The following is a 115343-nucleotide window of genomic DNA, read 5'->3' as shown; positions in this document are numbered from 1 at the left end:
GCCGCAGCTCGTCCATCGGGAACGACATGACATCCGTCGGACCCGGCAGGTCCATCCACTGGATGTGCAGCTGCTCCATGGCGTCGGCGTCCACGACGATCACCGAGAGCTCGGAGAGCGGGTGGATGCGCATCCGTGCGAGCGCGTAGCGGGCGATGTCGAGGATCGCCTGCTCGTCGACCTCGGTTCCGGACTCGTTGTTGACGTCGATCGACATGGCGCTGTGCTTGTCTACTTCCCCTTGTGCGCGGACTTCGGACGGCCGCCCTTGTGCGTGCCGTTCTCGGTGCCGTGCGAGCTGTCGTACTTCTCGTACGCGTCGACGATACGGCCCACCAGCTTGTGCCGTACGACATCGTGGGACGTCAGCCGGGAGAAGTGCACGTCGTCCACGCCGTCGAGGATGTCCTGCACCTGGCGCAGACCGGACTTGGTGCCGTTGGGCAGGTCGACCTGCGTCACGTCACCGGTGATCACGATCTTCGACTCGAAGCCGAGCCGGGTGAGGAACATCTTCATCTGCTCGGGGGAGGTGTTCTGGGCCTCGTCGAGGATGATGAAGGCGTCGTTGAGCGTGCGGCCGCGCATGTACGCCAGCGGCGCGACCTCGATGGTCCCGGCCGCCATCAGGCGCGGGATCGAGTCGGGGTCGAGCATGTCGTGCAGCGCGTCGTACAGCGGGCGCAGGTACGGGTCGATCTTCTCGTAGAGCGTGCCCGGCAGGAAGCCGAGCCGCTCGCCCGCCTCGACCGCAGGCCGGGTCAGGATGATGCGGTTGACCTGCTTGGACTGCAGGGCCTGCACCGCCTTGGCCATGGCCAGGTAGGTCTTGCCGGTGCCCGCGGGCCCGATGCCGAAGACGATCGTGTGCTTGTCGATCGCGTCGACGTACCGCTTCTGGTTGAGGGTCTTGGGGCGGATGGTGCGGCCGCGCGAGGACAGGATGTTCTGCGTCAGAACCTGGGCCGGGGTCTCCTCCGGTCCCTCCCCGTTCTCGCTCGCCCGCAGCATGGCGATCGAGCGTTCCACTGCGTCCTCCGTCATCGGCTGCCCGGTGCGGAGCACCAGCATCATCTCGTCGAACATGCGCTGTATGAGGGCGACTTCACGGGCATCGCCGACCGCGCTGATCTCATTGCCCCGGACGTGGATGTCGGCCGCCGGGAAGGCCTTCTCGATCACGCGCAGCAGGGAGTCGCCGGATCCCAGCACGGTGACCATGGGGTGCTGGGCGGGAACCTCGAACTGAGCTCGGGCCTGCTGCTGCGCGGGAGTGTGAGCTGTGGGTGTCTGAGTCATGGGCCGGCGCTTAAGGCCTGCGGTTCCTCCTCGTCACGGCCGCGTAGCTGAGGGCGGCCTCGCGTTATCAAGCGTACGACGCGGGGCCGACAACGCCGTAGGGCTTTTCACAGCCGGAGGCGCCCCCGGTGCGGCCGTGAGCCCTGCATGCGCTCCCGCACGCCGGGGCAGGATCGGGCCGTCACTGCCATCGCGTGGCCGGGGGGCCGCGTCCGCTCCACGCCACCTGTCCGTACAGAAAGCAGGTAGCCGTGCTGCTGCGACTGCCCACGTCGGTGTCCGAGGCCCGTGACTGTCTGGTCGAGGGGGCGATACCCGTCGGCGGAGCGACCCTGGTGTGGGCCGCGTGGCAGCGGGACGGCTTCCCGGAACAGGCGGTGTCCCTGCGGAAGGTACCGGAGGCGACGGCGATGGGGAACGGGGTGCTCGGGGGCGCGGTGCTCCTGCACCAGGTGGACGACCGGGTTCCGGAGGTGCTGCGGCAGGCCGCGAAGGGCGTCGGAACGGGGGCGGTGCGCCGGGCGGCGACGGTCGGCGGGAACGTCGCCGGGTCCACCCTGCGGGACCTGCTGCCGGCGGCGCTGGTGCTGGACGCGTGGGCCGAGGTGCTCACGGCGGACGGGGTGTACGAGGTGGACCTCGCCGAGGTGCAGGCCAAGTCGCCGGTGCTGCTCGCGCTGCGCTGGCGGGAGCCGGTGCAGGGGGCGTACGCGAAGGTGGCCGACCCGGCGGGCGGCGAGGTGCCGACCGTCGTGGCGGCGGCGGTGGACACGGAGGGTGTGCTGCGGGTCGCGGTGCGGGAGGGGTACGCGGTGAGCAGCGGGGGTGTGGGGGCCGACGGGGGCGGGGTGGAGGAGCTGTTCGCCGGGGCGCTGTCCGGGGTCTCGGAGGCGGGGCGGTCGCTGGTGCGGCAGCAGGTCGCCAAGGCGCGGGGAGAGTAGGCCGGGGCTGCGCCGCCGGCTTCGTCGCCGGGTGCGGGAGGAGCAGGCCGGGCTGTGCCGGCTTCGTCGTCGGGTGCGGGGAGAGTAGGCCGGGGCTGTGCCGGCTTCGTCGCCGGGTGCGGCCCGGTGGGGGCTTGTCGCGCAGTTCCCCGCGCCCCTGAAGGGGCGCTGCACAGCCGCGACCGGCCGAGCCAGCTCATCCAGCCGCGGGCAGTCGTGCCGCTGGGGCGGCACGGGTGGGCGCTGGGGGTCCCCCCGGCCGAAGGCTGGGGGAGGCACCCCGCCAACGCGGGCGAGTGAAACCCCCCGGCCCCAGCTCCCACGCACCCGCACCCGCACCCGCACCCGCACCCGCACCCGCACCCGCGATCGTCACCCCGCCCGTCCGAACCCGATCGTCGGTACCGCCCTCCGCAGAGGCCACGGCCGTACCTGGTCCTCCTCCGGTACCAGGCCCTCCAGGAACGCGTACCGGCGCAGGGCGGCCGGGTCCTGTCCCGGCACGGACTGCACCTTGCGCCACCACGCCCCGATCTCCGACCACCCGGGAGCGGACAGCGAACCGCCGAACTCCTGGACGGAGAGGGCCGCCGTGAGGCCCGCGAAGGCGAGGCGGTCGGCGAGCGGCCAGTCGGCGAGGGTGCCGGTGACGAAACCGGCGACGAAGACGTCCCCCGCGCCGGTCGGGTCGAGGGCCTCCACGGCGATCGCCGGGACCTCCGCGGACTCGCCGGTACGCCCGTCGACGGCGTAGGCGCCCTCCGACCCGAGGGTGACGACGGCGAGCGGCACGTACTCGGTGAGGGCGTGCGCGGCCGCCCGCGGGGAGTCCGCGCCGGTGTACCGCCGGGCCTCCTCCGCGTTGGGCAGGAACGCCTCGCAGTGTTCGAGGTCGGCGAGCCCGGCCAGGTCCCACGCACCGGTGTCGTCCCAGCCGACGTCGGCGAAGATCCGGGTCCCCTCGGCGGCCGCCCTGGCGATCCAGGGGTTGCGTTTGCCGGGCGTGAGGGAGGCTACGGCGGCGCGTGCACGGGCGGGGTGGCCCGGTGCGTTCTGCTGGCGGAACAGCAGGTCCGCGGGCGGCTCGTGGCCGTGCGAGACCATGGTCCGCTCCCCCTCGTACGCCATGGAGACGGTGACCGGCGAGTGCCAGCCGGGCACGGTCCGGGACGGGGAGAGGTCGATGCCCTCGCCCTGGGCGAGTGCGTCCCAGCAGTACTCGCCGTAGTGGTCGTCGCCGAAGGCGGCCGCGAGGGAGGTCTTCAGGCCGAGGCGGGCGAGGGCGGTGGCCATGTTGGCGACGCCGCCGGGGCTGGAGCCCATGCCGCGGGCCCAGGACTCGGTGCCGCGCACCGGCGCGCTGTCGAGGCCGGTGAAGACGATGTCGAGGAAGACGGTGCCGGTGAGATAGACGTCCCAGGGCGGATCGCCGGGCGTGCGCAGGGCGGCCAGCGGGTCGACCTGCGCGGCGCAGTGCGGTGTGGTTTCTCCCCTGTCGTCGTCGAGGTACTCCGGTTCCTCTCCGGCGAACGCGTTGGACGCGGTCACGGTGCGCTCCCTGACGTGGTGCGGATCCGGCCAGTGTGCACCATGTCACGGGAGCGGCGGCCGCTCTCGCCGTACGACCGCCCGATCGGGCGGCGGCTGCCGGCGGGGCGCGGCCGGTCAGCCGGGAGCGTACGGCTGGTGCACGACCCGCGTGTTCAGCAGCGGCGGACCGGCGGCGAGGACCGGCGTGCGGCGGGGGTGAGGTTCACCGGGACGCTCCCACGAGGCCGAGGCCGGCGTCGAGCAGGGCCCCGAGGTCGGCCAGGTCCGCGGCGCACGGGTCGGTGAGCGGGGCGCGCACGGGACCCACCGGCAGACCGCGCAGCCGGGCCGCCGCCTTCACCAGCGACACCGCGTATCCGGGCGCCCGGTCGCGCAGTTCGACGAACGGCACGTAGAAGTCGCGCAGCAGCTTGTCGACGGTGCCCTGGTCACGGTCCTGGAGGGCGGCGAAGAAGGCGTCGGCGATCTCCGGGGCGAACGCGTGCACGGCGGAGGAGTACGCGGGGACGCCGACCGTCGCATATGCGCGGGCCTGGATCTCGGCGGTGGCGGCGCCGTTGAAGAAGAGGAAGCCGTCGGGTGCGGCGAGGGTCAGCCGCTGGAGCCGGTCGAGGTCGCTGTGCCCGTCCTTGAGGCCGATGACACCGGGGATGCGCGCGATCCGCGCCAACGACCCGGCGGTGTACGCGACCTGGCCGCGCTGGTAGACGACGAGCGGCAGTTCGGTCCGGCCCGCGATGGCCTCGACCTGTGCGACCAGCCCGTCCTGCGGGGCGGCGACGAGGTAGTGCGGCAGCACGAGCAGGGCGTCCGCCCCCGCTTCCTCCGCGACACGCGCGAACCGGACGGCCTGCGCCCAGCCGTACCCGACCCCGGCGACCACGGGCACCCGCCCGCCGGCCTCCTCGACCGCCGCCGTCACGACCTGCCGGTACTCCTCCTCGTCCAGCGAGAAGAACTCCCCGGTCCCGCAGGCCGGGAAGAGGGCGCCGGGCCCGGCGGCCAGCTGCCCGGCCACGTACGCCCGGAACCCGTCCACGTCGAGGGACCCGTCGGCACGGAACGAGGTGAGCGGGAACGACAGCACCCCGTGCGCCATTCCGTCCCGCAGCCTCCGTACCACCTGCTCCGGCCGTCCGGCCACCGCACCCATCTCGCCATCTCCCCATGTAGACGTCATCCATGTATGGAGACTGAGACTAGATATGCGAACGCCCCTCGTCAACGGCGCACCCCTCCCCCGCCCCCCATACGATCTGCACATGTCCGAGACAGCAGGGGTCCGCGAGGTGAAGTCCGCGGCGCGCACCGTGGAGCTGCTGGAGCTCCTCGCCGCCCGCGGCGACCGCCCGGCCCGCCTCCAGGAACTGGCGGACGGCCTCGGCGTCCCGCGCAGCTCGATGTACGCCCTCCTCCAGACGCTGATCGCCCGCGGCTGGGTGCGCACCGACACCACCGGCTCCCTCTACGGCATCGGCATCCGCACCCTGCTGACCGGCACCAGCTACCTCGACTCCGACCCGCGTGTCCGCCTCGTACGCCCCTACCTCGACGAGGCCTCCGAGGCGCTCGGCGAGACGATCCACCTGGGCCGCCTGGACGGCCCGGACGTGGCGTACCTGGCGACCCGGGAGTCCCACGAGTACCTGCGCACGATCAGCCGCGTGGGCCGCCGCCTCCCGGCCCACGCGGGCGCGCTCGGCAAGGCACTGCTGGCGGAACGCCCGGACGCCGGCCTCCCCGCGGGCCCCTACCGGTCCCTCACCCCCCACACCCACACCACCCCGGACACCCTCGCCGCCGACCTGGCCGGAATCCGCGCCCGCGGCTACTCGATCGACCGCGAGGAAAGCGTCCTCGGCATCACCGGCTACGGCTTCGCCCTGCGCTACGACGCCTTGGCCCAGGACGCGATCAGCTGTTCCGTACCGGTCACCCGCCTGACGCCGGAGCACGAGGACCGGATCGTGGCCGTGATGCAGGAAATCCGCATCCGCATCGAGTCGGCGACAACGGGCGGCACCGTCAACTGGCGCTGAGGGGCCGGGGAAGACCGGTCGCGCAGTTCAGCTCATCCAGTTGCGGGCAGTCGTGCCGCTGGGGCGGCACGGGTGGGCGCTGGGGGTCCCCCGGCCGAAGGCTGGGGGGAGGCCACGGCGCGCGGCGCTTTTACCCCCTCCACCGCACCCGAAACCCCACCGTGCCCCACATCACACCCCCCACCCTTCTGCTCACCCTCCCCACTTGATACAAATTGCCCGCGCGTTCCTGTCCCTTGACGGCCTGCGCCCAACCCCCTTCCTGCACCGCTCCTTTCGCATGCCCTGGGAACGCCCGTGTCCGCCCCCCGCACCACCCCCTGGCCCCTCGTCGCCCTTTTCACGGCCGGGTACCTGGCCCCCTACCTCCTGCCGACCACCGTCGGCCGGCTCGCGTCGGGGCTCCCCCTCTCCGCCACCCAGGCAGGCGCCGTCGGCAGTGCCCTGCTGCTGAGTTCGGCGACGGCCGGCTTCCTGCTCGCGTCCCGGGTCGACCGCATCGGCCCCCGCACGCTCGCCCGCCTGGGCCTCCTCCTCGCGCTCCTCGGCTACGGCGGCGCCGCCCTGACCGCCGCCGTCCCCGCGGTCGTCGCCGGCGCGGTCGTCGGCGGCTTCGGCTCCGGCACGCTCACCGCCGTCGCCGCCACCGGCATCGCCGCGCAACGGGACCCCCACCGCACCACCACCCTCGGCCTGCTCGGCGTCTCCGCCCTCGCCGGTGCCGTCTATCTGACGGTCCCGCACCTCGGCCCCGGCCACGCACAGCCCCTGGCCGCGCTCGCGCTCACGGCGCTCGCGGTCTGGCCGTTCACCGCCCGGCTGTCCCCCCGTACCGCGCCTGCCCTGCCCCGCGCCGCCGCCGGCCCCCGGCTTCCGCACCTGCGCTCGGGCCTGCTGCTGGCCGCCGCGATGCCGTGCTGGTCGGCCGCGCAGAACTCGCTGTGGGGGGTCAGCGGCCGGATCGGCCTGACGCAGGCGCACCTCGGCGAGGCCACCGTCGGCGCGGTGTTCGCGGTGGCGCTCGGCACCGGCCTGCTCGGTGTGGTCGGCGCGGGCGCCCTCGGCCCGCGGCTCGGCCAGGCGCTGCCGATCGGTCTGGGCACCGTGCTGATCGCGGGCTGCATCGCGCTCAGCGCGTCCGCGACCGACCTGTCGACGTTCGCGTCCGGCGAGATCGCCTGGAACCTGCTCTACCCGGTCGTCCTGTCGTACGTCCTCGGGCTGGCCGCCGCCCTCGATCCGCGGGGCCGCTGGGCGGTGCTGGTCGGGTCGGCGTCGTCGCTGGGGACGGCCGTCGGCCCGGTGACCGGCAGCCTGCTGGCGGCGCGGGCCGGTTTCCCGGCGATGGGGACGGTCCTCGCGGTGGGGCTGCTGGCGGTCGCGGTGCCGCTGACGGCGGTGGCGCTGCGGCGCAGGACCACCACCGTCGCGACCGGCCCGGCGCTCACCGAGGGGACGACACCGGTCCGGCTCGACGTCGCGGCCTAGGAGCCCCTAGCCGTGGGCGGGGCCGAACTCGAAGGCGTCCACCTCCGCGAGGTAGCGCGCCCGCAGCTCCTCGTCGTCGTCGAGGAAGGACGCGAGGAAGGAGTTGCGGGCCAGTCCCCGCATCTGCTCCCTGGACAGGCCCAGGGCGTCGCGCACGGCGTGGTAGTTGTCGGCGACGTAACCGCCGAAGTAGGCCGGGTCGTCGGAGTTGACCGTGCACAGCAGCCCGGCGTCGAGCATGGCCGGAAGGGGGTGGTCGGCGAGCACGTCGACCGCGCGCAGCCGGACGTTCGACAGCGGGCACAGCGTCAGCGGGATCCGCTCCCGCACCAGACGCTCCACCAGGTGCGGATCCTCCAGGCAGCGCAGCCCGTGGTCGACGCGTTCGACGCCGAGCACGTCCAGCGCCTCGGTGATGTACTCCGGCGGCCCCTCCTCACCCGCGTGGGCCACCCGCCGCAGCCCCAGCGCGGCCGCCGCCTCGTACACCTCGCGGAACTTGGCCGGCGGATGCCCGACCTCGGCGGAGTCCAGCCCGATGCCGGTGATCCGGTCCAGGTAAGGCTTCGCGGCTTCCAGCGTCGCCATCGCCGACTCGGCGGACTCGTCCCGCAGGAAGCACATGATGAGGCGGGTGGAGATCCCGTGGCTGTCGACGCTGCGGCCGAGCGCCCGCCACAGGCCCTCGACGACCGTCCCCATGGCCACGCCGCGCGCGAGGTGCGCCTGCGGGTCGAAGAAGATCTCGGCGTGCCGCACGCCCTGCGCGGCGGCCCGTGACAGGTAGGCGTCGGCGAGGTCGTCGAAGTCCTGCTCGGTGCGCAGGACGGTCATGAGCTCGTAGTAGAGGTTCAGGAAGGACTGCAGGTCCTCGAACCGGTAGGCCTTGCTGAGCGCTTCGGTGTCCGCGTAGGGCAGTTCGACGCCGTTGCGGGCGGCCAGCAGGAACGCCAGCTCGGGCTCCAGGGTGCCTTCGATGTGGAGGTGCAGTTCTGCTTTGGGGAGGGGCATCAAAGCATCGTACGGCCGTTTCACCTGCGCTTCGGGACCGGCACTCGGAGCAGGTCGTGGGCGACGGTCAGCTCGCCCGCGTAGCCGGCGGCGCGCGCCTGCCGTTCGAACCTCTCGGGGCCGTCGGGTTCGGAGTAGCGCTGGCTGAAGTGGGTCAGCACCAGGTGCCGTACGCCCGCGTCGCGGGCGACGGCCGCCGCCTGTCCGGCGGTCAGGTGGCCGTGGTCCGCGGCGAGCGGGGCGTCCTCGTCGAGGAAGGTCGACTCGATGACGAGCAGGTCGCAGCCCTCGGCGAGGGCGTGCACGCCCTCGCACAGCCGGGTGTCCATGACGAACGCGAACCGCTGGCCGGGCCGCACCTCGCTGACCTCGTCGAGCGTGACGTCCCCGAGGACGCCCTCGCGCTGGATCCGGCCGACGTCGGGGCCCTTGATGCCGTGCGCGGCGAGCCGTTCGGGCAGCATGCGGCGGCCGTCGGGCTCGGTGAGCCGGTAGCCGTACGACTCGACGGGGTGGGAGAGCTTGCGGGCTTCCAGCGTGTAGGCGGGGGTGACCGCGAGGTCGCCGTCCGCGTCGACCGGGGCCTCGGTGATGCCGACGGTCTCGCGGTAGGCGGTGGCGTACCGGAGCCGGTCGAAGAAGCGCTGGCCGGACCTCGGGTAGTGGGCGGTGACCGGGTGCGGGACCTGGTCGAGGTTGATGCGCTGGACGACGCCGGCGAGGCCGAGGCAGTGGTCCCCGTGGAAGTGGGTGACGCAGATCCGGTTCAGGTCGTGGGCGGCGGCCCCGGCCCGCAGCATCTGCCGCTGGGTGCCCTCGCCGGGGTCGAAGAGGATGCCCTCGCCGTCCCAGCGCAGCAGGTAGCCGTTGTGGTTGCGGTGCCGGGTGGGGACCTGGCTGGCGGTGCCGAGCACCACCAACTCACGTACGGACATGGTGGGTCACCCGGGCGGCCACTGCAGGCCGCGGCCGCCGATGACGTGGGCGTGCGCGTGCCAGACGGTCTGGCCGGCGCCGCTGCCGGTGTTGAAGACGACGCGGTAGCTCTCCAGCTTGTCCTCGTCGGCGACGGCCTGCGCCTCACGCAGTATGTCGGCGGCGACGGCGGGTTCGCCCGCGGCGAGCTCGGCCGCGTTCCGGTAGTGCACCTTGGGGATCACCAGGACGTGGGTGGGCGCCTGGGGGTTGATGTCCCGGAAGGCGACGGTGGTGTCCGTCTCCCGGACGATCGTCGCGGGGACGTGGCCTGCGACGATCTTGCAGAACAGGCAGTCGTCCTGGGGTTCCCCTGCCACGTTTTCTCCTCGACCGGTGATCAGTTCCGGGGGCATCGTATCGTCGTCGGGTGCAGGTCCGGTGGGGGCTTGTCGCGCCCCGCGGCGGAGCCGCATGTCGAATGCAGCCCCGCGCCCCTTCGGCCGGACCCGGCGCCGCTGCTCACATCGGCAACGTCGGTGGGATTTTCGCAGGAGCCGTCTCCAACGCCTCCAGGGCCATCCGTACCGCCTCGTCGAGCTGAGGGTCTCTCCCCGCCCCCCAGTCCTGCGGGGTCTGGACGACCTCCACGTCCGGGTCGACGCCGTGGTTCTCGACGCCCCAGCCGTAGCCCTCCAGCCAGAACGCGTACTTCGGCTGGGTGACCAGCGTGTCGTCGACCAGGCGGTAGCGGCTGTCGATGCCGATCACGCCGCCCCAGGTGCGGGTGCCGACCACCGGGCCGATGCCCAGCGCCTTGATCGCCGCGTTGACGATGTCGCCGTCGGAGCCGGAGAACTCGTTGGCGACGACCACGACCGGTCCCCGGGGCGCGTCCCTCGGGTAGCTCTGCGGCCGCATGCCGCGCGGCAGGTCCCAGCCGACGATCCGCCGGGCCAGCTTCTCCACGACCAGCTGGGAGGTGTGCCCGCCGCGGTTCTCGCGGACGTCCACGACGATGCCCTCGCGGGCCATCTCCACGTTCAGGTCGCGGTGGATCTGGGCCCAGCCCGGCGCCTGCATGTCGGGCACGTGGAGGTAGCCGAGGCGGCCGCCGGACAGTTCGTGGACGTGGGCCCGGCGGTCGGCGACCCAGGCGTGGTAGCGGAGCGGCTCCTCGTCGCCGACCGGGACGACCACCGGGTGCCGCAGGTCGCCGCCGCCCGCCGGTGACACGGTCAGTTCGATCGCCTTGCCGGCCGTGCCGACCAGGAGCGGGCCGGGGCCGGTGACCGGGTCGACGGGGCGGCCGGCGACGGCCACGATCGCGTCGCCGGGGCGGACCGCGGCGCCCGGCGCGGCGAGCGGGGAGCGGGCGCCGGGGTCGGAGGTCTCGGCGGGCAGGATCCGGTCGATGCGCCAGCTGCCGTCGGCGTGCCGGGAGATGTCGGCGCCGAGCAGGCCCTGCCGGGGTCCGCCGCCGTGGCCGCCGCGCGGGGTGACGTAGGCGTGCGAGGTGCCGAGTTCGCCCTGGACCTCCCAGAGCAGGTCGACGAGGTCGTCGTGGGTGGCGACCCGGTCGACGAGCGGGCGGTAGCGGTCCAGGACGCCGTTCCAGTCGACGCCGCCGAGGTCGGGCCGCCAGAACTGGTCGCGCATGATGCGGCCGGTCTCGTCGAACATCTGCCGCCACTCGGCGGCCGGGTCCACGGTCTGCCGGACCCGGGACAGGTCGACGGTGATGTTGGTGTCGCTGTCGTCGTCGTTCGAGGCGCGGCGGTCGCTGGGTACGACCTTGAGCTTGCCGTCGGCCCAGAGCAGGACGCGTTTGCCGTCGCCGCTGACCTCGAAGTGGTCGGCGTCGGAGGCGAGGTACTCGATGCGCTGCTGGGCGAGGTCGTAGCGCTCCAGCTCGGTCTTGGGCGCCGGGTCCTCGGGGTGGGCACGGGAGGCGCCGAGGACGCCGCGGACCGGGTGGCGCAGCCAGAGCACGCCGTCCTTGGCGGCGCGCAGCGTGGAGTAGCGGCCGGCCTCGACGGGGAAAGGCACGATCCGGTCGGCGAGGCCCTCCAGGTCGATCCGGGTGGCGGGGGTGCCCTCGGCGTCCGGGGTCTCCTCCTTGTCGGGGGTCTCGAAGGGGCGGCCGTGCCGCTGCGGGCCGAACGGCGAGGGGGTGGCGGCCGCGAGGGTGATCAGGTGCGGGCGGTCGCCGACCACGAAGGCCAGGTCGAAGACGTGCTCGTCGTAGACCGGGTCGAAGGAGCGGGTGGAGAGGAACGCGAGGTGCTTGCCGTCGCGGGTGAAGGCGGGGTCGTAGTCCCGGAACCGCAGCGGGGTGGCCTCGGTGACGGTGAGGTCGGTGGTGTGGGCGATGCGGAGCTGGCAGAGGCCGCCGGCGCCGGGGTGGGACCAGGCGAGCCAGCCGGAGTCGGGGGAGAAGGCGAGTCCGGAGACGTCGCCGTCCTCGCTGCGGTCGACCTCGCGGACCTCGCCGGTCTCGCGTTCGACGAGGAGCAGCCTGCCGTCGTGGGCGGCGACGGCGACCCGGCCGCCGTCGGGGGCGACGGCGAGGTCGAGGACCCGGCCGAGCTGTCCGGCGGCGATCCGGCGCGGGGTGGCGCCGGGCACGAGTCCGGTGGCGGGGGCGAACTCCAGGGCGTCGTCGCCCTCGGCGTCCGTCACCCACACCACCCATTCCTCGGCGTCCGCACGGAAGGTGACGGGCAGCCGGGCCCGCACCCCGGGCTGGGCGGCGAGGGCGCGCGCCGGACCGGAGCGGTGGGTCACCCAGTGCACGCCGCCGCGCACCAGGACGGCGCTGCCGCGCGCGGTGTGGTCGGGCGAGGCGGAGCTGAACCAGCGGGCCGCGTTGACCGGGTAGGGCTGCCGGTCGGTCCGGGACCCGCCGAGCCGGATGTCCAGGCGGCGCGGCTCGGCGCCCTCCAGGTCGTCGAGGAGCCAGAGTTCACCGGCCGAGGCGTACACGACCCGGGTGCCGTCGCTCGCCGCGTGCCGGGCGTAGAAGCCTCCCCCACTCTCGGCTTCGCTCGAGCGGGAGGTGCCCCCAAGGGGGGTGTGCCGGCGCAGGTCGGAGCCGTCGGCGAGGGAGGAGTACAGGGCCCCGGTGCCCTCGTGGTCGGAGAGGAACGCGATCCGGTCCCCGACCCACTCGGGGTACTCCAGGTTCCCGTCCAGCTCCGCGTGCAGCCGGACGAACTCGCCGGCGCCCTCCCCGCCCCGGGCGTCCCGGTCGATCCACAGCTTGCCCGCCGTACCGCCCCGGTACCGCTTCCACCACGCCGCCTCCCGCCCCATCGGCGCGGACAGCAGCACGGTGTGCGGGCCGAAAGCGACGTGGCCGACGGGGCCGTACGGCAGGACGGTGGACGGACCGCCGTCGAGCGGGACGGCGTGGGCCCAGCTGCGCCGGAGGCTGGCCTGGCCGTGGGTGGAGATGGCGAGGACCCGCCCGTCGGCGGTCCAGCCGCGCACCTGGGTGCGGGAACTCCCCCAGTGGGTCAGGCGGGTGGACGGGCCGCCGTCGACGGGGGCGAGGTGGATCTCGGGGGCGCCGTCGCGGGTGGAGGTCCAGGCGACCGTGGTGCCGTCGGGCGAGATGCGGGGCAGCGTCACGGGGACGTTGTCGGCGCTGGCCCGCCAGGCCCGGCCGCCGTCCAGGGGCGCGAGCCACACGTCGTCCTCGGCGGTGAAGGCGACCAGGTCGCCGTGGACATGGGGAAATCGGAGGTAGGACCGCGGTCCTGTCGCTGCACCCTGAGTCACTCGCTCAGCCTATGCACCGCGCTGTGTTCCCGGTGGCCGATTTCGATCACTTTCCCTGCACCGGCCAGCACTTGGGGTCGCCCTGGCACCAGATCGTCTTCGTGACGGTCACGGTGGGGCCGGGCTGCTGCCCGTAGGTGGGCGGCCGGTAGGTGCTGTACGCCGGCCCGGGTGTCGCGTCGCAGTTGCCCAGCCCGGTCACCCGGAACCACTCCTTGCCGCCGACCTTGGCCACGAGGTTCCCGCGCACGCAGGCCCCGCTGACGGCCTTGGTGACCCGGCCGGCGACGGTGATGTCCCGGCCGTCCTTGGTCCGGCCCCGGCAGTCGACGGAGACGACGGTGGTCGCGGTGGCCGACGGCGTCCTGGCGCTCTTCGAGGCCCCCGACGGTGACCCGTAATTGCCGGTGCAGGTGAGCCAGTCGACGTCGACGTGCTGGCGTTTGAGTTCCGCGGTGGCGGTCCGGTCGGTGGTGTAGGCGACCGTCGCGGTGTTCAGGCCGCTCGGCTGACAGCCCACCGCACCGCCCACGGCGATCACCGCGAGCCCCGCCGCGGCCGCCGCCCTGGTCCCGCGTGGCCGGCCCCAAATCCGCCTCAATGCCCCCATGGAGGGCAGCCTGCCACCGTCCCGCCGGTGGCGGTAGGGGGCTTACGGCCACTCACGTGTTCGGAGGGGTCACCCGTGCCGGTGCGCCGTCCCTCAGGTCCGCAGCAGCAGCCACTCCTGGAGTTCCACCAGGTTCCCCTCGGGGTCCTTGAGGTGGGCGACCCGCATGCGTTCGGTCATCGGCTCGGGTCCGTGCACGAGGACCGCGCCCCGTGCGGTGATCTGCTCGCAGTAGCCGTCCAGGTCGTCGACGCGCAGCACCACCACAGACCGGTGCCCGGTCGCCGCGTCCCCCAGTTCGCCGAGTATCGCGGCCATCATCGCCCGGTCCTGCAGGGCGATCCCCGCCGATCCGGCGTGCGGGCTGAACTTCTCGTACGGCCCCTCGCTCGCCCCCGACTGCGGCTTCAGCCCGAGCACCTCGGCGTAGAAGCGGTAGCAGGCGGCGAAGTCGGTGACCAGGAGCCGGACTTGGGCGAGTTCCACGGCTGTCCCCCAGGGTGTGGTGCGGTCGGTTCAGGACCACCGGCCGGTGCGGCCCAGCAGCAGGGCCGCGGCCGCCGTCCCGGCGGTCGACGTGCGCATCACGGTAGGCCCCAGGGTGTACGCCTTCGCACCCGCCTCCTCGAACAGCGCGATCTCGTCCCGGGCGACGCCCCCTTCGGGCCCGACGACCAGCACGATCTCGCCCCCGGCGGGCAGTTCGGCCGCCGCGAGCGGCTCGCTGCCGTGCTCGAAGTCGGAGTGCAGGACGGCGGCGAGGTCGGCCTCCGCCAGCAGTGCCGCGACCTGCTTGGTCGTCGTCGCGTCGGTGACCTCGGGGAACCGCACCCGGCGGGACTGCTTGCCGGCCTCGCGGGCGGTGCCCCGCCACTTCGCCAGCGACTTGAGGCCCCGCTCGCCCTTCCACTGGGTGATGCAGCGGGCGGCCTGCCAGGGCACGATCCTGTCTACGCCGACCTCGGTCATGGTCTCCACGGCGACCTCGCCGCGGTCGCCCTTGGGGAGGGCCTGGACGACGGTGATGCGGGGCGACGGCTCCGGCTCCTCGGAGACCGACGTCATGCGGACGACCAGCCGGTCCTTGCCCTCGGCGGCGAGCACCTCGCAGACCGCCCAGCGGCCGGCGCCGTCGGTGAGGACGACCTCCTCGCCGGGCTGCAGCCGCTTCACGGAGACCGCGTGCCGGCCCTCGGGCCCGTCGAGGACGTACTGTCCGGCGCCGCCCGCGGGGAAGTCCTCGACGACGAAGACGGGCGCGGTCATCGCCCGTCCCCCTCTCCCAAGCGCTCTCCCTTGGTGGACAACGCTGTCGACGCGGCGGCGAGTTCCTGCGCGAGGGTCTCCACCAGCTGTCCGGCGGGCAGCTCGCGGGCCATCCGGTGGCCCTGTCCGGCCCACAGGGCCATGCCCTGCGCGTCCCCGGACCGGGCGGCGGCCTTGCGCAGCGGGGAGGTGAGGTGGTGGACCTCCGGGTAGGCGGCGGGCGCGTACGGGCCGTGCTCGCGCATGAACCGGTTGACCAGGCCGCGGGCGGGCCGCCCGGAGAACGCCCGGGTCAGCGCGGTCCGCGTGAAGAGCGGGTCGGTGAGCGCCTGCTTGTGCAGGGCGGCGGCGCCGGACTCCGGGGTGGCGAGGAAGGCCGTCCCCAGCTGTGCCGCGCTCGCCCCCGCCGCCAGTACGGCCGCGATCTGGCCGCCGCGCATGATCCCGCCCGCGGCGACGACCGGGATCCGGACGGTCTCGCGCACCTGGGCGACCAGCGACAGCAGCCCGATCCCGGACCCGTCGTTCTCCGCGACGTCCCGGTGGGTGCCCTGATGTCCCCCCGCCTCCACGCCCTGGGCGATCACCGCGTCCGCCCCGGCCCGCTCGGCGGCGAGGGCCTCCTCGGCGGTGGTGGCGGTGACGAGGGTGACCGTCCCGGCCCGCCGCAGGGAGTCCAGCACCTCCGGCGCCGGCACGCCGAAGTGGAAGGAGACGGCGGCCACCGGGTTGTCGAGCAGCACGGCCAGCTTGGCCTCGTACCCGTCGTCCCGGCCGCTGTCCGGGTCGCCGAGCTCGGTCTCGTACCAGGCGGCCTCACCGGCCAGCTGATGCGCGTAGACCTCGACGGCCCCGGACTCGGCGTACTCGGGCTGGGGCATGAACACGTTCACACCGAAGGGACGGCCGGTCAGCCCCCGCAGCTGCTTGATCTCCTGGTACATCCCGTCGGCGGTCTTGTACCCGGCGGCGAGGAACCCCAGCCCGCCCGCCTCGGACACGGCGGCGGCGAGCTGCGGGACGGAGACCCCGCCTGCCATGGGGGCCTGCACGATCGGAAGAGGCAAGAGATCGGTCAGTGCGGAGGACATGACGGCATGTTGTCACGTCCTCCGAACAAGACCGAATCGGGCCGCCCCTTTGGCACATGCCAGAAACCACACCCCACAACGGACCGAGCCGACCGGGCGACCGCGCCTCCCGACGGACCGAGCCGGCGGGCGGGCGCACTTTTCGGCGGGCCGAGTCGGGTGGTGGGTGGGCATAGGTCTCCGGGGGTCCAGGGGGCGGAGCCCCCTGGCGGGGTCGAAGGGGCGGAGCCCCTTCACGGCACCCGTCAACGCCCGTTGAACGCGTCCTTCAGCCGACTGAACAGCCCTTGCTGACCGGGCTGGAACTGCCCCGTCGGCCGCTCCTCCCCGCGCAGCTTCGCCAGCTCCCTCAGCAACCGCTCCTGCTCAGGGTCCAGCTTCGTCGGCGTCGTCACCTCGACGTGCACGATCAGGTCACCCCGGCCGCCGCCCCGCAGATGCGTGACACCGCGCCCGTGCAGCGGAATCGACTGCCCGGACTGCGTGCCCGGCCGGATGTCGACCTCCTCGAGCCCGTCCAGCGTCTCCAGCGGCACCTTCGTACCGAGCGACGCCGCCGTCATCGGAATCGTCACCGTGCAGTGCAGGTCGTCCCCGCGCCGCTGGAACGTGGAGTGCGGCAGCTCGTGGATCTCGACGTACAGGTCACCGGCCGGACCGCCGCCCGGCCCCACCTCGCCCTCACCGGCGAGCTGGATCCGCGTGCCGTTGTCGACACCGGCCGGGATCTTCACGGTCAGCGTCCGCCGCGACCGCACCCGCCCGTCGCCCGCGCACTCGGGGCACGGCGTCGGCACGACGGTCCCGAACCCCTGGCACTGCGGACACGGCCGCGAGGTCATGACCTGGCCGAGGAAGGACCGCGTCACCTGCGAGACCTCACCGCGGCCCCGGCACATGTCACACGTCTGGGCGGAGGTGCCCGGCGCCGCGCCCTCACCGTTGCACGTGTTGCAGACGATCGCCGTGTCGACCTGGATGTCCTTGGTCGTGCCGAAGGCCGCCTCGTCGAGCTCGACCTCGATCCGGATCATCGCGTCCTGGCCGCGCCGGGTGCGCGAGCGCGGACCGCGCTGGGACGCCGTACCGAAGAACGCGTCCATGATGTCGGAGAAGTTCCCGAAGCCACCCGCCCCGAAGCCACCGGCCCCCGCGCCGCCGCTCTGCGAGAGCGGATCCCCGCCGAGGTCGTAGACCTGCTTCTTCTGCGGGTCGGAGAGCACCTCGTAGGCGGCGTTGATCTCCTTGAACCGCTCCTGGGTCTTCGGGTCCGGGTTGACGTCCGGGTGCAGCTCGCGCGCGAGCCGACGGAAGGCCTTCTTGATCTCTTCCTGCGACGCGTCGCGGCGCACGCCGAGAACGGCGTAGTAGTCCGTGGCCACTTACGACTCCGCCAGGATCTGTCCGACGTACCGTGCCACCGCTCGTACCGCTCCCATCGTTCCCGGGTAATCCATGCGGGTCGGTCCGACCACGCCGAGTTTGGCGACTGCCTCGCCGCCCGAACCGTAACCGACCGACACCACTGACGTGGAGTTGAGTCCCTCGTAGGCGTTCTCGTGACCGATGCGTACGGTCATGCCCGAATCCCCCGCCTCGCCCATGAGCTTGAGGAGGACGACATGCTCCTCCAGGGCCTCCAGGACGGGCCGGATCATGAGGGGAAAGTCATGTCCGAAGCGGGTGAGATTGGCGGTGCCGCCGATCATCAGCCGCTCCTCGTTCTCCTCGACGAGCGTCTCCAGCAGGGTGGAGAGCACCGCCGAGACCGTGCCGCGGTCCTCGGCCTCGAAGGCTTCCGGCAGGTCCTCCACCAGCCGGGGCACGTCCGAGAACCGGCGTCCCGCGACCCGGCTGTTCAGCCGCGCCCGCAGATCCGCCAGGGACGTTTCGCCGAAGGGCGCCGGGCAGTCGACCATCCGCTGCTCGACCCGTCCGGTGTCGGTGATCAGTACCAGCATCAGCCGGGCCGGTGCGAGGGAGAGCAGTTCCACGTGCCGCACGGTCGACCGCGTCAGCGACGGGTACTGCACGACCGCCACCTGCCGGGTCAGCTGGGCCAGCAGCCGCACGGTCCGCGCCACCACGTCGTCGAGGTCGACGGCGCCGTCGAGGAAGTTCTGGATGGCCCGCCGCTCGGGCGCGCTCATCGGCTTGACGCCGGCCAGCTTGTCGACGAACAGCCGGTACCCCTTGTCGGTGGGGATCCGCCCCGCGCTGGTGTGCGGCTGGGCGATGAACCCCTCGTCCTCCAGAGCGGCCATGTCGTTGCGCACGGTCGCCGGGGAGACCCCGAGGTTGTGCCGTTCGGTCAGCGCCTTCGAACCGACCGGCTCCTCGGTGCCGACGTAGTCCTGGACGATGGCGCGCAATACCTGAAGCCTGCGTTCACTCAGCATCCGGCGCCACACCTCCAGAAAGTCGTCCCCGCGGCCTTTCGGTCCCTTCGGGCCTTTCGTCTGGCACTCTGCGAACGCGAGTGCCAGCATCCCCGGCCCAGTGTACGGCCGTGGGGCACCGACTGGGCAAGGCCGGTCAGGACCCATGGCGTTCTACGGCTAGCGTCGCGGCATGACGGTGACTTGGGAAGAGCTGGGCTGGGAGCGGGTGGCCGAAGGCGTCGGCCGGTGCCGGCTGCCGGGCTGGGACTGCACGGCGGGTCTGGTCCTGGGCGCGGGCACGGCCCTGATGGTGGACGCCGGGTCGAGCCTGGCCGAGGGCGCACGGTTGCGTACCGAGGCGCAGGCACTGGCCGACCGCCGTGTGACCCATCTCGCGCTCACCCATCCCCACTTCGACCATGTCTTCGGCGCGGCCGCCTTCGCGGGCGCGGCCCTGTACGCGGCCGTGGGCGCCGAGGGCGTCCTCGGGTACGACCGCGAGGAACTCCGCCTGGACGCGATCCGCAACGGCCTGCCGGCCGGGGAGGCCGAGGAGGCGGCCGACGCCCTCCCCCTCCCCCGCCATCTGGTCTCCGGCGAGTGGACCCTCGACCTGGGCGACGGCCGCCAGGCCCTGCTGGCGAACGTGGGCCCCGGCCACACTCCCCACGACCTCGCCGTCCTGGTACCCGGCGACCCGGAGGTGGTGTTCTGCGGCGACCTGGTGGAGGAGTCCGGCGATCCGCAGGCCGGTCCCGACGCCGTACCGTCGCGGTGGCCCGCCGCCCTCGACCGCCTCCTCTCCCTGGGCGGCGACCGCGCCCTGTACGTGCCCGGTCACGGAGCGGTGGTGGACGCGGCGTTCGTACGGGCCCAGCGCGAGGCCCTGGCGGCGCGTTTCGGCGTGTCGTAGGCGTGCCGGTCCGGCTTCTCCTATCGTCATCCGAATGCGCCAGTACTCCGCCGACCTGACACCGCCGTGGAAGAAGCCGAAGCCGGTGCCCGAGGTGGCCGCCGAAGCCGGTCTGGTGGTCGAGGAGCCGGGGACGGGTTTCTGCGGCGCGGTGATCCGCTGCGAGGCGGGCACGGTCACCCTGGAGGACCGCTTCGGCAAGCACCGCGTCTTCCCGCTGGAGCCGCGCGGCTTCCTCCTGGAGGGCCGGGTCGTCACCCTCGTGCGCCCCACGTCCGGGGGACCCGTACGCCCCTCCCGTACCGCCTCCGGCTCGGTCGCCGTCCCCGGCGCACGCGCGCGTGTCGCCCGCGCCGGCCGCATCTACGTGGAGGGCCGCCACGACGCGGAACTGGTCGAGAAGGTCTGGGGTGACGACCTGCGCATCGAGGGCGTGGTCGTGGAGTACCTGGAGGGCGTCGACGACCTCCCCGCGATCGTCGCCGAGTTCGCCCCCGGCCCGGACGCCCGTCTCGGCGTCCTCGTCGACCACCTGCTCCCCGGCACCAAGGAGTGGCGCATCGCGCAGTCGGTCACCAGCGACCACGCCCTGGTCGTCGGCCACCCGTACATCGACATCTGGGAGGCGGTGAAACCGTCGTCCCTGGGCATCGACTCCTGGCCCCGCGTCCCGCACGGCCAGGACTGGAAGACGGGCGTCTGCCGCGCCCTCGGCTGGCCCACCGGCAACACGGGCGCCGTCTGGCAGGCGATCCTCGCGCGCGTGGGCTCCTACAGGGACCTGGAGCCGGAGCTGCTGGGGCGGGTGGAGGAACTGATCGACTTCGTCACGGGCAGCGGTGGGGCCTGACCTTCCCCACTCCGGTTCAGGCCCTCGGAGTGATCAGTCCACCAGATCCCTGACCACCGCGTCCGCCAGCAACCGCCCCCGCAACGTCAGCACGGCTCGCCCCTCGTCGTACGGACCGTCCTCCAGCAAGCCCTCCCCCAGCGCCCGCCGCGAGGCCTGCAGCCCCGCCTCCTTCAGCAGTGCCAGCGGCACCCCCTCCCGCAGCCGCAGCTCCAGCAGGATCCGCTCCACCCTCCGGTCCTCGTCCGACAGGACCTCCCGCCCGGCGCCCGGCGACCGCCCCGACGCCAGCGCCGCCGCGTACGCCCCCGGGTGCTTCACGTTCCACCACCGCACGCCGCCCACGTGCGAGTGCGCCCCGGGTCCGGCGCCCCACCAGTCGGCGCCCCGCCAGTACAGCTCGTTGTGCAGGCAGCGACCTGCGTCCGAGGTGGCCCAGTTGGACACCTCGTACCAGTCGAAGCCCGCGCCCGCCAGCACCGAGTCGGCGATCAGGTAGCGGTCGGCGTGGACGTCGTCGTCGGTCATCGGGACCTCGCCGCGGCGGATCCGGCGGGCCAGCTGGGTGCCCTCCTCGACGATCAGCGCGTACGCCGACACGTGGTCGGGCCCGGCGCCGATCGCCGCGTCCAGCGAAGCCCGCCAGTCGTCGTCGGACTCGCCCGGGGTGCCGTAGATCAGGTCGAGGTTGACGTGGTCGAAGCCGGCCGCGCGGGCCTCCGCGACGCACGCCTCGGGACGTCCGGGGGTGTGGGTGCGGTCGAGGACCCGCAGAACGTGCTGCCGTGCGCTCTGCATGCCGAACGAGATCCGGTTGAAGCCGCCCTCCCGCAGGGCCGCCAGGTAGGCCGGGTCGACGGACTCCGGGTTCGCCTCCGTCGTGACCTCCGCGTCAGCCGCGAGCCCGAACTCGTCACGGATCGCGCCCAGCATCCGTACGAGATCGGCGGCGGCCAGCAGCGTCGGCGTACCGCCGCCGACGAACACGGTCCGCACCTCGCGCGGATCGTCGCCGAGGACCTTCCGCGCCAGCCTGACCTCGTCGATCAGGGTGTCCGCGTAGTTGTCCCGGGAGGCCAGCACACCGCCGGTACCGCGCAGCTCGGTCGCCGTGTACGTGTTGAAGTCGCAGTAGCCGCAGCGGGTCGCGCAGTAGGGGACGTGCAGGTAGAACCCGAGGGGGCGGGCGGCGGCACCGGCGAGCGCGGACGCGGGGAGCGCGCCGTCGTCGGGGACGGGCTCGCCGTCGGGGAGTGCGGAAGGCATGTCCCCCATTGTCCCGTACCGGTTCCCGTACCGATTTCCTGTACGGCCTCGGTCACTTTTCTTGTACGGCCTCGGTCACCTTTCCTGTACGGCCTCGGTCACTCCGCCTGGAGGACGAGCAGCGCCAGGTCGTCCTCCGGCTGCCCGCAGCCGAACTCGTGGACGAGCCGCCTGATGCGCTCGGCGATCAGGTCGGCGTTCAGCCCCGCGCAGCCGGCCAGCGCCCGCGCGAGCCCGTCGCCGTCGTCGAACTGGCGGCTGCCGGAGCGCCGCTCGGTGACCCCGTCGGTCACGCACAGCAGGCTGTCGCCGGGTGCCAGCTCGATGGTCTCGCTGGTGTAGGTCTCGTCCTCGACGACCCCGAGCAGCGTCTGCGGGCGGGCGGCGGTGCTGACCTCGCCGTCGGGGCCGAGGCGCAGCGGCAGCGGGTGCCCGGCGGAGGCGAGGGTGCAGCGGACGCCGCCGCCGTCGAGGGGGGTGAGCTCGCCGTACAGGAGGGAGAGGAACCGGGTCTGCGGGCCGTCGCCGGGCGGCAGGGCGCGGCCGCCGGCCGCGACCAGGGCGCGGGCGGCGGCGTCGGCGGCCTCCGTGGCGTCGTCGAGGAGGAGCTGGTTGAGGCGGTCGAGGACGTCGGCGACCCGGTAGCCCTCGCGGGCCAGGAGCCGCAGCCAGGGCCGGGCGAGGCCGATGACGACGGCGGCCTCGGGCCCCTTGCCCTGGACGTCGCCCACGGCGAAGCACCAGCGGCCGTCGCCGGCCGGGAAGAGGTCGTAGAAGTCGCCGCTGGGGCCGCCCTTGTCGCAGGGTTCGTAGACCAGGGCGCTGCGCACGCCCGGGATCTCTGCGACCGCGCCGGGCAGCAGCCCGCGCTGCAGGACGGCGCTGATGGTGGCCTGGCGGGCGTACTGGCGGGCCGCGCCGATGGCGAGGGCCACCCGGCGGCCGAAGTCCTCCACGAGGCCGGTGATCTCGTCGGGGATGCCGTCCGGACCGGAGCGTCCGATGACGAGCGTGCCGAGCGGGCGGCCGCCCGCGATGAGCCGGTAGGCGAGCGCCGAGCCGTGCGTGCCCTGCGGGCCGAGCGCCGCGCCGGGCCAGGGATAAGGCTCGGGCCCGGACCGTAAGCCGCCCTGCGCGCACGGCGGGTCCTTCTCCAGAGCGCCACGCAGTTCCTCGATGCGGTTCTCGCTGCCGTGCCAGACCCGGGCCAGCCGCGGGCCGCCCGCCCCGCCCGCCCCGCCGGCCTCGCCCCAGCCGCCGCCGCGCACGGTCGCCTCGTCCTCCAGCCACACCGCGCACCAGTCGGCGAGCCGGGGCACGATCAGCTGGCCGGTGAGCGCCGCCACCAGGTTCTCGTCGAGCTGGCCTGCGAGCAGGTCGGAGGCCTCGGCGAGGAAGGACAGCGCGCCCCGGTTGAGCCAGTCCCGGTCCCGCTCGGGGCGGTGCGAGCAGTCACCGCGCTCTCCGCGCTCTCCGCGCTCTCCGTGCTCCGCAGCGGCCACGCGCGCGTGCGCGGGCGCGAGTGCGTGCGCGGATGCGTGCGCGGATGCGTGTGCGGGCTGGGGCTGGGGCGGCTCGGGGGCGAGGATCTCGGCGACCTTCAGCTGCCGCTCGTCGGGAAGCGTGCCGCCGCGGCCGGTCAGCCGCGCCCACACCGACTTGGCGCCGGTGCGGTACGTCACCCCCCAGGACTCGGCGAGCGAGGCGACCAGGCGCAGCCCGCGCCCGAACTCCGGTGTCTCGTACGGCGTCTCGCCCGGGTGGTCGCGGGGCGCGCGGGAGGGATGGTGGTCGGTGACCTCGACGACGAAAGCCGTCCCCTCCCGCTCCTCCAGCCACCAGTCGACCTCGACGTCCGTACCGGCGTGCACGACGGCGTTGGTGACGAGTTCGCTGACGACGACCATGGCGTCCTCGGCGACCCGCTGCTGCTCCGGGCTGAGCAGCCCGCACTCCGTCCACTCGTCGAGGGAGGCGCGCACCAGGGCACGGGCGGAACCGGGCGCGAGGGGGCTGCCGGGCAGGGACGCGCGCCCCTGCGCACGCGGGCCCGCGGTGTCGTGCGCGGGAGCGTTGTCGTGGGCGGGAGCGTTGTCGTGCGCGGGCGCCGCGTCGTGCGCAGGCGCCGCGTCGTGCGCAGGCGCCTCACGGACCCGGGAGACGGTCTCCCGTTGCGTGGGTATGGCCCCCATGTCCAGCTCCCCGAGCAGTTCGGACGAATACATCCCGATCGATGCGGACAGAGTGACAGACTGACTGCGCCCATAAGCACCGAGTTACCGAAGTGGGCCGCCATGAGTGAGAACAGTGCTACGCGTGTGCTCGAAGACGGACAGAAACCGGAACAACTCCGAGCATCCGCGCTGCGCCCTCTGCTCGCCGCGATGACCGCCGCCCGCGACGGCGACTTCGCGAAAGTCCCGGAGACCGGGACCGACGGGACCGCCGGGGAGGGGATCGTCGCCGAACTCACCGCGGTCTTCAACCAGATCATGGACCGCGGAATCCACTTCAACACCGACCTGCGTCGCGTGAAAAGGGAGCTGGTGCGCCACGGCCGGCTGGACGAACGGCTGTCGGCGAGCCCCGGCCAGGGCGCCTGGACGTCACGCGTCAACGACGTCAACCAGGTCCTCGACGCCCTGGTCGCGCCGGCGGCGAACGCCACGCGCGTGCTGGACGCGGTGGCCGGCGGCGACCTGACCCAGCGGGTCGATCTCCACGACGGCAGCCGGCAGCTCCGCGGCGACCTGCGCAGACTCGCCCGCGCGGTGAACACGATGGTCGACCAGCTGTCCCTGTTCACCGGCGAGGTGACCCGGGTCGCGCGCGAGGTCGGCACCGAGGGGCGGCTCGGCGGCCGGGCCAAGGTGCAGGGCCTGTCCGGCAGCTGGCGGGACGTCACCGAGGCTGTCAACACCATGGCGTCCCGGCTGACCGCGCAGGTCCGTGACATCGCCCTGGTGACGACGGCGGTGGCGCGCGGCGACCTGACCCGCACGGTGACCGTCGAGGCCACCGGCGAGCTGCTGGAGCTGAAGCTCACCGTGAACACCATGGTCGACCAGCTGTCCGCGTTCGCCGACGAGGTCACGCGCGTGGCCCGCGAGGTCGGCACGGAGGGCCGGCTGGGCGGCCGCGCCCAGGTACGGGGCGTGTCGGGCGTCTGGAAGGACCTCACCGACAACGTCAACTTCATGGCGTCGAACCTGACCTCCCAGGTCCGCAACATCGCGCAGGTGACGACGGCCGTCGCCAACGGCGACCTCTCGCAGAAGATCATGGTCGACGCGCAGGGCGAGATCCTCGAACTGAAGTCGACGATCAACACGATGGTGGATCAGCTCTCCGCCTTCGCCGACGAAGTCACCCGCGTCGCCCGCGAAGTCGGCACCGAAGGAAACCTCGGCGGCCGGGCGCACGTCAGAGGCGTTTCCGGGGTGTGGAAGGACCTCACCGACAACGTCAACTTCATGGCCGACAACCTGACGTCCCAGGTCCGCAACATCGCCCTCGTCTCCACGGCCGTCGCCCAGGGCGATCTCGGCAAGAAGATCACCGTGGAGGCGAAAGGCGAGATCCTCGAACTGAAATCAACCATCAACACGATGGTCGACCAGCTCTCCGCCTTCGCCGACGAAGTCACCCGCGTCGCCCGCGAAGTCGGCACCGAAGGAAACCTCGGCGGTCAGGCGCAGGTCAGAGGCGTCTCGGGAGTCTGGAAAGAACTCACCGACAACGTGAACTTCATGGCCCTCAACCTGACCTCACAGGTCCGCAACATCGCCCAGGTGACGACGGCCGTCGCCAACGGCGACCTCTCCAAGAAGATCACCGTCGACGCACGCGGCGAGATCCTCGAACTGAAGGACACCGTCAACACGATGGTGGAACAACTGCGGGCCTTCGCCGACGAGGTCACCCGCGTCGCCCGCGAGGTCGGCACCGACGGCCGGCTCGGCGGCCGCGCCCAGGTGCTGGGCGTCTCCGGCGTCTGGCGCGACCTGACCGACAACGTCAACTACATGGCCGACAACCTCACCTCGCAGGTCCGCAACATCGCCCAGGTCGCGACGGCCGTCGCCCAGGGCGACCTGTCACGCAAGATCGACGTGGACGCGCGCGGCGAGATCCTCGAACTGAAGACCACCATCAACACCATGGTCGACACCCTGTCCTCGTTCTCCTCCGAGGTGACCCGGGTGGCCCGCGAGGTGGGCTCCGACGGCCGCCTGGGCGGCCAGGCCCGCGTGGAGGGCGTGTACGGCACCTGGAAGCGTCTGACGACCAACGTGAACGAACTCGCGCTCAACCTCACCACCCAGGTCCGCGCGATCGCCGAGGTCGCCTCCGCCGTGGCACAGGGCGACATGTCCCGCTCGATCACCGTCGAGACCCGCGGCGAGGTCGCCGAACTCAAGGACAACATCAACCTGATGGTGGCCAACCTGCGCGAGACGACCCGCGCGAAGGACTGGCTGGAGTCCAACCTGGCCCGCCTCGCCGCCCTCATGCAGGGCCACCGGGACCTGATGGAGGTCGCCGACCTCATCCTGCGCGAACTGACCCCGCTGGTGAACGCCCAGTACGGCGCGTTCTTCCTGGCCGACCCCGACGAGGACGGCGCCGCCGTAAGCACCGCCGTACCGCCCAAGGGCCTCGCGTTCATCGCCGGCTACGGCTCCGCACAGGGTGCGACGTTCGAGACCGGCGGCTTCCCGGTGCACGGCCTGGTCCGCCAGGCGGCCCGCGAGAAGAAGCGGATCCTCGTCGAGGAGACCCCACCGGACTACATCAAGATCAACAGTGGTCTCGGCGAAGCCGCGCCCACCACGATCGTCATCATCCCGATCCTCTTCGAGGACAAACTCCTCGGCATCATCGAACTGGCCTCCTTCTCCCGCTTCTCCGACGTCCACCTCGCGTTCTTCGACCAGTTCGTCAACACCATCGGCGTGGCGATCAACACGATCATCGCCAACTCCCGCACCGAGTCCCTGCTCGGCGAGTCCCAGCGGCTGGCGATGCAGCTCCAGGAACGTTCGGACGAACTTCAGAAACAACAGGCGGAACTACAGCGTTCCAACGCGGAACTGGAGGAGAAGGCCGCCCTCCTGGCGACCTCTTCCCAGTACAAGTCGGAGTTCCTGGCGAACATGTCCCACGAACTGCGCACCCCGCTGAACTCCCTGCTGATCCTGGCCCGGCTGCTGTCCGACAACCCGGACGGCCGACTCTCCGACCAGGAGGTCCAGTTCGCGACGACGATCCACCGCTCCGGCTCGGACCTGCTCCAGCTCATCAACGACATCCTGGACCTGTCGAAGATCGAGGCCGGCCGGATGGACGTCCGCCCCAAACGCCTCCCCCTGATCAAACTCCTCGACTACGTCCACGCGACCTTCCGCCCACTGACCCTGGACCGGGGCCTGGCGTTCGAGGTGACCGTCGGCGACGACGTGCCGCGCGAGATGTACTCCGACGAACAACGCCTCCAGCAGATCCTGCGCAACCTGCTCTCCAACGCGATCAAGTTCACCGCCAAGGGCCGCGTGGAACTGCGGGTGCGCCGGGTGAAGGACCCCGAGCGCCGCTACGTCCACGACAGCGACGAAGTGATCGCCTTCCAGGTGTCGGACACCGGCATCGGCATCGCCGCCGAGAAACTCCCGGTCATCTTCGAGGCGTTCCAGCAGGCCGACGGCACCACGAACCGCAAGTACGGCGGCACCGGCCTCGGCCTCTCCATCAGCCGGGAGATCGCCGGCCTGCTGGGCGGCCGGATCGTCGCCGAGAGCGAACCGGGCACGGGCTCGACGTTCACCCTGTACGTCCCGGTCGTCAGCCCCGGCCACACGGCACCCGGACCGACCTCGCAGAACCACACCGCGCCCGCCCTCGGCCCGGCACCGGCCGCCGCCGACCCCGACGACTCCTGGCCGGCCCCGACCCGCCTGGAGGCATGGCAGACGGGCCGCGCGGGCCGTGTACTCCCCGGCCGCCGCGTCCTGATCATCGACGACGACATCCGCAACGTCTTCGCCCTCACCCACGTCCTCGGCCGCGTCGGCATGCCGGTGCTGTACGCGGAGAACGGCCGGGAAGGCATCGAGACCCTGGAACGCAACCCGGACGTCGAACTCGTCCTGATGGACATCATGATGCCGGAGATGGACGGCCACGAGACCATCGCGGCCATCCGCCGCGCCCCCCGCTGGACCGGCCTGCCGATCGTCGCCCTCACGGCGAAGGCGATGCCGGGCGACCGGGAGAAGTCCATCGCCCGCGGCGCCAACGACTACGTACCCAAACCGGTGGACGTCGACCGGCTGCTCACCGTCGTCTGCGCGCTCCTGGACCCCGACAGCACACAGGACGGCGAGACCGCCGACGTCGAACGGACGGAGCCATGACCTCTGACGACCGTGCCGGCATCCTCCTGGTCGACGACATGGAGGACAACCTGATCGCCCTGGAGGCCGTTCTCGGGTCGCTGAACGAGCCGATCGTAAGGGCCCGATCCGGCGAGGAGGCGATGAAGGCCCTGCTCCGCCGCCGCTTCGCCGTCGTCCTCCTCGACATCCGCATGCCCGGCATGGACGGCTTCGAGACGGCCGCGAACATCAAACGCCTCGACCAGACGAAAGACGTCCCGATCATCTTCCTGACCGGAGCGGACGAGGACGCGGGGTACACGTTCCGCGGCTACGCCACGGGCGCGGCGGACTACCTCACGAAGCCGTTCGACCCGTGGGTGCTGCGGGCGAAGGTCAACGTGTTCCTGGAACTGCACCGGAAGAACCAGCAACTGCAGGTGCTGCTGGCGCGCGAACAGGCTGATTTCGGCGAGCTGGGGAAGCGGTTGGCGGCCATCGAGGACCGCTTGTCGGCGGAGCCCGTCGATGTGGCAACGCTGAGGAAAGAGACCAGGGAGCTACGGCAACTGTTGAACAGAGCCAGGTCGAACTGACGTGAAGGGGCGCGGGGCCGAGCCGACATGCGGCTGGGCCGCGGGGGCGCGACCAGCCCCCACGCACCCGCACCCGCACCCGCACCCGCACCCGGCGACGAACCCCTAGGCCTCCCGTGTCCCGGCGTACATCTCGTCGATCAGGTGTTTGTACTCCCGCTCCACGACCGGCCTCTTCAGCTTCAGGCTCGGCGTGATCTCCCCGTGCTCCACGTCGAGGTCCCGGGGCAGCAGCCGGAACTTCTTGATGGTCTGCCACCGCTGCAGCCCCTCGTTGAGCTGCTTGACGTACCCGTCGACCATCTCGACGGTCGCCGGCGCGGCCACCACGTCGGCGTAGGACTTGCCGTCCAGGCCGTTCTCCTTGGCCCATTCCAGGATCGCGACCTCGTCGAGGGCGATCAGGGCGGTGCAGAAGTTCCGGTCGGCGCCGTGCACGAGGATGTTGGAGACGTAGGGGCAGACCGCCTTGAACTGTCCCTCGACCTCGGCGGGCGCGATGTACTTGCCGCCGGACGTCTTGATGAGGTCCTTCTTGCGGTCGGTGATCCGCAGGTAGCCGTCGGGGGACAGCTCGCCGATGTCACCGGTGTGGAACCAGCCGTCGGCCTCCAGGACCTCCGCCGTCTTCTCGGGCAGCCCGTGGTAGCCCTGCATGATGCCGGGGCCGCGGAGCAGGATCTCGCCGTCGTCGGCGATCCGCACCTCGCAGCCGGGCAGCGGCTTGCCGACCGTACCGGTGCGGTAGGCCTCGCCGGGGTTCACGAACGACGCGGCCGAGGACTCCGTCAGTCCGTAGCCCTCCAGGATGTGCACGCCGGCGCCGGCGAAGAAGTAGCCGATCTCGGGCGCCAGCGCCGCCGACCCGGAGACGCAGGCCCGCAGCCGCCCGCCGAAGGCCTCCCGCAGCTTGGAGTAGACGAGCCCGTCGGCGACCTTGTGCTTGGCGGCGAGCCCGAAGGGCACGGTCGCGGCGCCGGTGCGGCGGAAGTTGTCCTGGGTGACCTTGGCGTACTCGCGGGCGACGTCGGCCGCCCACTGGAAGATCTTGTACTTGGCGGCGCCGCCGGCGCGGGCCTTCGCGGCGACGCCGTTGTAGACCTTCTCGAAGATGCGCGGCACGGCGGCCATGTACGTCGGCTGCACGACCGGCAGATTCTCGATGATCTTGTCGACGCGGCCGTCGACGGCGGTGACGTGGCCGACCTCGATCTGCCCGGAGGTGAGCACCTTGCCGAAGACGTGGGCGAGCGGCAGCCACAGGTACTGCACGTCCTCGGCGCTGACCAGGCCGGTCGCGGCGATCGCCTTCGCCATGTACGACCAGTTGTCCTGGGGCAGCCGTACGCCCTTGGGGCGGCCGGTGGTGCCGGAGGTGTAGATGAGGGTGGCGAGCTGGTCCTTGGTGATCGCGCCGACCCGCTCCTTGATCAGCTCGGGGTGCTGCTCCAGGTACCTGGCACCGCGCTGCTCCAGTTCGGCGAGGGTGATCACCCAGTCGCCGGTCTCGGCGCCGGCCGGGTCGATGACGACGACCTTGACGAGGTCGGGCAGTTCGGCGCGCTTCTCGACGGCCTTGGCGACCTGGGCCGCGTCCTCCGCGATCAGCACCCGGCTCGCGGAGTCGGAGAGGATGAACGCCGACTCCTCGGCGTTGGTCTGCGGGTAGACCGTCGTGGTGGCGGCGCCGGCGCACAGGATGCCGAGATCGGCGAGGATCCACTCGACGCGGGTGGAGGAGGCGAGGGCGACCCGCTGCTCGGGCTCGATGCCGAGTTCGATGAGGCCGGCCGCGATCGCGTAGACCCGCTCGGCCGCCTGCGCCCAGCTGAGCGACTTCCAGTCGTCGGGACCCTCGCCGGAGGCCGCGGGCACCGGGTAGCGGTAGGCCTCGGCGTCCGGTGTGGCCGCCACGCGATCCAGGAAGAGGGCCGCCACGGACGGCGGTCGGTTCTCGATCAGTGTCTGTGTGTCGGTCACGACGTCCTCCGGGGCCCGCGACGGTGCGGCTGGCTCAGTGCGGCTGGGGTTTACTCACGGTGGGGTTCGCGCTGGTTGTTTAACTCGCGAGTAACTATCGAGCAGGGATCAGAGTAAGCCGCGACCGCCCTGTGCGTAAGGGGCATCGGCCTGTCTGTTTCGCCGCATTGTCGACGCAGAGCGACGCTACGCGCGCGTAGGGGTCCGCCGCACTTTCGTACGGCGGACCCCCGTTGTACCCGATTTGCGGCCGCGACCGATTGTTACCCGCGGTTACTTCTTGCTCTTGGCCGATCCCGCGCTGTCATCACTGGAGAGCACCGCGATGAAGGCCTCCTGCGGAACCTCCACGGAACCCACCATCTTCATCCGCTTCTTGCCTTCCTTCTGCTTCTCCAGCAGCTTCCGCTTCCGGGAGATGTCACCGCCGTAGCACTTGGCGAGGACGTCCTTGCGGATGGCGCGGATGGTCTCGCGGGCGATGACCCGGGAGCCGATGGCCGCCTGGATGGGCACCTCGAAGGCCTGCCGCGGAATCAGCTCGCGCAGCTTGGCGACGAGCCGCACGCCGTAGGCGTAGGCCGCGTCCTTGTGCGTGATCGCCGAGAACGCGTCGACCTTGTCGCCGTGCAGCAGGATGTCGACCTTGACCAGGCTGGAGGTCTGCTCGCCGGTGGGCTCGTAGTCCAGCGAGGCGTAACCGCGGGTCTTCGACTTCAGCTGGTCGAAGAAGTCGAAGACGATCTCCGCCAGGGGCAGCGTGTACCGGATCTCGACCCGGTCCTCGGAGAGATAGTCCATGCCGAGCAGGGTGCCGCGCCGGGTCTGGCACAGCTCCATGATCGAGCCGATGAACTCGGTCGGCGCGAGGATCGTGGCCCGTACGACGGGCTCGTACACCTCGTTGATCTTCCCCTCGGGGAACTCGCTCGGGTTGGTGACCGTGTACTCGGTCCCGTCCTCCATGACCACGCGGTAGACCACGTTCGGCGCGGTGGCGATCAGGTCGAGCCCGAACTCGCGTTCCAGCCGCTCCCGGATCACGTCCAGGTGCAGCAGGCCGAGGAAGCCGACGCGGAAACCGAAGCCGAGGGCGGCGGAGGTCTCCGGCTCGTAGACGAGCGCGGCGTCGTTCAGCTGGAGCTTGTCCAGTGCCTCGCGCAGCTCGGGGTAGTCGGAGCCGTCCAGCGGATACAGACCGGAGAAGACCATCGGCTTCGGGTCCTTGTAGCCGCCGAGCGCCTCGGTGGCGCCCTTGGCCTGGCTGGTGACGGTGTCACCGACCTTGGACTGCCGGACGTCCTTCACACCCGTGATCAGATAACCCACCTCGCCGACGCCGAGTCCGTCGGCGGACAGCATCTCCGGCGAGTTGGTGCCGATCTCCAGCAGTTCGTGGGTGGCGCCCGTCGACATCATCTTGATCCGCTCACGCTTGTTGAGCTGGCCGTCGATGACACGGACGTACGTGACGACACCGCGGTAGGAGTCGTAGACCGAGTCGAAGATCATCGCGCGGGCGGGCGCGTCGGCGACACCGACCGGCGCCGGGATCTCCTTGACGACCTTGTTCAGCAGCGCGTCGACGCCGAGGCCGGTCTTCGCGGAGACCTTCAGCACGTCCGACGGGTCGCAGCCGACCAGATTCGCCAGTTCCTCGGCGAACTTCTCCGGCTGCGCGGCCGGCAGGTCGATCTTGTTGAGCACGGGGATGATCGTGAGGTCGTTCTCCATCGCCAGGTAGAGGTTGGCGAGGGTCTGCGCCTCGATGCCCTGGGCGGCGTCGACGAGGAGGATGGTCCCCTCGCAGGCCGCCAGCGACCGCGAGACCTCGTAGGTGAAGTCGACGTGCCCCGGGGTGTCGATCATGTTGAGGATGTGCGTACTGCCCTGGTCCGGGCCCTCGGTCGGGGCCCAGGGCAGACGCACCGCCTGGGACTTGATCGTGATACCGCGCTCGCGCTCGATGTCCATCCGGTCGAGGTACTGAGCACGCATCTGCCGCTGCTCGACCACGCCGGTCAGCTGGAGCATCCGGTCGGCGAGCGTGGACTTGCCGTGGTCGATGTGCGCGATGATGCAGAAATTGCGGATCAGAGCCGGGTCGGTACGGCTCGGCTCGGGCACATTGTTAGGGGTCGCGGGCACGCAGGGTCCTGTCTCTTGAGGCGCCTTATGCCTCGGGTCGGATCGATACGTAGTCTCCATGGTCCCATGGAGAGGGACCGGGGACCGGTTTGGGCCATTCTCCTGCCCGCTGGTAGTGTGGGCAGCTGTGTCTCATGCCCTCTCAGCGCGAGGCACACCTTCAAGAAATCATCGGTACGGGACCTTCGCGGCCCCGCACCAGAACCTGAAAAGGCTCATTCGTGGCGAACATCAAGTCCCAGATCAAGCGGATCAAGACCAACGAGAAGGCCCGGCTGCGCAACAAGGCCGTCAAGTCCTCCCTGAAGACCGCGGTCCGCAAGGCCCGTGAGGCCGCTGCCGCGGGTGACGTCGAGAAGGCCACCGAGCTGCAGCGCGCTGCCGCGCGTGCGCTCGACAAGGCCGTCTCGAAGGGCGTCATCCACAAGAACCAGGCCGCCAACAAGAAGTCGGCGCTTGCTTCCAAGGTTGCTTCCCTCAAGGGCTGAACACTTGATTTGACGCCGGAAGGACCCGGGCGGGCCCTCTCTCATCCGCCCCCGGCCGGCACCCGAGGATCGACGCGCGGCCTGCGTTCGCCACGCGGGCGTCGATCGACAGCTTGAACCGAAGGCCCCGGCGCCTCGCCCTTCCCCAGGGCGGACGCCGGGGCCTTCGGCACGTCCGGGCGCCTCCCGGCCCCGCCCGCTGCCCCGCTGCTCTGCCGATCGCCCCCTGCGCCGATCACGCCCGGCCGCGTGACCGCGCCGCCTGCGCGATCGTCACCACGGCCTTCTCCAGGGCGTACTCCGGGTCGTCCCCGCCGCCCTTCACGCCCGCGTCGGCTTCGGCGACGGCCCGCAGGGCCACCGCGACCCCGTCCGGCGTCCAGCCGCGCATCTGCTGCCGTACCCGGTCGATCTTCCACGGCGGCATTCCGAGCTCCCGGGCCAGATCGGCGGGCCGCTGCCCGCCCCGCGCGCCCGCGAGCTTCCCGATCGCCCGGACGCCCTGCGCGAGCGCGCTCGTGATCATCACCGGGGCGACGCCGGTCGCCAGCGACCAGCGCAGGGCCTCCAGGGCCTCCGCGGTGCGTCCCTCCACGGCGCGGTCGGCCACCGTAAAGCTCGACGCCTCGGCCCGGCCGGTGTAGTAGCGGCCGACGACGGCCTCGTCGATGGTGCCCTCGACGTCCGCGGCGAGCTGGGTGACGGCCGACGCGAGCTCCCGCAGATCGCTGCCGATGGCGTCGACGAGCGCCTGGCAGGCCTCGGGCGTGGCGGACCGCCCGAGCGCCCGGAACTCGCTCCGTACGAACGCGAGCCGGTCCGCCGGCTTGGTCATCTTCGGGCAGGCGACCTCCCGGGCGCCCGCCTTGCGCGCCGCGTCGAGCAGCGCCTTGCCCTTGACCCCGCCCGCGTGCAGCAGCACGAGCGTGATCTCCTCGGCGGGCGACCCGAGGTACGCCTTCACGTCCTTGACCGTGTCGGCGGACAGGTCCTGCGCATTGCGGACGACCACGACCTTGCGCTCCGCGAAGAGCGACGGGCTGGTCAGCTCGGCGAGCGTGCCGGGCTGCACCTGGTCGGGGTTCAGGTCCCGTACGTCCGTGTCGGCGTCGGCGGCCCGGGCAGCGGCCACCACCTGCTGCACGGCGCGGTCGAGCAGCAGGTCCTCCTGCCCCACGGCCAGTGTCACCGGGGCGAGCGGATCGTCATCAGCAGTCTTCTTGGCCATCGCGCCAAGCATCCCACGGCCCACTGACAACAGGGCCGGCCGCGCCCCGGCCGCCCCGGGCAGGCCACGCTCCTACGGCTCCTCCCGCCATCCCTCCCACTCCCCGGCGAACTCGTCCAGTTCCGCCGGGTCCAGCCGCCCCTGCTCGTCCCTCAGCAGGACCAGCCACTGCGCGTCCTCGGCGTCGTCCTCGCCGGCCAGCGCGTCCCGCACCAGCCGCGGCTCCTCGTCGACCCCGAACCGCTCCCCGAGGGCCTCGGAGGCCTCCTGAGCCGCGTCCCGGTCGGGCAGCACCAGCACATGTCTCACATCGCTCACCGCCCCATTCTCGGGCACCGCCGGCCGCCGGTACGAGCCGCGGCGAGAGAGCGGGCCGTGCAGCGGGCTCAGCCGTTTCGGGACGATCTGCACGTCGCGGGATCTGCAAAGCCTCGAGGGGGCTCGCCCGCTGTACCCGGTTCGTGCGGTTTCCCATCAAGCGGCCGAACATCCTCGCCGCCCCTGTACGCCTCGCCGTCATCCGTTACCGATGAAACATTCGATCACTGATGCGGCTTTCGGGTCGGCACGGACCTAACTCTCGGAAATCCGGCGCATACGCCGGAACTGCGCATAAGTAACATGCTGCATGCCAGTGGAACACTTTCTCCCATGAAACCCGAATTAGCCATCCCCGTTGCTTTTCCACGGATTTCGCACAGTCGGCACACGGTCCAGCAGGATCCCGAACCGCTCCCGGTAGACCCCGAGCACCTCCTCGTCGTGCTCCAACTCCCGTACCTCACGCGTCCCGTCGGCCGCTGTCCGCGTCAGCGTCCGCCCGCTGAGCGTGATCCGCCCGCCGTCCCCGGTGACCCGGGAGCAGACCAGCGACCGGGTGAAGTGCGACGACGGCGAGGTGCTGTGCCACCATGCCCCGGCCGCGAAGTCCCCGAGCACCCGCGGCCGGACCTCCAGCCGGTACTGCGGCTCCCCGTCGCGCAACACGTCCAGGTCCGCGCCCACCCCACGGTCCCCGCCCCCGCCCACCGCCCCCGCGTCGGCCGGCCCGGCCTCCGCTATCCGGAACGTCCCGCCCGGATCGGCCTGCTCTCCCCGCTCCGCGAACGCCAGCGGGTGGTGGCTGTGCGCCCCGAACCCCACGTCGGCCAGCCACTCGCCGCCGTCCACCGTCCGCACCCGCAGCGCGAGATGGTCGTACGGGATCCCGAGCCGCCCCTCCGCCCCGTACACCCGCCCCGCCAGCGATGTCACACCGAAACCGAGCGCGGTCAGCAACACCGAGAAGGCGCCGTTGAGTTCGTAGCAGAACCCGCCCCGGCCCGCGCCCGCCACCTTCGCCACCAGCCGCTCCTCAGCCAGCACGATCTCCTCGCCGAGGTGAACCGACAGGTTCTCGAAGGGCACGGTCCGCAGGTGCCGAACGTGCAGCTCGCGCAGGGCGTCCGCGGTGGGCCGGGCCGGACGGGCGGCTCCGAGACGGCCGAGGTAGGCGTCGATCTGCGCCTGGTTCGCCGAGTTCATACCCTCAGTCTCGGGCCACGCGCAGTTCCCCCGCCTCCCCGCCCGTGCCGCCGCCGGTCACGGCGAGCGCCCCGTCCCGGTCGGTCCGCAGCACCACCGCCCCCACGGCCCGCAGCTCGGCCACCGTCCCCGGGGCCGGATGTCCGTACGGGTTGTCCACCCCGCAGGAGATGAGCGCGACCCGCGGCGCCGCCAGCCGCAGCAGCTGCGGATCCTGGTACGCGGACCCGTGGTGCGCCACCTTCAGCACATCCACGTGGGCCATCTCGGCCGCGGCCGGTGATCTCAGCAGCTCCTGCTGGGCCGGGGGTTCGAGATCCCCGAGCAGCAGCATCCGCAGCCCGGCCGAGCGGACCAGCAGGGCGACACTGGCGTCGTTGGGTCCGTCCGGCTCCGGCGCCTGGCCCGGGGGCGGCCAGAGCACCCGCCAGTCCAGCGGCCCCGTCCTGCGCCGCTCCCCGGCGACCGCCCGCGTGAGGGGGACCCGGTGCTCGGCGGCCTGCCTTCTGACGAACTCGGCCTGGTCCGCGGGTTCCTCGAACCCGGTCGTCTCGATCTGCGCCACCTCACGGCCGCGCAGCACCCCCGGCAGGCCGGCGACGTGGTCCGCGTGAAAGTGGGTGAGGACCAGGAGCGGGATCCGGGTGATACCGAGTTCCCGCAGGCAGTGGTCGACCAGTGCCGGATCGGGGCCGGCGTCCACGACCACACCCGTGCCCGCACCCGCCGCGAGCACGGTCGCGTCCCCCTGCCCGACGTCGCACATCGCCAGCCGCCAGCCTGGCGGCGGCCAGCCCGTGATCACCCGGGCCAGCGGCGCCGGACGCGCCACCAGCAGCACGAGCAGCACCCCCAGCACCCCGCACCACCACGGATGCCGCAGCAACCGCCGCCCCAGCGGTACGACGGCCACCGTCACCCCGGCCAGCAGCAGCGCCCCCGCCCAGCTCCCGGGCCAGTCGACGCCCGCACCCGGCAGCCCGGCCCCGGTCCGGGCGATGGCCGCGATCCACCCGGCCGGCCAACTCGCGCACCACGCCAGCACCTTGGCCGCCGGCATCGCCACCGGGGCCGCCGCGAGCGCCCCGAACCCCAGGACCGTGGCCGGCGCCACCGCGATCTCCGCCAGCAGGTTGCAGGGCACCGCCACCAGACTCACCCGCGCCGACAGCACCGCGACCACCGGCCCGCACACCGCCTGCGCGGCCGCGGCCGCCGCCAGCCCCTCGGCCAGCCGCTCCGGCACCCCGCGCCGCCGCAGCGCCTCGCCCCACCCGGGTGCCAGCAGCAGCAGCGAACCGGTGGCCAGCACCGACAGCAGGAAGCCGTAACTGCGGGCCAGCCACGGGTCGTACAGCACCAGCAGCAGAACCGCCGTGGCCAGTGCCGGGACCAGGGACCTGCGGCGGCCGGTCGCCAGGGCGAGCAGGGCGACCGCTCCGCAGGCAGCGGCCCGCAGCACGCTGGGGTCCGGGCGGCACACCACGACGAAGCCGAGCGTGAGCGCCGACGCGAACAGCGCCGTCGCCCGCAGCGACAGCCCGAGGCGCGGAGCGAGACCCCGCCGCTCGGTCTGCTGGGCCAGTCCCGGCGGTCCGATGAGCAGGGCGAGCAGGATGGTGAGGTTGCTGCCCGACACCGCAAGGGTGTGCGCGAGGTCGGTCGCCTCGAACGCCTCGTCCAGCTCCGGGGTGATCCGCGAGGTGTCCCCGACGACCAGCCCGGGCAGCAGCGCCCGCGCGTCCTCGGGCAGGCCGTCGGTGGCCTCCCGCAGCCCGGCCCGCAACCGTCCGGCCAGCCGCTGCGGCCCGCTCGGCTCCCCCACCACCACCGGCACGGGACGCTCCCGCACCCGCAGCAGCGCCGCGACCCGGTCGCCGCCGGCCGTGGCCGGCGCCAGCCGCCCGCTCACCCTCAGCCGGGTCGAGGGCAGCAGCCCGAGCCACCGCTCCCGGCCGCCGCCACCGGGCGCCGGTACTCCCGTGTCCACGGCCATCAGCACCGGCGAACGCATCGTCACCACGGTCCCGTCGCCCTGCTCCACCCGCCGCACCTCGCCGCGCACCAGGACGGCGGCCGGCGTGGCGTGGTCCCCCCGCACGCGCGGCCTGGCGGCCCAGGGGTCGCCCGTGACCTCCACCTCGGCGGTCACGGTGGCGTACGCGCGGGCCAGAGCGGGAACCGGTCCGCGACGTACGTCCGCCCCGTGCAGGCCCGCGGAGGCGGCCGCCCCGGCGACGCAGAGGAGCAGCGCGCCGGCCGAGGCCCGCCGCCAGGCCGACGGCAGGGCGGACGTGGCATCTGCGCTCTCCGTCGCCGCCCCGGTGCGGGCCCGTCCGAGCCCCAGCAGGATCGCTCCGGCGACCAGGCAGACGACGGCGACCGCGGCCGTCCACCCGGGCGGCGCATCCAGTGCCAGGGCCGCCGTGGCCCACACGGCCAACGCGGGCGGCACCAGCCGCAGGTCGGCCCGCGCGTCCTGCCGGGCGGGCACGGTCCCGGTCCGCCGCCCCGGGCCGGCGCGCACCGACCGGCCGACGGCCACGGATCCGGGTGCCGCCCGGTCGGTTGCGCGGCTCATGGCCGTACCAGGTCCCGCAGGTCGGAGTAGCGGCGGTCGCCGATGCCCTTGACCTGGCGGAGTTCGTCGACCGAACGGAAACCGGCGTGCTGGGTACGGAAGTCCAGGATGTGCTGGGCCAGTACCGGGCCGACTCCGGGCAGGGCGTCGAGCTGCTCGACGGTAGCGGTGTTCAGGGAGAGCGGGGCGGCCGGGCCTGCTCCCGTCGCGGGACCGCCCGCGGCCGGGCCCGGTGCGGCCGGCGGAGCGGGGCCCCCGACGACGATCTGTTCGCCGTCCGTCAGGAAGCGGGCGCGGTTGAGTCCGTCGGTGTCCGTGCCGGGCCTTACCCCGCCCGCCGCCCGCAGCGCGTCGGTCACCCGGGAGCCGGCCGGCAGCGTGTGGACCCCTGGATCCCGGACCTTCCCGGTGACATCCACCACGATCTCCCCGCCGGGCCCGCCGGACCCACCGGTTCCGGCGGGCTTACCGGGCGCCGCGGCGGTACCGGCTCCGACGGCTGCGGCTCCCGTGGCCGGGGCCTGCCCCTCGCTCTTCTCGTACGGCGCCTCCGCACGTACCACCTCGGGCGCGCTCACAGACTCGGTCCGGCCCGTCCAGAAGTGCTGCACGGCCAGTGCCGCGGCCACGACGAGGACCACCCCCAGGGCGACCGCGCCCCGGCGTTCCAGTCCGCAGCGTGACTGGAGCCACACCGGCATCCGCTCCCGTACCGCGAGCCCGACCCGGGACCGCAGCCCGGGCAGCGCCGGCTCGCGGCGCGCCGCGGCCTCGCCGGCCAGCGCGCGGGCCGACGACATCACGGCCGCCGCCGTGGACAGCGCCGCCGCGGCGGTGCGCACTCCGGCCGTGGCCGTGCGCACCGCGGTCGTGGCCGCGGTCAGTCCGGCCGCCGCGCCGGTGCCGGTCACCGTCTCCGCGGTGGGCGGTCCCTGACCCGGCCCGGGCCTGGTGACGGCCCGTTCCCCGAAGAGGAGTTCCGCCCGGCGGCGCAGTTCGTCCGCCGGTGCCGGGCGGTGGCGGACGCGGGCCCGGACCGGGGACCGCCGGTGCCGGGTACGGCCGTCGGAGGTGGGGCCCCGGCCCGGGCCACTGGTCGCATGTGTCTCGTGTGAGCGTGATCGAAGTGCCATGCGACGAGGATCGGGCTTCCCGCCGATCCGCGATGATCTTGCTCGGTTTCCGTGGACGGCGGTCGCGTTGTGGAAAACTCCGCCACTCGTACGAGTGATGGTGCCGAGGTGCACGCCCTCGGACCCCAGCTCAGCGGAGCGAGACGACCGCCCCGAGCAGTCCGGGGCCGGTGTGCGCCCCGATGACCGCGCCGACCTCGCTCACGTGCAGTTCGGCCAGTCCGGGCACCCGGGCCCGCAGCCGGTCGGCGAGGGCCGAGGCCCGATCGGGGGCGGCGAGATGGTGCACGGCGATGTCCACCTCGGCGCCGCCCGCCCGCTCGGCGGTGAGCTCCTCGAGGCGGGCGATGGCCCGGGACGCCGTCCGTACCTTCTCCAGGAGCTCGATCCGGCCGCCGTCCAGCTGGAGCAGGGGCTTCACGGCGAGCGCGGAACCGAACAGGGCCTGGGCGGTGCCGATGCGGCCGCCGCGGCGCAGATAGTCGAGGGTGTCGACGTAGAAGTACGCGGAGGTGCCGGCGGCCCGCTTCTCCGCCGCCGTGACGGCTTCGTCGACGGTGCCGCCCGCCTCGGCGGCCTCGGCCGCCGCGAGCGCGCAGAAACCGAGGGCCATCGCGACCATCCCGGTGTCCACCACACGCACCGGGACGGGGGCCTCCCGGGCGGCGACGACGGCCGCGTCGTAGGTGCCCGACAGTTCCGCGGAGAGGTGGAGCGAGACGATTCCGGTGGCTCCGGTCCCGGCTACCCTGCGGTAGGTTTCGGCGAACACCTCGGGGCTGGGCCGGGAGGTGGTGACAGGGCGCCGCTTCTGCAAAGCCTGGGCAAGGGAACGCGTCGAGATCTCGGTGCCCTCTTCGAGTGCCCGGTCGCCGAGGACCACGGTCAGGGGTACCGCGGTGATGCCGTGGCGCTCCACCGTCCGCGGCGGCAGGTAGGCCGTTGAATCGGTGACGATCGCGACATGGCAGGACATGAGCTGGAGGTTACCTGGCGTAGCCCGGGTGCGGCAGCCCGCCCCCGGCCGCCCGGACCCGGACCGGCCGGATCAAGTGGTGCTCTCCGGCCGGGGCTTCTTCTGCCAGGGGTACGCCCGGGGCCGGACGGGCGTAGTGATCGCGGGCTGGACCGGCTCCTCGGACGCGGCCGCCCGGGGTTGCCCGGGCCAGGTCTGGCTGTCGCCGGGACCGGCGGCGGCCTCGGGCCACGGCGGGGTCTGCGCTGCCGGGTCCGGCCGGGTCCAGTGCCGCAGGGCGTCCGCCTCGACGCCGATCTGGGTGCTCAAGGTGTCCAGGTCGTCGTCGGCGAAGCGGCGGGCCCGGTCGCGGGCCGCCCAGCGCAGCGCGTCCGCGGGCCCGGTGATCTGCTCGGTGCGGCGGCGCAGTTCGGGCAGGCGGGTGGCGAGCGTGGCCCGGTCCGGTTCCGCCTCCAGGCGCCTGAGTTCACCGTCCAGTTCGTGCCCGTGGGCGCTGAGCCGCTGGAACAGGCCGAGGGACTCCTTGAGCGACTCGTCCTCGGCGATGCCCGCGTGCAACGCGTCCTGGGTGGCCCGCATCGAGGTGCGCAGCGCGAGCCGGAGCTGGGCGATCTCGCCCGCCGGGCCGGTCTGGACCATGGACTTGGCGCGCAGCGTGTGCTCCTCGACCGTGCGCCGGGCCTGGCTGATCGTGCGGTCCACGCCGCGCTTGGCGGCACCGACAGCCTTGAAGGTGACGTACGCCCCGCCGGCGACGAAGAGCAGGAAGAGCACGGCGAATACGGCGATCACTGTTTCCACGGTGGTCCTCCTCGCTGCCCGCCACCCCGGCCGTTTCCGGGCACGGCATGGGTGGCCGTGCTCCTCAACGGTAAACGCAAGGGGCAGGCCCGGAGTTCCGGAAGAACCCCGAACCTGCCCGTAGGGGACCACCCGGAGATGGCCGCGGGTGTCACGCCGTGACGATGTTCACCAGCTTCGGCGCGCGGACGATCACCTTGCGGATCCCGGCGCCGCCCAGCGCCTTCACGACCAGCTCGTCGGCCAGGGCCGCCTTCTCCAGCTCCTCGTCGGAGATGGCGGGCGACACCTCCAGGCGGGCCTTGACCTTGCCCTTGATCTGCACGACGCAGGTCACGGTCTCGTCGACGACGTACTGCGGGTCGGCGACCGGGAAGTCCCGGTGCACGACCGAGTCGGTGTGGCCCAGCTTGCGCCACAGCTCCTCGGCGATGTGCGGGGCCAGCGGCGCGATCATCAGCACCAGCGGCTCGGCGACCGGACGCGGCACCGCACCGCCCGCCTTCGTCAGGTGGTTGTTCAGCTCGGTGACCTTGGCGATGGCCGTGTTGAAGCGCAGCCCCTCCAGGTCCTGGCGGACGCCGTCGATCGCCTTGTGCAGGACGCGCAGCGTCTCCTCGTCCGCCTCGGCGTCGGTCACGGTGACCTCGCCGGTGGCCTCGTCGACGATGTTGCGCCACAGCCGCTGCAGCAGCCTGAACTGGCCGACCACCGCGCGCGTGTCCCACGGCCGGGACACGTCCAGCGGGCCCATCGCCATCTCGTACAGGCGCAGGGTGTCGGCGCCGTACTCGGCGCAGATCTCGTCCGGAGTCACCGCGTTCTTCAGGGACTTGCCCATCTTGCCCAGCAGGCGGGTGACCTTCTCGCCCTGGTAGTAGTACTCGCCGCCCAGTTCCTCGACCTCGGCTGCGGGCACCGGGAAGCCGCGGCCGTCGCGGTAGACGTAGGCCTGGATCATGCCCTGGTTGAACAGCTTGTGGAACGGCTCGGCGGACGAGACGTGCCCCAGGTCGTACAGGACCTTCGACCAGAACCGGGCGTACAGCAGGTGCAGCACGGCGTGCTCGGCGCCGCCGACGTACAGGTCGACACCGCCGTGCGGCATGCCCGCGCGCGGGCCCATCCAGTACTGCTCGATCTGCGGGTCGACCAGCTGCTCGCTGTTGTGCGGGTCCAGGTAGCGCAGCTCGTACCAGCAGGAACCTGCCCAGTTGGGCATGGTGTTGGTCTCGCGGCGGTACTTCTTCGGCCCGTCGCCCAGGTCCAGGGTGACGTTGACCCAGTCCTCGTCGCGCGACAGCGGAGTCTCGGGCTGGGTGTCGGCGTCCTCCGGGTCGAAGGTGCGCGGCGAGTAGTCGTCGACCTCCGGCAGTTCCAGCGGCAGCATCGACTCGGGCAGCGCGTGGACGACTCCGTCCTCGTCGTAGACGATCGGGAAGGGCTCGCCCCAGTAGCGCTGGCGGCTGAACAGCCAGTCGCGCAGCCGGAAGTTGACGGTGCCCTCACCGATGCCCTTGCGGGCCAGCCACTCGGTGATGCGGGCCTTGGCCTCGGCGACGGGCAGGCCGTCCAGCTTGACGTCGTCGTTGGAGGAGTTGACGATCTTCGCGTCGTACGAGCCGAAGGCGTCCTCCCACGTCGACGTGTCCGTGCCGCGGCCGTCGGTCGGTTCGACGATGCAGACGATCGGCAGCTCGAAGGCGCGCGCGAACTCGAAGTCGCGCTGGTCGCCCGCCGGTACGGCCATGATCGCGCCGGTGCCGTAGCCCATCAGCACGTAGTCGGCGATGAAAACCGGGATCTTGTCGCCGTTGACCGGGTTGGTCGCGTACGCGCCGGTGAACACGCCGGTCTTGTCCTTGGCCTCGGCCTGCCGCTCCACGTCGGACTTGGCACCGGCCTGTGCACGGTACGCGGCGACGGCCTCGGCGGGCGTGGCATGGCCGCCGGTCCACACGTCGTGGGTGGCCTCGGGCCAGGCCTCCGGGACGAACCGGTCGACCAGCGGATGCTCGGGTGCCAGCACCATGTAGGTCGCGCCGAACAGGGTGTCCGGGCGGGTGGTGAAGACGGTGATCTTCTCGCCGTCGATCGGGAAGTCGACGCGGGCGCCCTCGCTGCGGCCGATCCAGTTGCGCTGCTGCAGCTTGATGGCCTCGGGCCAGTCCAGCTCGTTCAGGTCGTCCAGCAGCCGGTCGGCGTAGGCGGTGATACGCATGTTCCACTGGCGCAGCTTGGCCTTGAAGACGGGGAAGTTGCCGCGCTCGGAACGGCCGTCGGCGGTGACCTCCTCGTTGGCCAGTACGGTGCCCAGGCCGGGGCACCAGTTGACCGGCGCGTCGGAGGCGTAGGCCAGGCGGAACTCGCCCAGCACGTCGGCGCGCTCGGTCGCGGTCAGCTCGTGCCACGCGCGCGTGTGGCCCGGTACGGCTCGTTCACCGGACTCGAACTGGGCGATCAGCTCGGAGATGGGGCGGGCCTTGTCCGCCTCGTCGTCGTACCAGGAGTTGAAGATCTGCAGGAAGATCCACTGGGTCCACTTGTAGTAGTCCGGGTCGATCGTGGCGAACGACCGGCGCTTGTCGTGGCCCAGGCCCAGCCGGCGCAGCTGGGACTTCATGTTGTTGATGGCGGCCTCGGTGGTCACCCGGGGGTGCTCGCCGGTCTGCACGGCGTGCTGCTCGGCGGGCAGGCCGAAGGCGTCGAAGCCCAGGGTGTGCAGGACGTTGTGGCCGTTCATCCGCTGGAAGCGGGCGAAGACGTCGGTGGCGATGTAGCCCAGGGGGTGGCCGACGTGCAGGCCCGCACCGGAGGGGTACGGGAACATGTCCATGATGAACTTCTTGGGCCGGGCGACCACCTCGGGGTCACCGGCCAGGTCACCCGTGGGGTTCGGCGCCGCGTAGGTGCCGTCGGCGTCCCAGAAGTCCTGCCAGCGTGCCTCGATCTCGGCCGCCAGGGCGGCCGTGTAGCGGTGCGGCGCGGCCTCCGCCGACGTGGCGGCGGCAGCGGGGTTCGTCTCGCTCATGATCCTCAAAGCTCCATCGGTCGTCTCTGCCGGCGGCTGCGAACGTTCTAGAAACGAAAAATCCCCTCGCACAGGAGGGGACGCCGCGCCGATGCCGACCAGCCGTTCTTCCGGCGGTCGGGACTGATCAGCGCGGCCCGCTAAGCAGAAGGCGTACGGCACGCATGGCGTCAGAGTACCGCAGCGCTTGAGCAAGCCGCGACGCGCTTACGTATCAATGGTTGACACGTGTGTCTGAGGCGACCATCGGGACGAGAGTTGAACCAGGTTCAAAAATTACTTCGCGTAACGTCCGCTAGGGGACATCACAAGGGCCGCATCGCTCTTTGATAACAACGCAATAACTCAAACCTCGTACTGATCGGTATGGCGCCACTTAGGCTGCGGCACCGGGACCGCTTTCCCGAACTGCTCGGAGTTGCCCCCATGAACCCTCGTCGTAGTAACAGCTCGCTTCCCAAGCCAGGCCGCTCGGCCTGGGGGGTGGCGTCCGCTGTCGTCCTGTTGCTCATACCCGTGGTTGTGCTGACCGGAGGCAGCCAGTTCCAATCGTTCCTGAACTTCGGTGCGGGCGTGCTCTCGCTCGTCTCGCTGAGCTGCTCGGTGATCTGGGGTCTGATCGCACAGGACCGCATCTTCCTCAACACCCGCCAGCGGATCGTCGGCCAGGCGGTGCACCGGACGACCGCGGTCGCCTCGATCGCGTTCCTGCTGGTGCACATCGTCACGAAGATCGCACTGGATCACACCGTGGTGATCGCCGCGATCATTCCGTTCTCGCTCGGCATCACCGGAAGCGCCGGCCTGATCGGACTCGGGTCGCTGGCCGGACTGCTGATGATCTTCGTGGGTGTCACCGGCGCCCTGCGCAGCAATTTCGCCGCCCCCGCCGTCGTCGCGGCCCGCTGGCGGGCCATGCACATGCTGGCCTACCCGGCCTGGTGCGCCGCCCTCATCCACGGCCTGTACGCGGGCCGCGCGGCGAAGCCGTTCTTCATGATCTCGTACGACCTGTGCCTGGTCGGCGTGATGGCGGCGCTGGCGCTGCGCGCCGCCCCGCGCCCCTTCAAGCGGAAGGTCGCCGACCGTCTCGTCTCCGTCCTCGGCAGTTCGGAACGGCCGGAGCTGGACGATCTGGATGCCAGCCGTGCCCGGGTGGGCGAGTCCGGGCTGCCGGGCTACGAGGTCACGCGTGAGCGCGAGCCGAGGCCGTCGCGCGGCGGCAGGGCGGCCTCGGAGCCTAACCCGCTGTTCCCGTCCGCGTCGGCCGCCGCATCCGGCCCCGAGCCGGCGTCCGGCTTCGCCGCCGCCTACCGCGCGACGGCCGCGCCCGGCCAGCCCCAGTCGCCGTTCGCGGCCGGCCAGACCGCGCGCATGGAGCGCGTGGACGGCCCGTCCGGCACCACGGGCAGCTGGCCGATCCCGTCGCCGCCGCCGGTCGGCGAGGCACCCCGGTCGGCGTACGACCCGATGCAGGACACCGGATACAACATCCCGGCCTATGGCAATCCGGGCGCCGGCGGCGTGGGCGGACGTGATGTGTACGACACGGGTGAGACGAATGCCCGGTACGGGACGTACAACTCGAATGACACGTACAACAGCGGTCCCGCCAACGAACCACCGCCCGGCGCATCCTTCGACGCCCCGGGTTCGGGCGAACCTTGGAACACGCCTTCCGGAGGCTATAGGTGAACGAGGCCCTGCCCGACGTCCCAGAAGTCCGCGTGGTCGGTCTTCCTCAGCTCACGTCGGGCTTCGACCTTGTCGAAAGACTCGATCTGCCCATGCACCTCAAGGTGCACGGGCCGCTCGAACCCCTGGGCGGGGAGCAGCTCGCGCAGCTCTCCGAACGCATCAACCTGAAGGGCCGGGGCGGCGCGGGCTTCCCCTTCCACAAGAAGCTGCGTTCGGTCGCCGAAGCCGCGATCAAGCGCGGTGTACGGCCGGTCGTCGTCGTCAACGGCAGTGAGGACGAGCCGGCCTGCCGCAAGGACACGGTGCTGATCAACCGTGCCCCGCATCTGATCCTGGACGGCGCGCTGCTGTGCGCCGAGGCGCTGGGCGCCCGCACGCTCGTGGTGGGGGTCACCCGGGAGTCCACGCAGCGCTCCATGGAGCAGGCGCTCGCCGAGCGCGGCCTGAGCAACGGCCGGCGTTCGGCACTGAAGGCGTTCGTCCAGCGCAACCCGGTCCGCATGGTCACCGGCGCCGCCGCGTCGCTGATCCGGTCGATCGACGGCGGCCCGGCGATCCCGCCCGGCCGCAAGACCAGTGCCTCGCAGAACGGTGTCGGCGGCGCCCCCACCCTGCTGTCGAACGCGGAGACGTTCGCGCAGCTGGCGATCGCCGCCCGGATCGGCCCGGAGCGCTACGGCAACACCGGCCTGTACGACGAGCCGGGCACCGTCATGCTGACGGTCTCCGGCGCGGTCGCCCGCCCCATGGTGATCGAGGTGCCCACGGGTGTGCCGCTGCGCTACGTCCTGCAGCTGGCCGGTGCGCCGCCGGTGCCGCAGGGTGTGCTGACCGGCGGCTACCACGGCAAGTGGATCGACGCGGCCACGGTCAACGAGGCGATCGTCTCCCGCAACTCGCTCGACGCGGTGGGCGGTGCGCTGGGCGCCGGCGCCATCCTGCCGATCACGCAGGAGACCTGCCCGCTGGGCGAGTCGCTGCGGGTCGCCCAGTGGCTGGCGGAGGAGAGCGCGGGACAGTGCGGTCCCTGCTACCTGGGTCTGCCGGCGGCCGCGCGCGGCATGGAGGACATCCTCAACGGCGGCGGACCGGCCGCCCTGGAGGCGCTCAAGCAGGTCGCGAAGAACGTGAAACGGCGCGGCGCGTGCTCGCACCCGGACGGCTCCGCGATGTTCCTCGAGTCGACGATCAAGGCGTTCACCGACGACCTCGCCGCGCACGTTCTGGGAAACGGCTGCGGGCGGCCCGTGGAGGGCGTTCTGCCGCTCTTCGAGGACGGCAAGATGCCTACGGGCATCCCGGGCGGCGGAGAGCCCGAGGACAACGGCGGCGGCAGCCGGCAGAAGATCTACGTCGACTGGACGCTGTGCCGGGGCCACGGTCTGTGCGCGGACATCCTCCCGGAGGTCTTCGAGCTGGGCGCGGACGGGTTCCCGACGGTCGCGCAGGCGAAGGTGCCCCGGTTCGCGGAGGCCAAGGCGCTGCGGGCGGTGCGCCGCTGCCCGGCGCTCGCCCTGCGCCTGGAGGAGGACACGCGCTCGCAGGCGCCGGCCAAGAACCTGCCGGTTCTCTCGCAGGGCCGCGGCCGCCGGGCGCTGGGACGCTGATCGCACGTTCGCGCGTACGTGGGGCGGGTCACCCTGACCGGGTGGCCCGCCCCACGTGTGCGGGAGTCGTCCACCGGGGAAGGTCCCCGCGGACGGGGTTTCCGCGCGTTTTCAGGACAATGCCTGCCGAGACAACGCCGAAGGCGGACCATCCGTTCGGATGGTCCGCCTTCGACTTCTGTGGAGCTAAGGAGAATTGAACTCCTGACCTCCTGCATGCCATGCAGGCGCTCTACCAACTGAGCTATAGCCCCGTGTTCTGGTCCGCCCGGTTTCCCTGGCGGCGACGCCAACATTACACGGTCGAAGGGGTGCACCACCAAATCGTTTCCGTTCTGTACGGATACGGACGCTAGTGTCGGGCTTCGTGACCGTGATCGCGTTCTCCGAGACCCGGCGCCGGCTGCCGGTGGCACTGGGGGCGTGTCTCCTGTCGTTCACGGCGTTCTGGGTGGCCCAGCGGGCCGCGCACGTGTCGATGATCGACCTGATGGTCTACCGGGCGGAGGGGGCGACCGTCCGCGCGGGCGGCGATCTCTACGCGCTGCGTACGACGGCGGCTCATCTGCCGTCCACCTACCCGCCGTTCGCGGCGCTGCTGTTCGTCCCGCTGACGCTGCTGGACGTCACGGGCGTGCGGACCCTGGCGACGGCCGGGAACCTGGTCCTGCTGCTGGTGTTCGTCGGGCTGTCGATGCGGCTCGTCGGGCACGCGCGCGTGGAGCACGTCCTGTGGGTCGCGGCGGCCGCGGTGTGGTGCGAGCCGGTGTGGACGACCGTGCGCTACGGGCAGGTCAATCTGCTGCTGGCGGTACTGGTGCTGTGGGATCTGTCACGCCGTCCCGCCGAACAGCCGGACCGCTGGGCGGGGGTGGGTGTCGGGCTCGCGGCGGCGGTCAAGCTGACCCCCGCCCTGTTCGCGGTGTTCCTGCTCGTCACCGGCCTGGCCGCGCGCCGTGCGGGACGGGACGGCGGCCCGTGGCTGCGGCACGCGCGCGGGGCGGCCGCCGTCTTCGCGGGCGCGACGCTGCTGGCGGCGGCCGTCCTGCCGTACGACTCGTGGCGGTTCTGGACGGGGATGGTGTTCCGGACGGGACGGGTGGGGCGGGCCGAGGAGACCGCGAATCAGGCCCTGCGTGGCGTTCTGGCGCGTCTGCTGCACACTCCCGACCCGGGAGCCCTGTGGGCCGCCGCGGCGGCCCTGACGGCCCTCCTGGGGCTCGCGGTGGCGGTGGCGGCGGAGCTGCGCGGCCGGCGGGCCTGGGCGGTGGCCGCCTGCGCGGTGACCGCGCTGCTGATCAGCCCGGTGTCCTGGTCGCACCACTGGGTGTGGTGCGTGCCGGTCGTGCTGCTGCTGTGGACCCGCGGGCACCGGACGGTGGCCGCGGGCACGTTGCTGGTCTTCTGCTCGTACGCCCTGTGGTGGGTGCCGCACGGGCAGGGGCGGCCCGAACTGCACCAGAACGCCGTCGCCTTGACGCTTTCGGCGCTCTACACGGTCACCGGGGTGCTGTTCCTGGCGCTCGCCCGGACATCGTTGCCGAGGCCGGGTCCCGGTCAGGCCGTGACGAACGAGTAGAAGCGCTTGAGCGTGCAGTGCTCTTCGAGGAGCCGGCCGTAGATCGGCTCGCCCTCCAGCTCACGGTAGGTCTCGATCGGGTCGCCTTTTATGATCAGCGCCCGCGCGCATTCCTCGCACCAGTACTGGTAGTCGGGGTTGATCGGCTCCATGTCGCGGACGATGGGGGTACCGCTCCCGCACCAGTCGCACTTCCGCCTGTGTGCACCCATCGATCAGCTCCAGCTGTGGCCGCAGGCCGTGCACACGTAGGAGATCCCGCCGTTGTCGCCGAGCACCTGGGCGACATGCGCGGAACCGCAGGAAGGGCAGAGCAGCCGGGTGGTCGTGTCCCGTATCAACGCTGCACCGAGGAGGTGGCCGCCCTCCCCAAGGATGCTCGCAGGCATCGCTACTCCTCCCGTCGGGCCGCGCCCCCTTCCGGCCGTTTGATTCTGCCACGGCCGGACCAATACGGTCAGCGACGCCTCAGTACCAGTCCGGACACGGCACCCGCGGCCGCCGTCGCGGCGAGTGCCCATGCGCAGGCTGACAGCGCCTCCGCAGAGGTATACGCCTGCGGGCCCCGAACTGACTCAAGCCGGTTCAGGAACAGTGTGCCGAACGCGGCGACGCCGAGGAGCTGGCCGAGCTGGGTGACGGTCGCGAGGAATCCGCTGGCGTCCGCGGCGTCCTCGGGGCGCACGGTTGCGAGCGCGCCGGTGAGCGTGGGGCTGAACGCGAGCGCGAGCCCCGCGCCCACACCGGCGTACGCCACATAGAGCTGTGCGCCCCCGTCGCCGCCCCCGTGGAACGCCAGCCCGACCCCGGCCGCGCCCAGCGCGGTGAGCACGAACCCGGCCGGGGTCAGTGCCCGCTGCCAGGCGGCCGGCCACCTGCGCCAGGTGAGGGCGACCGCGCCGAACACGACGGCGGTCGGCGCGAAGGTGAGACCGGCGCGCAGCGCGCTGTAGCCGAGGCCGCTCTGGACGTGCAGGGTGAGAGTGAAGAGGAATCCGGCATTGACGGCCATCACGGCGAGGATCCGCAGGACGGCCAGGCCCATGCCGGGGTGGCGCAGCACCCGGGGCGCAACGATGGGTGCGCCCCCGCGCCGGGCCAGGCTCGCCTCGTATCCGCAGAACAGCGCGAACAGGAGCACGGCGGCGGCCAGGGACAGCCAGGACCACAGCGGCCAGTCCTCCTCCTGACCGAGCACCAGCGGGACCGTCAGCAGCGACACGGCGGCCGCCAGCAGGACCAGGCCGGGCAGGTCCATGCCGCGGGCCCGCTCGGGACCGGATCCGGCGCCGGCCGGCAGGACACGCCGGCCGAGGACCAGGAGCACGGCGCCGACGGGCACGTTGACGAGGAACACCGGCCGCCAGCCGGTGCCGAACAGGTCGGCGCTGACCAGGACGCCGCCGATGATCTGGCCGGCGGCCGCACCGACCGCGAGGACCGCGGAGTAGGCGCCGAGCGCCCGTATGCGGGCCTCGCCGGTGAAGGCGCGCTGGATGATGCTGAGGACCTGCGGGATCATCACCGCCGATCCGGCGCCCTGCACCAGCCGGAACACGATCAGCTCGGTGGCCCCCTGGGCCAGGCCGCAGGCGAGCGACGCCGCGGTGAACAGGGCGAGGCCGCAGAGGTGGACCCGGCCGTGGCCGAGCAGGTCGCCGAGCCGGGCGCCGGTGATCAGCAGCACCGAGTAGGTGATGGCGTAGCCGGCCACGACCAGCTGCAAGTCGGCGCCCGAGGCGTGGAGTTCGGAACCCATGGTGGGGGCCGCGACGTTCACGATGAAGACGTCCAGCACGGCCATGAACAGGGCCGCGAGGACGACCGCGAGGAGCAGCCGGGGCCGGTTGTCAGTGCCGGATGCTTCCCTTTTCGCAGGGGTCGCGGCGGGTGCGGGACCTGGTCCCGTCCGGGATGTCGTCGTCATGCCACCGAGCGTGGCGGCGGGCCGGTACGGGTGCCGAGAGCCCGCCGATGCTGGTACTGGCAGCACCTGGCAGCCGGCCGGGGCTGCGCCGACGATGGAGACGTGACGACGGGGGACGTGACGATGCCGACGACAGCACACCGCCGCAGGCCGGAGCTGGCCGCGTTCCTGCGCAGCAGGCGGGCCCGGGTGCAGCCGGCGGACGTCGGGATGCCACCGGGGCTGCGGCGGCGCACGCCGGGGCTGCGCCGCGAGGAGGTCGCCCAGCTCTCGGGCGTGGGCGTGACCTGGTACACGTGGCTGGAGCAGGGCCGGCCGATCAACGCGTCGGCGCAGGTGCTGGACGCGGTGGCGCGGACCCTGATGCTCGACCCGCCGGAGCGGGAGCATCTGTACCGGCTGGCGGAGGTGCCGTTCGCCCCGGTGCCGGAGGGGCTGTCCCGGTCGGTCGGCGCGGAGGTGCAGGGCATCATCGACACGCTGGACCCGCTGATGGCGGTGGTGTACACCTCGCGCTACGACGTGCTGGCCACCAACGCGGCCTACCGGGACCTGTTCCTGGTGCCGGAGACGGTGCGGATCGGTGTGCCGAACGTGCTGTGGACGCTGTTCACGGTCCCGGAGGAGACCAGCCCGGTCGTCCATCTGCAGCGTGAACTGCCGGTGATGGTGGCGACCCTGCGTTCGTCCTACGGCAGACATGTCGGCGAGCCGGCCTGGGAGGACTTCATACAGGCGCTGTCCCAGGCCAGTGGGTACTTCGCCCGGTTGTGGGAGAGCGGGGCGGTGGCGCAGCCGGGGCCGCGGGTGAAGACGTTCCGTCATGAGGCGGTGGGCGAGCTGCGGATGACGTCGCAGTCGTTGTCGATCGACGGGATGCCGGAGGCGCGGATCGTGGTCTACACGCCGGAGGACGAACGGACGCGCCAGCGGGTGGCGTTGCTGCGGGAGCGCAGGCAGCGGCTGTGGCCGGTGACGGAGGAAGAGGCCGCGGAGATCCTCCGGGAGTGGAACACAGAAAATCCCGCCCTCTGAAGAGGACGGGATTCCGTCACCGATCTTTGACAACTCGACAGTGTCGTCGACAGTGTGCGAAGTGCCGATCTGTGGAGCTAAGGAGAATTGAACTCCTGACCTCCTGCATGCCATGCAGGCGCTCTACCAACTGAGCTATAGCCCCTCGTGTTCTTCCCGCCTTTCCGCTCGGCGGGGCGAACAAGAAGAACTTTAGCCTGCGACCTGCCGGAAAGTGAAATCCGGGCTCCGGGCGGACCGGGGGGCCGCGGGCTCCTCAGTCGTCGTCGCCGAGCACGGGCTCCGGGAGGGTGCCGGCGTTGTGCTCAAGGAGCCGCCAGCCGCGGGCGCCTTCGCCGAGCACGGACCAGCAGCAGTTGGTGAGACCGCCGAGGCTCTCCCAGTGCCGGGACTCAAGGCCGAGGAGCCGTCCGATGGTGGTGCGGATGGTGCCGCCGTGGCTGACGACCACGAGGGTGCCGTCCTCGGGGAGCTTCTCGGCGTGCCGGAGCACGACGGGGGCGGCCCGGTCGGCGACCTCGGTCTCCAGTTCGCCGCCGCCGCGGCGGACCGGCTCGCCGCGCTTCCACGCGGCGTACTCGTCGCCGTGGCGGGCGATGATCTCCTCGTGGGTGAGGCCCTGCCACACGCCCGCGTAGGTCTCCCGCAGTCCCTCGTCGTGGATCACGTCGAGGCCGGTGAGGGCGGCCAGCTGGGCGGCCGTGTCTGCGGCGCGCCGCAGGTCGGAGGCGACGATCGCGTCCGGGCCGAGGGAGGCGAGCAGGCGGGCCGCGCGGCGGGCCTGGCCGATGCCGGTCTCGGTGAGCTCGACGTCGGTGGAGCCCTGGAAGCGGCGCTCCACGTTCCAGGCGGTCTGGCCGTGCCGCCACAGGATGATGCGGCGGCCGCGGCCCCTGCGGTCGGTCACCTCGCCCGTGGCGCTCATCACCAGTCCCCGTCCGGCTCGCCGGAGTCCTCGGCGGCCTGCAGCCTGGCGTGCTCCGCCGCCTTGCCGCGGGTGGCCTTGGCGTCGGCGGGCAGCTCGATCTCGGGGCAGTCCTTCCACAGCCGTTCCAGGGCGTAGAAGACGCGCTCCTCGCTGTGCTGGACGTGGACGACGATGTCGACGTAGTCGAGCAGGATCCAGCGGGACTCGCGGTCGCCCTCGCGGCGCACCGGCTTGGCGCCGAGTTCCTTCTGGAGGCGTTCCTCGATCTCGTCGACGATCGACTTGACCTGGCGGTCGTTGGGCGCGGAGGCCAGCAGGAAGGCGTCCGTGATCGACAGGACGTCGCTGACGTCGTAGGCGATGACGTCGTGGGCGAGCTTGTCGGCGGCCGCCTGGGCGGCGGCGGTGATGAGCTCGTGGGAACGGTCGGTTGCGGTCACTGCGTGGCTTTCCTTCGGCGGTCGTTTGACCTCAAGGGTCTCACGGACCGCCGGGCGCACCCCACGTGATTACCGGGTCACGTGGGGTGCGGTGGGCCGCCTCAGGTGGAGGACGGCTTGTAGTCCTGGCCGAGGACGACGGAGACGTCCGCGCCGGAGCCGACCGTGCCCTTGCGGACGGCACCGGTGCCGAGGCCGAGGGTCTTGGCGACCTCGGTGGCGTTCTCCTTGTCGGCGGCGTCGGAGTACAGCACCTCGGAGGCGGTCCGGGTACCGGAGGCGGTACCGCCTTCCAGGAAGGTGTAGCCGCCGTTGACGAGGACCACGCGGGCCTTCTCGGTGTCGTCCTTGACGCCGGTGGCGTTCTGGACGGAGACGCGCACCGCGGATCCCGCCGACGGGCTCTTGGCGGTGCCGCCGAGGATGTCCTTGACGACGCTGGAGCTGGTCTCGGCGCTGAGGGTGCCGTCGCTCTGCACGGGCAGCAGGGCGGTCTTGTAGTCGCCGTCCTTGGCGAGCTCGGCGAGCTTGGCGAGGAAGGTGCCGAGGTCCTTGTCGGTGAGGGACGGGTCGAGGATCTGCGCGAGGGTCTGCACGGTGGTCGTCGCGGCGGAGGCGTCGGAGGACAGCTTGCGCAGCACCCCCTGCATGACCTGCCCGAACCGCTCCAGCTGGGCGTTCTGGGCCTCGCCGGAGGCGCGGTAGGTGGCGTAGGCGACGGCGGCCTTGCCCCCGAGGGTCTGGTCCTTGCCCTGGTGGACGAGGGGCTCCTCGCCCTTCTTCTTGGCGTCCGGGTCGGGGACGTCGGCGTTGGTGTCGATGTCGATGTTGCCGACGAGATCGACGAGGTTCTGCAGGTAGGGCGTGTCCAGGCGCCAGGTCCCCTCGATGTTGGTGCCGAGGACGGTGTCGAGCTGGTCGCGGGTGCCGGAGGAGCCGTCGCCGTCGACGGACTTGGCGAGGGTCGTGGTGGTGCCGTCGTCGTCGGTGAGGGCGAGGGAGTTGGGCAGCAGGACGGTGCTGCCCTGCTTGGTGGTGGTGTTGTCGACGAGCAGCACGGTCGAGGTGCCGCCGCCACCGGTGTTGTGCAGGTGGACGACGATCACGTCGCGTTTCTGGGCGGCCGGCGAGATCGTCGTGCCGCCCTTGGCGGTGGAGGAGGACAGACCGGGGATCTTTCCGGCGTACCAGAGGTAGCCGACGCCTCCGGCGGCGACCAGGGCGAGGACGACGACCAGGGCGATCATCCGGCTGCGGGCGCGGCGTTTGGCCTCCTCTCGGCGCTCGGTGCGGTTCTCGGTGAAGTTCAGCCAGTCGATGACGTCCTCGGAGTCGCCGTCTGGCTGTTCGACGAACGCGAACTGGCCGGTGTGGTAGTCCCGTTCGTCGTCGTCCTGCCGGGGAACGGTGGCGTGGTCGGCCGGTCCGGCCTGCTGCGGGATGTGCGCGGTCTGCTCGGCGACCCGGGGCTGCCGGCCGCCGGCGGCTGCCTGCCCGTAGGGGTCGTGGGCGGTGTGGCCGCCGGTGCCGTACGGGTCGTAGGCGGGCGTGACCGGCTGCCGGCCGGTGTCGTGGACGGGTGCCTGCTGCCCGGTGTCGTACGACGGGGCGGCCTGCTGCCCGCCGCCGGCGTACGGGTCGTAGCCGTAGCCCTGCCCCTGCCCCTGGCCCTGGCCTGCGTACGGGTCGTACGGCTGCTGCTGTTGTGCGGGGATCTGGCGGTACACCGGCTGCCCGTACTCGTCGTAGCCGACGAGTTCGTACTGGTCGCTTCCGTAGCCCGCGTCGTATCGGTCGTTCACCGGTGCCCCTCTCGGCTCACTCGCCGCGGTACAGCTCGCGCTTGTCGATGTAGCGCACGACTCCGTCCGGCACCATGTACCAGATGGGGTCGCTCTTGGCGACTCTCGCACGGCAGTCTGTGGAGGAGATGGCGAGCGCGGGAACCTCCACCAGCGAGACGCCGCCCTCCGGAAGACCGCGGTCGGTCAGATGGTGGCCGGGCCGGGTGCAGCCGATGAAGTGGGCCAGGGAGAAGAGCTCCTCCGAGTCCCGCCAGGTGAGGATCTGCCCGAGCGCGTCGGCGCCGGTGATGAAGAACAGGTCGGTGTCGGGGTTGAGGGCGCGCAGGTCGCGCAGGGTGTCGACGGTGTAGGTGGGGCCGCCGCGGTCGATGTCGATGCGGCTGACGGAGAACTGCGGGTTCTCCGCGGTCGCGATGACCGTCATCAGGTAGCGGTCCTCGGCCGGTGACACGGCGCGGGAGGTCTTCTGCCAGGGCTGCCCGGTGGGCACGAAGACCACCTCGTCGAGGTGGAACTGGGCGGCGACCTCGCTGGCCGCCACGAGGTGCCCGTGGTGGATCGGGTCGAACGTTCCGCCCATGACGCCGAGGCGGCGCTTGCCGGTGTGCGCGGGGCCCGCCGGTGTGTACCGCGGCCGTGTCGCCATGTCGTCGGCCTCGTCAGCTGCCGGACCGGTAGGCATGTCCTGCTCTCCCATGCGTGCAGACCCTACCGGCCCGGTCCGTGGGCCCCGCCCGGAGGACCGGTGCCGGGCTCGGCGTCCGGCTCAGCGGTCGCGGTTGAAGCGGGTGGTGATCCACAGCAGGAGCAGCAGGATGACGAAGGCGCTGCCGCCGGTGACGGCCGGATTGAGGCTGTTGTGGTTGCCGCCGTGCTCCTCGCCCTCTGCGGCGAGGGTGACCAACTGGGCAGCGGCGCTGTGGAGATTCATCATCTGCGGCAGGACCTATCGCGTGTGGACGGGATAAAGATGTCGGCTCATCGTATGCGGGCGCCCCGGCGGCGATCACGCCGACTCCTCCATCGGGGAACGATCCCGGCGGCTCAGTCGTCCTTCTGTTTGTACCCGCGCAACAGGAACCAGGCGGTCAATGCGCAGCCGACGAACATGACGACGATGACGACCCGGAGCAGATCGCCCGAGCCCTGGTGCTGGGCGGCGCTCGCGGCCTGGGTGAGCCAGGCGGCCGGGGGGTGGTGCTCCATGAGGACTCCTTCGGCTGTACTGCCCGACCACGGTATCTCCGCCTAGGCTGGGCCCAGCCCCGGGGGCACGGCAGACACTCACGCACATGGGGGATGACATGTCCGACGACGGCCACGAGCAGAACGGGCACGAGCGCGTGCCGAGCAGGCAGCGCAGGCGGTTCCCGGGGATCTCCTCGCGTGCGTACGAGCATCCCGCGGACCGCTCCGCGCTGGTGGCGCTGCGGAAGCTGAGCGGTTTCGACGCGGTCTTCAAGGCGCTCAGCGGGCTGCTTCCGGAGCGGAGCCTGAGGCTGCTGTTCCTGTCCGACTCGGTCCGGGTGTCCGACCAGCAGTTCACACATCTGAACGACATGTTGCGGGACGCCTGTTACATCCTGGACCTGGAGAAGGTCCCGCCGATGTACGTGACGCAGGATCCGCAGCCGAACGCGATGTGTATCGGCCTGGACGAGCCGATCATCGTGGTGACCACGGGTCTGGTGGAGCTCCTCGACGAGGAGGAGATGCGGGCGGTCGTCGGCCACGAGGTGGGGCACGCGCTGTCCGGGCATTCGGTGTACCGCACGATCCTGCTGTTCCTGACCAGCCTCGCGCTCAAGGTCGCCTGGATCCCGCTGGGCAACCTGGCGATCCTGGCGATCGTGACGGCCCTGCGGGAGTGGTTCCGCAAGTCGGAGCTGTCCGCCGACCGGGCCGGGCTGCTGGTGGGCCAGGACCTGCGGGCGTCGATGCGCGGCCTGATGAAGATCGCGGGCGGCAACCACCTGCACGAGATGAACGTGGACGCGTTCCTGCAGCAGGCCGAGGAGTACGAGGCGGGCGGCGACCTGCGCGACTCGGTCCTGAAGATCCTGAACGTGCTGCCGCGCTCGCACCCGTTCACCACGGTCCGCGCGGCCGAGCTGAAGAAGTGGGCCGCCTCCCGCGACTACCAGCGGATCATGGACGGTCACTACCCCCGGCGGGCCGAGGACAAGGACACCTCGGTCGGTGACTCGTTCAAGGAGTCCGCGGCGAGCTACGCCAGTGACGTGAAGACCTCCAAGGACCCGCTGATGAAGCTGGTCTCGGACTTCGCGGGCGGGGCGGGAAACCTGGGCGGCCGGGTGAAGCGCGGCTTCGACGGGTTCACGAGCGCGCCCCCGCCGAAGGACACGCCGCCCCGGGACACTCCCCCGGAGCCGGAGGGCGGCCAGGCGTAGCGGAGGCCGCACCCGTCAGGCAGGAGCCGGCCCCCCCGTCAGGCAGGAGCCGGCCCCGTCGCCGGCAGCGGGAAGGCCCGCGCCGCATGCCGGGTCCGGCCCGGTCAAACCTGCGGATGGGGGCCGTTCAGAGCTTCGGTTCGGCCGCGGTGGACAGCGTCCCGCACAGGGCGGTGGCGCTGTCCGTGGCGAACGGGTTCGTGCCCGCGGGGCCGCCCGCCTTGGCCGTCTGGCCGGCCAGCAGGGGGTGCAGGTGGTCGGCGGCGTCCTCGGCGCAGGACAGGGGGCCAGCCTGGACGTAGGAGACGACCAGCTGGGTCTGGTGCAGGCGCAGGTCGTCACGGTCGAAGCGGAAGGTCAGCTGGCGGCGCACGGTGAACAGGGAGGCCTGGGCGCCGGCCGGGGCGCCGGTGGGCCGCAGCGCGTACACGAAGGTGTGGTCGGCGGTGACCTCCAGGGTGGCCGGGTCGGTCTCGGTGGCCGTCAGGTTGCCCTGGACGCGGATCCTGGGGTCGGCGAGTTCGGCGCGGGTGGGGTCGAAGCGGACCAGCCATCCGGTGGGGGCGTGCCGGCCGTCCGCCGCGGGGTGGTCGACGCTCTGGTCGAACTGGTCGAGCTGACCGGGGTCGAGCAGCGCCCGCGCGGGCCGTACCTCGCTGCTGTCGAGGACCTCGGGGTAGAGCGAGGAGCGGACCAGGTAGTCCTTGGCCGTGGTCAGGGCGGTGACGACCTGGCTGTCGGAGAAGTGCGCGGTGCTCCGGGCGGCCGGCAGCGGTATCCCCTCGGCGCCGACCTCGTACTGCGCGGCCGGGCTGTGCGCGAACAGCGTCTCGGCGTCGGGGGCGCCGGGCACCCTGCCCTGCGGGGAGAGCGGGATGACGGTCATCCGCAGCGGTTCGGCGGGCTGCTGGGTCTCGTCGGTGCCGTAGGGGTGGCGGACGCCCATGTAGATCGCGGTGCCGAAGGCGACGAGGATCAGCACGACGAGTATCAGGGCCTGCCGGGTGAGGCCCCGGCGCAGCGGCGGGCGACGGCGCACGGCGGGCGCGTGGTCGGTCATGCGTTCGCGTGCGGAGGACTCCTGGAGGCGGGCAGCGCGGACGAACGATTCGTCGAAGACGACGGATCGGTACTCGTCCTCGCCACCCACGGGGCCGCCCTCGGGTGTCCCCTCAGGTGGGTCTCCTGGCCCGCCCATACTTTCAGAGTAGGTCTCGGGAGCCTCAGGTAAACGCCCTGCTACACGACAACTTCTGACAGGTTCTCACCAGGACTGCCACCAGGGCGGCCGCAACCGCTCAGGGGGTGCGCGGGACCACGGAGACCGCCGGCTTGGCGGACTGGGAGTAGTCGGCGGACACGGAGGGTGCCGCCGCGGTGCCCTGTTCCTGGCCGGTGGAGGGGGGCCTGGGGACCTGGTCGCGGCTGCCGCCCGAGGAGGCGCTGCGGTAGACCGCGGCGAAGGCGAGCGCGACCATGCCGATGCCCATGACGAGGGCGAGCACCCAGGCGACGGGACGGTGCCAGCGGACGTGTTTGCCGTACGTCCCGGCGGCGCCGTACCGGTCCTCGACTACGTCGGTGTCGTCCAGGTCGTCGAGTTCGCCGCCGAGGTCGGTGCCGTCCGGGCTGTAGCGGTCGTCGTATCGCTCGCCTCTGGCGTGGGCGCGGCGGGCCTCGGCCTCGGAGGCCTCTGCTCTGGCCTGGGCTGCGGCAAGGAGGCGTTCGACGGCGGTCGGCTCGTGGACCACGGCCGCCTTCACGAAGGCCTCGTCGAAGACCACGGAGCCGAACTCTTCGTCCGACATTCCGTGGTCATGGTCGTCGTCGGGCTCCCAGCCGTCAGGGAACGGCGTGCCCCCCACGTCCTCCGGCACGGATCCAGAGTAGACCTGGGGGGTCAATTTGGGCAGACGGTATGGAAATTCATAGCCCGGTGAGACGCCTCTCACGCTCGCCCGGGGCCGCGTACGCCCCGCCGCGCGCCCGCACGCCGTACCGGAGGGCGCGGCTGGGCCGTACGGGTGTCAGCGGCGGACGTGGCCGTCGCCGGTGACGATGTACTTGGTGCTGGTCAGCTCCGGCAGGCCCATGGGGCCGCGGGCGTGCAGCTTCTGGGTGGAGATGCCGATCTCGGCGCCGAAGCCGAACTGGCCGCCGTCGGTGAAACGCGTGGAGGCGTTCACGGCGACCGTGGTGGAGTCGACCAGCTGGGTGAAGCGGCGGGCGGCCTGCTGAGAGGTGGTGACGATGGCCTCGGTGTGCCCGGAGGTCCACAGCCGGATGTGCTCGACGGCCTTGTCGAGGGAGTCGACGACGGCGGCGGCGATGTCGTACGAGAGGTACTCGGTCTCCCAGTCCTCCGGGACCGCCTCGACGACGGTGGCCTTGGAGTCCTTGGCGTGGGCGAGGACGCGCTCGTCGCCGTGCACGGTGACGCCGGCCTCGGCGAGGGCGTCCAGGGCGCGCGGCAGGAACTCGGCGGCGATGTCCTGGTGGACGAGGAGGGTCTCGGCGGCGTTGCAGACGCTGACCCGCTGCGCCTTGGAGTTGATCAGGATGTCGATCGCCATGTCGATGTCGGCATGGGCGTCGACGTAGACGTGGCAGTTGCCCGTGCCGGTCTCGATGACCGGGACCTTGGACTCCATGACGACGGTCTGGATGAGGGAGGCGCCGCCGCGCGGGATGAGGACGTCGACGAGGCCGCGGGCGCGCATCAGCTCGTGGACGGACTCGCGGCCCTCGCCGGGCACCAGCTGGACGGCGTCGGCGGGCAGCCCGGCACCGCCGACGGCGTCGCGCAGGACGCGGACGAGGGCGGTGTTGGACGCGTGGGCGGAGGCGGAACCGCGCAGCAGGACGGCGTTGCCGGACTTCAGGCAGAGCGCGGCGGCGTCTACGGTGACGTTCGGGCGGGCCTCGTAGATGATGCCGACGACGCCGAGCGGGACGCGGACCTGGCGCAGGTCGATGCCGTTGGGGAGGGTGGAGCCGCGGACGACCTCGCCGACCGGGTCGGGCAGCTTCGCCACGTCGCGCACGTCGGAGGCGATGGCGCGGACCCGCTCCGGGGTGAGGGTCAGGCGGTCGACGATCGCCTCGCTGGTGCCGTTCTCGCGGGCCTTGGCGATGTCCTTGGCGTTGGCCTCGACGATCTCGCTGGTACGTACCTCCAGAGCGTCCGCGACGGCGAGCAGCGCGTCGTCCTTCACGGCCCGCGGGAGCGGCGCGAGGTCGGCGGCGGCGGCCTTGGCACGGTAGGCGGCCTGGGTGACCGGGGACATGGCGTCGTACGGCGAGAGCGTGGTCATGAGGGAAGGGTAGTGCGCCCCGGCGGGCCGTGAACGCGTCATCCCACACCGCGAGACGTGGCCCAAAACGGGTGATTACCGGCCGGCGGCGGAGGCCGTGACCGAAGTGCCGGCGGGGTCGGAGGGGTCAGAAGGGGTGGATGCCGACCGGTGTCGCGGGCGGCGGGCCGTAGCCCTCGGCGACGCGCTGGTGGTAGGTGGCGCGGTCGACGACCTCGAGGCCGACGATCTCCCAGGCGGGCAGACCGGCGGTCTGGCGGTGCTCGCCCCACAGGCGCAGGGCGACGGCGGCGGCGTCGTGGAGGTCGCGGGCCTCTTCCCAGTAGCGGATCTCGGCGTGGTCGCAGGCGTAGCGGCTGGTGAGGAGGAACGGGTGGTCGTGGGCCAGCTGTTCGAGTCCGCGGCGCAACTCCGGCAGGGGGACCTCGGCACCGCAGACGCTGAGGGTGACGTGCCACAGGCGTGGCAGGTCCTTCGGCTCCTCGTAGGTGTCCCCGGCCGCGACGCTCGTCAGAGCACCGCGGGAGGCCGCAGCCCCAGGGCGCACTCGTCTCACGACGGCCTCCTTCAGCTGTGCTCGTGCGGAACGTGGTCCTGAGACAAAGTTGAGCAGGCCGTAAGGGTTCGTGTGGCGGTTTTACGGAACGTCCCCCACCGGGGGTCCGTCTTCACGCCCCGTTCTACGGGTGCAGGATCACCAGGTCGTCCCTGTGTACGACCTCGCGTTCGTACGCCCGGCCCAGCTCGCGTGCCAGCTCCCTGGTCGAACGCCCGAGCAGCTGCGGGATCTCCTTGGCGTCGAAACTGACCAGTCCGCGGGCGACCGCGCGGCCCGCGGTGTCGCGCAGTTCGACCGGGTCGCCGGCGCTGAACTCGCCCTCCACCGCGGCGATCCCGGCCGGCAGCAGCGACTTGCGGCCCTGGACGACCGCGCGGACGGCGCCGTCGTCGAGGGTGAGCGAGCCCTGCGGGGTGGAGGCGTGCTGAAGCCACAGGAGACGGTCTGCGGACCGTTTGCCGGTGGGGTGGAAGTAGGTGCCGGTGTCGCCGCCCAGGAGCGCGTCGGCGGCGTGCACGGCGCTCGTGAGGACCACCGGGATGCCCGCGGCGGCGGCGATCCGGGCGGCCTCGACCTTGGTGACCATGCCGCCGGTGCCGACGCCCGCCTTGCCTGCGCTGCCGATCTCGACGCCCGCCAGGTCCTCGGGCCCCTTCACCTCCGCTATCCGCGAGGTGCCGGGCCTGCCGGGGTCGCCGTCGTAGACGCCGTCGACGTCGGAGAGGAGGACCAGCAGGTCGGCGTGGACGAGGTGGGCGACGAGGGCGGCGAGGCGGTCGTTGTCGCCGAAGCGGATCTCGTCGGTGGCGACGGTGTCGTTCTCGTTGACGATCGGGAACGCGCCCATCGCGAGGAGCTTGTCGAGGGTGCGGGAGGCGTTGCGGTGGTGGGCGCGCCGGCTCATGTCGTCGGAGGTGAGCAGGACCTGGCCGACGCGCACGGCGTAGCGGGCGAAGGAGGCGGTGTAGCGGGCGACGAGCAGGCCCTGGCCGACGCTGGCGGCGGCCTGCTGGCGGGCCAGGTCCCGGGGGCGGCGGCGCAGGCCGAGCGGGGCGAGCCCGGCGGCGATGGCGCCGGAGGAGACGAGGACGATCTCCCGCTCTCCTCCGCTGCGGCTCTTGGCGAGAACGTCGACGAGCGCGTCGACACGGTCGGCGTCCAGGCCGCCGGAGGCGGTGGTCAGCGAGGAGGAGCCCACCTTGACGACGATCCTGCGGGCCTCGCCGACGGCCTGCCTAGCCCTTGCCACGTCCTGTCCCCACTTCCTTGCGCCTGGCAGCAATCTACGCGAAGGGGACCGGCGCCAGACCCGACCGTCCAGCCTCCGGACAGGCCACGGACCGATGGGGGACCGATGACGGCCAGGACGGTGCGTACTGCCTCGTTCACAGGCCGCATACGGCAAAAAGGTTGTGTTGACTTTCTATGGAAATCGAAACGAACTCAAAGTTAACTTCAAGTTCGTGTCGTCCAAAGATCACCGCGTGAAGCGCATCCTTCTCAGGTCCGGGAAGAGTCCCTACGACGTCGTCGGCGTCGAGGAGGCCCTGCACCGGGACGTCATCGCCACCAATTCGGGCAACCTGATCTTCAGCGATGCCGCTCACAAGATCCTCGAGACGCCGGGGACCGAGGTCGTCTCGAACGGCATGCCCTCCGATGTCTCCGCCGCCGCCCGCATCAACGAGGAGTACGACGCCTTCGTCGTGCCGCTCGCCAACGCCTTCCGGCCGTCCTTCGAGAGCGCGCTGAAACGGATGACCAGGCTGATCTCGAAACTGAGCATCCCGGTGGTCGTGCTCGGCGTCGGTGCGCAGACCGGGGTGAGCTACAACCCGGACCGGCTGAAGCGGATGGAGCCGACCGTACGGGAGTTCTGCGCGGCGGTGCTGGAGCGCAGCGCGTCGATCGGTGTGCGGGGCGAGTTCACCGAGCAGTACCTGAAGGACATGGGCTTCAAGGACGTCGAGGTCATCGGCTGCCCTTCCCTGTTCATGTACGGCGATCGGCTCCCGGTGCACAAGAAGGCACTGGAGTTGACGCCCCAATCGCGGATCGCGATCAACGGCTCGCACAGTGCCGTACGCGCGCAGGGCCTGGACCGGATCATCACGCGCACCCACGAGCGCTATCCGAATCTGCGTTTCGTCGGCCAGAACATCAGCGACGCACGGCAGTTGCACTGGCGCGACCTGTCGGATCCCAACGCCGCGGTGACGGCGATACCGACCCACCCGGACCATCCGATGTTCCGCGAGGACAAGGTGCGGGTCTATGTCGACCCGGTCACCTGGATCGACGATCTGCGCTCGTTCGACTTCTCCTTCGGATCGCGCATCCACGGCAACATCGCTGCGCTGCTGGCCGGTACGCCGGCCACCGTGCTGTGCGGTGACTCGCGGACGCTGGAACTCTGCCGTTACTTCGGGATTCCGCACCGGCGGCTGGACCTGGCGGTGAAGGATCCCGAGTCGGCGGATCCGGCGAAGCTGTACGCGGAGGCCGATTTCGGCGGGCTGGTCGGCGGTCACCAGGAGCGTTTCGAGCGGTTCACCGGGTTCCTCGACCGGAACGGGCTGGAGAACACCTTCACGCACGGCGACGGCGGAGCGGCCTTCGAGGAGCGGATGCGGACGCTCGCGTTCCCGGCGGGGATCCGCCCCTGGAACGACGCGGACGTCGCCTCGCTCACCTCGCGGTTCGGCTGGCTGCACAGCCGTATCGACGAACTGTCGCTGGACAACGCCCGGCTGGAGAGGGAACTGGCGCGCGCCGGGGCCCGCACCGCGAAGGCGACCGCCGCGCAGCTGTCGGGCTCGGTCTACCGGCGGGCCCGGCGGGCGGTCGGCAGGCCGATCCGGCGGGCGCTGGGATCGGGCGGATAGGCCCGCCGGGGAGGCTGCGTCAGGCGGCCGCGGGTTTCACGTCCCGGGCGGCCAGGGACCGCCGCAGCTTGCGCAGCGCGCGCCGCAGGAGGGTGTTGGCGGCCTCCTCGCGGTAGCCCTCGACGGCGCGGGCCTCGCGGGGTTCGGCGAGGTAGATCCAGTCGGGGAGGCCGGCCGCCGCGGAACGGAAGTGCGGGTAGCCGAGGTAGACGCGGGTGCCGCGCCCTTCGAGGACCGCGGCGGGCTGCTCCTTCGCCCGTACGAACTCGATGACGTCCGGGAGGAGTTCGGTGCGGCGGGCGGCGACCAGGTGCAGCTGGAGCCGCTCGTGGACCTTGAGGCGGCGGGCCACCTCGGGGTTCCAGTGGGCGTCCAGCAGCGGCTCGGCGAGTTCCCGCTTGTGCTGCCGTACCTCTTCGGTGTCCTTGAGGAACGTGGGGCCGAACTGCGGGAGCAGGGTGACCTTGAACGGCCGGACCATGAGGCTGTCGCGCCGCGGCCCTGCCGGGACCATCTCGGCGATCAGGCTCATCAGGGCGCGCGCGGAGTCGAAGCGGAGGGTGTAGCCGCCGCTCTTGGTGACGTGTTTGCCGTCCTCGCGGCCGACGAGGTAGTAGCAGGGGTAGTCGGCGACGACGGAGACGCCGTCGGCGCGCAGGTAGGCCTCCATGGTGAACAGCGCGTCCTCGCCGGTCCACAGGGACTCGTCGAACCGCATGCCGTGGCGTTCCAGCAGGGCCCGGCGGAAGAGCTTCTGGGCGCTGAGCGTGAACTTGATGTTGGAGGAGAAGACGTCGGTACGCTCGAGGGTCTTTCCCCACATCGACTGCGGGGGTTTGCGGTTGATTCCCTCGACCTTGCCGACGACGACGTCGGTGCCGTTCCTGTCGGCCATGGCGACCATGCGCTCCAGGGCCTCGTCACCGAGCCGGTCGTCGGCGTCCAGGAAGAACACGTAGCGGCCGGCGGCCTTGGCGAGGCCGACGTTGCGCGGGCCGCTGGGGCCGCCGGAGTTCTCCTGGCGGATCACGGTCACCGCCATGGCGGCGCGGGCCGCGAACTCCTCCAGGTACTCCCCCGTGCCGTCGGCCGATCCGTCGTCGACGGCGATGACCTCCATGCGGGCCGGGTCGAGGGTCTGGCGCTCCACGGAGGCCAGGCACTCGACCAGGTACGGCATCGCTTCGTACGCCCCGATGATCACGGTCACATCAGGCTGCGCAACGACGGTCACGTTTTCCCCCTAGTCAATGGTGCGTTCCCCCTGTGTCACCTCGGTCGCAACGTCTTAGATGACCGAGCGGTGCAACAGGTTGCCCAGGAGGACGCGCTCAGTGGCCCAGTTCACATGGCGAACGGACTGCCGGGTGGTGTACAGCGGGTTACACCGGACAGTACGGACGCGCGGTAAGAGCTGCTCAACGGGAACGGGGAAGCATGGGTAAGAAGAAACTCGCGCATTCCTAAGCAGAGGTAAGGGAACGCGGCGCGAGAAAGCAAGAGCGAGAACGACGAGCGGCGAGCGGTGAACGGGCTCGGTCCCGGGGAGAAGCCCCCGGGACCGAGCCCGTTCGGTGTCCTGGCGGAGGTCAGCCGGCGGTCGCGCTCTCCGCCTCGCCGGAGGCCGCCCGCGGCTTCCCGCCGGGCAGCGCCTCGGCGAGTTCGGCCGCCTCGGGGTCGCCGGCCGCGATCCGGGCCTCCTGGCCCAGGTTGCGGGTCTCGGCCTTGCGGGCGAGCGCGGCCACCGCGCCGTTGAACCGCTCGATGGAGGTCGGCTCGTCCGGCCCGAGCAGATAGTGCTTGAGTTCGTCCCGGTCGGCGGCGAGCGGATCGGCCGACGGGTCGCGTACGGCGTCCAGCAGGCCGCCGAGTTCCTTGGCGCTGTTGGAGAGGATCACGGCGGCACGCACGGCGGTGTTGGCCCGCTTGAACTCCTCCGCGCCGAGGCCGGCCGAGTCGGTGACGGCGTACGGCTTGCCGCTCGCGATGAAGTCGGAGACCACGCTGGAGATGTCGGAGACCATCGCGTCGGAGACGTTGAAGCAGTCGTACAGGCGGGGTTCGGCGCCCGTGATGACGGCGTGCTGGTACGACGGCAGGGCCTGCCAGTAGAAGTCGTTCCAGGCGGTGCGCAGCCGGGCGATCTCCTCGTGCTTCTTCAGGTCGACGACGTCGTCCCGGCTGGCCTCGGCCTCGTCGCGCTTGTCGTCGCCGGTGCCGGCCAGTTCGGTCAGGCGGGTCTCGATGCGGGTCAGTTCGGCCTGTGCCGCCGCCTGGGCGGCCGGGTCGGCGGTGAAGCGGGCGTCGGCCGCGCGGGCGGCGGCGGCCTTCTGGACGAGGGCGGTGACGCGCCGGTGGGCGGCGGCGGCCTCGGGGCTGACGGTGCCGGTGAAGGGGTGCGGCTTGTAGAGGACGCGGACCGGCGGGTCGGCCTTGACCAGCTTCTTCACGATGTTCTCGCCGGCGAGCACGAGGGAGGTGTTGCCGGGATTGCCGTCCCAGCCCTCCCAGGTGGGCGCGTAGAGCACGGTGGGGATACGGCCGTCGGGGACGCCCTGCCGGCTCTGGATGGGGGCCAGCTGGGGGCGGCCGACCTCGACGATGTCCTCGTCGCGGACGCCGACGTCGGCGATGGCATAGCGGTCGCGGCCCGCGCGGCCGGCCGTCCACACCTCGTCGTACGCCTTGCTGAACGGATTGACGCTGGCCAGCTTGTCGCTGTCGCCGTGGCCGATGAAGACGTGCTTCATGGTGGGGACGCGCAGCAGGTGGATGTTCTTGCCGACGTTGGCCGCGTAGAGGGCTACGCGGACGGTGGAGAGGTCCATGTTCATGAGGTGCACGCCGCCGGGCACGCAGATGACGGGGACGGTGGTCGGCGCGAGGCTCTGTAGGATGACGCGTTCGCGCAGCAGGATCAGCGGTCGGGACTCCAGCTGTTCCATGGTCTCCAGCCACATGTTGACCTGGTAGGCGGAGTCCTTGGAGCCGGAGAAGTACAGCACGGTCCCGGGCCGGTAGTCGGCCAGCCAGTCGTCGACGGCCGCCAGCACGGTGTCGGCGTCCGGCGGGGTCTTGCGGCCGCGCACGTACGGCATCAGGACCAGTACGTACAGGCAGCCCAGGGCGAGGGTGATGCCGATGCCGACGAATCCGGCGGCCGTGCTGTCCGTCACGGCCGAGACCAGCAGGCCGACGACGGCCGCGAGGTCGAGGTGGAGCATCTTCTCGGCGGAGCGGTCGAGCAGGGCGCGCGGCGGGGCGTCGGGGATGCGGATGCGGGACTTCAGGTCGACGTTGCGGGTGGCGACAGGCATCCGGCGGCGGTTGCGGATCAGGGTGACCAGCGCGCCGTGCGGGGCCTGCAGGCCGTAGAAGGCGATGAAGCAGGCGATCGCGCCGTAGAAGACCAGGCCGTTCGAGAGGTCCATCCTGGCCAGCAGCAGGATCAGCAGCAGCTGCCGGATCAGGAAGCGGATCGACAGGCCGGCCCGGACCTTGCTGAGGCGGTTGACGAGGTAGCTGCCCTTGCGGTGCAGGTAGTGGTCCGCCAGGTACGTGACGGCGGCCGCGGCCGCGAAGGCGTAGACGCTCGGGACGAGCGCGGCGGCCATGAGGACCGGGAAGCCCAGCATCATGAGTGCCGCCGCGGCCAGCTCGGCCGTGCTGCCCACTCGGGCGACGCGAATAGCGGTGGATATCACGGAGAACCTTTTGCTGACAAAAAGGCCTGAATTTGACCTTGCGGACAATCTGGGAGGTGGTCGATCCGGGTTCTACGGGTTCAGGCCCCTGCGATTGCTCCGCGAACGCGCAACCACAGAGGCCTGAATTACAGATGACTAATGGCTGTCGATTATGCCACGCCGTCCTGTCGGTCCAGGACACTCGCCAGCGCCTGCTCGAAGCCGGACGCCTGGCCGGCGGCCGCCGTCGGGTCCTGCTGGCGGACGTCGATGACATGGCCGGTCAGTTCGGAGAGCAGCACGTCGAGGGAGGTGCGGGCGACGGCCTCGGAGGAGAGCAGCGAGCCCGTCGGCTCCTGGCCGAACGCCTTGGTGCGCATCGGGGTGGCGGTGCGCTCGGGGTTGATGCAGTTGACGCGGACGGCGTCGCCGGCCCATTCGTCGGACAGGGCCTGGGTGAGGTTCACCATGGCGGCCTTGGTCGAGGAGTAGAGGCTGTACTCGGCGCGGCCGCGGGTGTAGCTGCTGGAGGTGTAGAGCAGCAGCTGGCCCTGGGTCTCGGCGAGGTACTTGTAGCTGGAGCGGGCGATCTGCACCGGGGCCAGGTAGTTGACCTTCAGCGCCTCCTCGATGGTGGCGTTGTCGGTCTCGGCGAGCTTGCCGATGCGCAGCACGCCCGCGGTGTTGACGACGTAGTCGATCCGGCCGGTCTCGGCGTACGCCTTGGAGAGCGCGTCGTCGACCTCCTCCGGGTTCTCCACGTGGGTGCCGGTGGTGGAGCGGCCGAGCGCGTAGACGTTCGCGCCGTAGGACTCGGCGAGTTCGGCGATGTCCTTGCCGATGCCGTACGAGCCGCCGAAGATCACCACGGTCTTGCCGGTGAGGAGTTCGCGGTAGGCCTCCTCGCCGTTCTGCTCGGGGGCGGCGGTGGAGGCGAGCTGGAAGAGCTTGTCGGCGATGAAGACGTCGACGGGCTGGGTGACCTTCATGTTGTACTCGTCGCCCGCGACGACGTGGATCGGCACGTCCGGCAGGTACTTGAGGACGACGGAGCAGTCGTCGGTGGCCTGGAAGTTGGGGTCGCCGGCGGCGACCTCGTAGGCCCGCTTGATCGTGGACAGCTTGAACGCCTGCGGGGTCTGGCCGCGGCGCAGCCGGGAGCGGTCCGGGATCTCGGTGATGAACTCGCCGTCCCCGCCGTGGGTCCGGGTGACGATGATGGTGTCGGCGGACGGGATGGCGACGTCGACGGCCTGGTAGCGCTCCAGCGCGGTCACGCAGTCGTCGATGACGCGCCGCGACAGCAGGGGGCGTACGGCGTCGTGGAAGAGGACGTTGAGGTCCTCGCCCTCGGCCAGGCCCTCGCCGAGGGCCTCGATGGCGCGCTCGGTGGTCTCGTTCCGCGTGTTGCCGCCCTCGATGATCTTCTTGACCTTCGTGAACCCGGCCTTGTCGACGATCTTCTCGACGTCCGCGACGTAGCCCGGTGCCATCAGCACGATGATGTCGTCGATCGAGTCGGCCTTCTCGAAGGTGGCCAGGGTGTGCTCGATGACGGCCTTGCCGGCGATCTTCAGCAGCTGCTTGGGGATCGACAGACCCACCCGCTGACCGGTGCCACCGGCCAGGATCACTGCGGTGGTTCGGGGCTTGGCTATGTGCTGGGACACAGGGTGACCTACCTTGGGGCATCAGGGAACTTCGAAATGGTCCCACTTCCGGTAACCGCTGTGCAAGGTGAGCGCCCTCCACTGCATATGTGCCCGCAACCTTTCATTCATCTTGCGTCGCTGGTGATGGGCGCCGCCCGCCGGGCCACCGGAAGAGTTCCGTGAATTTGCTGTGAGTAACTACACAGGGCATTTCGATTGCGGTGCGTGACCTGCTGCATGTCTCAGCAGTGCTACGCCGTGCCGCGGGGACGGCGTAGCCGCACTAAGCCGTTCCCGCGGCGTGGCCTCTCGGCGTCTCACCGTCGTCGCAGCTTCTTCAGGCATCGGTGGCCCAGGACCCGCACCAGGTCCTTCGACGACGTCTGGTGCACGGTGCGGGACTTCGCCTCGGCGGTGTGGCGCACCGGCGCCGCGGCCGCCGCGGCGAGCGCGCCATAGAGGGCCTGGGCGGCGACCTCGGGGGCGATGCGGGCCTCGGCGGCGGGCGGTCCCGGCTGTGCGGGGAGGGCGGGCAGGGCCGAGAGCAGCGCCGGGTCACCGACGACGCGGACACCCGACGCGGCGATGCGTTCCACCATCTCGGCGCCGATACGGCCGGCGGCCTCGACGGCCCAGGCGGGGGTGGAGATCTTCACGTCGGCGGCGGTGGGGCTGCACGAGTTCTTCATATGCATGACGGCGCCGTTGCGGACGAGCTTGGAATACAGCTCGTCGGGGAGTCCATTGCCGCGGAATTCCACGTTGAGCTTTCGCAGCATTTCGGTCTCGGCGAGGGTGAGGGAGCGGTTCGCCGTGTCCGGGACGGGCTGGAGGAGATGTGCGGGAAGTCCGAGGAGGGCTTCGAAGGTGCGCATCAGGCCGTCGCGGTCCCGGTCGTCGACCACGACGACGGTGACGCGGCCGGCGCCGGCCGCGCGGCTCCAGCGTTCGACGAGCCGGTCGTGCCGGTGCCGGTGCCAGAAGCTGGGGTTGGGCTTGTCGTAGGGGGCCTTGCGGAGCATGTGGTGCAGCCAGTCCTCGTAGCCCATGCGCAGTCCGTTCTGCACGTACTGCTGCCACTGCGAGGGCATGATCCTGGCGAGCGGGCGGAGGGTGACGAGGACGTGGACGCGTTCGCCGCCGAGCTGCTCGACGATGCGGGCGACGGTCTCGTCGTCGGGGGCGTCGGCGAAGAACTCGCTGCTGATCACCGAGGTGCGGCTGCCGGTGGCCTCGACCTGCTGGAGCAGTCGCGTCCAGTGCTTGCCGGTGGGCACGGTGTCGCCCATCATCGCGGGCCGGGCGCAGGCGGCCAGGGCGGCTTCCATCGGGTGCCGGGTGGTCGCCGGGAACTCCACACCGTGTTGGGGCAGCCTGTCCTTCGCGGCGAACAGGGCGCCCTGGATGGCCGTGGTGCCCGTCTTGTGCGGGCCGATGTGCAGCAGGCGGGTGCCGGCGGGCAGGGCGGGAAGGGAACCGGTGGGGCCTGCGGGGCCTGTGGTGGCGTCGTTCACCGGGGCTTCGCCTCTCGTACAGTCCGTCTCCATGGTTAACGGAAGGTAAGACGTTTACCTTAGGTTCACCTGAGAGGGGCCTGGGACACAGATGAGTCCCAGGCCCCTGTTACACAGGGTTGACCTTCGATACGCCCGGTTCGCGAGGCTCACGACTGTAAGCCCGTTTCGTCCGTCCGGGAACAGAAAACCCGTTGCGGCCGGGAACGGGTCCCGGCCGCAACGGGTCCGGAGGAGGGCCGGCCGGTGCTCCCCGGAGTTCGGCGAGACCGGGGAGGCCGGGGAGACCGGCGGGTCTATTCGAACGGGTCGAAGTCGCCGTACTCCCGCAGGGACTCGTCGCGTTCCGCCTGCCGGTCGCGGCGGCGCTGCACGGCGGGGCGCTGTTCCTCGAAGCGGTGGTCCTCGCCGCGGCGGCCGAGCATCTCGGCGCCGGACATCATGGACGGCTCCCAGTCGAAGACCACGGCGTTGTCCTCGGGGCCGATGGCGACGCCGTCGCCTGCCCGGGCGCCCGCCTTCATCAACTGCTCTTCCACGCCGAGGCGGTTGAGGCGGTCGGCGAGATAGCCGACGGCTTCGTCGTTGGTGAAGTCGGTCTGGCGGACCCAGCGTTCGGGCTTCTCGCCGCGCACCCGGAAGAGGCCGTCGTCCTCCTGGGTGACGGTGAACCCGGCGTCGTCGACGGCCTTGGGCCGGATGACGATGCGGGTCGCCTCCTCCTTGGGCTTGGCCGCGCGGGCCTGGCCGACCAGGTCGCCGAGTGTGAACGTCAGCTCGCGCAGGCCCAGGTGGGCGACGGCGGACACCTCGAAGACGCGGTAGCCGCGGGCCTCCAGGTCGGGGCGGACCATCTCGGCGAGGTCCTTGCCGTCGGGCACGTCGATCTTGTTGAGGACGACGATGCGGGGCCGGTCGCCGAGGCCGCCGTACTGCTTGAGCTCCTCCTCGATGACGTCGAGGTCGGAGACGGGGTCGCGCTCGGACTCCAGGGTCGCGGTGTCGAGGACGTGGACGAGGACGCTGCACCGTTCGACGTGGCGCAGGAACTCCAGGCCGAGGCCGCGGCCCTGGCTGGCGCCGGGGATGAGTCCGGGCACGTCGGCGATGGTGTAGACGGTGGAACCGGCGGTCACCACGCCGAGGTTGGGCACCAGGGTGGTGAACGGGTAGTCGGCGATCTTCGGCTTGGCGGCGGACAGCACGGAGATCAGCGAGGACTTGCCGGCGCTCGGGTAGCCGACCAGGGCCACGTCGGCGACGGTCTTGAGCTCCAGGACGATGTCGCCGAGGTCGCCGGGCTCGCCGAGCAGCGCGAAGCCGGGGGCCTTGCGGCGGGCGCTGGCGAGGGCCGCGTTGCCGAGGCCGCCGCGGCCGCCCTGGGCGGCGACGTAGGAGGTGCCGTGGCCGACGAGGTCGGCGAGGACGTTGCCGGCCTTGTCGAGGACGACGGTGCCGTCCGGGACCGGCAGGATCAGGTCCTGGCCGTCCTTGCCGGCCCGGTTGCCGCCCTCGCCGGGTTTGCCGTTGGTGGCCTTGCGGTGCGGGGAGTGATGGTAGTCGAGGAGCGTCGTCACGGACTGGTCGACAGTCAGGATGACGTCGCCGCCGCGGCCGCCGTTGCCGCCGTCGGGGCCGCCGAGCGGCTTGAACTTCTCCCGGTGTACGGAGGCGCAGCCGTGGCCTCCGTTACCCGCGGCGATGTGCAGCTCGACGCGGTCCACGAAGGTGGTCATGGTGCAGTGCCTCCAGATACTTACGGGGTAATACCAATGTCAACACGCGAAAGGCGGACCCGCCTTCCCGATCGGGAAGTGAGGTCCGCCTCGCGAAACGTTCGGTCTGAGCCCTAGATCAGGCTCAGGCGACCGGAACGATGTTCACGACCTTGCGGCCACGGTGGGTGCCGAACTCCACCGCACCGGGCAGCAGCGCGAACAGCGTGTCGTCGCCGCCGCGGCCGACGCCCGCACCCGGGTGGAAGTGGGTGCCGCGCTGACGGACCAGGATCTCGCCCGCGTTGACGACCTGACCGCCGAAACGCTTCACGCCGAGGCGCTGAGCGTTGGAGTCACGACCGTTACGGGTGGACGATGCGCCCTTCTTGTGTGCCATCTCTCCTCAGTCCCTTACTTCGCAGCCGCGGGGATCTCAGTGACCTTGATCGCCGTGTACTGCTGGCGGTGGCCCTGACGACGGCGGTAGCCGGTCTTGTTCTTGTAGCGAAGGATGTCGATCTTGACGCCCTTGTGGTGGTCCACGACCTCGGCCTGGACCTTGATGCCGGCCAGGACCCACGGGTCGCTGGTCACAGCGTCGCCGTCGACAACGAGCAGGGTCGAGAGCTCGACCGTGTCGCCAACCTTGGCGGTGGAAATCTTGTCAACCTCGACGATGTCACCGACAGCAACCTTGTGCTGGCGGCCACCGCTGCGCACGATGGCGTACACGCGGATCTCACTCTCTCGCTCGGGAACGGCACCCCCGCAGTCCAGCCGTCCGGCGAACGCGGGCGGCCTCTCCGGGAACAGGGTGTGCTCCGGAGGAAGAGGTTTACGGGGATGTGGCACGTCCTCATATCCATGGACACGCCGACGGTCAAGGTTACGGGGCCGCGCGGAGGCGGTCAAACCGGGCCCGCACCGGTCGCCCCGCCGGCGCCCCCGCCGACCCGGTCGCTCCCGGGAAGCGGCTGCGGTTACCCTGTGACATCCACTCGTGCATCAGTTGGTCACCGGCTGTACACGGATCATTAATGTCGCAGTCTGCATCCCAAAACTGGAGCCAGGTAACAGAGATGTCGATCAAGGTGAGCGTCATCATCCCGGTGTACAACCCGGGTAAGTACATCCAACCCTGCATCGACTCCCTGTTGAGGCAGACGCTTCCCGCGAACGAGTTCGAGGTCCTGTTCGTCGACGACGGTTCGACCGACGATAGCCCCGCGGAACTGGACGCCCTCGCCGAGAAGCACCCGCACTTCCGGGTGATCCACATACCGAACTCCGGCTGGCCCGGCAAGCCCAGGAACATCGGTGTGGGCGAGGCGAGGGGCGAGTACGTCCAGTTCGTCGACCAGGACGACTACCTCGCCTCCGATGCTCTGCGCCGACTGTACGAGATGGGGCACCGCAACGGTTCCGACATCGTCATCGGCAAGGTGGCCAGCAACTTCCGGGGCGTACCGCACGGCGTCTTCAAGGCGGACCGCGAGAAGTGCACCATCCACGACGCGCCGCTGTACGACAGCCTCACGCCGCACAAGATGTTCCGCACGGAGTTCCTGCGCGAGAACAAGATCGCCTATCCCGAGGGCAAGCGGCGCCTGGAGGACCAGCTGTACATGATGGAGGCGTACTTCCCCGCCAAGGTCGTCTCCATCCTCGGCAGCTACACCTGCTACTACTACTCGAGGCGTGACGACGGCCAGAACGCGGGTTCCGCGCGCATCGTCCCGTCGGGTTACTACGGGAATCTCCGTGAGGTGCTCGACGTCGTCATGGCGAACACCGAGCCCGGCGACTTCCGCGACCTGCTGCTGCGCCGTTTCTACCGGGTGGAGATGCTCGGCCGGCTCAGCGAGCCCAGCGTCCTCAAGTACGACGAGGCCTACCTCGGCGAGATGCTGGAGGCCGTGCGGCCGCTGGCCGAGGAGTACATGGGCGAGGGCGTGCGCGGCGGGCTCGGCGGCCTCACCCGCGTCCGCTCGACGCTGCTGGACCGCGGGGACGGCGACGGCCTGGTGCGGTTCGCCCGCTTCGGGAGCTCCGTCAAGGGCGCGACCCGGCTGGAGACGGCCGAGTGGCGGCCCGACGGCAAGCTGGCCGTCACCCTCAGCGCCCGGCTGGTGCACGGCGAGAACGCCGAACCGGTCCGCCTGCTGCGCCGCGACGGCCGCTTCTACCTGCACCCGGAGCTGGTCCAGGACGTGCTGGAGGCCGGCGAGCTGGTCGACGTCACGGACGAGATGGACCAGTTCAGGGCCGAGATGTCGCTGCGCAACCGCGAGACGGCCGTGGAGTGGCCGTGCGCGGCCGAGTTCACCTCGCACGTCGAGGAGCTCGGCGACGGCGCCTGCGAGGTCGTCCTGCGCGGCAGCGGCGTGGTCAGCCCCCAGGGCGTGAAGGGCCGCGGCCCGGTCTCCAAGGGCTTCTGGGACATCTGGGTCAGCGTCCGGGGCCTCGGCCTGGTCCGCAAGGCCCGGCTCGGCTCCGACCGCGTCGCCGGTGTGGAGACGGGCCTGCGCCCCGCGCTGCTCGGCTCCCCCGCCCGCCCGGTCATCCCGTACTTCACCGACCCGCACGGCAACCTCACCCTGGACGTCGCCCGCCGCAGCAAGAAGCTGGCGCCGTACCTGGAGGACCGCCCCGTGCTGCGGATGCCGGGCAACCGTCCGGAGCTGCGGCTGGACGTGTTCACCCGCCCGAAGACCGCGCCGTCCAGGACCGAGCTGGTGCTCAGCTCCGGGGACGGCGGCGGTACGCACGTGGTGTCCGCCGAGATCCGCAACGTGGCCGACCGCGCCCACATCGCCGTTCCCGCGCGCGCGAAGTCGGTGCCGGCCGGCCGCTGGAGCCTGGCGGCCCGGCTGGACGGCGAGAAGGCCCCGGCCCTGCCGCTGGGCACCGTGACGGTCCGCGGCAACGGGCGGCTGCGGCTCGACGACACCCTGCCCGTGGTGGATGCCGAGCTGGTGCGCGCGACGCAGGCCAAGCGCCGCAAGGCGGCCCTGCGGCGGCGGCTGCGCGCCGTCGGCGGTCCGGTCGTGCGCAGGCTGCCCGCACCGGCCCGCAAGAAGCTGCGCGGCCTGGCGGCGAAGCTGACCGGCTGATCCGCCGGACCACCACGGACACGCACCACGACAAGGATGTGATCGACATGCGGGAGCTCGGCATCGCCGGCGCCTGGATCCACGAACCGAAGGTCTTTCCGGACGCCCGCGGGAGCTTCCACGAGTGGTTCAAGGGGGCGGACTTCGCGGAGGCCACGGGCCATCGGCTGAACCTGGCGCAGGCCAACTGCTCGGTCTCCAGCCGCGGCACCCTGCGCGGCATCCACTTCGCCGACGTGCCGCCCAGCCAGGCCAAGTACGTCAAGTGCGTGCGGGGCGCCGTGCTGGACGTCATCGTGGACATCCGCACCGGCTCGCCCACGTACAAGCAGTGGGAGGCCGTACGCCTTGACGACGTGGACCACCACTCGGTCTACCTCTCCGAGGGGCTCGGGCACGCATTCATGGCGCTGACCGACGACGCCACCGTGGTGTACCTGTGCTCGGAGGGGTACGCCCCGCAGCGCGAGCACGGCATCCACCCGCTCGACCCCGAGCTGGGCATCGAGTGGCCGGCGGGCCTGACCCCGGTGCTGTCCGAGAAGGACGCTGCGGCGCCGTCCCTGGCCGTCGCCGAGGCCGAGGGCCTGCTGCCGTCCTACGAGGCGTGCCAGGCCTACCTGGCGGAACTGCGCGCCTGAGACCGGTACGACCGAGGGGCCTCGCGGATCTTCCGCGAGGCCCCTCGTCCTTGTCCTCCTCGACGGCCGTCCCGGTCGTCCAGGTCGCCCCGGTCGTCGGTCGTCCCGTCCGTTCCGGCGGTCCTGCCGGTCAGCCGCCCAGGGCCGCTATCTGCCCGCGGAGCCGCTCGAAGCCGGCGCGCGGACGGCGCAGGTTCCGGGCCCGGATCAGGGCGGGCCAGAAGTCGGCCGCGAGCAGCGCCTCCGGGCGCGCGGCGTGTTTGCGCACGAGCACCTCGTCGGGGACCGGCTGCGGGTCCGGGGTGACGTACTCCTTGAGGATGTCGTCGTACGCGTCCTGGAGCACCGTGTTCTGCGGATCGGCGCCGAAGACCACGGCGACACCGGTCGGGGCGGTGTCGATCTCGAGGACGACCAAGTCGGGGCGGTACTTGCGCAGGACCGTCACCAGCTTGTAGACGTCGCCGGTCCAGTACTTGGTGTGCCGGTCGCGGGCCGCCTCGTCCACGTCGCGGGGCAGCATGTCGTCCAGGACGATCACGCTCGACCAGCGTGAGTGGCGTTCGACGTTCATGAAGTCGCGCAGTGCGTACTCGAAGAGGTGCATGCCGTCGATAAAGGACAGCTCCAGCGTGGGATCGCCGCCGAGCACGCCGAGCGGGTCGCGGCGGGCGAGGGCGCGGAAGGGGTTGCGGCCCCGCCGCAGGTGCACCAGCGGGTCCTTGCGGGCGAAGAAGTCGTCGCTGGTCGACTGGACCAGGTGGACGTCGCAGCTGATCGACGTCACCACCTTGAAGGCGGGGTCGATCGCCACGGACGCGACACGTGAAAGCGCCAGGCTGCGACCGTCATTGACGCCGATCTCCAGATAGTTGCGCGGGCGGTAGACACGGTGCAGTCCACGCAACAGTTCATGACGGTTCACTCAAGCGGCCTTTCGTCGCGATTCCGCTGTTCGGGTTCTCGGCGAAGTTACTCGTTGACAAGCGTGCACGTAACCTTTCCCGTCAATTTATTAAGTGTTCCCTGTGAACCGGCGGGCGGGTGGGGCTTCTCTCCCGGCGCCCCCGGCTACCGCTCCCGTCCGGGCGGTCACACTGTGCAGCGGGCGGTGCAGATGCGAACGGCTCCCGGTCATGGGACCGGGAGCCGTTCGCTGGTGCGCTGGGCCGTGGCCGTCAGCTCTCGTCGGAGGCGGTGGTGACCGTGGTGGTCTTCTTCGCCGTCGACTTGGCGGCGGCCGTCTTGGCGGTCTTGGCCGCCTTCTTGGCCGTCGTCTTCTTCGCGGCCGTCTTCTTGGCTGCGGTCTTCTTGGCGGCCGTCTTCTTCGCCGCGGTCTTCTTGGCGGCCGTCTTGCGGGCCGTCTTCTTGGCCGGAACTGCCTCCTCGGCGCCCTCCTGGACGGACTCGGCGGACTCGGCGGCCCCGGTGGGGGTCTCCTCCGCCGGCGTCTCGGCCGACGGGACGACCACGACGGCCGTCTCCTCGGACGCGGTCGGCGCGGTGGCCTTGCGGACCGCACGGCGGCGCGGGCGGGCCGGAGCGGCGCTCTCGGCTGCCGCGGCCGCCTCGGCCGGTTCCTGCACCGTCCCGGCGGCGGTCTCCGTCGCCGTTTCCGCGACGGCGGCCGGGGCGCTCTCGGCGACGACCGTGACCGCGGCCGTCTCGGCACCGGCCGGGGAACCGGCGGGCGCCGACACCTTCCGGGTGGCACGGCGGCGCGTCCGGCCCTTGGGAGCGGCCTCCTCCGCGGCCGGGGCCTCAGCGGCCTCGACCACCGGGTCCTCGACCGCGACGGGCTCGGTGTGCGCCGCGGCGGCCGGCTCCGGCAGCACGGGACGCTCCGCCTCGACGGCGGCCGGTACGTCCTGCGCGGTCGGAACCGGGGCCTCGGCCTCGGTGCGTGCCGTACGGCCCCTGGGCGCGCCCGCCGGGGCCGAGGCCCTGCGGCTCGCGCGGCGGCGGGTACGGCCGCGGCCGGCCGCTGCCTCCGCCTCGGCGACGCTGCTGTACAGCTCCTCGTCGGGCGCGAAGTCGGGCGCGGGCAGCGCGACGGGCTCGGCGGCCTCGGCCGCGACCTCCGCCGCCGTCTCGACCGCGTGGACGGCCTCGGCGTGCTCGACGACCCCGTCGGCCACGACCTCGTGGGTCTCGTGGGTCTCGTGCACGTCGTGGTCGTGCTCGTGCCCGTCGCCGCCGCGTCCGCGCTTCCTGCGCTTGCCGCCACCGCCGCCGCCGGAGCTGGGCTGCTCCATGTGGACGATGACGCCACGGCCGTTGCAGTGCACGCAGGTCTCGGAGAAGGACTCCAGGAGGCCCTGTCCGACGCGCTTGCGGGTCATCTGGACGAGTCCCAGCGAGGTCACCTCGGCGACCTGGTGCTTCGTACGGTCCCGCCCGAGGCATTCGAGCAGGCGCCGCAGCACCAGGTCCCGGTTGGACTCCAGGACCATGTCGATGAAGTCGATGACGATGATGCCGCCGAGGTCGCGCAGCCGGAGCTGGCGGACGATCTCCTCGGCCGCCTCCAGGTTGTTGCGGGTCACCGTCTCTTCGAGGTTGCCGCCCTGGCCGGTGAACTTGCCGGTGTTGACGTCGACGACGACCATCGCCTCGGTCCGGTCGATGACCAGCGAGCCGCCGCTGGGCAGCCAGACCTTGCGGTCCAGCGCCTTGGCGAGCTGCTCGTCGATCCGGTAGGTGGCGAAGACGTCGACCTCGGAGGTCCACTTCGACAGCCGTCCCGCGAGGTCGGGCGCGACGTGCGAGACGTAGCCGTGGACGGTCTCCCAGGCCTCGTCACCGCTGACGACGACCTTGGAGAAGTCCTCGTTGAAGATGTCGCGGACGACCCGGACGGTCATGTCCGGCTCGCCGTACAGCAGCGTCGGGGCGTTGCCGTTCTTCGACTTCTTCTGGATGTCCTCCCACTGCGCCTGGAGCCGTTCGACGTCGCGGCGCAGTTCGTCCTCGCTGGCGCCCTCGGCGGCGGTGCGCACGATGACGCCCGCGTCCTCGGGGACGATCTTCTTGAGGATGGTCTTCAGCCGGGCGCGCTCGGTGTCGGGCAGCTTGCGGCTGATGCCGGTCATCGAACCCTCGGGGACGTACACGAGGTAGCGGCCCGGGAGGGAGACCTGGCTGGTGAGGCGGGCGCCCTTGTGGCCGATCGGGTCCTTCGTGACCTGGACGAGGACGGACTGGCCGGACTTCAGGGCGGCTTCGATGCGGCGCGGCCCGTTGGCCATGCCGAGCGCCTCGAAGTTGACCTCACCGGCGTAGAGGACCGCGTTGCGGCCCTTGCCGATGTCGATGAAGGCGGCCTCCATGGACGGCAGCACGTTCTGGACCTTGCCCAGGTAGACGTTGCCGACGTACGAGGTGGCCTGCTCCTTGTTGACGTAGTGCTCGACGAGCACGCCGTCCTCCAGGACGCCGATCTGGGTGCGGTCGCCGTGCTGGCGTACGACCATCACGCGCTCGACGGCCTCGCGGCGGGCGAGGAACTCGGCCTCGGTGATGATCGGGACGCGCCGGCGGCCCTGCTCGCGGCCCTCGCGGCGGCGCTGCTTCTTGGCCTCCAGGCGGGTCGAGCCCTTGATGGACTGGACCTCGTCGGAGGGCTCGGAGGGCTTGCGGGGCTCGCGGACCTTGACGACCGTGCGCTCCGGGTCGCCCTCGTCGGGCTCGGTGTCGGGGGTGTCCCCGGCACGCCGGCGGCGGCGACGGCGACGGCGGCTGCTGGAGGAGGATCCGCCGGCCTCGTCGTGGGCCTCCTCGTCGTCCTCTTCCTCCTGCTCGGCGGTGTCCTCGGCATCCTGCTCGGCCTGCTCGGCGGCGAGCTCGTCGGTGCCGTCGTCGGCGCCCTCGCCGTCGGCGGCGTCACCGCGGCGGCGGCGCCGGCCACCGCGACGGCGGCGCCGGCGGGAGCCGGACTCCTCGGCCTCGTCCTCGCCGTCGGCGAGGTCCTCGGCGGACTCCTCCGGCTCGTCGGTCTCGTCCTCGGCGGCGGTCTCGGTGACCGGGACCTCCTCCGCGGCGCCCCTGCGGCGGCGCCGGCGGCGCGAACCGGCCTCGGCCTGCTCGGCCGGCTCGGCGGCGGACGCCGTACCGGCGGAAGCGGCGGTGGCGGCGGGCTCAGCGGACGTGGAGGCAGCCGTGGCGGCCGCGGGCTCCTCGGGTTCCCCGGCATCCGCGGCGGAGGCGGCGGCCTCGGCGGCGGCGCGCTCGGGGGTCTGGAACTTCGGCTCGGTGAACACGGGCGCCTGGAAAACGGCGACGGCGGGCCGGGCCGGGCGGCGCTGCGGCTCCTCCTCGGCGCCGGCCCGTGCGGCGGGCTCGGAGAACCCGGTGGCGGCCTGCCGCACGACGCGCCGCCTGCGGCGCGGCGTCTCGGCCTCGGCAGCCTCGGCGGGCTCGGCGGCCGGGGTCTCGGCGACCACGGCCTGCGGCTCCTGGGCGGCGGCCGTGCCGGCGGCAGCGGCCTCGGGCGCACCGGTGGGCGCGGACACCCGGCGGGTGGCGCGGCGGCGGGTACGGGGGACGGAGGCGGTCTCCTCGGGAGCCTCGACGGCCTCAGGCGCGTCGGCGGCGGTTTCCGTACCGGCCTCGGGGGCGACGGCCGTGGCCGTGGCCTCTTCGCCCGCCTCGGGGGCGCCGGCGGGCGCGGACACCCGGCGGGTCGCACGGCGACGCGTCCGCGGAGCGGGCGCGGCCTCCTCGACGGCCTCAACAGTCTCAACGGCCTCTGCGGCCGTGACTGCGTCCGCGGCCTCGGCGGTCTCCGGCTGCTGTGCCTGCTCCGTCTGCGCCACGGCGGACGGTTCCTCCGGCGCGGCCGGGGACGCGGTGGGCGCGGAGACCCGGCGGGTCGCACGGCGACGCGTTTGGGGAGCGGGCGCGGCCTCCTCGTCGCTGTCGGCGGCGGCCTCGACCGCGGCCGTGCCCTCGGCGGGCTCGGCGACGGCACCGGCGGCGGGGACTACGGTCTCCGCGGCCTCGGTGGGGGCGCCGGCGGGCGCGGAAGTGCGGCGGGTCGCACGGCGGCGCGTCCGCGGGGCGGGCGCGGCCTCCTCGGCGGCCTCGACAGCCGCTACGGCCTCGGCCGTCCCGGCAGCCTCTTGCGTGACCTCGTCCGTGGCTTCGGCGACGGCCTCGAGGGGCTCGGCGGCCGGTATGGCCGGCACCGTGGTCTCGGCCACGGCCTCGGTCCCGGTGGGCGGTCCCGCGGGGCGGGATGCGGCACGGCGACGCCTGCGCGGCGGCAGGGTGTCGCTGGGGGTGTTCAGTTCGGAGCCCTCGGTGGGCTCGGTCGGTTCGAGCATGCGGGCGTTTCTCCCGTCAGGCTCCCGGGCGCCGCGCCTGGTCCGGCGTCGATCGGTTCGAGCGACCGCCGGTGACGTCCACGGCTCGCGCGATGCGCGGTGCCGCCGTGTGGGGCGCGGGCGCCGCACAGGAGCTTTCTGTGTCCTGTCTCGCCGGTTCCGTACGCATTGTCGCGGACGGCCTGGCGAAAGTCTTCTGGTCGGTGCGCTGCCCGACCCAGGTGGCTCCCGAGTACGAGGGCGGCGCTACGACGTCCGTCCTTCGCGGGACCTTCCTTACGCCGGCGCCGTCGCGGCGGCAGTCGGTTCGGCCTTCGAGAGGGCCTCGGCTGCCTCGCGGTCGGGCGCGAGCGGGTCGGTCACCGTGCCGGTCTCTTCATCGAGCAGCCCCTGCGCCAGCCTGGTCACCGCTGCGGGGACCGGCGGCGCCAGGTCGGCCACGGCGCGGAGACCGGACAGGACGTCGTCGGGTCGTACGGCAGGCGTCACGTGCCGAACAACCAGCCGCAGTATCGCACAGGGCTGGTCGGTCGGCCTATCAGCCGTTTCACTCTGTGTTTCAAGTTGTACGACGGCGGGGCGGGCGTCGAAGGTGCGGACGCCGTTCTTGGTGGTGCGCTGGACCTCGACGGACTCGACGGCATTGAACGCGGCGACGGCCTTCTCGGCCTCCGCCGGGTCCTGGCCGGTCAGCCGCAGCTCCCACACGGAGGCGGTGAGCCGGTCGGCCAGTCCGGACGTGTGTGCCTCGACCGCGTCGACGATGTCGAGCCCGTCGGGCAGGGACTCGTCGAGGAGAGCGCGCAGCCGCTCCGGGTCGCGGTGCGCGGTGAGCGCGATCTCCAGGTACTCGGCCTCGCTGCCCGTGCCGGTGGGTGCGGCATTGGCGTACGACACCTTCGGGTGCGGTGTGAACCCCGCCGAGTACGCCATCGGCACCTCGGCGCGGCGCAGCGCACGCTCGAAGGCGCGCTGGAAGTCACGGTGGCTGGTGAACCGGAGGCGGCCGCGCTTGGTGTAGCGCAGTCGGATGCGCTGCACCGCGGGTGCGGGCGGCGGGCCTTCGGGCTGTCGCTTGCCCAGTGTCGTCAGTCCTTCGTGGTTCTCGTGCGTTCTTGTGCGTGGGCCGTACCGCTGGGGCCGTACGGCTGTGTACTGCTATCCATCAAGAGTACGTGTGTCGCGGCCTCCGGGTTCCCGGCGGTCCACGCGCGCGGGTGGCCGCGGCTCGCCGAAGAGGGCGCGGCGGAGGTCGGCGCGGGCCTGGCGGACGGCACGGCCGATGGCGCGGGCGGCCTTGGCCACCGGGTGCAGGACGAGGTCGCGGACGACGTGCCCGACCGGGGTGAGGACGGTCCGGTACACCCACCGCGCCGGCTCCAGGAAGATCCACCGGAAGAGGGTCCCGATCACCCGTCCGACGGCACGTGCGACGTACCCGGCGGCCCGCCAGGCGTGGCCGAGCGCCTCCCCGGTCTCGCGCAGGACGACGGCGAGGACGTGGCCGGCCGGGGCGAGGATCCAGCGCCACAGGGCGAGGGCGGGCAGGACGAGGAGCACGCGCGCGGTCCAGTACAGGGCGGCGCCGAGCATCTCGAACACCCATTCAAGGGCCTTCGCGACGGGTACGAGGAGCCGTACGAGCACGTGACCGATCGGGGTGAGCACGCGTGCGTAGAGCCACACGAGCGCGCGGCCGGCCGGGGGGAACACCTGCGCGCAGAGCCACCGCAGGGCGTGGCCGAGGGGGGTGAGCAGGTGGCGGTACAGCCAGATCAGGGGTACGACGAGGAGCGCGTGGAGAACCAGGCCGATCGCGCGTCCCACCGGGACGAGGACGTAACGCCACAGGAACCGTGCGGCCGCGGCGAGGGCGTCCCAGAGCAGGCGTACGGGCAGCACGACCAGGAAAACGAAGATCCGCACGGGGATTCTGACCGCGACGACCAGGCATCCCTCGGGCTGCTGCGACGGCGGCTGTGGTTGTGGCGGCCGCTGCGGCCGCTTCTGCATGTCCATGGCCGGATGGACGCTATCGCGTACGGCGCGGATGCGTTCGGCCGGACTTGATCACCGAACGGCGGCGAGACGGTAACGGTTGACCCGCACACGCCAATCTGATTGGAACCGGCCATGTCGGCTTGATTGGCTGTGCGCACAATCACGCCTTGATCCCCGGGGGGACGAGTAATGAACTGGTACGTGGACGTACTGAAGAAGTACGCGGTGTTCAACGGACGCGCGCGCAGGAAGGAATACTGGATGTTCACGTTGATCAACGTGATCATCGCGATCGTGCTGGCCGTCGTCGGCAACGCCATCCACTTCGCCGCCCTCGCCGCGATCTACAACCTCGCGGTCCTGCTGCCCGGCCTCGGTGTCGCGGTCCGCCGGCTGCACGACACCGGCCGCTCGGGCTGGCTGATCCTGGTCGGCATCATCCCGCTGGTCGGCTGGATCTTCGTGCTCGTCTGGCTCGCCTCCGACGGCAAGCCGGAGGAGAACCAGTACGGCGCCAACCCCAAGTACGCGGCCGCCGTCTGACCCGCTGACACCCCGAAGGCCCGCCGGAACCGTCCGGCGGGCCTTCGCCGGTTTCCACCGAGCGGCGGACGACGAGTTCCTGTTGCGTTCGGTCCGCAGGTGCAGCACCAGGAAGAGGACGCGCAGGAGGTCGTCGGGGAGGGCGGGCCGGGCGGCCGTCGGCCGCCCGGCCCTGTGGGACGTCCGCCGGGGCGGTCATGAAGACGTCTTCTTGTTCTTCGCGTCCTTCTTGCGCTTCGCGTCCTTCTTGTTCTTTTTGTTCTTCTTGCTCTTCTTGATTTTCGTCCCGTTGTTCTTCTTCTCCGCCGCGTACGGGTCCGGGGGCGCGCCCGTGGGTGCCTCGGCCTCCAGTTCCTCCCTGACCTCGGCCAGTTGACGGCGGGACTCCTCACTGACCTGCGGGTACTGCGGGTTGATGGCCATCAGGGTGTGCACCAGGACGGCGGCCGTGCACACCCGGGCGAACCACTTGTGGTCGGCGGGAACGACGTACCAGGGCGCCCATTGCGTACTGGTGGCGGACAGCATCTGTGAGAACGCCTGCTGGTAGTCGTCCCAGTAGGCCCGTTCTCGCACGTCGGCCGACGAGAACTTCCAGTTCCGCTCGGGTACGTCGATGCGTTTGAGGAAACGGGTGCGCTGTTCTTCCTTCGACAGGTTCAGGAAGATTTTCACGATCCTGAAGCCGTTGTCGGTCAGGTAGCGTTCCCAGTCGTTGATCTCGCGGTAGCGCCGCTGCCACACGTCCGGGCCGCGGGCCGCGTCGGGCAGTTTCTGGCGGCGCAGGTTGTCCGGGTGCACCCGGACCACGAGCACTTCCTCGTAGTGGGAGCGGTTGAAGATGCCGATCTCGCCGCGGCTCGGCAGGTTCCGGGCGTAGCGCCACAGGTAGTCGTGGTCGAGTTCCTCGTTCGAGGGGACCTTGAAGCCGACCACGCGCACGCCCTGCGGGTTCACTCCGCTCATGACGTGGCGGATCGTGCCGTCCTTGCCGCCGGCGTCCAGGGCCTGCAGGCACAGCAGCACCCCGTAGGTGTCCTGGGCGGCCAGCCGCCGCTGGTAGTCGGCCAGCTGCTCGATACCGCTGCGGAGCAGTTCGACGCCGTCCTTCTTCTCGCGGATGCCGGCTCTGAAACCGGGGTCGAAGTCCTCGGCGAGTCGCACCGTGCTGCCGGGCTCCACCCGTAGCGGCTCGATGAACTCCGCGATGCGGTCGGCTCTGTCGTCGCCCATGGCCCACCCGCCCTTCCGGACCGACCATGCTTCCCGACCGACCATGCTTGCGCCGGCCGCCGGGGACGTCCTCACCCCTGGCGGGTGAGGATCAGGCGGTGGGGGCGTCGCCGCCGTCGCCGGCACCTCCGCCGGCCCGGCGGCGCGGCAGGACGCCGGCCGCGAGAAGGGTGTCGTACAGCCGCTGCTGTTCCGGGTCGAGGCCGGAGTACAGCAGGTCGTACGCCTCCTCCTCGCCCCGCACCGTCTCGACGGGGTCCCAGTCGTCGCCCAGGGCCGCCATGACGTGGGCACGGCGGGTCAGCTCGTGACCGGTGAGGTCGACGGAGAACTCGACCGGCTCGGCGGGACGCGAGGCATCTTTGTCGGACATATAACCGAATTTAGGTAAGCCCTCCGGGTGCGGACAAGAGCCCGTGGGACACATCACAGCAGGTCGGAGAGGTGAGGACGGCCACGGCCGGTTCACACGGGCGGTTCGGTCCCGGCCTGCTCGCTCACCAGGTAGCGCGCGTACCAGTCCGGCCAGTCCGGGTCCTCGCGGCCGGTGCGGGCCTCGTGCTCGCCGTGCGCCGCCGCGGCCCGGCGCAGCGCGCTCGCCAGGTCGCCTGCCGAGGAGAACGTGGTGGCCGCGGGGTCGAGCCGTCCCGGGAGCCGGGAGGTGACCTCCTGGAGGAGCCAGCCGTTGCCGTCCGGATCGCTGAACGACAGGAAGGAGCCGTAGCTGCCGTCGGGGCCGGGCACCCGGGCGTCGGAGCCGGCGTGGTGGAAGACGCCGCCGGCGTCGTGGAACACGTCGCTCGGGTGGGCACCGTGCTGGGCCAGTTCGTCGTGGGCGGTCTTGATGTCGTCGACGACCAGGTGCAGGCCCTGAGCCGAGCCCGGGGCCTGGTCGGTGACCGAGGAGCCGAAGATGACCGACGCCGGGGAACCCGGCGGGGTCACCTGCACCACCCGGAAGTCCCCGTCGCCGGCGACGTCCGCGTCGAGCCGCCAGCCCAGCGCGGTGTAGAAGTCCTTGGCCCGGTCGACGTCGGTCACCGGCACCACGACGACCTCCAGTTTCATGTCCATGAGTTGCGCCTCCCTCTCGTAGGGGCAATGGGGACACCGGCGCGGGCGGGCGGTCAGTGCGCGAGCAGTTGCTGACCGCCGTCGATGTCGTAAGTGGCGCCGGTGAGGGCGTCGTTGATCATGATGTGCACGGCGAGCGCGGCGACGTCCGCCGGGCCGACCACCCGGCCGATGGGCAGCGTCCTGCGCAACTCCTCGCGCCGCGCCTCCAGTCGGTCGCCGAGCAGGGCGGCGGACAGCGGTGTGTCCACGAACCCGGCCGCGATGAGATTGACCCGGACCGGGGCGACCTCGAGTGCCAGGTTGGCGGTGAGCGCCGGCGACGCCGCGGTGACCGCGCCCACGACGGCCATCCCGGGCGCGGGCCGCCGGCCGCCGGTGCCGCCGATGAACAGCAGTGTTCCCCCGGGCCTGACCTTCTCGCGGGCCGCCCGCGCCACCGCCAGCATCATGGCCATCCGCGCGCCGAAGTCCCGGGCCGCGTCGGCCGGATCGAGTTCGGCGAGCGGGGTGTACGACGGGCTGCCCGCCGTCACCAGCACGTGGTCGATCTGTCCGGGCAGTTCCCCGAGGAAACGCTCCAGTCGTGCGGTGTCCAGGGCGTCGAACGCGGCCGTGCTCAGCGGGTGCAGTTCGTCCGCGGCCCGCTGCAGGCGGTCGGGGTTGCGTGCCGCCAGGACCAGGTCGCCGCCGGCCGCCCGTACCTGCCGCGCCGTCTCCAGGCCGATGCCGGCGCTGCCGCCGACCACGACGACCGTCTGCCCGGCCAGTTCTCCGTGCGCTCCGCTCGACCCGTCGGCCATGACCGCCTCCACGTCCGCCGGTACCGCCCGCTGCGCGGGCCTGCCGGCCGTCACCGGTAGCCCCCGAAGCGCGGGGTGTGCGGTGGTGTCGACGACGAGGTGCCGGCCCGCATACCGACGAGCGGGAACCCCAGTCTGTCACCCACCCGGCGCAACGGCATCCGGGCTCACCGGCACACCCCGGCCCCACCGGACGGCCCCGTCAGCGCTGTTCACCCGTCCCCGCGCACCACGCCGCTCAGCTGCGTGCGCAGGCCCCGTGCCCCGGCGGTCGCGCCCTCGGTGACGTCAGGGTGGCGTCGCGCCGGTCGTGCCGTTGGCGCCACCCCTGCCATTCGTGGCGTCCACGCCGCCCAGCAGCGCCGACAGCTCGTCGCCGAAGCCTGCTGTGTCGGTCAGACCGAAGGCGACGCGCTGGAGCAGGCAGCCGTGCAGCAGGCCCATCATCATCCGTGCGGCGCGCTCCGGCTGCACGGCGGGCGGGACGGTGCCGGCCGCCTGGCCGCGGCGCAGGGCGTCGGTGATGCCGCGCAGTACGCCCTGGAAGCCCTCGACGGCGGGGGCACGGACGGCGTCGTTGCGCAGCAGCTCCGACCAGCTCTGCACGGCGCAGCGCAGCAGCTCGTCGACCGGCACCTCGCGCCCGGCGGCGTCGGTGACGGTGTCGGCGTTCAGCGCTTCGAGCGAGGCGGCCAGCAGGTCGGCCACGGAAGCGCGGTCGGTGCGTGCGGCCAGCCTCTCGACGGGTTCGAAGACGAGCCGGAACGCGTCCGAGGCGATGGCGAGGATGATCTCCTCCTTGCTCGCGAAGTACCGGTACGGCGCCCCGGCGGAGACGCCGGCCTCCGCGGCGATGTCGGGCATCGAGGTCTGGTGGAAGCCGTCTCGCGAGAAGCAGCGGCGCGCGGCGGCGACGATCTCCGCCCGCCTGGCCTCTCTTCGCTCGGGGGTGATGCGCGGCATGATCGGCCCTTCAACGTAAATGGTCATTCATCTTGACGCCTGCAGCCTCGGAGGCCCACTCTAAACGTGAACGTTCATTCACGGAAGCGCGGACGGAAGCGAGGATCTCCCATGAGCACGCACCTGACCATCGGCGCCTACGCCTACGAACACACCGAGGCACTGTTCGACGGCCGCGTCGGGGTCGACGGCGTGGACGCCACCTTCGAGACGGCACCGCTGGTCTCGGACATCTTCCGCGGCATGTGCGAGGGCCGGTACGACGTGGCGGAGTTCGGCCTGACCTACTTCCTGCGCACCTTCGACCTCGACGACGCGCCGTTCGTCGCACTGCCGGTCTTCCCGAACCGCAACTTCCGGCACTCCGCCGTCTACGTGAACACCGCGGCCGGGATCCGGAAACCGGAGGACCTGGCCGGCCGTACGATCGGCGAGTTCGCGCTCTACGGTCACGACGCGGGCGTCTGGCCCAAGGGCATCCTGTCGGACGAGTACGGCGTGACCCCCGACCAGTGCCGCTGGGTCATCGGCGGCACGGACCACCCCGTCCCCGCGTTCGACTGGATCCCGCAGCCGGTTCCGGCCGGCGTCGACGTGCGGCACGCGGCGGAGGGCCGGACGCTGAGCGCCATGCTCGAATCCGGGGAGATCGACGCGCTCATCTCGGTCGACGTCCCCCGGGCCGTGCTGAACGACTCACCGGCGGTCGCCCGGCTCTTCCCCGACCACGAGACCGTGGAGCGCGACTACTACCGGCGCACCGGGATCTTCCCGCCGATGCACATCGTCGCCGTCCGCAGGGAACTGGCTCACCGGACCGACCTGCTCCAGGCCGTCTACCGCGCCTTCGGCGAGGCCAAGGACCTCGCCCGGCGCAAGTACCTGAAGGACGCCGCGAAGCAGCACATGAGCCTCGTGACCCCCTGGTTCAGCAAGCTGTTCGAGGAGAACCTGCGTCTGCTGGGCGAGGACTGGTGGCCCTACGGCGTCGCCGCCAACCGCAAGGCCGTCGACACGTTCCTGCGCTACCACCACGAGCAGGGCCTCTCCCGCCGGCTGCTCACCAGCGACGACATCTTCGTCCCCGAGTTCCTCGGCACCTGAGCGCGAACGGCACGCCGGTGCCCGCGCCCACCGTCCCCAGCCGCCCCGTTCGCCGGCCGGCCGATGAGTTCGCGGGTCCTGAGCGGTCTGCCCCCGTACAAGCCGAAGCCGTCCACGAGATCTGTGAGGACACCATGACCGACCTCGCGCTACCCCCCGTCGTCGACGCCGCGACCTGGGAGCAGCGGCTCAGGACACTGCGGGCCCGGGAGAAGGCCGCGACCCGGGAACTCGACGCCATCGCCGCCGAGCGCCGCCGCCTGCCGATGGTGCGGATGCCCGACTACGCGCTGGAGGGCGAGGACGGTCCCGTCCGGCTGGCGGACGTCTTCGAGGGCAGGAGGCAGCTGATCACCTACCACCACATGTGGTTCGCCGGGAAGGAATGGCAGTGCCCGGGCTGTACGGGGTTCACCTCGCAATTCACCCGCCTGGACTTCCTGGACCCCTACGACGCGCGATTCGTCGTCGTCACCCAGGGCCCGATCGAAGAGGCGCTCGCCTACAAGCACCGGGTCGGCAACCGGATGGCGTGGTACTCGACGGCCGGCAGCCCGTTCGGGTCGGACGTCGGCGCACCGCCCGACGGCGGGTTCGCGGTCAACGTGTTCCTGCGCGACGGCGACACCGTCTACCGCACCTGGCACACCGACGGCCGGGGCACCGAGCAGCTCAGCCACAGCTTCGCCCTGATCGATCTCCTCCCGTACGGACGCCAGGAGGAATGGCAGGACTCACCCGAGGGCTGGCCCCAGTCCCCGACCTACAGCCGCTGGGCGACGTCCGAGCGCATCGCCGCCCTCTACGGTCCGGCCTCCGGCTGACCCCGCCACCTACGGCGGCCTCAGTGCACGTGCCCGCCGGACGCCGGCACACCGTTCTTGACCGTCAGCGGCAACAGCTTCTTGCCGGTGGGGCGATCTGGATGCTGGTGTCCATATGCGGCTATACCCCAACGGTGCCACATTCGCTCCGGTGCTGGTCATGGCGAAGCGAACGAGGACGCGCACCCCAACTGAACGCGCTCGGTACTCAGTTGAGGCCGAATGGACGAGGGCGGACTTAGCCCTCCTGGAAGAGCTGAAGAGGGCCGAAGCGCTCTTACCCGACGACGCCCCACGAGCCCTGCTGTCTGTGCGACTGTCGGTACTCACCGATGACACGACGTCGCCCGTACGGCAGGAACTCGACCTCCGGAAGCTGGCCGTGGACCGCGGCAGCCGAGTCGTCGGCGTGGCCAGCGACCTGAACGTGTCGGCCACGAAGGAGTGCGCGATCACGAGGACGCCGTCGAGATCGACGATGACCTGGCCGTCTGCGTCCGGGGTGTTCTCGCCGGACAACGACCAGACCCGGTTACGGACTTCAGAGCGTGCGGACCGGATGGCCTGAAGGGCCTTCTCGCCGGAGGCGGCGAGGGTGTCGAGCAGGCGGGAGATGGTTGGGTCGGAGGCGACCGGGCCGAAGACGGCCGGCTCACACCGCAGCATCGCGATGTCTGCGAGGCAGTCCCCGCCCAGTGCGACCGCCAGGGCGACGTCCAGGAGGGCCTTGCCGGGATCGTGGACGGCCCGTGGCTTGCGCCACGGAGCCAGAGCGGCGGATATGGCCTGGTCAAGGCCGGTCTTGCGGACCGTTTCGACGAGCAGGACCGACCCGGCCTGGGAGACGACCTGGCGGCCGTCGTCCTGGACACGGACGCGGGGATCGGACCCGTTAGAGTGTTTCACCTGGGAAGTGCCTCCGGCGGTGACAGGAACAAGGACCTCGACAATCCTCATTCTTGCCGGTCAGAGGCACTTTCTGCTTTCCTGACCGGCTGCCGGACAGCCCGCTTCATGAAAGCGCGGGGCTAGAGGACGCCTCCGTTGGCACGAATGTTCTGCCCCGTCAGCCACCGTCCGTCCGGTCCGGCAAGGAAGGCGACGACGTCCGCCACGTCCTCGGGCTGGCCGAGGCGTCCGAGCGACGTCATGCCGATGGCCATCGCCAACTCCTCCGGCTCGTTGGCCGCTCTCAGAAGATCGGTGTCCGTGGCGCCGGGCGATACAGCATTGACCGTGATACCCCGCGCGCCCAGCTCGCGGGAAGCAACCAAGGTCAGCTGTTCGAGGGCGCCCTTGCTGGCTGCATATGGGGCGTTGCCGGGTGCGGGGAAAACAGTATTGAGAGTGGAGATGTTCACGATCCGCCCGCCATCGCGCATGTGCCGCGCCGCGTAACGCACCGTGAGGAAAACCGACCTCGCGTTCACGGCCATCACTCTGTCGAAATCGGCCACCTCCGTCTGCGCGATGGGCGCGACTTCGGTATGCGTAGCCGCGTTGTTGACCAGGATGTCCAGGCCACCAAACTGACGTTCGGCAGTAGCTAACAACTCCTCGGCTGCGCTGGGCTCGGCCAGATCCAACTGGACCGCAACGAGGTTCCCATCTGCCTTCTTCGCCTGTCGCACGACCTCATCCGCAGCCTCTCGGGCTTGCGCGTAGTTGAAGACCACCCTCGCTCCATCCCGCGCGAGCCGCAGCACGATAGCCCGGCCTATCCCCCGCGAGCCTCCGGTAACGACAGCTGTCTTGCCTGTGAGCACCGCCATGATCTCTCCCTGCCTTGATGACCCGTCTGTGCGAACACCCATACCACCAAGTGGCCTCGAAAGAGTGAAACCTCCTAGGAACCCACCTACCTGGTGGAGCACTCTCATACAAGGGGACACAACCCGCGTCAGATGCGAGCGCCACCACACACGCGGCGGCATGAGCGCCGTCAAGACTGATGAACATCCATCGCCACTGCTGCTCGAACTCACCGCCAAACACCGTCGCTATCTCCTCCGCCCCTCGAAGAGAGACAACTCCACCCGGCACCTTGCGCCGTGCCGTCGAACGGGCGGGAGCGCCAGTACCACCCCGACCGCGGTCAGTTGCCACAACACACCGAGCCCGAGGAGCCGGTCCGCCCCCACGACGTCCGATGTCGGCCCTGCCAAGGCCAACCCGAGCGGCCCCAGGGCGAAGGCGCCCAGGCTGTCGAACGCACTGACTCGTCCGCGGACCTCAGCGGGGATCTCGCGCTGGATGACGGTCGCCACGAGGGTGTTACACACCGCTGCACCAGCCCCTGCGAGGAGTGCGGCGGCGGCCACCCAGCCCAGCGGCAATCGCGCCGCCAACGCTGCTGCCGGGAGTGCCCAGCCCGCGGATGCGGCCACGGACCAGACGAGTGCCCGGCTGGGGTTCCTGCCGAGCAGTGCCAGGCCGCTGCCGATTGAGCCGATGCCGTACAGGGCCAGCACCAACCCCCAGGAACTGGCACCACCGAGCCGCTGCTGGGCAAGAGTCGGTCCCAGCACCAGGAACGGTGCCCAGAGGACGAAGTTGAAGAGGCTGATATGAAGGGTTGTGACCCACAGCCACGTGCGGGAGGTGAACTCCTTCCAGCCGCGCCCCAGGTCGGTGAACAACCCACGGCGGGGCGTGGCCAACTGCGACAGGGGCAGTCCAGCCAGGGCCAGGGCGCTCACGCCGTAGCTGACCGCGTCGACAGCGACCACGATGCCCGCATCAGAAACAGCGATAAGCAGACCGGCCAGACCCGGGCCTGCGACCGAGGTCACAGCCTGGGCGATCTGCAGCAGTGCGTTGGCGTCCGCAAGGTCATCTGCAGGAACGAGGCCGGGCACCAGAGCCGTCAGGCCCGGGCTGAACCCTCCCTCACCGATACCGAGGACCACCGCCAGCACGATCACTTCCCATACCCTCACGCTATGAGTGAGTAGCAGTACGGCCAGCGCGCCCTGAGCGGTGAACCGGAGCAGATCCGCTGTCAGCATGACCGCACGGGCTCCGAGCCGATCGGTGAAAACGCCGCCGAGCAGTAGTACGACCAGCACCGCGAGGATCCGCGCCGCCATCACCATGCCGACGGCGTTGACCCCGCCGCCAGGCATCTGCAGCACGGCGAAGGTCGTTCCGATGGTGTTCATCCCGGTGCCGAGTAACGACGTGCTCTGGCCGATGAGGAAGCGGCGGAACCGGGGGTACCGCAGCGTGCGCAGGCGGTGAGTGGCTGTCCGGGGCTTGGAGGCAGCGGGCGGGCGAGTGCGAAGCGTCATGGCTCCGCACTTTTCCTCCGTCAGCCTATCCCCTGCAAGCTTTTCCGAGAAATAAATCTGAGTCTTCCACGATTAATTCCCCTTCCGGATAATTGGCGCAGTAAATGGCCTGTATTTACTGCAACATGCCTGATGGTAGGCTCAGCGACAAAAGGATGGGGTATCCTCCATGGAGCTCATTTACTGCGGGTGGCCAGTATGAGTCAGCATCAAACCGGCGGAGTGGGGACACCTCGCCCGGCACCGGTGGAGTACGGCGCAGCCGTTGATCGTTATCTCGCTGCGGCCGATCTCGGCAGCGCGTCCCGCCGCGTCTACCGCATCTCGCTGCTCGGGTGGTCCTGGCCATTGGTCGATCGCCGGGCTCCGACCGGTCGTGAGCGCCGGGGGGCCCACCCGCCCGTCGTTCCTCTTGCCCTGCTCGACGACCCGAAGGCCCCGGAGCGGCTGCAACGGGCACTGGCCGACCGTGCCGCCGAGGCGGAGCTACGCACACTGGTCCGCGAACTGGCCTGCCTTCGAGTCGCTACGGCCTGGTGGCTGGCAGAAGGCTGGATCACCGCAGACCCGGCCTCCGGACTGGCACCGCCGGCGTTGTGTCCTGGACCGGCACTGGACCCTTCGGGTGCGTCCGCGGGTGCCGGGGTGACTGCCGCAGTCCAGGATCGGGCCCGTGCCGCCCTCGCCTTGCGGGCTCCGCTCAGGGAGTTGACTCTGTGGCACCTCCTCCACGAGTCGAGAGCCCCCGTCGAACAGGTACTCGCCCTCAACATCGACCACCTCGACCTACCCAGCCGACGCACCAGGGCGCCCGCGGCAGCAGCCCTGAGCTGGGGATGGGGCACGGCACGCCTGCTGCCCATGCTGCTGGCCGGGCGCACCGCGGGGCCGGTGTTCGTCACCGACCGGAGGGCCCCCGCCTCCACACCGGCAGCTGACCGCTGCCCGGTGACCGGCCGAGGACGGCTTTCCTACCGCAGGGCCGCAGAGCTCTTCACCGCCGCGACCAGACCACTCGATCCAGCTGGCCGCGGCTGGACCCTGTTTGTCCTGCGCGACCGGGCACCCCGGAACAGGACGGTCCCCAGGCGACGCGCCGGGGCAGGTTCGCTGACAGAACCTTGATTTTCAAAGATCCCCATCAGCCAGCAGCTCAAAGATTTGTGGTGCATATACGCAAGCGTTGACTCCAGCGGTTCAGGCGCCACACCCAACGTGGAGGCCAGGGGTGGCGAGCACGCCTGCAAGAAGTGGACCCCACCCGCAGTCTGCGACTTGCAGGCTCGACATCACTGGGCCCTGTCTTGATGAGGAGAAGGCCGTGGCTGCACGCGCTCTATCCTCGCCCGCGATCAGTCTTCACGGGGGCGACACCGATGGGGCATGAGACGCCGGTCCCGTCCAACCCGCAGTACTCACCCGGGTCTTTGCTGCTCGAAAGGAACTGCTGGTGGCAACGCTCAGCACGACAGATGCTGCCCGGCCCCTCCTACTGCGGCCCGCCACCCGCAATGCGGGCAACCGCGGACGGCCGTTTCGGGGGCCGCTGTTTGCTCAGGCCCATTCCACCTCGGAGACGATCTGCGAGGCCCGTACAGGACTCGGCAGCGGCGTCCGGGAGGGAACCGACGGCGCCGGCGGGCGAGGACGTGGAAGGCTCGCCGCAGCCAACGCCGCAGCCACCTCCTCCTCGCTCACCCCCGCCAGCGCCTCAACCACCCGATCGAGTGCCTCGCTCACCTCAGTGCGTGTGACCGCTCGAAGCCGGCGACGGACCCGCGTTCTTGACCGTAAGAGGCAGCAACTTCTTGCCGGTCGGGCCGATTTGTATGGCCGTATCCATCTGCGGGCACACGCCGCAGTCGAAGCACGGGGTCCAGCGGCAGTCCTCGACCTCTGTCTCGTCGAGGGCGTCCTGCCAGTCCTCCCAGAGCCAGTCCTTGTCGAGGCCCGAGTCGAGGTGGTCCCAGGGGAGGACCTCCTCGTAGGTGCGCTCGCGGGTGGTGTACCAGTCGACGTCGACGCCGAGGGGGGCGAGGGCCTTGTCGGCGCAGGCCATCCAGCGGTCGTAGGAGAAGTGCTCGCGCCAGCCGTCGAAGCGGCCGCCGTCCTCGTAGACGGCGCGGATGACGGCGCCGATGCGGCGGTCGCCCCTGGACAACAGGCCTTCCACGATGCCGGGCTTGCCGTCGTGGTAGCGGAACCCGATCGAGCGGCCGTACTTCTTGTCGCCGCGGATCTTGTCGCGGAGCTTCTCCAGGCGGGCGTCCGTCTCCTCGGCCGAGAGCTGCGGGGCCCACTGGAAGGGGGTGTGGGGCTTGGGGACGAAGCCGCCGATGGAGACGGTGCAGCGGATGTCGTTGGAGCGGGAGACCTCACGGCCCTTGGCGATGACCTTGGTCGCCATGTCGGCGATCTGGAGGACGTCGTCGTCGGTCTCGGTGGGCAGGCCGCACATGAAGTACAGCTTCACCTGGCGCCAGCCGTTGCCGTAGGCCGTGGAGACGGTGCGGATGAGGTCGTCCTCGGAGACCATCTTGTTGATGACCTTGCGGATGCGCTCCGAGCCGCCCTCGGGGGCGAAGGTGAGGCCGGAGCGGCGGCCGTTGCGGGTCAGTTCGTTGGCCAGGTCGATGTTGAAGGCGTCGACGCGGGTGGAGGGGAGGGACAGGCCGATCTTGTCCTCCTCGTAGCGGTCGGCCAGGCCCTTGGCGATGTCGCCGATCTCCGAGTGGTCCGCGCTCGACAACGAGAGCAGGCCGACCTCCTCGAAGCCCGTCGCCTTGAGGCCCTTGTCGACCATCTCGCCGATGCCGGTGATGGAGCGCTCGCGGACCGGGCGGGTGATCATGCCGGCCTGGCAGAAGCGGCAGCCGCGCGTGCAGCCGCGGAAGATCTCGACGGACATGCGCTCGTGGACCGTCTCGGCGAGCGGGACCAGGGGCTGCTTGGGGTAGGGCCACTCGTCGAGGTCCATGACCGTGTGCTTGGAGACGCGCCACGGGACGCCCGACCTGTTGGGGACCACGCGGGCGATACGGCCGTCGGGGAGGTACTCGACGTCGTAGAAGGCCGGGATGTAGACGGAGCCGGTCTTCGCGAGGCGGAGGAGGACCTCCTCGCGGCCGCCGGGGCGGCCCTCCGCCTTCCACTCACGGATGATCTTCGTCATGTCGAGGACGGCCTGCTCGCCGTCGCCGATGATCGCCGCGTCGATGAAGTCCGCGATCGGTTCGGGGTTGAAGGCCGCGTGGCCGCCCGCGAGGACGATCGGGTCGTCGATCGTACGGTTCTTGGACTCCAGGGGGATGCCGGCCAGGTCGAGGGCCGTGAGCATGTTCGTGTAGCCCAGCTCGGTGGAGAAGGACAGGCCGAACACGTCGAAGGCCTGCACCGGGCGGTGGCTGTCCACGGTGAACTGGGGGACGCCGTGCTCGCGCATCAGCGCCTCCAGGTCCGGCCACACGCTGTAGGTGCGCTCGGCGAGGACGCCCTCCTGCTCGTTGAGGACCTCGTAGAGGATCATGACGCCCTGGTTGGGCAGGCCGACCTCGTAGGCGTCCGGGTACATGAGCGCCCAGCGGACGTCGCAGGTCTCCCACGGCTTGACCGTGGAGTTCAGCTCTCCGCCGACGTACTGGATCGGCTTCTGCACGTGCGGGAGCAGAGCTTCGAGCTGCGGGAACACAGACTCAGCGACCCGGGCGGCGGCTTCGGCAGGCATCTCGCGGACCTTTGTGTGGTGGCTGGGGGGGCGCCCTCCGGCCGGTGGCCGGGAAGGGTGACCATCAAGCCTAACCCGGTCGGAGGACTCCCCCGTACGCCCGGATCACACCGGTGCCCTGTCCTTGATGTCCGCCCAGGCCCCGGGCGCCTCCGCCTCGACCGCCGCCGCCCGCTGTTCCTCGCGGCCGTGGAGCAGCCCGTACGTGAACGCGCTCTCCCCGGCGGCGTGGGCCACCGCGGACAGTTCGCGCAGGATCTCGCGGGCCATGACGCTGTCCTGGTGCTCGCCGAGCAGGCTCTGCAGGGACTTCATGGACTTGACCATGGTCTTGGCCCGTTTGCCGAGGGCGGGGCGGGCTGCCTCGGCCGCGTAGCGGGTGCGCTTGGCCTTCTTGCGGGCCTCGTGCAGGCCGAGGTCGCGGTCGTGGCCGGGCGGCTCGGCCATGGCCGTCTCGATCAGGTGGGTGACCTTGGCGAAGTCCTTGTGCAGGGCCTTGGTGAGGACCTGCTCGGGGTTCTTGGCGGCCGCCTTCAGCAGGGGCGGGTCGGCGGCCAGGGCGTCGAGGGTGTCGAGGAGCGCCAGGTAGCGGGCCGAGTCGAGGACGCCGAGGAGCCGGCTGCGGGAGCCGCGTTCGCTCGCCTCGGCCCAGTGGTGGATACGGTCGTGGACGGGGCCGTGGACGAGGGTGGGGGGTACGGCGGCGAGGGCCGACATCAGGCGTTCGGCCAGGACCTCCTGGTCACGGCCCACGCCCAGCTCGCCGGCCAGCCATTTCAGCTCGTCGGCGACGGGGTCGGTGACCTGCCGGTCGAGGACCTTGCCGAAGGTGCGGAAGGTGCTGCGCAGCCGGCGGGTGGCGACCCGCATGTCGTGCACGCCCTCCTCGGTGTCCAGGCGGACGGCGGGGTCGAGCTCGACGAGCGCGTCGCGCTGGGCGCGGACGTAGGCCATGACGTGGTCGCCCGCCGTGACGGGCGCGGCGGATCCGGTCCTGGGCGGGCGGGGCTTGCCGCCCTTCGTCTCGGCCAGGGCGCGGGCGACTTTCGACGGGGACTTCGAGGGGCGTACGCCCGCCTTGCCCAGCCGTTTCTCCACCTTGTCGAGGAAGGCGGGGTCGCCGCCGTCGGCGAGTTCCACCTCGATCTCGGTCCATTCCGCCTTGCCGTCGCCGCCGAAGAGCCGGTCGGCCCGGACGCGGTCCACGCTGACCTCGGCGAGGAGGGCGCCGTCGGCGCCGACGAGGTGCCGGACGTCGCGGGTGGTGCGCAGCCGGATCACCGGGACCAGCTGGCCCTCGCGGACCCGGGAGCGGACCAGGGCGGCGAGTTCGTCGGGGAGCGTGTCGGAGAGGGGGGCGTGGATCTCGTCCCGGACGCCGGGGGCGACGGGGAGTTTGAGGTGCCAGCCGGCGTCGCTGCCTCCGCTGCGGCGGCGCAGGGTGACCTTGGCCGACGCCAGGCGCAGGTCGGAGGTGTCGTAGTAGGTCGCGTCGAGGTCGGCGGTGCCCTTGTCGACGACGTTCGCCACTCCTGCGACGCCGGTCAGGTCGGGCAGGCCGCTGTCTTCGGATTCATACTTGCGCTCGATTTCGCGCTTCGTATCCGCCATGAGTTGAATCTAGTGGTCGGGCCGCCGCAGAGGCAGAGGCAAAGAGGGTGAATCAGAGGAAGACCGAATAAGTACGGGAGGTGAACAGACCGGCTGGGCCTGTTCACCTCCCTGGGTTCCCCGGGCGCGGACGTCCATGCCGGCGTCGGCCGGCGCGGGCGCTATGCCGACATCGGGCGCTGCGCCCTGATCGACTGGAGCAGTCCCACCGCCACCCACACCGCGAACATCGACGAGCCGCCGTACGACACGAACGGCAGCGGCAGGCCGGTGACCGGCATGATGCCGAGGGTCATGCCGATGTTCTCGAACGCCTGGAACGCGAACCACGCCACGATCCCGGCCGCGACGATCGTGCCGTACAGCTCGGGCGCCTCGCGGGCGATGCGGCAGGCGCGCCACAGGATGATCCCGAGGAGCACGATGATCAGGCCCGCGCCGACGAAGCCCAGCTCCTCCCCCGCGACCGTGAACACGAAGTCGGTCTGCTGCTCGGGGACGAACTGGCCGGTGGTCTGCGAGCCGTGGAACAGGCCCGCGCCGGTCAGGCCGCCGGAACCGATCGCGATCCTGGCCTGGTTGGTGTTGTAGCCGACGCCGGCCGGGTCGAGGCTCGGGTTGGCGAAGGCGGCGAAGCGGGCGATCTGGTATTCGTCCAGGATGTGCAGCTGCCAGATGGCGATGCAGCCGATCACACCGGCGGTGAGCAGGCCGAAGACCCAGCGGTTGGAGGCGCCGGAGGCGAGCAGCACGCCGAGGATGATCGTCACCATGACCAGGACCGTGCCGAGGTCGGGCATGAGCAGCACGATCAGGATCGGGACCGCGGCCAGGCCCAGGGACTGCAGGACGGTGCGGTGGTCGGGGTATTTCTTGTCACCGGCGTCGACCCGCGCCGCCAGTATCATCGCCATGCCCAGGATGATCGTGATCTTCACGAACTCGGCGGGCTGCAGCGAGAAGCCGCCGCCGAAGACGATCCAGTTCCGGCTGCCGTTGATGGTGGCGCCCAGCGGGGTGAGCACCGCGAGGATGCCCACCAGGGAGAGGCCGTAGAGGATCGGCACGGCGTTGCGGAGCTGGCGGTGGCCGACCCAGATGGTGCCGATCATCAGGGCGAGCCCGATGCCGGTGTTCATCAGGTGCCGGACCAGGAAGTAGTACTGGTCGCCCTGGTTGATCTCGGTGCGGTTGCGGGTGGCCGAGTAGACCAGCACCGAGCCGAGCAGGGACAGGGCGACCGCGGCCAGCAGCATCGGCCAGTCCAGGCGGCGGGTCAGCGAGTCCCGGGCGAAGATCCGGGTCCAGCCGGCCCGCGCCGGGCCGTACCCGGAGACGGAGAAGCTGTTGACACCGGTCATGTGAGCATCCTCCGGCTTCCCCGCTTGCGGGCTCGTCTGCGGGTGTTGCGGTTGCCCGTGGACGGTGAGGCCGTGGTGGCGGCCGGGGTCTGCCCGTCGCCGGTGCTCTTGTCGCCCTGCTTGGAGAAGACCTGGAAGTCCTTCGCCGGGTCCTTGGAGACCTTCGGGGAGTCGATCGTGCCGTCCGTGCGGACCTTCGGCAGGCCCTTCTGCGGGGTGTAGAGCAGCGCCTTGTTCTTGTCGATGGAGCCGTCGGCCGCCACGCCGTACAGCGCGCTGTAGATGTTGCGGACCGCCTCACCGGAGGCACCGGAACCGGTACCGGCCTGGGAGATGGTCATGATGACCGTGTAGTCCTTGCTGTAGGTGGCGAGCCAGGACGTGGTCTGCTTGCCGTAGACCTCGGCGGTACCGGTCTTGCCGTGCAGGGCGATCTTGTCCTGCGGCCAGCCGCCGAACTTCCAGGCGGCGGTACCGCGGGTGATGACGCCCGCGAAGGCCTCGTCCATGCCCTTGAGGGTGGCCTGGGTGACCGGCAGCCTGCGGACCACCTTGGGCTTGATCTCCTGGACGGTCTTCCCGTCGGCGCTGACGATCGCCTTGCCGATGGTCGGCTGGTACTCGGTGCCGCCGTTGGCCACGGCGCCGTAGATCATCGCCTCCTGTATCGGCGTGACGAGGGTGTCGCCCTGGCCGATGGAGTAGTTGATCTCGTCGCCCTCGCGCATCTTGTTGCCTTCGAGGCAGTTCTCGTACTCGATCTTCTCGACGTAGGTGCCGTCCTTCTTCCCGGACTTGCACCAGGCGTCCTTGTTGGCCTTCCAGTAGTCGATCTTCCACTGGCGGTCGGGGACGCGGCCGGTGACCTCGTTGGGCAGGTCGATGCCGGTCTCCTTGCCGAGGCCGAACTGGTGGGCGGTCTTGAAGAAGTAGTCCTTCGGCTCGCCCGGCTTGGGGTTGATGCCGCCGTCCTTCTTCCACTCGCGGTCGGCGAGGCCGTAGAAGACGGTGTCGCAGGAGACCTCCAGGGCACGGCCCAGCGAGATGTCGCCGAAGTTCTCGCCCTCGAAGTTCTTGAAGACCTGGCCGCCGACCGAGTAGGAGCTGGTGCAGGGGTAGCCGCCGTCCCAGGCGTAGCCGGCGTTGACCGCGGCTGCGGTGGAGACCACCTTGAACGTCGAACCGGGGGCCGCCTGACCCTGTATGGCCCTGTTCAGCAGCGGGTAGTCGGAGTCCTTGCCGGTGAGGGCCTTGTAGTCCTTGGCGGAGATGCCGCCGACCCACACGTTCGGGTCGTAGGTCGGGGCGGAGGCCATGGCGACGATCCGGCCGGTCTTGGCCTCCATCACGATGACGGCGCCGGAGTCGGCCTTGTAGTTCTCGTGGGTGATGCTGTCGTACTGCTGGCGGGCGGCCTTCATCGCCGTGTCCAGCTCGTACTCGGCGACCCGCTGGACGCGGGAGTCGATGCTGGTGACCAGGTTGGAACCGGGCTGGGCGGCATCGGACTTGGCCTTGCCGATGACGCGGCCGAGGTTGTCGACCTCGTAGCGGGTGACGCCGGCCTTGCCGCGCAGCTCCTTGTCGTACTCGCGCTCCAGGCCGGACCTGCCGACCTGGTCGGAGCGCAGGTACGGGGAGGAGGTGTCCTTGGCCTGCTGGATCTCGTCGTCGGTGACCGGGGAGAGGTAGCCGAGGACCTGGGCGGTGTTGGACTTGCCGGGGCTCGCGTAGCGGCGGACGGCCTCGGGCTCGGCGGTGATGCCGGGGAAGTCCTCGGAGCGCTCGCGGATCTGCAGGGCCTGCTTGGCGGTGGCCTCGTCGGTGATCGGGATCGGCTGGTACGGCGAGCCGTTCCAGCAGGGCTGGGGGGTCTTGGCGTCGCAGAGACGGACCTTCTGCATGACGTCCTCGGGCTTCATCCCGAGGACACCGGCGAGCTTGGTCAGGACGGCCTTGCCGTCGTCCTTCTGCTTGAGCAGGTCGGTGCGGGAGGCGGAGACGACCAGCCGGGTCTCGTTGTCCGCGAGGGGGACTCCGCGGGCGTCCAGGATCGAGCCGCGCACGGCGGGGTCGACGACCTGCTGGACGTGGTTGCCGGAGGCCTCCTTCTGGTACGCGGAGCCTTCCCGGATCTGCAGGTACCACAGGCGGCCGCCGAGGGTGCCGAGCAGGGAGAGGACGAGGATCTGGATGACGACGAGACGGATCTGGACGCGTGGGGTCCGACCGGTCTCGGGAATGTTGGTCACTGGGCTGTCTCCCCCTCTCCCGGCACAAGTGCGCGTGCGCGTACGAATGATGAACGATCTACCTGTGAGGCCGCGTTCCGCCCCCGTGCACCCGTTCGGGTGAACTCACCCGTGTTCACAGGCGCTTGACCCCCTTGATGCGGCCGACGCGGACGTTGCGGGTGCGGGCCCTGGCCTTCAGGGCGCCGAGGCCGCCGCGCTGGCCGCCGATGCGCATCCCGGTGCCGGAGGAGATCCAACCCGAGGAGATGTCACCGGCCTTGCCGCCGGAGCCGGCCTCGGTGAGCGGGTCGTTGTCGGCGCGGCGGGCCAGGGCCATGACGCCGGGGACCACGAACGGGGCGAGCAGCAGGTCGTACAGCGCCGCCGTGATCAGCAGGCTGGTCATGCCGACGTGCCGGGCGGCGGTGTCGCCGACGAGGGCGCCGACGCCGGCGTACAGCAGGGTGGAGCCGACGGCGGCGGCGACCACGACGAGCATCGGGCCGGTCGCGGACTTCAGGCGGCCGTTCTCCGGCTTGATGAGCCCGGCGCAGTAGCCGACGACGCACAGCACCAGGGCGTACCGGCCGGCCGCGTGGTCGGCGGGCGGGGCGAGGTCGGCGAGGAGTCCGGCGCCGAAGCCGACGAGGGCGCCGCCCACGTGGCCGTAGACCATGGCGAGGCCGAGGACGGTGAGCAGCATGAGGTCGGGGACGGCTCCGGGCAGGTGCAGGCGGGCGAGGACGCTCACCTGGATCACCAGCGCGACGACGACCAGGGCGGCGGAGAGCAGGATCCGGTTGACACGCATGGGGGATTCAGCTCCTACTGCTGCTGGCCGGTGGTGTCGGACGCGTTGGCGCTCGCGTCCGCGGACGGGGTGACCGTGACGGTCACCGTCGGGGTGGGGGTCGGCTTCGGCTTGGCCGGGAGCACCTCGTCGCGCGGGTCCTTCTTCGGTGCCTGGACGACCACGCCGACGATGTCGAGCTTGGTGAAGGACACGAACGGCGTGACGTACAGGGTGCGGGTCAGGCCGCCGTTGGACGGGTCCACGCGGGTGACCGTGCCGACCGGGACGCCGGGCACGAACGGCTTGTCGCCCTGGGAGCCGAAGGTGACGAGCCGGTCGCCCTTCTTCACCTCGGCCTTGCTGTCGAGGAGTTCGACGCGCAGCGGGCGGTCGCCCTGTCCGGAGGCGAAACCGAGTTCGTCGCTGCCCTCCATACGGGTGCCGACGGTGAAGTCGGGGTCGTTGGCGAGCAGCACGGTGGAGGCGTCGGGGCCGACCGTGGTCACGCGGCCGACCAGGCCGTTGCCGTTGAGGACGGTCATGTCCCGCTTGATGCCGTCGTTGTAGCCGACGTCGATGGTGACGGTCCAGGAGAAGCCCTGCGCCGACCCTATGGCGATGACCTGGGCGCCCTTGATGCCGTACTGGCCCTCGGCGGCGACGTTGAGCATCTTCTCCAACTGGCCGAGGCGGCTGCGGTTGCGGTCGTCACTGCCCAGCTTCGCCTTGAGGGTCGCGTTCTGCTTCTCCAGCCGGGCCAGCCGGTCGTGCCGGTCGCCGGAGTCACGGACGGCGGAGACGGCGTTTCCGACCGGGTCCACCACCGTCGACATGCCGTTCTCGATCGGGCCGAAGACCGCGGCCGCGGCCTGCCGGGCGCCGTCGACCGGGGAGTTCCTGCCACCTCGGATGTCCACCGTGATCAGCGCGAACGCGATGGCGATCAGTAGCACCAGGAGCAGCCGGCTCTCTTTCGTGTCCCTCACGTGCGGCGGCCGTGCCTTCCTCAATAGGAACTTGCGGGGCTTGATTGCGGATGCTTGTGAAGCAGGTGGGGCATGTGGGGGGATGGAGGCTTGTGCGGGGCGGAGGCTTGTGGGGGGGGGCGGAAGCTTGTTGGGGGGAACTCGCTCTGGGCGAGCCTATGCCTCCATATCAACGATCCGCCGCACGAGGGGAGGTCATCTCGTACGGCGGAATCGAAGAGTTACGTCATCTGCGCGGCTGGGCGTCCAGGACCTGCTGGAGCGCCTCGAACTCCTCGACGCACTTGCCGGAACCGAGCGCCACGCTGTCCAGCGGGTCCTCGGCGATGTGGATCGGCATGCCGGTCTCGCGGCGCAGCCGCTCGTCCAGACCGCGCAGCAGGGCTCCGCCGCCGGTCAGAACGATTCCCCTGTCCATGATGTCGCCGGACAGCTCCGGCGGGCACTTGTCGAGGGTGGTCTTGACGGCGTCGACGATCGCGTTGACCGGCTCCTCGATCGCCTTGCGGACCTCGGCGGCCGAGATGACGACGGTCTTGGGCAGGCCGGAGACCAGGTCCCGGCCGCGGATCTCGGTGTGTTCGTCGGAGTCGAGCTCGTACGCCGAACCGATCGTGATCTTGATCTGTTCGGCCGTCCGCTCACCGAGGAGGAGCGAGTACTCCTTCTTGATGTGCTGGATGATCGCGTTGTCCAGTTCGTCGCCCGCGACGCGGATGGACTGGGCGGTGACGATGCCGCCGAGCGAGATGACCGCGACCTCCGTGGTGCCGCCGCCGATGTCCACCACCATGTTGCCGGTGGCCTCGTGGACCGGCAGGCCGGAGCCGATGGCGGCGGCCATGGGCTCCTCGATGATGTGCACCTGGCGGGCACCGGCCTGCGACGACGCCTCGATGACGGCACGGCGCTCGACACCCGTGATGCCGGAGGGCACGCACACGACCACGCGCGGCCGCGCGAGGTACCGGCGCTTGTGGATCTTGAGGATGAAGTAGCGGAGCATCCGCTCGGTGATCTCGAAGTCGGCGATCACGCCGTCCTTCAGCGGCCGCACGGCGACGATGTTGCCGGGCGTGCGCCCGATCATCTTCTTCGCCTCCGCGCCGACCGCGAGAATTCCACCGGTGTTCGTATTGATCGCGACAACGGACGGCTCGTTGAGTACGATCCCGCGACCCCTGACGTACACCAGCGTGTTGGCGGTCCCGAGGTCGACAGCCATGTCACGGCCGATGAACGACATTGAGTTCCCCATCAGGATTCGTCAGGCCTTCCTGGGAGCTTTTGAGGGCATTTCAGGTCGGCGAAGTGGGTGCTGTGACGTGAAGGCTTCCATCGTAGACGCGCCTGCACGAACACTGCGCGAGGGTCTTCGCCATTGTCAGCACGTGTACGGCCGCCTCGCTTGTGGAGACGGTCCGACGGGGCCACTCGTTCCCCCGATCGGCACGCATATGCCGAGGGACGGCCGAAAACGCTCGGCCGCCCCCAGGTCCGTCCCAGGTCGTGCAGCTCAATGGACTGACGCCTCGTCAAGAACTTCCACGAAATATCCGTACGGGCCCTTTGCGGGGCCTGACGGCTGATGCGGCTACGCGCGGCCGGGGAAGAAGATCTTGACCTCGCGCTCGGCGGACTCCTCGGAGTCGGACGCGTGGATCAGGTTCTCGCGGACGATCACACCGAAGTCACCGCGGATGGAGCCGGGTGCGGCGGCGATCGGGTCGGTGGGGCCGGCCAGGGCGCGGATGCCCTCGATGACCCGCTCGCCCTCGACGATCAGGGCGACGGACGGGCCGGAGGACATGAACTCGACCAGCGGCTCGTAGAAGGGCTTGCCGACGTGCTCGGCGTAGTGCTGCTCCAGCGTGGCGCGCTCCAGGGTGCGCAGCTCCAGCGCGGTGATCTGCCAGCCGGCCTTGCGCTCGATACGGCTGATGATCTCGCCGGTCAGGCCTCGACGAACGGCGTCGGGCTTGAGCAGGACGAGGGTGCGCTGGGTCACGGGTGGGCTCCTTCGGTACGGGCCGGGTGCGGTGAGGAGAGGCTACAGGGCTGGTCTGAGCGACCGTTACACAGTGTGCGGGTCGGTGAGGCGGCCGTCCTCGGGGGCGGCCGCCCCGGACCCCCGCTTCGGCCTGAACGGCCTCGTCCTCGAACGCCGGACGGGCTGGGATGTGGTGCCGCCCGGCCGAGATGTGGTGTCGGCCGGGCTTCGTCCTCAGGCACCCGACGGGCTGTCCTGGGTGCTCTGCGCCGCGAAGCGGGCCTTGGCCTCGTCGATCTTTCTGCCGTAGTGGACGGACGCCCACCACAGGCCCGCGAAGATCGCGCCCATGAAGTACATGGTCGGGACGTAGATCCCGGACGCGATCAGGGCGATCTGCAGGGCCCAGCCGAGGGCGACGCCGCCGGGGCGGGTGAGCACGCCGCACAGGGCCAGGCAGAGGACCATGGCGATGCCGCTGACCAGCCACACCGTGGAGGTGGAGAGGCCGGGGTCCTTCATGGCGACCAGGGCGGCGAAGCCGATGACGAAGAACTCGCCGATCAGGGTGGACGAGCAGAGCGTGCGCATGGTCAGGCCCTCCCGAGGAGCAGTCGGGCCTCGCCGACGGTGATGACGGAGCCGGTGACGAGGACGCCGCCGCCCGCGAACTCGCCCTCCTCCTCGGCCAGCGTGATCGCGGCCTCCAGGGCGTCGGGCAGCCGCGGCTCGACCTGGACGCGGTCCTCGCCGAACACCTCGACGGCGACCGCGGCCAGGTCGTCCGCGTCCATCGCGCGGTGGCTGGAGTTCTGGGTGACGACGACCTCGGCGAAGATCGGCTCGAAGGCCTCCAGGAGGCCGCGGACGTTCTTGTCGCCGCTGGCCCCGACCACGCCGATCAGCCGGCTGAAGTCGAAGGCCTCGCCGACGGCCTCGGCGGTGGCGCGGGCGCCGGCCGGGTTGTGGGCGGCGTCGAGGACGACGGTGGGCGAGCGTCGTACGACTTCGAGGCGGCCAGGGGACGAGACGGCCGCGAAAGCCTTGCGGACGGTGTCGATGTCCAGGGACTCGGGGCGCTGGGCGCCGACGCCGAAGAACGCCTCCACCGCCGCCAGGGCGACGGCCGCGTTGTGGGCCTGGTAGGGGCCGTGCAGGGGGAGGTAGACCTCGTCGTACTCGCCGCCGAGGCCGCGCAGGGTGAGCAGCTGGCCGCCGACGGCGACCCGGCGGGCGACGACACCGAACTCCAGGCCCTCGCGGGCGACGGTGGCGTCCACCTCGACGGCCTTCTTGAGGAGCACCTGCGCCGCGTCGACCGGCTGCTGGGCCAGGATCACGGTGGCGTCCTGCTTGATGATGCCGGCCTTCTCGCCGGCGATCTCCGCGGTGGTCTCCCCGAGCCGGTCGGTGTGGTCGAGGTCGATGGGGGTGACGACGGCGACGTCCCCGTCGATGACGTTCGTGGCGTCCCAGGAGCCGCCCATGCCGACCTCGACGACGGCGACGTCCACGGGAGCGTCCGCGAAGGCCGCGTACGCCATGCCGGTGAGCACCTCGAAGAAGGAGAGCCGGTACTCCTGCTGCGCGTCGACCATCTCGACGTAGGGCTTGATGTCGTTGTACGTCTCGATGAACCGCTCGGCGGAGATCGGGGCGCCGTCGAGGCTGATGCGCTCGGTGATCGACTGCACGTGCGGGCTGGTGTAGCGGCCGGTACGGAGTTCGAAGGCGCCGAGCAGGGCCTCGATCATGCGGGCGGTGGAGGTCTTGCCGTTGGTGCCGGTGATGTGGATCGAGGGGTACGACCGCTGCGGCTCGCCCAGCACGTCCACGAGGGCGGCGATCCTGGCGACCGACGGCTCCAGCTTGGTCTCGCCCCAGCGGGTGGCGAGCTCCGCCTCCACCTCGCGCAGGGCCCGGTCGACCTCGGGGTCCTCGGGGCGGCCCGGGACGTCGGGCTGCTGCGGGCCGCCCCGGGTGCGCAGGGTCCGGCTGCCGGCCTCGATCGTCGCGAGATCGGGGTCGCGTTCCGTCTCGGCCGCGACGATCTCGTCGAAGCCGTCCTCGGAGCCGTCCTCGAAGTCGTCGTCGAAGCTCTCATGGGGGTCGCGCGGGGGCAGATCACTCACGGCACCAGTCTACGGAGCCCGGCGCGTGCGTGGACGCGTCGGGCAGCGGGAGCTCCTGCTCGCACCAGATCGTCTTGCCGGCGGAGGTCTGCCTGGTCCCCCACCGCTGGGTGAGCCGGGCCACCAGCAGCAGGCCGCGGCCGCCCTCGTCGAAGACCCGGGCCCGCCGCAGGTGCGGGGCGGTGCTGCTGCCGTCGGAGACCTCGCAGATCAGCATCCTGGTGTCGCGGATGAGCCGCAGCTGGATCGGGTCGCCGCCGTAGCGGACGGCGTTCGTGACGAGTTCGGAGACCACCAGTTCGGTGGTGAAGGACAGCTCGTCCAGCTTCCAGGCGGCGAGCTGGCCGGTGGCCAGGGTCCGGGCCCCCGCCACCTGCTCGGGGTCCGCGGGGACCTCCCAGGCGGCCACCTGGTCGCAGGGCAGCGCGCGGGTGCGGGCGAGCAGCAGGGTGACGTCGTCGGCGGGTTCGCCGGTGCGCAGCGCGGCCACCACCCGGTCGCAGGCCGCCTCCAGCGGCTCCCCGTCCCCGGCGGTGGTGAGCGCGCGGCGCAGCCGGTCGAGGCCGTGGCCCATGTCGAGGCTGCGTGAGTGCACCAGGCCGTTGCTGAACAGGGCGAGGACGGAGCCCTCGGCGAGGTCCAGGTCGGTGGTCTCGAAGGGCAGCCCGCCGAGCCCGAGCGGCGGGCCGGCCTGGCCGGGAGCCTGCTCCACCGACCCCTGGGGGGTGATCACGAAGGGCAGCGGATGGCCCGCGCTGGCCAGGGAGCAGTGCCGCGAGACCGGGTCGTAGACGGCGTACAGGCAGGTCGAACCCACCTCGCCGGCCTGTTCCCCGGCGCCGTCGTCGAGGTGCAGGACCAGGTCGTCCAGATGGGTGAGGAGTTCGTCGGGGGGCAGGTCGACGTCGGCGAGGGTGCGGACCGCCGTGCGCAGCCGGCCCATGGTGGCGGAGGCCTGGATGCCGTGTCCGACGACGTCACCGACGACCAGGGCCACCCGGGTGCCCGACAGCGGGATCACGTCGAGCCAGTCGCCGCCGACGCCGGCCCGGGTGCCGGTGGGCAGGTAGCGGTAGGCGAAGTCGACGCTGGGGCAGTCGGGCAGGCCGTGCGGGAGCAGGCTGCGCTGGAGTGCCAGCGCGGTCTCGCGCTCCCGGGTGTAGCGGCGCGCGTTGTCGATGGCGGTCGCGGCCTTCGCGGCGAGTTCCTCGGCGTCGGACAGGTCGTCCTTCTCGAACGGCGGTGAGTCCCGGGTGCGCCAGAAGACGATCACCCCCATCAGGACGCCCTGTGCCGACACCGGTGCGGTGATCAGCGAGCGCATGCCGTAGTCGAGGAGCTGTTCGGTGTGCCGCGCGTCGGGAAACCTCGCTCTGCGGGTGACCCGCAGGTCGGCGATGAGGGCCGCGGCCGCGTCGGTGTGGCGGGTGCCGTCGGGCGGCGGGTCCACGGCGATCAGGGCGCCGGTGGGGTCCAGCGGGGAGTCGTCGCGGACGCCGCCCCGGGCGACGCGCCGCAGGACGGTCTCGGCGGCCGTCGGCTCGCCGCCGTGCAGCACGGACTCCTCCAGGTCGACGGTGACGAAGTCGGCGAAGCGCGGGACGGCCACCCGCACCAGCTCGTCGGCGGTCCGCCCCACGTCCAGGGTGTTGCCGACGGCGGTGCCGGCGTCGTAGAGCAGCCGCAGCCGCCGGTGGCTCTTCTCCAGCGAGCCCGCCATCGTGTTGAACGCGGCCTCCAGCTGCCCGATCTCCCGGCGCCCGGACGGCGGCACCCGCGCGGCCAGGTCACCGGCGGCGAGCCGGGTCGCGAAGCCGGCCATCCTGCGCACCGGCCAGACGATCACCCGGGTCACGTAGGCGCCGTAGGCGATGATCAGGAGGACCGCCGCGCCGACGCCCACCGACGCGGAGATCGTGAGCATGCGCATCCGGGCCTCCAGCGCGTTCTCGCGCTGGTTGATCGCGGCGCGCTCGGTCTGGAGGTAGCGGGAGAACTGGGCCCGGAGTGCGTCGAGCCGCTGCTTGCCCTCCAGGGTCCGCGCCGTGCTGCTCGCGTCGGGGTCGCCGCGCCGGGCCTCGGCCACGAGCGGGACCGAGTAGTCGTCGACGAAGGACTGGCCGGACCGCTGGATCTGCCGGGCGAGCTGCCGCTGGACGGGGGACGTGCTGACGTCCACGAGCCGCTGCGCCTGCGCGGGGTAGGCGGCCCGGGCGGCCTGCCAGGGCTCCAGGAACGCGTCCTGGTGGGTGATGACGTAGCTGCGCTGACCGCCCTCCATGTCGAAGAGGGTGCCCTGGACCACGCCGACCTGGGTCAGGGCGGGCCGCCCGCTGCGTGCGGAGAGCAGGGAGTGCTGGGCGTCCCCGATCGCCAGGACCAGCATCAGGAAGACGAGGCCGATGAGCACGGCGAGCAGGCCGCCCGCGCCGGCCGCCAGGGGGACCAGTCCCCGGTGCGGAGGTGTCCTCGTTCGGCCCCTGTGCTGCATGTGGGCGTTCCCTCCACCGCATAGCACCAAAAAGGAACATTAGGGTCATGTTCCTACTTCTGGATTGTAGGGCGGTGGCTGGTGAGCGCTTTGTGACCCGGACGACGTCGGAGCGGGCCCGGAGCGGGCCCGGAAATGCCCGCAGGCGTCCGGCGGCCCCGTGGGACGGGGCCGCCGGACGCCTGCGGAGGACGCTCCGGTTACGCCGGCGGCAGGCGGTCCAGCTGGGCCTGGATGCGGGCGATGTCCTCCTCGGCCTTGGCGAGCCGGGTGCGGATCTTCTCCACCACGTTGTCCGGGGCCTTCCCCAGGAACGCCTCGTTGCCGAGCTTGCCCGTCGCCTGCGCCTTCTCCTTCTCCGCGGCCGCGAGGTCCTTCGCGAGGCGCTTGCGCTCGGCGGCGACGTCGATGGTGCCGGACAGGTCGAGGGCGACCGTGGCGCCGGCCACCGGGAGGGTCGCCGTCGCCGCGAAGGCGTCGCCCTCGGGCTGGAGGCGCAGCAGCTGGCGGATGGCCGCCTCGTGCGGGGCGAGGGCCGTGCCGTCGAGGGTCAGGCGGGCCGGGACCCGCTGGCCGGGCTGCAGGCCCTGATCGGCACGGAAGCGGCGGACCTCGGTGATGACGGACTGGAGGCTCTCGATCTCCCGCTCCGCCGCCTCGTCCCGGAAGCCGCTGTCGGCCGGCCAGTCGGCGATCACGACCGACTCGCCGCCGGTCAGCGTCGTCCACAGGGTGTCCGTGACGAACGGGACGACCGGGTGCAGCAGCTTCAGGGTGACGTCCAGGACCTCGCCCAGGACCCGCCGGGAGACCTCGGCGCCCCGGCCGCCCGCCTGGAACGTCGTCTTGGACAGCTCGACGTACCAGTCGAAGACCTCATCCCACGCGAAGTGGAAGAGGGAGTCGGACAGCTTGGCGAACTGGAAGTCGTCGTAGAACGCGTCGACTTCGGCGACCGTCTCGCCCAGGCGGGAGAGGATCCAGCGGTCCGTCGCCGACATCTCGGCCGGGTCCGGGAGCGGGCCCTCGACGGTGGCGCCGTTCATCAGGGCGAAGCGGGTCGCGTTCCAGATCTTGTTGGCGAAGTTGCGGGAGGCCTGGACCCAGTCCTCGCCGATCGGGACGTCGGTGCCGGGGTTGGCGCCGCGGGCCAGGGTGAAGCGGACGGCGTCGGAGCCGTACTTGTCCATCCAGTCCAGCGGGTCGACGACGTTGCCGAAGGACTTCGACATCTTCTTGCCGCGCTCGTCACGGACCAGGCCGGTCAGCGCGATGGTGCGGAAGGGGACCTCGCCGTCCATGGCGTAGAGACCGAACATCATCATCCGGGCGACCCAGAAGAAGATGATGTCGTGGCCGGTGAGCAGGACGTCGGTCGGGTAGAACTTGCGCAGGTCCGCGGTCTGTTCGGGCCAGCCGAGGGTGGAGAACGGCCACAGGCCGGAGGAGAACCAGGTGTCGAGGACGTCGGTGTCCTGCTTCCAGCCCTCAGCCTCGGTGCCGGGCGGCTGCTCGTCGGGGCCGACGCAGACGACCTGGCCCTCGGGGCCGTACCAGACCGGGATGCGGTGGCCCCACCACAGCTGGCGCGAGATGCACCAGTCGTGCATGTTGTCGACCCAGTCGAAGTACCGCTTCGACATGTCCTCGGGGTGGATCTTCACCCGGCCGTCGCGGACCGCGTCACCGGCGGCCTTCGCGAGCGGGCCGACCTTGACCCACCACTGCATGGACAGGCGCGGCTCGATGGTGGTCTTGCAGCGCGAGCAGTGCCCGACGCTGTGGACGTAGGGCCGCTTCTCGGCGACGATCCGGCCCTGCGAGCGCAGCGCCGCGACGATCGCGGACCGCGCCTCGAAGCGGTCCAGGCCCTCGAACGGGCCGTGGACGGTGATGACGGCACGCTCGTCCATCACGGTGATGGACTCCAGGCCGTGCCGCTGGCCGATCGCGAAGTCGTTCGGGTCGTGGGCCGGGGTGACCTTGACGGCGCCCGTGCCGAACTCGGGGTCGACGTGCGTGTCGGCGACGACGGGGATCGTACGGTCCGTCAGCGGCAGCTTGATCCGCTTGCCGACCAGGTGCCTGTAGCGCTCGTCGTCGGGGTGGACGGCGACGGCGGTGTCGCCGAGCATCGTCTCCGCACGGGTGGTGGCGACGACCAGCGTCTCGTCGCCCTCGCCGTACTTGATGGAGACCAGCTCGCCGTCGTCCTCCTGGTACTCGACCTCGATGTCCGAGATGGCCGTCAGGCAGCGCGGGCACCAGTTGATGATGCGCTCGGCGCGGTAGATCAGCTCGTCGTCGTAGAGCTTCTTGAAGATGGTCTGGACGGCCTTGGACAGGCCCTCGTCCATGGTGAAGCGCTCGCGGTCCCAGTCGACGCCGTCGCCGAGGCGGCGCATCTGGCCGAGGATCTTGCCGCCGTACTCTTCCTTCCACTGCCAGACCCGCTCGACGAACTCCTCGCGGCCCAGGTCGTGGCGGGACTTGCCCTCCTCGGCGAGCTGCTGCTCGACCTTGTTCTGGGTGGCGATGCCGGCGTGGTCCATGCCGGGCAGCCACAGCGACTCGAAGCCCTGCATGCGCTTGCGGCGGGTCAGCGCGTCCATCAGCGTGTGCTGGAACGCGTGGCCCAGGTGCAGCGAACCGGTGACGTTCGGCGGGGGGATGACGATGGTGTACGCGGGCCTGTCGCTCTTGGCGTCGGCCGCGAAGTAACCGCGCTCTACCCAGCGCTCGTACAGCGGCCCCTCTACGTCGGCCGGCGCGTACTGGGTCGGCAGTTCGGTGCTGGGCGCTGTGGGCTGCTGCTGAGCATTCTCGGTCACGGGGCCCAGTTTAGAGGTGTCTCAGGGCTGTCCCGAAACGCGTTTGTTCCGTAACGGTGGTCGCCCCCGCGCCGTGAGTCCCCTGTGACTGCGCCAGGATGTCAGGAACACATAAGCATCTGGAGGGGAACCCAGAGATGAGCTACAACCAGCCGGGCCCGTACGGCGGGCCGCCGCCCCAGCAGCAGCCGGGACCGTACGGGCAGCAGCCGGGTCCGTACGGCGGGCCGCCGCAGGCGCCCCAGCCCGGCTACGGCTACCCGCAGCAGGCTCCGCCGGCGGCCCCGCCGCAGCCGGGTCCCTACGGGCAGCAGCCGCCGCAGCCGGGCTACGGCTATCCGCAGCAGGGCGTTCCCCCGCAGCCGAACCCGTACGGCCAGCAGCCCCCGTACGGCCAGCAGCCCTACGGCGTTCCGCAGCCGCCGGCTCCCGGGGGCGGCAAGAAGAAGACGGGGCTGGTCATCGGCGCGGTGGCGGTGGTGGCCGCGGTCGCGGTCGGCGCGTACTTCGTGCTCGCCGGGGGCGGCGGCGGGCTCAAGGACGACGGGCCGCACAAGCTCTCCGCGCCGGCCTCGATCCTGTCCGCCAAGTACAAGCGGGTGGGCGACTCCAGCGAGCAGAAGGCGAGTTCGAGCGACGCCGCGGACCTCGCCAAGTCCGGTGTCACGGACGCCACCTCGGTCACCGCGATCTACTCGACCATCGACCTGGAGTCCCTGGACACCAGCAACCCGGCGGACGTGGCGAAGGCGGAGACCGCCGAGAACGTCACCCTCTTCGGGGTGTACGGCTCGGTGAAGGACCCGCAGGCCGCGCTGGACGCCACCTTCGCCAACATGAAGAAGGACGGCACCTCGGACGACAGCGTGCAGCTGGTCGGGGACGCCCGGACCGTCTCCCCCGACGGGCTGGACGGCGCGGTGATGAAGTGCCAGCAGGCCAAGGGCAAGAACCAGCTCACCGGCAAGGCCCAGACGGCCTACCTGTGCATCTGGGCGGACTACAGCACCATCGGCATGGTGGAGCCGACGGCGGCGGTGAAGACGTACAGCCTCGACGATTCGGCGAAGATCGCTGCCGACGTACGGGGTGAGGTGCGCGTCGCCAAGTAGCCGCGGCTGACGCACACCGGCACACGCAGAAGCGGGGGGGGCGGGGGGGCGGGGCCCCCGGGGGGGGGGGGGGGGGGGGGGGGGGGGTTGGGGCCGGCCCGCGGACCCCCCCCCCCCCCCCCGCGGGGCGCGGGGGGGGGGGC

At 71.3% G+C, this 115343-nt stretch carries 90 protein-coding genes, 2 tRNA genes and 2 pseudogenes (1 of these 94 only partly in view); 21 read left to right on the top strand and 73 right to left on the bottom strand.

Features of this window, described 5'->3' with window-relative positions; translation table 11 throughout:
• Together ybeY and ACFY0K_RS13470 are read right to left on the bottom strand one after the other, a co-directional pair.
• Positions 1–217: the 5' end (the start) of an rRNA maturation RNase YbeY gene (ybeY, locus tag ACFY0K_RS13475; RefSeq protein ID WP_351954969.1), read on the bottom strand. The gene continues 281 nt to the left of window position 1, outside the view; only the first 217 of its 498 coding nucleotides appear in the window; it begins with the start codon at positions 215–217; its stop codon lies off the left edge, out of view.
• Positions 218–231: 14 nt separating this feature from the next.
• A complete protein-coding gene (locus ACFY0K_RS13470) occupies positions 232–1299 on the bottom strand; it encodes a PhoH family protein (protein WP_390639929.1) in 1068 nt (355 codons plus the stop codon).
• A 251-nt stretch (positions 1300–1550) separates the two neighbouring features.
• On the opposite strand from ACFY0K_RS13470, the gene ACFY0K_RS13465 reads away from it, so the two are divergent.
• Positions 1551–2240: an FAD binding domain-containing protein gene (locus tag ACFY0K_RS13465; RefSeq protein ID WP_390639928.1), complete on the top strand. Its 690-nt coding sequence runs from the start codon at positions 1551–1553 to the stop codon at positions 2238–2240.
• A gap of 372 nt (positions 2241–2612) precedes the next feature.
• On the opposite strand, the gene ACFY0K_RS13460 is transcribed toward ACFY0K_RS13465, so the two are convergent.
• Both ACFY0K_RS13460 and ACFY0K_RS13455 read right to left on the bottom strand, forming a co-directional pair.
• Positions 2613–3788, bottom strand: coding sequence for a carbohydrate kinase family protein (locus ACFY0K_RS13460; protein WP_390639927.1), 1176 nt, complete (start codon positions 3786–3788; stop codon positions 2613–2615).
• Positions 3789–3993: 205 nt separating this feature from the next.
• Positions 3994–4944, bottom strand: coding sequence for a 5-dehydro-4-deoxyglucarate dehydratase (locus ACFY0K_RS13455; protein WP_390640011.1), 951 nt, complete (start codon positions 4942–4944; stop codon positions 3994–3996).
• Positions 4945–5053: 109 nt separating this feature from the next.
• Here ACFY0K_RS13455 and ACFY0K_RS13450 point away from each other — a divergent pair, with 109 nt between their 5' ends.
• Together ACFY0K_RS13450 and ACFY0K_RS13445 are read left to right on the top strand one after the other, a co-directional pair.
• Complete coding sequence (locus ACFY0K_RS13450; protein ID WP_390639926.1) at positions 5054–5830, top strand: IclR family transcriptional regulator; 777 nt, start codon at positions 5054–5056, stop codon at positions 5828–5830.
• Positions 5831–6127: 297 nt separating this feature from the next.
• The gene (locus tag ACFY0K_RS13445; protein ID WP_390639925.1) at positions 6128–7318 is read left to right on the top strand and encodes an MFS transporter; all 1191 of its coding nucleotides are present in this window, start codon (positions 6128–6130) and stop codon (positions 7316–7318) included.
• Between the two features lie 6 nt (positions 7319–7324).
• Here ACFY0K_RS13445 and ACFY0K_RS13440 read toward each other — a convergent pair whose 3' ends face one another.
• From ACFY0K_RS13440 to hrcA, 10 genes are all read right to left on the bottom strand, one after another.
• Positions 7325–8329, bottom strand: a complete 1005-nt coding sequence (locus ACFY0K_RS13440) for an adenosine deaminase (protein WP_390639924.1) — start codon at positions 8327–8329, stop codon at positions 7325–7327.
• 20 nt (positions 8330–8349) lie between these two features.
• Positions 8350–9264, bottom strand: a complete 915-nt coding sequence (locus ACFY0K_RS13435) for a ribonuclease Z (protein WP_390639923.1) — start codon at positions 9262–9264, stop codon at positions 8350–8352.
• A gap of 6 nt (positions 9265–9270) precedes the next feature.
• Positions 9271–9624, bottom strand: coding sequence for a histidine triad nucleotide-binding protein (locus tag ACFY0K_RS13430; protein WP_382723195.1), 354 nt, complete (start codon positions 9622–9624; stop codon positions 9271–9273).
• A 142-nt stretch (positions 9625–9766) separates the two neighbouring features.
• Positions 9767–13027 (bottom strand): S41 family peptidase, encoded by a 3261-nt coding sequence (locus tag ACFY0K_RS13425; RefSeq protein ID WP_390639922.1) that lies wholly within the window; start codon positions 13025–13027, stop codon positions 9767–9769.
• Positions 13028–13073: 46 nt separating this feature from the next.
• Positions 13074–13637: a hypothetical protein gene (locus tag ACFY0K_RS13420; protein WP_390639921.1), complete on the bottom strand. Its 564-nt coding sequence runs from the start codon at positions 13635–13637 to the stop codon at positions 13074–13076.
• Between the two features lie 93 nt (positions 13638–13730).
• The gene (locus ACFY0K_RS13415) at positions 13731–14123 is read right to left on the bottom strand and encodes a VOC family protein (protein ID WP_390639920.1); all 393 of its coding nucleotides are present in this window, start codon (positions 14121–14123) and stop codon (positions 13731–13733) included.
• 30 nt (positions 14124–14153) lie between these two features.
• Complete coding sequence (locus ACFY0K_RS13410; RefSeq protein WP_390639919.1) at positions 14154–14903, bottom strand: 16S rRNA (uracil(1498)-N(3))-methyltransferase; 750 nt, start codon at positions 14901–14903, stop codon at positions 14154–14156.
• A complete protein-coding gene (locus ACFY0K_RS13405; protein WP_390639918.1) occupies positions 14900–15994 on the bottom strand; it encodes a nitronate monooxygenase in 1095 nt (364 codons plus the stop codon). Before ACFY0K_RS13405 ends, ACFY0K_RS13410 begins: the two co-directional genes overlap by 4 nt.
• Positions 15995–16239: 245 nt before the next feature.
• Positions 16240–17376 (bottom strand): molecular chaperone DnaJ, encoded by a 1137-nt coding sequence (gene dnaJ, locus ACFY0K_RS13400; RefSeq protein ID WP_217549614.1) that lies wholly within the window; start codon positions 17374–17376, stop codon positions 16240–16242.
• A complete protein-coding gene (hrcA, locus tag ACFY0K_RS13395; RefSeq protein WP_093503152.1) occupies positions 17377–18393 on the bottom strand; it encodes a heat-inducible transcriptional repressor HrcA in 1017 nt (338 codons plus the stop codon).
• A gap of 172 nt (positions 18394–18565) precedes the next feature.
• Here hrcA and ACFY0K_RS13390 point away from each other — a divergent pair, with 172 nt between their 5' ends.
• Complete coding sequence (locus ACFY0K_RS13390; RefSeq protein ID WP_390639917.1) at positions 18566–19288, top strand: MBL fold metallo-hydrolase; 723 nt, start codon at positions 18566–18568, stop codon at positions 19286–19288.
• Between the two features lie 34 nt (positions 19289–19322).
• Complete coding sequence (locus tag ACFY0K_RS13385) at positions 19323–20138, top strand: DUF3097 domain-containing protein (RefSeq protein WP_351954982.1); 816 nt, start codon at positions 19323–19325, stop codon at positions 20136–20138.
• A 33-nt stretch (positions 20139–20171) separates the two neighbouring features.
• Here the strand turns inward: ACFY0K_RS13385 and hemW are convergent, their stop codons facing one another.
• Positions 20172–21404 (bottom strand): radical SAM family heme chaperone HemW, encoded by a 1233-nt coding sequence (gene hemW / locus ACFY0K_RS13380; RefSeq protein ID WP_390639916.1) that lies wholly within the window; start codon positions 21402–21404, stop codon positions 20172–20174.
• A 98-nt stretch (positions 21405–21502) separates the two neighbouring features.
• Positions 21503–23596 (bottom strand): SpoIIE family protein phosphatase, encoded by a 2094-nt coding sequence (locus ACFY0K_RS13375; protein WP_390639915.1) that lies wholly within the window; start codon positions 23594–23596, stop codon positions 21503–21505.
• Between the two features lie 102 nt (positions 23597–23698).
• Here ACFY0K_RS13375 and ACFY0K_RS13370 point away from each other — a divergent pair, with 102 nt between their 5' ends.
• Positions 23699–27817: a HAMP domain-containing protein gene (locus tag ACFY0K_RS13370; protein ID WP_390639914.1), complete on the top strand. Its 4119-nt coding sequence runs from the start codon at positions 23699–23701 to the stop codon at positions 27815–27817.
• Positions 27814–28374, top strand: a complete 561-nt coding sequence (locus ACFY0K_RS13365) for a two-component system response regulator (protein WP_390639913.1) — start codon at positions 27814–27816, stop codon at positions 28372–28374. The genes ACFY0K_RS13370 and ACFY0K_RS13365 overlap by 4 nt, the downstream gene beginning before the upstream one ends.
• A gap of 105 nt (positions 28375–28479) precedes the next feature.
• Here the strand turns inward: ACFY0K_RS13365 and ACFY0K_RS13360 are convergent, their stop codons facing one another.
• Together ACFY0K_RS13360 and lepA are read right to left on the bottom strand one after the other, a co-directional pair.
• On the bottom strand, positions 28480–30354 hold the full coding sequence (locus tag ACFY0K_RS13360; RefSeq protein ID WP_390639912.1) for an AMP-dependent synthetase/ligase: 1875 nt from the start codon (positions 30352–30354) through the stop codon (positions 28480–28482).
• A 273-nt stretch (positions 30355–30627) separates the two neighbouring features.
• On the bottom strand, positions 30628–32502 hold the full coding sequence (lepA, locus tag ACFY0K_RS13355; RefSeq protein ID WP_351954988.1) for a translation elongation factor 4: 1875 nt from the start codon (positions 32500–32502) through the stop codon (positions 30628–30630).
• A 221-nt stretch (positions 32503–32723) separates the two neighbouring features.
• Here lepA and rpsT point away from each other — a divergent pair, with 221 nt between their 5' ends.
• Positions 32724–32990 (top strand): 30S ribosomal protein S20, encoded by a 267-nt coding sequence (rpsT, locus tag ACFY0K_RS13350; RefSeq protein WP_089106790.1) that lies wholly within the window; start codon positions 32724–32726, stop codon positions 32988–32990.
• A gap of 235 nt (positions 32991–33225) precedes the next feature.
• Here the strand turns inward: rpsT and holA are convergent, their stop codons facing one another.
• The 8 genes from holA to leuS form a co-directional block, all read right to left on the bottom strand.
• The gene (gene holA, locus ACFY0K_RS13345) at positions 33226–34218 is read right to left on the bottom strand and encodes a DNA polymerase III subunit delta (protein WP_352362057.1); all 993 of its coding nucleotides are present in this window, start codon (positions 34216–34218) and stop codon (positions 33226–33228) included.
• Positions 34219–34290: 72 nt separating this feature from the next.
• Complete coding sequence (locus ACFY0K_RS13340) at positions 34291–34536, bottom strand: hypothetical protein (RefSeq protein WP_351954990.1); 246 nt, start codon at positions 34534–34536, stop codon at positions 34291–34293.
• 345 nt (positions 34537–34881) lie between these two features.
• Positions 34882–35742 carry an arylamine N-acetyltransferase gene (locus ACFY0K_RS13335; RefSeq protein WP_390639911.1) on the bottom strand — a complete coding sequence of 287 codons (861 nt, stop codon included), beginning with the start codon at positions 35740–35742 and terminating at the stop codon, positions 34882–34884.
• Positions 35743–35746: 4 nt separating this feature from the next.
• The gene (locus ACFY0K_RS13330) at positions 35747–38323 is read right to left on the bottom strand and encodes a ComEC/Rec2 family competence protein (RefSeq protein ID WP_390639910.1); all 2577 of its coding nucleotides are present in this window, start codon (positions 38321–38323) and stop codon (positions 35747–35749) included.
• A complete protein-coding gene (locus tag ACFY0K_RS13325) occupies positions 38320–39456 on the bottom strand; it encodes a helix-hairpin-helix domain-containing protein (protein WP_390639909.1) in 1137 nt (378 codons plus the stop codon). Before ACFY0K_RS13325 ends, ACFY0K_RS13330 begins: the two co-directional genes overlap by 4 nt.
• A gap of 130 nt (positions 39457–39586) precedes the next feature.
• The gene (locus ACFY0K_RS13320) at positions 39587–40432 is read right to left on the bottom strand and encodes a DegV family protein (RefSeq protein WP_390639908.1); all 846 of its coding nucleotides are present in this window, start codon (positions 40430–40432) and stop codon (positions 39587–39589) included.
• Between the two features lie 72 nt (positions 40433–40504).
• Positions 40505–41233, bottom strand: a complete 729-nt coding sequence (locus tag ACFY0K_RS13315) for a hypothetical protein (protein WP_390639907.1) — start codon at positions 41231–41233, stop codon at positions 40505–40507.
• A 151-nt stretch (positions 41234–41384) separates the two neighbouring features.
• Complete coding sequence (leuS, locus tag ACFY0K_RS13310; protein ID WP_390639906.1) at positions 41385–44264, bottom strand: leucine--tRNA ligase; 2880 nt, start codon at positions 44262–44264, stop codon at positions 41385–41387.
• A gap of 426 nt (positions 44265–44690) precedes the next feature.
• Between leuS and ACFY0K_RS13305 the strand changes: the two genes are divergently transcribed.
• Positions 44691–45959 carry a cytochrome b/b6 domain-containing protein gene (locus ACFY0K_RS13305; protein ID WP_390640010.1) on the top strand — a complete coding sequence of 423 codons (1269 nt, stop codon included), beginning with the start codon at positions 44691–44693 and terminating at the stop codon, positions 45957–45959.
• Positions 45956–47569 (top strand): NADH-quinone oxidoreductase subunit NuoF family protein, encoded by a 1614-nt coding sequence (locus tag ACFY0K_RS13300; RefSeq protein ID WP_181801638.1) that lies wholly within the window; start codon positions 45956–45958, stop codon positions 47567–47569. The genes ACFY0K_RS13305 and ACFY0K_RS13300 overlap by 4 nt, the downstream gene beginning before the upstream one ends.
• Positions 47570–47750: 181 nt before the next feature.
• Here the strand turns inward: ACFY0K_RS13300 and ACFY0K_RS13295 are convergent.
• Positions 47751–47823 (bottom strand) — tRNA-Ala (locus tag ACFY0K_RS13295).
• Between the two features lie 113 nt (positions 47824–47936).
• On the opposite strand from ACFY0K_RS13295, the gene ACFY0K_RS13290 reads away from it, so the two are divergent.
• On the top strand, positions 47937–49148 hold the full coding sequence (locus ACFY0K_RS13290; RefSeq protein WP_390639905.1) for a glycosyltransferase 87 family protein: 1212 nt from the start codon (positions 47937–47939) through the stop codon (positions 49146–49148).
• Here ACFY0K_RS13290 and ACFY0K_RS13285 read toward each other — a convergent pair.
• The 3 genes from ACFY0K_RS13285 to ACFY0K_RS13275 all read right to left on the bottom strand — a co-directional run bounded on the left by ACFY0K_RS13285 (position 49127) and on the right by ACFY0K_RS13275 (position 51075).
• Complete coding sequence (locus tag ACFY0K_RS13285; RefSeq protein WP_006136074.1) at positions 49127–49360, bottom strand: hypothetical protein; 234 nt, start codon at positions 49358–49360, stop codon at positions 49127–49129. The genes ACFY0K_RS13290 and ACFY0K_RS13285 overlap by 22 nt on opposite strands.
• A 3-nt stretch (positions 49361–49363) precedes the next feature.
• Positions 49364–49537, bottom strand: coding sequence for a hypothetical protein (locus ACFY0K_RS13280; RefSeq protein ID WP_390639904.1), 174 nt, complete (start codon positions 49535–49537; stop codon positions 49364–49366).
• 68 nt (positions 49538–49605) lie between these two features.
• Positions 49606–51075 (bottom strand): MFS transporter, encoded by a 1470-nt coding sequence (locus tag ACFY0K_RS13275; RefSeq protein WP_390639903.1) that lies wholly within the window; start codon positions 51073–51075, stop codon positions 49606–49608.
• A 123-nt stretch (positions 51076–51198) separates the two neighbouring features.
• Between ACFY0K_RS13275 and ACFY0K_RS13270 the strand changes: the two genes are divergently transcribed.
• Positions 51199–52110, top strand: a complete 912-nt coding sequence (locus ACFY0K_RS13270) for a helix-turn-helix transcriptional regulator (RefSeq protein WP_390640009.1) — start codon at positions 51199–51201, stop codon at positions 52108–52110.
• A gap of 72 nt (positions 52111–52182) precedes the next feature.
• Here ACFY0K_RS13270 and ACFY0K_RS13265 read toward each other — a convergent pair.
• The 7 genes from ACFY0K_RS13265 to ACFY0K_RS13235 form a co-directional block, all read right to left on the bottom strand.
• Positions 52183–52255, bottom strand: a tRNA-Ala gene (locus tag ACFY0K_RS13265).
• 111 nt (positions 52256–52366) lie between these two features.
• The gene (locus ACFY0K_RS13260; RefSeq protein WP_351954999.1) at positions 52367–53035 is read right to left on the bottom strand and encodes a histidine phosphatase family protein; all 669 of its coding nucleotides are present in this window, start codon (positions 53033–53035) and stop codon (positions 52367–52369) included.
• On the bottom strand, positions 53035–53478 hold the full coding sequence (rsfS, locus tag ACFY0K_RS13255) for a ribosome silencing factor (RefSeq protein WP_093503110.1): 444 nt from the start codon (positions 53476–53478) through the stop codon (positions 53035–53037). Before rsfS ends, ACFY0K_RS13260 begins: the two co-directional genes overlap by 1 nt.
• Before the next feature lie 101 nt (positions 53479–53579).
• Positions 53580–55280 carry an LCP family protein gene (locus ACFY0K_RS13250; protein ID WP_390639902.1) on the bottom strand — a complete coding sequence of 567 codons (1701 nt, stop codon included), beginning with the start codon at positions 55278–55280 and terminating at the stop codon, positions 53580–53582.
• Positions 55281–55296: 16 nt separating this feature from the next.
• Positions 55297–55980: a nicotinate-nucleotide adenylyltransferase gene (nadD, locus tag ACFY0K_RS13245; RefSeq protein ID WP_093503106.1), complete on the bottom strand. Its 684-nt coding sequence runs from the start codon at positions 55978–55980 to the stop codon at positions 55297–55299.
• 69 nt (positions 55981–56049) lie between these two features.
• The gene (locus ACFY0K_RS13240) at positions 56050–56217 is read right to left on the bottom strand and encodes a hypothetical protein (RefSeq protein WP_167450157.1); all 168 of its coding nucleotides are present in this window, start codon (positions 56215–56217) and stop codon (positions 56050–56052) included.
• Between the two features lie 110 nt (positions 56218–56327).
• Positions 56328–56489: a hypothetical protein gene (locus tag ACFY0K_RS13235; protein ID WP_217549548.1), complete on the bottom strand. Its 162-nt coding sequence runs from the start codon at positions 56487–56489 to the stop codon at positions 56328–56330.
• Positions 56490–56587: 98 nt separating this feature from the next.
• Between ACFY0K_RS13235 and ACFY0K_RS13230 the strand changes: the two genes are divergently transcribed.
• Positions 56588–57694 (top strand): M48 family metallopeptidase, encoded by a 1107-nt coding sequence (locus ACFY0K_RS13230; RefSeq protein WP_390640008.1) that lies wholly within the window; start codon positions 56588–56590, stop codon positions 57692–57694.
• Between the two features lie 127 nt (positions 57695–57821).
• On the opposite strand, the gene ACFY0K_RS13225 is transcribed toward ACFY0K_RS13230, so the two are convergent.
• From ACFY0K_RS13225 to proB, 5 genes are all read right to left on the bottom strand, one after another.
• Positions 57822–58892 carry a hypothetical protein gene (locus ACFY0K_RS13225; protein ID WP_390639901.1) on the bottom strand — a complete coding sequence of 357 codons (1071 nt, stop codon included), beginning with the start codon at positions 58890–58892 and terminating at the stop codon, positions 57822–57824.
• A 100-nt stretch (positions 58893–58992) separates the two neighbouring features.
• The gene (locus tag ACFY0K_RS13220) at positions 58993–59571 is read right to left on the bottom strand and encodes a hypothetical protein (protein WP_390639900.1); all 579 of its coding nucleotides are present in this window, start codon (positions 59569–59571) and stop codon (positions 58993–58995) included.
• A 150-nt stretch (positions 59572–59721) separates the two neighbouring features.
• A complete protein-coding gene (locus ACFY0K_RS13215; RefSeq protein ID WP_351955004.1) occupies positions 59722–61008 on the bottom strand; it encodes a glutamate-5-semialdehyde dehydrogenase in 1287 nt (428 codons plus the stop codon).
• A 127-nt stretch (positions 61009–61135) separates the two neighbouring features.
• The gene (locus ACFY0K_RS13210; RefSeq protein WP_093503094.1) at positions 61136–61564 is read right to left on the bottom strand and encodes a hypothetical protein; all 429 of its coding nucleotides are present in this window, start codon (positions 61562–61564) and stop codon (positions 61136–61138) included.
• A gap of 124 nt (positions 61565–61688) precedes the next feature.
• On the bottom strand, positions 61689–62816 hold the full coding sequence (gene proB / locus ACFY0K_RS13205; RefSeq protein WP_390639899.1) for a glutamate 5-kinase: 1128 nt from the start codon (positions 62814–62816) through the stop codon (positions 61689–61691).
• A gap of 235 nt (positions 62817–63051) precedes the next feature.
• On the opposite strand from proB, the gene ACFY0K_RS13200 reads away from it, so the two are divergent.
• The gene (locus ACFY0K_RS13200; RefSeq protein ID WP_390640007.1) at positions 63052–64452 is read left to right on the top strand and encodes a polysaccharide pyruvyl transferase family protein; all 1401 of its coding nucleotides are present in this window, start codon (positions 63052–63054) and stop codon (positions 64450–64452) included.
• 19 nt (positions 64453–64471) lie between these two features.
• On the opposite strand, the gene ACFY0K_RS13195 is transcribed toward ACFY0K_RS13200, so the two are convergent.
• From ACFY0K_RS13195 to rplU, 7 genes are all read right to left on the bottom strand, one after another.
• A complete protein-coding gene (locus ACFY0K_RS13195) occupies positions 64472–65686 on the bottom strand; it encodes a glycosyltransferase family 2 protein (protein WP_390639898.1) in 1215 nt (404 codons plus the stop codon).
• 355 nt (positions 65687–66041) lie between these two features.
• The gene (locus tag ACFY0K_RS13190; RefSeq protein WP_390639897.1) at positions 66042–68126 is read right to left on the bottom strand and encodes a hypothetical protein; all 2085 of its coding nucleotides are present in this window, start codon (positions 68124–68126) and stop codon (positions 66042–66044) included.
• 182 nt (positions 68127–68308) lie between these two features.
• Complete coding sequence (locus tag ACFY0K_RS13185; RefSeq protein WP_388596605.1) at positions 68309–69808, bottom strand: D-ribitol-5-phosphate cytidylyltransferase; 1500 nt, start codon at positions 69806–69808, stop codon at positions 68309–68311.
• Between the two features lie 299 nt (positions 69809–70107).
• Positions 70108–71337: a hypothetical protein gene (locus tag ACFY0K_RS13180; protein WP_390639896.1), complete on the bottom strand. Its 1230-nt coding sequence runs from the start codon at positions 71335–71337 to the stop codon at positions 70108–70110.
• Between the two features lie 263 nt (positions 71338–71600).
• Complete coding sequence (gene obgE, locus ACFY0K_RS13175) at positions 71601–73040, bottom strand: GTPase ObgE (RefSeq protein WP_390639895.1); 1440 nt, start codon at positions 73038–73040, stop codon at positions 71601–71603.
• 124 nt (positions 73041–73164) lie between these two features.
• Positions 73165–73419, bottom strand: coding sequence for a 50S ribosomal protein L27 (rpmA, locus tag ACFY0K_RS13170; RefSeq protein WP_030779398.1), 255 nt, complete (start codon positions 73417–73419; stop codon positions 73165–73167).
• Positions 73420–73433: 14 nt separating this feature from the next.
• Positions 73434–73754: a 50S ribosomal protein L21 gene (gene rplU, locus ACFY0K_RS13165; protein WP_007381993.1), complete on the bottom strand. Its 321-nt coding sequence runs from the start codon at positions 73752–73754 to the stop codon at positions 73434–73436.
• Positions 73755–74101: 347 nt separating this feature from the next.
• On the opposite strand from rplU, the gene ACFY0K_RS13160 reads away from it, so the two are divergent.
• Together ACFY0K_RS13160 and rfbC are read left to right on the top strand one after the other, a co-directional pair.
• On the top strand, positions 74102–76135 hold the full coding sequence (locus tag ACFY0K_RS13160; protein ID WP_390639894.1) for a glycosyltransferase family 2 protein: 2034 nt from the start codon (positions 74102–74104) through the stop codon (positions 76133–76135).
• A gap of 47 nt (positions 76136–76182) precedes the next feature.
• Positions 76183–76776 carry a dTDP-4-dehydrorhamnose 3,5-epimerase gene (gene rfbC, locus ACFY0K_RS13155; RefSeq protein WP_390639893.1) on the top strand — a complete coding sequence of 198 codons (594 nt, stop codon included), beginning with the start codon at positions 76183–76185 and terminating at the stop codon, positions 76774–76776.
• A gap of 130 nt (positions 76777–76906) precedes the next feature.
• On the opposite strand, the gene ACFY0K_RS13150 is transcribed toward rfbC, so the two are convergent.
• The 4 genes from ACFY0K_RS13150 to ACFY0K_RS13135 all read right to left on the bottom strand — a co-directional run bounded on the left by ACFY0K_RS13150 (position 76907) and on the right by ACFY0K_RS13135 (position 84119).
• The gene (locus tag ACFY0K_RS13150) at positions 76907–77701 is read right to left on the bottom strand and encodes a class I SAM-dependent methyltransferase (RefSeq protein WP_390639892.1); all 795 of its coding nucleotides are present in this window, start codon (positions 77699–77701) and stop codon (positions 76907–76909) included.
• A gap of 253 nt (positions 77702–77954) precedes the next feature.
• Positions 77955–82100, bottom strand: coding sequence for an Rne/Rng family ribonuclease (locus tag ACFY0K_RS13145; protein WP_390639891.1), 4146 nt, complete (start codon positions 82098–82100; stop codon positions 77955–77957).
• A gap of 276 nt (positions 82101–82376) precedes the next feature.
• A complete protein-coding gene (locus tag ACFY0K_RS13140; protein ID WP_390639890.1) occupies positions 82377–83141 on the bottom strand; it encodes a TIGR03936 family radical SAM-associated protein in 765 nt (254 codons plus the stop codon).
• Between the two features lie 117 nt (positions 83142–83258).
• Positions 83259–84119, bottom strand: coding sequence for a hypothetical protein (locus ACFY0K_RS13135; RefSeq protein ID WP_390639889.1), 861 nt, complete (start codon positions 84117–84119; stop codon positions 83259–83261).
• 171 nt (positions 84120–84290) lie between these two features.
• Here ACFY0K_RS13135 and ACFY0K_RS13130 point away from each other — a divergent pair, with 171 nt between their 5' ends.
• Positions 84291–84644, top strand: a complete 354-nt coding sequence (locus tag ACFY0K_RS13130) for a DUF805 domain-containing protein (RefSeq protein WP_351955017.1) — start codon at positions 84291–84293, stop codon at positions 84642–84644.
• Positions 84645–84839: 195 nt separating this feature from the next.
• On the opposite strand, the gene ACFY0K_RS13125 is transcribed toward ACFY0K_RS13130, so the two are convergent.
• The 5 genes from ACFY0K_RS13125 to ACFY0K_RS13105 all read right to left on the bottom strand — a co-directional run bounded on the left by ACFY0K_RS13125 (position 84840) and on the right by ACFY0K_RS13105 (position 88744).
• On the bottom strand, positions 84840–85877 hold the full coding sequence (locus ACFY0K_RS13125) for a polyphosphate kinase 2 family protein (protein ID WP_390639888.1): 1038 nt from the start codon (positions 85875–85877) through the stop codon (positions 84840–84842).
• A gap of 91 nt (positions 85878–85968) precedes the next feature.
• Positions 85969–86250, bottom strand: a complete 282-nt coding sequence (locus ACFY0K_RS13120; protein ID WP_390639887.1) for a DUF6400 family protein — start codon at positions 86248–86250, stop codon at positions 85969–85971.
• Positions 86251–86342: 92 nt separating this feature from the next.
• Complete coding sequence (locus tag ACFY0K_RS13115; RefSeq protein WP_351955020.1) at positions 86343–86951, bottom strand: VOC family protein; 609 nt, start codon at positions 86949–86951, stop codon at positions 86343–86345.
• 53 nt (positions 86952–87004) lie between these two features.
• Positions 87005–87754, bottom strand: coding sequence for an SDR family oxidoreductase (locus tag ACFY0K_RS13110; protein WP_390639886.1), 750 nt, complete (start codon positions 87752–87754; stop codon positions 87005–87007).
• Positions 87755–88042: 288 nt separating this feature from the next.
• Positions 88043–88744 carry a TetR/AcrR family transcriptional regulator gene (locus ACFY0K_RS13105; RefSeq protein ID WP_390639885.1) on the bottom strand — a complete coding sequence of 234 codons (702 nt, stop codon included), beginning with the start codon at positions 88742–88744 and terminating at the stop codon, positions 88043–88045.
• Positions 88745–88828: 84 nt separating this feature from the next.
• On the opposite strand from ACFY0K_RS13105, the gene ACFY0K_RS13100 reads away from it, so the two are divergent.
• The 3 genes and pseudogenes from ACFY0K_RS13100 to ACFY0K_RS13090 all read left to right on the top strand — a co-directional run.
• Positions 88829–89821, top strand: coding sequence for a 4,5-dihydroxyphthalate decarboxylase (locus ACFY0K_RS13100; protein ID WP_390639884.1), 993 nt, complete (start codon positions 88829–88831; stop codon positions 89819–89821).
• A 134-nt stretch (positions 89822–89955) separates the two neighbouring features.
• A complete protein-coding gene (locus ACFY0K_RS13095; protein ID WP_390639883.1) occupies positions 89956–90645 on the top strand; it encodes a DUF899 domain-containing protein in 690 nt (229 codons plus the stop codon).
• A 160-nt stretch (positions 90646–90805) separates the two neighbouring features.
• Positions 90806–91087 (top strand): annotated as a pseudogene (locus tag ACFY0K_RS13090) (recombinase family protein); the annotation flags it as partial.
• Here ACFY0K_RS13090 and ACFY0K_RS13085 read toward each other — a convergent pair.
• The 15 genes and pseudogenes from ACFY0K_RS13085 to ACFY0K_RS13015 all read right to left on the bottom strand — a co-directional run.
• Positions 91087–91551, bottom strand: a pseudogene (locus tag ACFY0K_RS13085) (transposase); the annotation flags it as partial. The pseudogenes ACFY0K_RS13090 and ACFY0K_RS13085 overlap by 1 nt on opposite strands.
• A 122-nt stretch (positions 91552–91673) precedes the next feature.
• Positions 91674–92417, bottom strand: a complete 744-nt coding sequence (locus ACFY0K_RS13080) for a glucose 1-dehydrogenase (protein ID WP_390639882.1) — start codon at positions 92415–92417, stop codon at positions 91674–91676.
• 228 nt (positions 92418–92645) lie between these two features.
• Complete coding sequence (locus ACFY0K_RS13075) at positions 92646–93935, bottom strand: MFS transporter (RefSeq protein WP_390639881.1); 1290 nt, start codon at positions 93933–93935, stop codon at positions 92646–92648.
• Between the two features lie 1741 nt (positions 93936–95676).
• Positions 95677–97659 carry a TIGR03960 family B12-binding radical SAM protein gene (locus ACFY0K_RS13070; protein WP_382731296.1) on the bottom strand — a complete coding sequence of 661 codons (1983 nt, stop codon included), beginning with the start codon at positions 97657–97659 and terminating at the stop codon, positions 95677–95679.
• A 105-nt stretch (positions 97660–97764) separates the two neighbouring features.
• Entirely contained in the window at positions 97765–99270 is a 1506-nt protein-coding gene (locus ACFY0K_RS13065) for a CHAD domain-containing protein (protein ID WP_390639880.1), read from the bottom strand.
• Between the two features lie 161 nt (positions 99271–99431).
• Positions 99432–100631 carry a rod shape-determining protein RodA gene (rodA, locus tag ACFY0K_RS13060; RefSeq protein ID WP_351955027.1) on the bottom strand — a complete coding sequence of 400 codons (1200 nt, stop codon included), beginning with the start codon at positions 100629–100631 and terminating at the stop codon, positions 99432–99434.
• Positions 100628–102883: a penicillin-binding protein 2 gene (gene mrdA / locus ACFY0K_RS13055; protein WP_390639879.1), complete on the bottom strand. Its 2256-nt coding sequence runs from the start codon at positions 102881–102883 to the stop codon at positions 100628–100630. The genes rodA and mrdA overlap by 4 nt, the downstream gene beginning before the upstream one ends.
• A 115-nt stretch (positions 102884–102998) precedes the next feature.
• Positions 102999–103676, bottom strand: a complete 678-nt coding sequence (mreD, locus tag ACFY0K_RS13050; RefSeq protein WP_390639878.1) for a rod shape-determining protein MreD — start codon at positions 103674–103676, stop codon at positions 102999–103001.
• Positions 103677–103690: 14 nt separating this feature from the next.
• Positions 103691–104644, bottom strand: a complete 954-nt coding sequence (mreC, locus tag ACFY0K_RS13045; RefSeq protein ID WP_352361001.1) for a rod shape-determining protein MreC — start codon at positions 104642–104644, stop codon at positions 103691–103693.
• Between the two features lie 226 nt (positions 104645–104870).
• A complete protein-coding gene (locus tag ACFY0K_RS13040; RefSeq protein WP_046734341.1) occupies positions 104871–105890 on the bottom strand; it encodes a rod shape-determining protein in 1020 nt (339 codons plus the stop codon).
• 348 nt (positions 105891–106238) lie between these two features.
• On the bottom strand, positions 106239–106652 hold the full coding sequence (ndk, locus tag ACFY0K_RS13035; protein ID WP_351493051.1) for a nucleoside-diphosphate kinase: 414 nt from the start codon (positions 106650–106652) through the stop codon (positions 106239–106241).
• 216 nt (positions 106653–106868) lie between these two features.
• Positions 106869–107225, bottom strand: a complete 357-nt coding sequence (locus ACFY0K_RS13030; protein WP_351955031.1) for a DUF4233 domain-containing protein — start codon at positions 107223–107225, stop codon at positions 106869–106871.
• Positions 107226–107227: 2 nt separating this feature from the next.
• On the bottom strand, positions 107228–108757 hold the full coding sequence (locus ACFY0K_RS13025) for a bifunctional folylpolyglutamate synthase/dihydrofolate synthase (protein ID WP_390640006.1): 1530 nt from the start codon (positions 108755–108757) through the stop codon (positions 107228–107230).
• A 1-nt stretch (position 108758) separates the two neighbouring features.
• On the bottom strand, positions 108759–111257 hold the full coding sequence (locus ACFY0K_RS13020; RefSeq protein ID WP_390639877.1) for a SpoIIE family protein phosphatase: 2499 nt from the start codon (positions 111255–111257) through the stop codon (positions 108759–108761).
• Between the two features lie 200 nt (positions 111258–111457).
• On the bottom strand, positions 111458–114088 hold the full coding sequence (locus tag ACFY0K_RS13015; protein ID WP_390639876.1) for a valine--tRNA ligase: 2631 nt from the start codon (positions 114086–114088) through the stop codon (positions 111458–111460).
• A gap of 137 nt (positions 114089–114225) precedes the next feature.
• On the opposite strand from ACFY0K_RS13015, the gene ACFY0K_RS13010 reads away from it, so the two are divergent.
• The gene (locus ACFY0K_RS13010) at positions 114226–115200 is read left to right on the top strand and encodes a hypothetical protein (protein WP_390639875.1); all 975 of its coding nucleotides are present in this window, start codon (positions 114226–114228) and stop codon (positions 115198–115200) included.
• Positions 115201–115343: the final 143 nt, after the last annotated feature.

Source organism: Streptomyces sp. NPDC001507, from assembly GCF_042894765.1.
Lineage (GTDB): Bacteria > Actinomycetota > Actinomycetes > Streptomycetales > Streptomycetaceae > Streptomyces.
This window is presented reverse-complemented; position numbering and strand designations above follow the sequence as displayed.

What these genes read in the sequence shown, in the direction of transcription:
- ACFY0K_RS13470 (WP_390639929.1), bottom strand. Translation starts at nt 1,299, where the DNA reads ATGACTCAGACACCCACAGCTCACACTCCCGCGCAGCAGCAGGCCCGA.
- ACFY0K_RS13455 (WP_390640011.1), bottom strand. Translation starts at nt 4,944, where the DNA reads ATGGGTGCGGTGGCCGGACGGCCGGAGCAGGTGGTACGGAGGCTGCGG.
- ACFY0K_RS13450 (WP_390639926.1), top strand. Translation starts at nt 5,054, where the DNA reads ATGTCCGAGACAGCAGGGGTCCGCGAGGTGAAGTCCGCGGCGCGCACC.
- ACFY0K_RS13440 (WP_390639924.1), bottom strand. Translation starts at nt 8,329, where the DNA reads ATGCCCCTCCCCAAAGCAGAACTGCACCTCCACATCGAAGGCACCCTG.
- ACFY0K_RS13435 (WP_390639923.1), bottom strand. Translation starts at nt 9,264, where the DNA reads ATGTCCGTACGTGAGTTGGTGGTGCTCGGCACCGCCAGCCAGGTCCCC.
- ACFY0K_RS13420 (WP_390639921.1), bottom strand. Translation starts at nt 13,637, where the DNA reads ATGGGGGCATTGAGGCGGATTTGGGGCCGGCCACGCGGGACCAGGGCG.
- ACFY0K_RS13410 (WP_390639919.1), bottom strand. Translation starts at nt 14,903, where the DNA reads ATGACCGCGCCCGTCTTCGTCGTCGAGGACTTCCCCGCGGGCGGCGCC.
- ACFY0K_RS13405 (WP_390639918.1), bottom strand. Translation starts at nt 15,994, where the DNA reads ATGTCCTCCGCACTGACCGATCTCTTGCCTCTTCCGATCGTGCAGGCC.
- hrcA (WP_093503152.1), bottom strand. Translation starts at nt 18,393, where the DNA reads ATGCTGAGTGAACGCAGGCTTCAGGTATTGCGCGCCATCGTCCAGGAC.
- ACFY0K_RS13390 (WP_390639917.1), top strand. Translation starts at nt 18,566, where the DNA reads ATGACGGTGACTTGGGAAGAGCTGGGCTGGGAGCGGGTGGCCGAAGGC.
- ACFY0K_RS13385 (WP_351954982.1), top strand. Translation starts at nt 19,323, where the DNA reads ATGCGCCAGTACTCCGCCGACCTGACACCGCCGTGGAAGAAGCCGAAG.
- hemW (WP_390639916.1), bottom strand. Translation starts at nt 21,404, where the DNA reads ATGCCTTCCGCACTCCCCGACGGCGAGCCCGTCCCCGACGACGGCGCG.
- ACFY0K_RS13375 (WP_390639915.1), bottom strand. Translation starts at nt 23,596, where the DNA reads ATGGGGGCCATACCCACGCAACGGGAGACCGTCTCCCGGGTCCGTGAG.
- ACFY0K_RS13370 (WP_390639914.1), top strand. Translation starts at nt 23,699, where the DNA reads ATGAGTGAGAACAGTGCTACGCGTGTGCTCGAAGACGGACAGAAACCG.
- ACFY0K_RS13365 (WP_390639913.1), top strand. Translation starts at nt 27,814, where the DNA reads ATGACCTCTGACGACCGTGCCGGCATCCTCCTGGTCGACGACATGGAG.
- holA (WP_352362057.1), bottom strand. Translation starts at nt 34,218, where the DNA reads ATGGCCAAGAAGACTGCTGATGACGATCCGCTCGCCCCGGTGACACTG.
- ACFY0K_RS13335 (WP_390639911.1), bottom strand. Translation starts at nt 35,742, where the DNA reads ATGAACTCGGCGAACCAGGCGCAGATCGACGCCTACCTCGGCCGTCTC.
- ACFY0K_RS13330 (WP_390639910.1), bottom strand. Translation starts at nt 38,323, where the DNA reads ATGAGCCGCGCAACCGACCGGGCGGCACCCGGATCCGTGGCCGTCGGC.
- ACFY0K_RS13325 (WP_390639909.1), bottom strand. Translation starts at nt 39,456, where the DNA reads ATGGCACTTCGATCACGCTCACACGAGACACATGCGACCAGTGGCCCG.
- ACFY0K_RS13320 (WP_390639908.1), bottom strand. Translation starts at nt 40,432, where the DNA reads ATGTCCTGCCATGTCGCGATCGTCACCGATTCAACGGCCTACCTGCCG.
- leuS (WP_390639906.1), bottom strand. Translation starts at nt 44,264, where the DNA reads ATGAGCGAGACGAACCCCGCTGCCGCCGCCACGTCGGCGGAGGCCGCG.
- ACFY0K_RS13305 (WP_390640010.1), top strand. Translation starts at nt 44,691, where the DNA reads ATGAACCCTCGTCGTAGTAACAGCTCGCTTCCCAAGCCAGGCCGCTCG.
- ACFY0K_RS13285 (WP_006136074.1), bottom strand. Translation starts at nt 49,360, where the DNA reads ATGGGTGCACACAGGCGGAAGTGCGACTGGTGCGGGAGCGGTACCCCC.
- ACFY0K_RS13280 (WP_390639904.1), bottom strand. Translation starts at nt 49,537, where the DNA reads ATGCCTGCGAGCATCCTTGGGGAGGGCGGCCACCTCCTCGGTGCAGCG.
- ACFY0K_RS13275 (WP_390639903.1), bottom strand. Translation starts at nt 51,075, where the DNA reads ATGACGACGACATCCCGGACGGGACCAGGTCCCGCACCCGCCGCGACC.
- ACFY0K_RS13270 (WP_390640009.1), top strand. Translation starts at nt 51,199, where the DNA reads ATGCCGACGACAGCACACCGCCGCAGGCCGGAGCTGGCCGCGTTCCTG.
- ACFY0K_RS13260 (WP_351954999.1), bottom strand. Translation starts at nt 53,035, where the DNA reads ATGAGCGCCACGGGCGAGGTGACCGACCGCAGGGGCCGCGGCCGCCGC.
- nadD (WP_093503106.1), bottom strand. Translation starts at nt 55,980, where the DNA reads ATGGGAGAGCAGGACATGCCTACCGGTCCGGCAGCTGACGAGGCCGAC.
- ACFY0K_RS13240 (WP_167450157.1), bottom strand. Translation starts at nt 56,217, where the DNA reads ATGATGAATCTCCACAGCGCCGCTGCCCAGTTGGTCACCCTCGCCGCA.
- ACFY0K_RS13235 (WP_217549548.1), bottom strand. Translation starts at nt 56,489, where the DNA reads ATGGAGCACCACCCCCCGGCCGCCTGGCTCACCCAGGCCGCGAGCGCC.
- ACFY0K_RS13230 (WP_390640008.1), top strand. Translation starts at nt 56,588, where the DNA reads ATGTCCGACGACGGCCACGAGCAGAACGGGCACGAGCGCGTGCCGAGC.
- ACFY0K_RS13225 (WP_390639901.1), bottom strand. Translation starts at nt 58,892, where the DNA reads ATGGGCGGGCCAGGAGACCCACCTGAGGGGACACCCGAGGGCGGCCCC.
- ACFY0K_RS13215 (WP_351955004.1), bottom strand. Translation starts at nt 61,008, where the DNA reads ATGACCACGCTCTCGCCGTACGACGCCATGTCCCCGGTCACCCAGGCC.
- ACFY0K_RS13180 (WP_390639896.1), bottom strand. Translation starts at nt 71,337, where the DNA reads ATGGAGACGGACTGTACGAGAGGCGAAGCCCCGGTGAACGACGCCACC.
- obgE (WP_390639895.1), bottom strand. Translation starts at nt 73,040, where the DNA reads ATGACCACCTTCGTGGACCGCGTCGAGCTGCACATCGCCGCGGGTAAC.
- rpmA (WP_030779398.1), bottom strand. Translation starts at nt 73,419, where the DNA reads ATGGCACACAAGAAGGGCGCATCGTCCACCCGTAACGGTCGTGACTCC.
- ACFY0K_RS13160 (WP_390639894.1), top strand. Translation starts at nt 74,102, where the DNA reads ATGTCGATCAAGGTGAGCGTCATCATCCCGGTGTACAACCCGGGTAAG.
- rfbC (WP_390639893.1), top strand. Translation starts at nt 76,183, where the DNA reads ATGCGGGAGCTCGGCATCGCCGGCGCCTGGATCCACGAACCGAAGGTC.
- ACFY0K_RS13145 (WP_390639891.1), bottom strand. Translation starts at nt 82,100, where the DNA reads ATGCTCGAACCGACCGAGCCCACCGAGGGCTCCGAACTGAACACCCCC.
- ACFY0K_RS13135 (WP_390639889.1), bottom strand. Translation starts at nt 84,119, where the DNA reads ATGGACATGCAGAAGCGGCCGCAGCGGCCGCCACAACCACAGCCGCCG.
- ACFY0K_RS13130 (WP_351955017.1), top strand. Translation starts at nt 84,291, where the DNA reads ATGAACTGGTACGTGGACGTACTGAAGAAGTACGCGGTGTTCAACGGA.
- ACFY0K_RS13125 (WP_390639888.1), bottom strand. Translation starts at nt 85,877, where the DNA reads ATGGGCGACGACAGAGCCGACCGCATCGCGGAGTTCATCGAGCCGCTA.
- ACFY0K_RS13120 (WP_390639887.1), bottom strand. Translation starts at nt 86,250, where the DNA reads ATGTCCGACAAAGATGCCTCGCGTCCCGCCGAGCCGGTCGAGTTCTCC.
- ACFY0K_RS13115 (WP_351955020.1), bottom strand. Translation starts at nt 86,951, where the DNA reads ATGGACATGAAACTGGAGGTCGTCGTGGTGCCGGTGACCGACGTCGAC.
- ACFY0K_RS13110 (WP_390639886.1), bottom strand. Translation starts at nt 87,754, where the DNA reads ATGGCCGACGGGTCGAGCGGAGCGCACGGAGAACTGGCCGGGCAGACG.
- ACFY0K_RS13105 (WP_390639885.1), bottom strand. Translation starts at nt 88,744, where the DNA reads ATGACCATTTACGTTGAAGGGCCGATCATGCCGCGCATCACCCCCGAG.
- ACFY0K_RS13100 (WP_390639884.1), top strand. Translation starts at nt 88,829, where the DNA reads ATGAGCACGCACCTGACCATCGGCGCCTACGCCTACGAACACACCGAG.
- ACFY0K_RS13095 (WP_390639883.1), top strand. Translation starts at nt 89,956, where the DNA reads ATGACCGACCTCGCGCTACCCCCCGTCGTCGACGCCGCGACCTGGGAG.
- ACFY0K_RS13080 (WP_390639882.1), bottom strand. Translation starts at nt 92,417, where the DNA reads ATGGCGGTGCTCACAGGCAAGACAGCTGTCGTTACCGGAGGCTCGCGG.
- ACFY0K_RS13075 (WP_390639881.1), bottom strand. Translation starts at nt 93,935, where the DNA reads ATGACGCTTCGCACTCGCCCGCCCGCTGCCTCCAAGCCCCGGACAGCC.
- ACFY0K_RS13070 (WP_382731296.1), bottom strand. Translation starts at nt 97,659, where the DNA reads ATGCCTGCCGAAGCCGCCGCCCGGGTCGCTGAGTCTGTGTTCCCGCAG.
- ACFY0K_RS13065 (WP_390639880.1), bottom strand. Translation starts at nt 99,270, where the DNA reads ATGGCGGATACGAAGCGCGAAATCGAGCGCAAGTATGAATCCGAAGAC.
- rodA (WP_351955027.1), bottom strand. Translation starts at nt 100,631, where the DNA reads ATGACCGGTGTCAACAGCTTCTCCGTCTCCGGGTACGGCCCGGCGCGG.
- mreD (WP_390639878.1), bottom strand. Translation starts at nt 103,676, where the DNA reads ATGCGTGTCAACCGGATCCTGCTCTCCGCCGCCCTGGTCGTCGTCGCG.
- ACFY0K_RS13040 (WP_046734341.1), bottom strand. Translation starts at nt 105,890, where the DNA reads ATGTCGTTCATCGGCCGTGACATGGCTGTCGACCTCGGGACCGCCAAC.
- ACFY0K_RS13030 (WP_351955031.1), bottom strand. Translation starts at nt 107,225, where the DNA reads ATGCGCACGCTCTGCTCGTCCACCCTGATCGGCGAGTTCTTCGTCATC.
- ACFY0K_RS13020 (WP_390639877.1), bottom strand. Translation starts at nt 111,257, where the DNA reads ATGCAGCACAGGGGCCGAACGAGGACACCTCCGCACCGGGGACTGGTC.
- ACFY0K_RS13010 (WP_390639875.1), top strand. Translation starts at nt 114,226, where the DNA reads ATGAGCTACAACCAGCCGGGCCCGTACGGCGGGCCGCCGCCCCAGCAG.